Origin of the sequence: Shinella agrisoli (assembly GCF_046557955.1) — a bacterium.
Classification (GTDB): domain Bacteria; phylum Pseudomonadota; class Alphaproteobacteria; order Rhizobiales; family Rhizobiaceae; genus Shinella.
Window position 1 is genome coordinate 54,749 of sequence record NZ_JBJIEP010000011.1, and the last position, 92,976, is coordinate 147,724.

General features: G+C 66.4%; 91 protein-coding genes, 4 tRNA genes and 1 pseudogene (1 of these 96 running past the window's edge). 57 read left to right on the forward strand and 39 right to left on the reverse strand.

Annotated elements, in window-relative coordinates:
• The 5 genes from ACIIOY_RS13705 to creD all read left to right on the forward strand — a co-directional run.
• Positions 1 to 1,411, forward strand: the 3' portion of a protein-coding gene (locus ACIIOY_RS13705) for a molybdopterin-containing oxidoreductase family protein (protein ID WP_411035237.1). 704 nt of this gene lie to the left of the window's left edge; the window shows 1,411 of its 2,115 coding nt (coding positions 705–2,115); the start codon falls outside the window, past its left edge; it ends in the stop codon at positions 1,409 to 1,411.
• Between the two features lie 29 nt (positions 1,412 to 1,440).
• On the forward strand, positions 1,441 to 2,037 hold the full coding sequence (locus ACIIOY_RS13710) for an NUDIX domain-containing protein (RefSeq protein ID WP_411035238.1): 597 nt from the start codon (positions 1,441 to 1,443) through the stop codon (positions 2,035 to 2,037).
• Between the two features lie 297 nt (positions 2,038 to 2,334).
• Positions 2,335 to 4,122 carry an aspartate--tRNA ligase gene (aspS, locus tag ACIIOY_RS13715; RefSeq protein WP_411035239.1) on the forward strand — a complete coding sequence of 596 codons (1,788 nt, stop codon included), beginning with the start codon at positions 2,335 to 2,337 and terminating at the stop codon, positions 4,120 to 4,122.
• Positions 4,123 to 4,196: 74 nt separating this feature from the next.
• On the forward strand, positions 4,197 to 4,526 hold the full coding sequence (locus ACIIOY_RS13720; RefSeq protein ID WP_411035240.1) for a DUF1236 domain-containing protein: 330 nt from the start codon (positions 4,197 to 4,199) through the stop codon (positions 4,524 to 4,526).
• Positions 4,527 to 4,691: 165 nt separating this feature from the next.
• Positions 4,692 to 6,116, forward strand: a complete 1,425-nt coding sequence (gene creD / locus ACIIOY_RS13725) for a cell envelope integrity protein CreD (RefSeq protein WP_411035241.1) — start codon at positions 4,692 to 4,694, stop codon at positions 6,114 to 6,116.
• A 162-nt stretch (positions 6,117 to 6,278) separates the two neighbouring features.
• On the opposite strand, the gene ACIIOY_RS13730 is transcribed toward creD, so the two are convergent.
• Positions 6,279 to 7,469, reverse strand: a complete 1,191-nt coding sequence (locus ACIIOY_RS13730; protein WP_411035242.1) for an aq_1923 C-terminal domain — start codon at positions 7,467 to 7,469, stop codon at positions 6,279 to 6,281.
• A gap of 211 nt (positions 7,470 to 7,680) precedes the next feature.
• Here ACIIOY_RS13730 and parC point away from each other — a divergent pair, with 211 nt between their 5' ends.
• Entirely contained in the window at positions 7,681 to 9,933 is a 2,253-nt protein-coding gene (gene parC / locus ACIIOY_RS13735) for a DNA topoisomerase IV subunit A (RefSeq protein WP_411035243.1), read from the forward strand.
• On the opposite strand, the gene ACIIOY_RS13740 is transcribed toward parC, so the two are convergent.
• The 6 genes from ACIIOY_RS13740 to hemB all read right to left on the reverse strand — a co-directional run bounded on the left by ACIIOY_RS13740 (position 9,934) and on the right by hemB (position 13,966).
• Positions 9,934 to 10,323 carry a type II toxin-antitoxin system death-on-curing family toxin gene (locus ACIIOY_RS13740; protein ID WP_411035244.1) on the reverse strand — a complete coding sequence of 130 codons (390 nt, stop codon included), beginning with the start codon at positions 10,321 to 10,323 and terminating at the stop codon, positions 9,934 to 9,936.
• A complete protein-coding gene (locus ACIIOY_RS13745; RefSeq protein ID WP_411035245.1) occupies positions 10,320 to 10,541 on the reverse strand; it encodes an AbrB/MazE/SpoVT family DNA-binding domain-containing protein in 222 nt (73 codons plus the stop codon). The genes ACIIOY_RS13740 and ACIIOY_RS13745 overlap by 4 nt, the downstream gene beginning before the upstream one ends.
• A gap of 63 nt (positions 10,542 to 10,604) precedes the next feature.
• Complete coding sequence (locus tag ACIIOY_RS13750) at positions 10,605 to 11,522, reverse strand: DMT family transporter (protein ID WP_411035246.1); 918 nt, start codon at positions 11,520 to 11,522, stop codon at positions 10,605 to 10,607.
• An 18-nt stretch (positions 11,523 to 11,540) separates the two neighbouring features.
• A complete protein-coding gene (locus tag ACIIOY_RS13755) occupies positions 11,541 to 12,305 on the reverse strand; it encodes an arginyltransferase (protein ID WP_411035247.1) in 765 nt (254 codons plus the stop codon).
• A 103-nt stretch (positions 12,306 to 12,408) separates the two neighbouring features.
• Positions 12,409 to 12,873, reverse strand: a complete 465-nt coding sequence (locus ACIIOY_RS13760) for an RDD family protein (RefSeq protein ID WP_411035248.1) — start codon at positions 12,871 to 12,873, stop codon at positions 12,409 to 12,411.
• A gap of 76 nt (positions 12,874 to 12,949) precedes the next feature.
• Positions 12,950 to 13,966, reverse strand: coding sequence for a porphobilinogen synthase (gene hemB / locus ACIIOY_RS13765; RefSeq protein WP_411035249.1), 1,017 nt, complete (start codon positions 13,964 to 13,966; stop codon positions 12,950 to 12,952).
• A 157-nt stretch (positions 13,967 to 14,123) separates the two neighbouring features.
• On the opposite strand from hemB, the gene ACIIOY_RS13770 reads away from it, so the two are divergent.
• From ACIIOY_RS13770 to ACIIOY_RS13815, 10 genes are all read left to right on the forward strand, one after another.
• The gene (locus tag ACIIOY_RS13770) at positions 14,124 to 14,561 is read left to right on the forward strand and encodes a DUF6163 family protein (protein ID WP_411035250.1); all 438 of its coding nucleotides are present in this window, start codon (positions 14,124 to 14,126) and stop codon (positions 14,559 to 14,561) included.
• Positions 14,562 to 14,692: 131 nt separating this feature from the next.
• Positions 14,693 to 15,205 (forward strand): transcriptional regulator LdtR, encoded by a 513-nt coding sequence (gene ldtR, locus ACIIOY_RS13775; RefSeq protein ID WP_411035251.1) that lies wholly within the window; start codon positions 14,693 to 14,695, stop codon positions 15,203 to 15,205.
• A 267-nt stretch (positions 15,206 to 15,472) separates the two neighbouring features.
• Positions 15,473 to 16,795, forward strand: a complete 1,323-nt coding sequence (locus ACIIOY_RS13780) for a L,D-transpeptidase family protein (RefSeq protein WP_411035252.1) — start codon at positions 15,473 to 15,475, stop codon at positions 16,793 to 16,795.
• A 121-nt stretch (positions 16,796 to 16,916) separates the two neighbouring features.
• Positions 16,917 to 17,213, forward strand: a complete 297-nt coding sequence (locus ACIIOY_RS13785) for a type II toxin-antitoxin system RelE/ParE family toxin (RefSeq protein ID WP_411035253.1) — start codon at positions 16,917 to 16,919, stop codon at positions 17,211 to 17,213.
• Positions 17,214 to 17,215: 2 nt separating this feature from the next.
• Positions 17,216 to 17,524, forward strand: coding sequence for an addiction module antidote protein (locus tag ACIIOY_RS13790; RefSeq protein WP_411035254.1), 309 nt, complete (start codon positions 17,216 to 17,218; stop codon positions 17,522 to 17,524).
• A 140-nt stretch (positions 17,525 to 17,664) separates the two neighbouring features.
• Positions 17,665 to 18,963 carry a serine hydroxymethyltransferase gene (glyA, locus tag ACIIOY_RS13795; protein ID WP_411035255.1) on the forward strand — a complete coding sequence of 433 codons (1,299 nt, stop codon included), beginning with the start codon at positions 17,665 to 17,667 and terminating at the stop codon, positions 18,961 to 18,963.
• Between the two features lie 13 nt (positions 18,964 to 18,976).
• Positions 18,977 to 19,456 (forward strand): transcriptional regulator NrdR, encoded by a 480-nt coding sequence (gene nrdR, locus ACIIOY_RS13800; protein ID WP_411035256.1) that lies wholly within the window; start codon positions 18,977 to 18,979, stop codon positions 19,454 to 19,456.
• Positions 19,457 to 20,731 carry a bifunctional diaminohydroxyphosphoribosylaminopyrimidine deaminase/5-amino-6-(5-phosphoribosylamino)uracil reductase RibD gene (ribD, locus tag ACIIOY_RS13805; RefSeq protein ID WP_411035257.1) on the forward strand — a complete coding sequence of 425 codons (1,275 nt, stop codon included), beginning with the start codon at positions 19,457 to 19,459 and terminating at the stop codon, positions 20,729 to 20,731. It abuts the gene before it with no gap.
• Positions 20,731 to 21,348, forward strand: a complete 618-nt coding sequence (locus tag ACIIOY_RS13810) for a riboflavin synthase (protein ID WP_411035258.1) — start codon at positions 20,731 to 20,733, stop codon at positions 21,346 to 21,348. The genes ribD and ACIIOY_RS13810 overlap by 1 nt, the downstream gene beginning before the upstream one ends.
• A 134-nt stretch (positions 21,349 to 21,482) precedes the next feature.
• Complete coding sequence (locus ACIIOY_RS13815; RefSeq protein ID WP_411035259.1) at positions 21,483 to 22,619, forward strand: GGDEF domain-containing protein; 1,137 nt, start codon at positions 21,483 to 21,485, stop codon at positions 22,617 to 22,619.
• 6 nt (positions 22,620 to 22,625) lie between these two features.
• Here the strand turns inward: ACIIOY_RS13815 and ACIIOY_RS13820 are convergent, their stop codons facing one another.
• Entirely contained in the window at positions 22,626 to 23,129 is a 504-nt protein-coding gene (locus ACIIOY_RS13820; protein ID WP_411035260.1) for a cupin domain-containing protein, read from the reverse strand.
• Positions 23,130 to 23,332: 203 nt separating this feature from the next.
• Between ACIIOY_RS13820 and ribH the strand changes: the two genes are divergently transcribed.
• The 4 genes from ribH to ACIIOY_RS13840 all read left to right on the forward strand — a co-directional run bounded on the left by ribH (position 23,333) and on the right by ACIIOY_RS13840 (position 27,841).
• Entirely contained in the window at positions 23,333 to 23,794 is a 462-nt protein-coding gene (ribH, locus tag ACIIOY_RS13825; RefSeq protein ID WP_411035261.1) for a 6,7-dimethyl-8-ribityllumazine synthase, read from the forward strand.
• A complete protein-coding gene (nusB, locus tag ACIIOY_RS13830; RefSeq protein WP_411035262.1) occupies positions 23,791 to 24,273 on the forward strand; it encodes a transcription antitermination factor NusB in 483 nt (160 codons plus the stop codon). The genes ribH and nusB overlap by 4 nt, the downstream gene beginning before the upstream one ends.
• Before the next feature lie 12 nt (positions 24,274 to 24,285).
• Positions 24,286 to 25,512 (forward strand): MFS transporter, encoded by a 1,227-nt coding sequence (locus tag ACIIOY_RS13835; protein WP_411035263.1) that lies wholly within the window; start codon positions 24,286 to 24,288, stop codon positions 25,510 to 25,512.
• 193 nt (positions 25,513 to 25,705) lie between these two features.
• Positions 25,706 to 27,841 carry a sodium-translocating pyrophosphatase gene (locus ACIIOY_RS13840; RefSeq protein ID WP_411035264.1) on the forward strand — a complete coding sequence of 712 codons (2,136 nt, stop codon included), beginning with the start codon at positions 25,706 to 25,708 and terminating at the stop codon, positions 27,839 to 27,841.
• 73 nt (positions 27,842 to 27,914) lie between these two features.
• Here ACIIOY_RS13840 and ACIIOY_RS13845 read toward each other — a convergent pair whose 3' ends face one another.
• Positions 27,915 to 28,385, reverse strand: coding sequence for an outer membrane protein assembly factor BamE (locus tag ACIIOY_RS13845; RefSeq protein ID WP_411035265.1), 471 nt, complete (start codon positions 28,383 to 28,385; stop codon positions 27,915 to 27,917).
• A 152-nt stretch (positions 28,386 to 28,537) separates the two neighbouring features.
• On the opposite strand from ACIIOY_RS13845, the gene ACIIOY_RS13850 reads away from it, so the two are divergent.
• The 6 genes from ACIIOY_RS13850 (at position 28,538) to ACIIOY_RS13875 (ending at position 32,923) form a co-directional block, all read left to right on the forward strand.
• Positions 28,538 to 29,092 (forward strand): ubiquinol-cytochrome C chaperone family protein, encoded by a 555-nt coding sequence (locus ACIIOY_RS13850; protein WP_411035327.1) that lies wholly within the window; start codon positions 28,538 to 28,540, stop codon positions 29,090 to 29,092.
• 19 nt (positions 29,093 to 29,111) lie between these two features.
• Positions 29,112 to 29,666 carry a YceD family protein gene (locus ACIIOY_RS13855; protein ID WP_411035266.1) on the forward strand — a complete coding sequence of 185 codons (555 nt, stop codon included), beginning with the start codon at positions 29,112 to 29,114 and terminating at the stop codon, positions 29,664 to 29,666.
• 130 nt (positions 29,667 to 29,796) lie between these two features.
• Positions 29,797 to 30,852 (forward strand): phosphate acyltransferase PlsX, encoded by a 1,056-nt coding sequence (gene plsX, locus ACIIOY_RS13860; protein WP_411035267.1) that lies wholly within the window; start codon positions 29,797 to 29,799, stop codon positions 30,850 to 30,852.
• 1 nt (position 30,853) lies between these two features.
• Entirely contained in the window at positions 30,854 to 31,825 is a 972-nt protein-coding gene (locus tag ACIIOY_RS13865; protein ID WP_411035268.1) for a beta-ketoacyl-ACP synthase III, read from the forward strand.
• A gap of 98 nt (positions 31,826 to 31,923) precedes the next feature.
• Positions 31,924 to 32,262 carry an integration host factor subunit alpha gene (locus ACIIOY_RS13870; protein ID WP_064329714.1) on the forward strand — a complete coding sequence of 113 codons (339 nt, stop codon included), beginning with the start codon at positions 31,924 to 31,926 and terminating at the stop codon, positions 32,260 to 32,262.
• A 130-nt stretch (positions 32,263 to 32,392) separates the two neighbouring features.
• Positions 32,393 to 32,923 (forward strand): MerR family transcriptional regulator, encoded by a 531-nt coding sequence (locus tag ACIIOY_RS13875; RefSeq protein ID WP_411035269.1) that lies wholly within the window; start codon positions 32,393 to 32,395, stop codon positions 32,921 to 32,923.
• Positions 32,924 to 33,018: 95 nt separating this feature from the next.
• On the opposite strand, the gene ACIIOY_RS13880 is transcribed toward ACIIOY_RS13875, so the two are convergent.
• The gene (locus tag ACIIOY_RS13880; RefSeq protein WP_411035270.1) at positions 33,019 to 33,264 is read right to left on the reverse strand and encodes a hypothetical protein; all 246 of its coding nucleotides are present in this window, start codon (positions 33,262 to 33,264) and stop codon (positions 33,019 to 33,021) included.
• Positions 33,265 to 33,689: 425 nt separating this feature from the next.
• Here ACIIOY_RS13880 and ACIIOY_RS13885 point away from each other — a divergent pair, with 425 nt between their 5' ends.
• From ACIIOY_RS13885 to ACIIOY_RS13895, 3 genes are all read left to right on the forward strand, one after another.
• Positions 33,690 to 34,028, forward strand: a complete 339-nt coding sequence (locus tag ACIIOY_RS13885) for a hypothetical protein (protein WP_411035271.1) — start codon at positions 33,690 to 33,692, stop codon at positions 34,026 to 34,028.
• Positions 34,029 to 34,201: 173 nt separating this feature from the next.
• Positions 34,202 to 34,278, forward strand: a tRNA-Pro gene (locus ACIIOY_RS13890).
• A gap of 117 nt (positions 34,279 to 34,395) precedes the next feature.
• Positions 34,396 to 34,647, forward strand: coding sequence for a GlsB/YeaQ/YmgE family stress response membrane protein (locus ACIIOY_RS13895; RefSeq protein WP_411035272.1), 252 nt, complete (start codon positions 34,396 to 34,398; stop codon positions 34,645 to 34,647).
• A gap of 59 nt (positions 34,648 to 34,706) precedes the next feature.
• Here ACIIOY_RS13895 and ACIIOY_RS13900 read toward each other — a convergent pair whose 3' ends face one another.
• From ACIIOY_RS13900 to ACIIOY_RS13920, 5 genes and pseudogenes are all read right to left on the reverse strand, one after another.
• Positions 34,707 to 35,861, reverse strand: a complete 1,155-nt coding sequence (locus tag ACIIOY_RS13900; RefSeq protein ID WP_411035273.1) for a glycosyltransferase — start codon at positions 35,859 to 35,861, stop codon at positions 34,707 to 34,709.
• Entirely contained in the window at positions 35,858 to 37,105 is a 1,248-nt protein-coding gene (locus ACIIOY_RS13905) for an O-antigen ligase family protein (RefSeq protein ID WP_411035274.1), read from the reverse strand. The genes ACIIOY_RS13900 and ACIIOY_RS13905 overlap by 4 nt, the downstream gene beginning before the upstream one ends.
• A pseudogene (locus ACIIOY_RS13910) lies at positions 37,102 to 38,547 on the reverse strand (undecaprenyl-phosphate glucose phosphotransferase); the annotation flags it as partial. The gene ACIIOY_RS13905 and the pseudogene ACIIOY_RS13910, both read right to left, overlap by 4 nt.
• A 195-nt stretch (positions 38,548 to 38,742) precedes the next feature.
• Positions 38,743 to 39,909: a glycosyltransferase family 4 protein gene (locus tag ACIIOY_RS13915; RefSeq protein ID WP_411035275.1), complete on the reverse strand. Its 1,167-nt coding sequence runs from the start codon at positions 39,907 to 39,909 to the stop codon at positions 38,743 to 38,745.
• Between the two features lie 5 nt (positions 39,910 to 39,914).
• Positions 39,915 to 40,490, reverse strand: coding sequence for a polysaccharide biosynthesis/export family protein (locus tag ACIIOY_RS13920; RefSeq protein ID WP_411035276.1), 576 nt, complete (start codon positions 40,488 to 40,490; stop codon positions 39,915 to 39,917).
• Between the two features lie 213 nt (positions 40,491 to 40,703).
• On the opposite strand from ACIIOY_RS13920, the gene ACIIOY_RS13925 reads away from it, so the two are divergent.
• Entirely contained in the window at positions 40,704 to 42,932 is a 2,229-nt protein-coding gene (locus ACIIOY_RS13925) for an exopolysaccharide transport family protein (protein ID WP_411035277.1), read from the forward strand.
• Positions 42,933 to 42,950: 18 nt separating this feature from the next.
• Here the strand turns inward: ACIIOY_RS13925 and ACIIOY_RS13930 are convergent, their stop codons facing one another.
• Both ACIIOY_RS13930 and ACIIOY_RS13935 read right to left on the reverse strand, forming a co-directional pair.
• Positions 42,951 to 44,201 (reverse strand): GNAT family N-acetyltransferase, encoded by a 1,251-nt coding sequence (locus ACIIOY_RS13930; RefSeq protein WP_411035278.1) that lies wholly within the window; start codon positions 44,199 to 44,201, stop codon positions 42,951 to 42,953.
• Between the two features lie 188 nt (positions 44,202 to 44,389).
• Complete coding sequence (locus ACIIOY_RS13935) at positions 44,390 to 44,608, reverse strand: DUF2842 domain-containing protein (RefSeq protein WP_411035279.1); 219 nt, start codon at positions 44,606 to 44,608, stop codon at positions 44,390 to 44,392.
• A 124-nt stretch (positions 44,609 to 44,732) separates the two neighbouring features.
• Between ACIIOY_RS13935 and ACIIOY_RS13940 the strand changes: the two genes are divergently transcribed.
• From ACIIOY_RS13940 to ACIIOY_RS13950, 3 genes are read left to right on the forward strand one after another with little or no spacing between them, the layout of a single operon-like run.
• Positions 44,733 to 45,812, forward strand: coding sequence for a COX15/CtaA family protein (locus ACIIOY_RS13940; protein WP_411035280.1), 1,080 nt, complete (start codon positions 44,733 to 44,735; stop codon positions 45,810 to 45,812).
• A gap of 53 nt (positions 45,813 to 45,865) precedes the next feature.
• On the forward strand, positions 45,866 to 46,120 hold the full coding sequence (locus ACIIOY_RS13945; RefSeq protein ID WP_411035281.1) for a type II toxin-antitoxin system VapB family antitoxin: 255 nt from the start codon (positions 45,866 to 45,868) through the stop codon (positions 46,118 to 46,120).
• Complete coding sequence (locus tag ACIIOY_RS13950; RefSeq protein WP_411035282.1) at positions 46,120 to 46,512, forward strand: type II toxin-antitoxin system VapC family toxin; 393 nt, start codon at positions 46,120 to 46,122, stop codon at positions 46,510 to 46,512. Before ACIIOY_RS13945 ends, ACIIOY_RS13950 begins: the two co-directional genes overlap by 1 nt.
• A 6-nt stretch (positions 46,513 to 46,518) precedes the next feature.
• Here ACIIOY_RS13950 and argC read toward each other — a convergent pair whose 3' ends face one another.
• The 5 genes from argC to ACIIOY_RS13975 form a co-directional block, all read right to left on the reverse strand.
• Positions 46,519 to 47,451 (reverse strand): N-acetyl-gamma-glutamyl-phosphate reductase, encoded by a 933-nt coding sequence (gene argC / locus ACIIOY_RS13955; RefSeq protein ID WP_411035283.1) that lies wholly within the window; start codon positions 47,449 to 47,451, stop codon positions 46,519 to 46,521.
• A gap of 59 nt (positions 47,452 to 47,510) precedes the next feature.
• Complete coding sequence (gene speB, locus ACIIOY_RS13960; RefSeq protein WP_411035284.1) at positions 47,511 to 48,464, reverse strand: agmatinase; 954 nt, start codon at positions 48,462 to 48,464, stop codon at positions 47,511 to 47,513.
• 330 nt (positions 48,465 to 48,794) lie between these two features.
• On the reverse strand, positions 48,795 to 49,271 hold the full coding sequence (rpsI, locus tag ACIIOY_RS13965) for a 30S ribosomal protein S9 (RefSeq protein ID WP_411035285.1): 477 nt from the start codon (positions 49,269 to 49,271) through the stop codon (positions 48,795 to 48,797).
• Positions 49,272 to 49,273: 2 nt separating this feature from the next.
• Positions 49,274 to 49,738: a 50S ribosomal protein L13 gene (gene rplM, locus ACIIOY_RS13970; protein WP_411035286.1), complete on the reverse strand. Its 465-nt coding sequence runs from the start codon at positions 49,736 to 49,738 to the stop codon at positions 49,274 to 49,276.
• Positions 49,739 to 49,967: 229 nt separating this feature from the next.
• Positions 49,968 to 50,399: a PaaI family thioesterase gene (locus ACIIOY_RS13975; RefSeq protein WP_411035287.1), complete on the reverse strand. Its 432-nt coding sequence runs from the start codon at positions 50,397 to 50,399 to the stop codon at positions 49,968 to 49,970.
• A 137-nt stretch (positions 50,400 to 50,536) separates the two neighbouring features.
• Between ACIIOY_RS13975 and ACIIOY_RS13980 the strand changes: the two genes are divergently transcribed.
• The 3 genes from ACIIOY_RS13980 to ACIIOY_RS13990 all read left to right on the forward strand — a co-directional run bounded on the left by ACIIOY_RS13980 (position 50,537) and on the right by ACIIOY_RS13990 (position 51,999).
• Positions 50,537 to 51,352, forward strand: coding sequence for an enoyl-CoA hydratase (locus tag ACIIOY_RS13980; protein ID WP_411035288.1), 816 nt, complete (start codon positions 50,537 to 50,539; stop codon positions 51,350 to 51,352).
• 64 nt (positions 51,353 to 51,416) lie between these two features.
• Positions 51,417 to 51,695, forward strand: a complete 279-nt coding sequence (locus tag ACIIOY_RS13985) for a type II toxin-antitoxin system RelE/ParE family toxin (protein WP_411035289.1) — start codon at positions 51,417 to 51,419, stop codon at positions 51,693 to 51,695.
• Positions 51,696 to 51,711: 16 nt separating this feature from the next.
• Positions 51,712 to 51,999 (forward strand): HigA family addiction module antitoxin, encoded by a 288-nt coding sequence (locus ACIIOY_RS13990; RefSeq protein WP_411035290.1) that lies wholly within the window; start codon positions 51,712 to 51,714, stop codon positions 51,997 to 51,999.
• Between the two features lie 3 nt (positions 52,000 to 52,002).
• Here the strand turns inward: ACIIOY_RS13990 and ACIIOY_RS13995 are convergent, their stop codons facing one another.
• A complete protein-coding gene (locus ACIIOY_RS13995; RefSeq protein WP_411035291.1) occupies positions 52,003 to 52,839 on the reverse strand; it encodes an EamA family transporter in 837 nt (278 codons plus the stop codon).
• A gap of 249 nt (positions 52,840 to 53,088) precedes the next feature.
• Between ACIIOY_RS13995 and ACIIOY_RS14000 the strand changes: the two genes are divergently transcribed.
• The 4 genes from ACIIOY_RS14000 (at position 53,089) to ACIIOY_RS14015 (ending at position 55,820) form a co-directional block, all read left to right on the forward strand.
• A complete protein-coding gene (locus tag ACIIOY_RS14000) occupies positions 53,089 to 53,526 on the forward strand; it encodes a CoA-binding protein (protein ID WP_411035292.1) in 438 nt (145 codons plus the stop codon).
• Positions 53,527 to 53,589: 63 nt separating this feature from the next.
• Positions 53,590 to 54,018: a CoA-binding protein gene (locus ACIIOY_RS14005; protein WP_411035293.1), complete on the forward strand. Its 429-nt coding sequence runs from the start codon at positions 53,590 to 53,592 to the stop codon at positions 54,016 to 54,018.
• Between the two features lie 104 nt (positions 54,019 to 54,122).
• On the forward strand, positions 54,123 to 55,406 hold the full coding sequence (locus ACIIOY_RS14010) for an O-acetylhomoserine aminocarboxypropyltransferase (protein ID WP_411035294.1): 1,284 nt from the start codon (positions 54,123 to 54,125) through the stop codon (positions 55,404 to 55,406).
• A gap of 69 nt (positions 55,407 to 55,475) precedes the next feature.
• Positions 55,476 to 55,820 carry a cupin domain-containing protein gene (locus ACIIOY_RS14015; RefSeq protein ID WP_411035295.1) on the forward strand — a complete coding sequence of 115 codons (345 nt, stop codon included), beginning with the start codon at positions 55,476 to 55,478 and terminating at the stop codon, positions 55,818 to 55,820.
• On the opposite strand, the gene ACIIOY_RS14020 is transcribed toward ACIIOY_RS14015, so the two are convergent.
• Entirely contained in the window at positions 55,821 to 57,071 is a 1,251-nt protein-coding gene (locus ACIIOY_RS14020; RefSeq protein WP_411035296.1) for a cytochrome P450, read from the reverse strand.
• 99 nt (positions 57,072 to 57,170) lie between these two features.
• Between ACIIOY_RS14020 and ACIIOY_RS14025 the strand changes: the two genes are divergently transcribed.
• Entirely contained in the window at positions 57,171 to 57,419 is a 249-nt protein-coding gene (locus ACIIOY_RS14025; RefSeq protein ID WP_411035297.1) for a type II toxin-antitoxin system Phd/YefM family antitoxin, read from the forward strand.
• Positions 57,416 to 57,802, forward strand: a complete 387-nt coding sequence (locus tag ACIIOY_RS14030; RefSeq protein WP_411035298.1) for a type II toxin-antitoxin system VapC family toxin — start codon at positions 57,416 to 57,418, stop codon at positions 57,800 to 57,802. The genes ACIIOY_RS14025 and ACIIOY_RS14030 overlap by 4 nt, the downstream gene beginning before the upstream one ends.
• Here ACIIOY_RS14030 and ggt read toward each other — a convergent pair whose 3' ends face one another.
• Positions 57,803 to 59,557 carry a gamma-glutamyltransferase gene (gene ggt / locus ACIIOY_RS14035; RefSeq protein ID WP_411035299.1) on the reverse strand — a complete coding sequence of 585 codons (1,755 nt, stop codon included), beginning with the start codon at positions 59,555 to 59,557 and terminating at the stop codon, positions 57,803 to 57,805.
• A 275-nt stretch (positions 59,558 to 59,832) separates the two neighbouring features.
• On the opposite strand from ggt, the gene clpP reads away from it, so the two are divergent.
• Positions 59,833 to 60,465: an ATP-dependent Clp endopeptidase proteolytic subunit ClpP gene (gene clpP, locus ACIIOY_RS14040; RefSeq protein ID WP_411035300.1), complete on the forward strand. Its 633-nt coding sequence runs from the start codon at positions 59,833 to 59,835 to the stop codon at positions 60,463 to 60,465.
• A 289-nt stretch (positions 60,466 to 60,754) separates the two neighbouring features.
• Positions 60,755 to 62,032, forward strand: coding sequence for an ATP-dependent Clp protease ATP-binding subunit ClpX (clpX, locus tag ACIIOY_RS14045; RefSeq protein WP_411035301.1), 1,278 nt, complete (start codon positions 60,755 to 60,757; stop codon positions 62,030 to 62,032).
• A gap of 36 nt (positions 62,033 to 62,068) precedes the next feature.
• Here the strand turns inward: clpX and ACIIOY_RS14050 are convergent, their stop codons facing one another.
• Positions 62,069 to 62,446 (reverse strand): YgiW/YdeI family stress tolerance OB fold protein, encoded by a 378-nt coding sequence (locus ACIIOY_RS14050; RefSeq protein WP_411035302.1) that lies wholly within the window; start codon positions 62,444 to 62,446, stop codon positions 62,069 to 62,071.
• Positions 62,447 to 62,819: 373 nt separating this feature from the next.
• On the opposite strand from ACIIOY_RS14050, the gene lon reads away from it, so the two are divergent.
• The 3 genes from lon to ACIIOY_RS14065 all read left to right on the forward strand — a co-directional run bounded on the left by lon (position 62,820) and on the right by ACIIOY_RS14065 (position 68,204).
• On the forward strand, positions 62,820 to 65,243 hold the full coding sequence (gene lon, locus ACIIOY_RS14055; protein ID WP_411035303.1) for an endopeptidase La: 2,424 nt from the start codon (positions 62,820 to 62,822) through the stop codon (positions 65,241 to 65,243).
• Between the two features lie 205 nt (positions 65,244 to 65,448).
• Entirely contained in the window at positions 65,449 to 65,724 is a 276-nt protein-coding gene (hupB, locus tag ACIIOY_RS14060; RefSeq protein ID WP_411035304.1) for a DNA-binding protein HupB, read from the forward strand.
• A gap of 287 nt (positions 65,725 to 66,011) precedes the next feature.
• Entirely contained in the window at positions 66,012 to 68,204 is a 2,193-nt protein-coding gene (locus ACIIOY_RS14065; RefSeq protein ID WP_411035305.1) for an esterase-like activity of phytase family protein, read from the forward strand.
• Positions 68,205 to 68,325: 121 nt separating this feature from the next.
• Here ACIIOY_RS14065 and ACIIOY_RS14070 read toward each other — a convergent pair whose 3' ends face one another.
• Positions 68,326 to 68,790 (reverse strand): MarR family winged helix-turn-helix transcriptional regulator, encoded by a 465-nt coding sequence (locus ACIIOY_RS14070; protein WP_411035306.1) that lies wholly within the window; start codon positions 68,788 to 68,790, stop codon positions 68,326 to 68,328.
• 259 nt (positions 68,791 to 69,049) lie between these two features.
• On the opposite strand from ACIIOY_RS14070, the gene ACIIOY_RS14075 reads away from it, so the two are divergent.
• The 4 genes from ACIIOY_RS14075 to secD all read left to right on the forward strand — a co-directional run bounded on the left by ACIIOY_RS14075 (position 69,050) and on the right by secD (position 76,989).
• Entirely contained in the window at positions 69,050 to 70,312 is a 1,263-nt protein-coding gene (locus ACIIOY_RS14075; RefSeq protein ID WP_411035307.1) for a metallophosphoesterase family protein, read from the forward strand.
• Between the two features lie 4 nt (positions 70,313 to 70,316).
• Positions 70,317 to 73,784 carry an ATP-binding protein gene (locus ACIIOY_RS14080; RefSeq protein WP_411035308.1) on the forward strand — a complete coding sequence of 1,156 codons (3,468 nt, stop codon included), beginning with the start codon at positions 70,317 to 70,319 and terminating at the stop codon, positions 73,782 to 73,784.
• A 139-nt stretch (positions 73,785 to 73,923) separates the two neighbouring features.
• Positions 73,924 to 74,343, forward strand: a complete 420-nt coding sequence (locus ACIIOY_RS14085; RefSeq protein ID WP_411035309.1) for a hypothetical protein — start codon at positions 73,924 to 73,926, stop codon at positions 74,341 to 74,343.
• A 108-nt stretch (positions 74,344 to 74,451) separates the two neighbouring features.
• Entirely contained in the window at positions 74,452 to 76,989 is a 2,538-nt protein-coding gene (gene secD, locus ACIIOY_RS14090; protein ID WP_411035310.1) for a protein translocase subunit SecD, read from the forward strand.
• A gap of 35 nt (positions 76,990 to 77,024) precedes the next feature.
• Here secD and ACIIOY_RS14095 read toward each other — a convergent pair whose 3' ends face one another.
• The 4 genes from ACIIOY_RS14095 to ACIIOY_RS14110 form a co-directional block, all read right to left on the reverse strand.
• Complete coding sequence (locus tag ACIIOY_RS14095; protein ID WP_411035311.1) at positions 77,025 to 78,149, reverse strand: NAD(P)/FAD-dependent oxidoreductase; 1,125 nt, start codon at positions 78,147 to 78,149, stop codon at positions 77,025 to 77,027.
• 59 nt (positions 78,150 to 78,208) lie between these two features.
• A complete protein-coding gene (locus ACIIOY_RS14100) occupies positions 78,209 to 79,246 on the reverse strand; it encodes a LysR family transcriptional regulator (RefSeq protein ID WP_411035312.1) in 1,038 nt (345 codons plus the stop codon).
• A gap of 165 nt (positions 79,247 to 79,411) precedes the next feature.
• Positions 79,412 to 80,188: an ABC transporter substrate-binding protein gene (locus ACIIOY_RS14105; protein WP_411035313.1), complete on the reverse strand. Its 777-nt coding sequence runs from the start codon at positions 80,186 to 80,188 to the stop codon at positions 79,412 to 79,414.
• A gap of 123 nt (positions 80,189 to 80,311) precedes the next feature.
• Positions 80,312 to 81,298, reverse strand: coding sequence for an aldo/keto reductase (locus ACIIOY_RS14110; RefSeq protein ID WP_411035314.1), 987 nt, complete (start codon positions 81,296 to 81,298; stop codon positions 80,312 to 80,314).
• Between the two features lie 153 nt (positions 81,299 to 81,451).
• Between ACIIOY_RS14110 and ACIIOY_RS14115 the strand changes: the two genes are divergently transcribed.
• Positions 81,452 to 81,838: an ester cyclase gene (locus ACIIOY_RS14115; protein WP_411035315.1), complete on the forward strand. Its 387-nt coding sequence runs from the start codon at positions 81,452 to 81,454 to the stop codon at positions 81,836 to 81,838.
• On the opposite strand, the gene ACIIOY_RS14120 is transcribed toward ACIIOY_RS14115, so the two are convergent.
• The 5 genes from ACIIOY_RS14120 to hutI are packed head-to-tail and all read right to left on the reverse strand — an operon-like array spanning position 81,833 to position 87,766.
• Positions 81,833 to 82,423 carry a HutD/Ves family protein gene (locus ACIIOY_RS14120; RefSeq protein WP_411035316.1) on the reverse strand — a complete coding sequence of 197 codons (591 nt, stop codon included), beginning with the start codon at positions 82,421 to 82,423 and terminating at the stop codon, positions 81,833 to 81,835. The two genes, ACIIOY_RS14115 and ACIIOY_RS14120, sit on opposite strands and share 6 nt — an antisense overlap.
• A gap of 42 nt (positions 82,424 to 82,465) precedes the next feature.
• On the reverse strand, positions 82,466 to 84,142 hold the full coding sequence (gene hutU, locus ACIIOY_RS14125; protein ID WP_411035317.1) for a urocanate hydratase: 1,677 nt from the start codon (positions 84,140 to 84,142) through the stop codon (positions 82,466 to 82,468).
• Positions 84,143 to 84,158: 16 nt separating this feature from the next.
• Entirely contained in the window at positions 84,159 to 84,959 is an 801-nt protein-coding gene (hutG, locus tag ACIIOY_RS14130; protein ID WP_411035318.1) for an N-formylglutamate deformylase, read from the reverse strand.
• Positions 84,960 to 84,961: 2 nt separating this feature from the next.
• Positions 84,962 to 86,497: a histidine ammonia-lyase gene (gene hutH, locus ACIIOY_RS14135; RefSeq protein ID WP_411035319.1), complete on the reverse strand. Its 1,536-nt coding sequence runs from the start codon at positions 86,495 to 86,497 to the stop codon at positions 84,962 to 84,964.
• A 42-nt stretch (positions 86,498 to 86,539) separates the two neighbouring features.
• Positions 86,540 to 87,766, reverse strand: a complete 1,227-nt coding sequence (gene hutI / locus ACIIOY_RS14140; RefSeq protein WP_411035320.1) for an imidazolonepropionase — start codon at positions 87,764 to 87,766, stop codon at positions 86,540 to 86,542.
• 109 nt (positions 87,767 to 87,875) lie between these two features.
• Between hutI and ACIIOY_RS14145 the strand changes: the two genes are divergently transcribed.
• The 3 genes from ACIIOY_RS14145 to ACIIOY_RS14155 all read left to right on the forward strand — a co-directional run bounded on the left by ACIIOY_RS14145 (position 87,876) and on the right by ACIIOY_RS14155 (position 91,283).
• Positions 87,876 to 89,222 carry a formimidoylglutamate deiminase gene (locus ACIIOY_RS14145; protein WP_411035321.1) on the forward strand — a complete coding sequence of 449 codons (1,347 nt, stop codon included), beginning with the start codon at positions 87,876 to 87,878 and terminating at the stop codon, positions 89,220 to 89,222.
• Between the two features lie 31 nt (positions 89,223 to 89,253).
• Positions 89,254 to 90,063 carry a histidine utilization transcriptional repressor HutC gene (gene hutC, locus ACIIOY_RS14150; RefSeq protein WP_411035322.1) on the forward strand — a complete coding sequence of 270 codons (810 nt, stop codon included), beginning with the start codon at positions 89,254 to 89,256 and terminating at the stop codon, positions 90,061 to 90,063.
• Between the two features lie 92 nt (positions 90,064 to 90,155).
• The gene (locus tag ACIIOY_RS14155) at positions 90,156 to 91,283 is read left to right on the forward strand and encodes a hypothetical protein (RefSeq protein WP_411035323.1); all 1,128 of its coding nucleotides are present in this window, start codon (positions 90,156 to 90,158) and stop codon (positions 91,281 to 91,283) included.
• A gap of 102 nt (positions 91,284 to 91,385) precedes the next feature.
• Here the strand turns inward: ACIIOY_RS14155 and ACIIOY_RS14160 are convergent, their stop codons facing one another.
• The 3 genes from ACIIOY_RS14160 to ACIIOY_RS14170 all read right to left on the reverse strand — a co-directional run bounded on the left by ACIIOY_RS14160 (position 91,386) and on the right by ACIIOY_RS14170 (position 92,533).
• A complete protein-coding gene (locus ACIIOY_RS14160; RefSeq protein WP_411035324.1) occupies positions 91,386 to 91,922 on the reverse strand; it encodes a DUF5675 family protein in 537 nt (178 codons plus the stop codon).
• Complete coding sequence (locus ACIIOY_RS14165; RefSeq protein ID WP_411035325.1) at positions 91,919 to 92,173, reverse strand: hypothetical protein; 255 nt, start codon at positions 92,171 to 92,173, stop codon at positions 91,919 to 91,921. The genes ACIIOY_RS14160 and ACIIOY_RS14165 overlap by 4 nt, the downstream gene beginning before the upstream one ends.
• Before the next feature lie 284 nt (positions 92,174 to 92,457).
• Positions 92,458 to 92,533 (reverse strand) — tRNA-Val (locus tag ACIIOY_RS14170).
• 242 nt (positions 92,534 to 92,775) lie between these two features.
• Between ACIIOY_RS14170 and ACIIOY_RS14175 the strand changes: the two genes are divergently transcribed.
• Both ACIIOY_RS14175 and ACIIOY_RS14180 read left to right on the forward strand, forming a co-directional pair.
• A tRNA-Asp gene (locus tag ACIIOY_RS14175) sits at positions 92,776 to 92,852 on the forward strand.
• 47 nt (positions 92,853 to 92,899) lie between these two features.
• Positions 92,900 to 92,976: transfer RNA gene (locus ACIIOY_RS14180), tRNA-Asp, on the forward strand.

Here is a 92,976-nt window from a genome sequence, read left to right on the forward strand (position 1 = left end):
CTGCGCCGTCATGCACGTCGCCTTCCGCGACGGCCATGCCGACCGGGCCTACATGGACAAGTACGCCGACGACCCGGCCGGGCTCGAGGCGCATCTTGCGACCCGCGATCCGCGGTGGGCCGCGGGGATCACCGGCCTCACGGTGGAGGAGATCGAAACCTTCGCCGCGCTCGTCGGCCGCACGAAGAGGAGCTATTTCCGCCTCGGCTACGGTTTCACCCGCAGCCGCAACGGCGCGGTCTCCATGCATGCCGCGCTCTCCGTCGCCACCGTGCTCGGCTCGTGGCAGTACGAGGGCGGCGGCGCCTTCCACAGCAATTCCGACATCTTCCACCTGCGCAAGGCCGAGCTCACCCTCGCAAGGATGGCCGATCCCGACATCCGCATGCTCGACCAGTCGCAGATCGGCCGCGTGCTGACCGGCGATGCCGTCGCGCTGCGCGGGCGCGGCCCCGTCACGGCGATGCTCATCCAGAACACCAACCCGGTGAACGTCGCGCCCGAGCAGCGCCTCGTGAAGCGGGGCTTCCTGCGCGACGACCTTTTCGTCGCCGTGCACGAGCAGTTCATGACCGATACGGCGCGGCTCGCCGACATCGTGCTGCCCGCCACCATGTTCGTCGAGCACGACGACATTTACCGCGGCGGCGGCCACCAGCACATCCTTCTCGGCCCCAAGCTCGTCGAGCCGCCGGCCACCGTGCGCACCAACCTCTTCGTCATCGAGGAACTGGCCAAACGGCTCGGCGTCGCCCATCTGCCGGGCTTCGGCCTTTGTGAGCGCGAGCACATCACGCGCATGCTGCCCTATTACGGGATGGATTTCGGCGGGCTTCGGGAGGCGAAGTGGATCGACTGCCAGCCGGATTTCGAGACCGCCCATTTCATCAAGGGCTTCGGTTTTCCGGACGGGAAGTTCCGCTTCCGCCCGAACTGGACGGGAACGCCGGCCCCCAACAAGCCGCCGAAGGCGCTCGGCGTCTTCGGTCCGCACGAGGCGCTGCCGGCCTTTCCGGATCACGTCGACCTCATCGAGGTGCCGGACGAGGCGCACCCGTTCCGCCTCGCCACCTCGCCGGCCCGCACCTTCCTCAATTCCACCTTCTCCGAAACAAAGGGCTCGCGCGAGCGCGAAGGCCGGCCGGAGGTGATGATCCATCCGAAGGACGCGGCGGCGAACGGCATCGGGGAGGGCGACATCGTGCGCCTCGGCAACGCCCGCGGCGACATCCGCCTGCATGCCAAGGTCACGGACGGCGTGAAGCCGGGCGTACTGGTCGCCGAAGGCATCTGGCCGAACTCCGCCCATCTCGACGGGGAGGGCATCAATGTCCTGACGGGCGCCGATCCGGTGGCGCCCTATGGCGGCGCCGCCTTCCACGACAACCGCGTCTGGCTGCGCAAGGCCTGATGCGAGGGCCCGATACCGAGGGAGTGTTCATGCTTGTCGAGACCCCGTCGCCCATCCGCATCGTCGAGCAGAAGACGGTCTGGAAGCGGTTCATCCACCTGCGCACCATCGTCCTGGAGCAGACCCGCGCCGACGGCCGGGTCGAATGGCTCGACCGCGAGGTGCACGACCACGGCGCGGCGGCGGCCGTGCTGCTCGTCGATCCTGCCCGCCAGTCTGTCGTGTTCGTGCGCCAGTTCCGCCCCGGCGCCTTCTTCGGCGGCCATCCGGACGGCTTCCTGCTGGAGGTGCCCGCCGGCCTCCTCGACGACGACGGCCCGCAGCAGGCCGTTGCCCGCGAGGCGATGGAGGAGACCGGTTATGCGGTCAGCGACGTCCGCCATGTCTTCGACACGTTCGCAAGCCCCGGCACGCTGACGGAGCGCGTCTCGTGCTTCGCCGCCCGTATCGACGCTGCACGTCGCGAGGGCAGCGGCGGAGGCGTCGAAGGCGAGGGGGAGGACATCGAGGTCGTCGAGATGCCGATCGATGAGGCCTGCGGCCTCATCGCCAGCGGCGGCATCGTGGACGCCAAGACGATCATGCTGCTGCAATGGCTGATGCTGAACCGCGGCGAATTCGCCTGAGATCGTCCAGGTGATTGCCCTGCGGCATTTGCCCCCTCACCCTAACCCTCCCCGCAAGCGGGGAGAGGGGGCGTGCCGGACGAATCGTTCATGGGAGAGGAAAGCCGCGCGGCATGTCTCTTTCGCCCCGCAGCCAGGAGAAGGCAGCCGGCGGGCCGGATGAGGGGGGGGCCTGGACGCGAACACCCCCGCCAAGCCTTGACAAACGGGCGCGGCCATGCGCTTTTCCGCGCGATTTTCTTGGGTAGCTGCGCCGGGAGCCTCCCGCGCGGCCCGTCAGCATTTCAGGATACCACGATGCACCGTTACCGCAGCCACACCTGCGCCGCTCTCCGCAAGTCCGATGTCGGCCAGACCGTCCGTCTCTCCGGCTGGGTCCACCGCGTCCGCGACCATGGCGGCGTGCTCTTCATCGACCTGCGCGACCATTACGGCATCACCCAGGTCGTCGCCGACCCGGATTCGCCCGCCTTCAAGCTGGCCGAGACCGTGCGCGGGGAATGGGTGATCCGCGTCGACGGCCTCGTCAAGGCGCGCACCGAGGAGACGGTCAACAGGAACATGCCGACCGGCGAGATCGAGCTCTATGCCCAGGAGATCGAGGTCCTTTCCGCCGCGAAGGAGCTGCCGCTGCCGGTCTTCGGCGAGCCGGACTACCCCGAGGACGTGCGCCTGAAATACCGTTTCCTCGACCTGCGCCGCGAGACGCTGCACAGGAACATCGTCAAGCGCACGCAGATCATCGCCGCCATGCGCAAGGGCATGGGCGAGGCCGGCTTTGCCGAATACACGACGCCGATCCTGACGGCCTCCTCGCCGGAAGGCGCGCGCGACTTCCTGGTGCCGTCGCGCATCCATGAGGGCAAGTTCTTCGCCCTGCCGCAGGCTCCGCAGCAGTACAAGCAGCTCCTGATGGTCGCCGGCTTCGACCGCTACTTCCAGATCGCGCCGTGCTTCCGCGACGAGGACCCCCGCGCCGACCGCCTGCCGGGCGAGTTCTACCAGCTCGACGTCGAGATGAGCTTCGTCACCCAGGAGGATGTCTGGGACACGATGGAGCCGATGATGACGGCCGTCTTCGAGGAATTCGCCGAAGGCAAGCCGGTCACGAAGAACTGGCCGCGCATCCCCTATGACGAGGCGGTCCGCAAGTACGGCTCCGACAAGCCGGACCTCAGGAACCCGATCGTCATGCAGGCCGTCACCGAGCATTTCGCCGGCTCCGGCTTCAAGGTCTTCGCCAACATGATCGCGTCCAACCCGAAGGTCGAGGTCTGGGCGATCCCGGCCAGGACCGGCGGCTCCCGCGCCTTCTGCGACCGCATGAACGCCTGGGCGCAGAGCCAGGGCCAGCCCGGCCTCGGCTACATCTTCTGGCGCAAGGAAGGCGAGAAGCTGGAAGGCGCAGGCCCCCTTGCCAAGAACATCGGCGAGGAGCGCACGGAGGCGATCCGCACCCAGCTCGGCCTCGACGATGGCGATGCCTGCTTCTTCGTCGCGGGCGATCCCGCGAAATTCTACAAGTTCGCCGGCGAGGCGCGCACCCGCGCCGGCGAGGAGTTGAACCTCGTCGACCGCGACCGCTTCGAGTTCTGCTGGATCGTCGACTTCCCCTTCTACGAGTGGAACGAGGACGAGAAGAAGATCGATTTCGCCCACAACCCCTTCTCCATGCCGCAGGGCGGCATGGAGGCGCTGTCCGGCGAGGATCCGCTCGCCATCAAGGCCTACCAGTACGACGCGGTCTGCAACGGCTTCGAGATCGCCTCGGGCTCGATCCGCAACCAGTCGCCGGAACTGATGGTCAAGGCCTTCGAGAAGGTCGGCCTCTCGCAGGGCGACGTGGAGGAGCGCTTCGGCGGTCTTTACCGCGCCTTCCAGTACGGCGCCCCCCCGCACGGCGGCTGCGCCTTCGGCATCGACCGCGTGGTCATGCTGCTCGTCGGCGCGAAGAACCTGCGCGAGATCTCGCTCTTCCCGATGAACCAGCAGGCGCAGGACCTCCTGATGAACGCCCCGTCGCCGGCAACGCCGGCGCAGCTGCGGGAACTGGCGCTGCGCGTCGTGCCGTCGAAGAAGGACTGAGCCTCGATCAAGACCCTGCGGGAACCCTTGGGCGCCCGGACCGTTCTCTTCCCGTCAAGTGAAGGAGAACGAACATGCGCAACAAGCTCTTTCTTGCCACGGCGGCAGCATTCCTGACGCTTTCCGCCGGGGCTTACGCCCAGGAGACGATCATCATCGAGGAGACCGATCCGGTCACCACCGAATCGACCGTGATCGTGCCGGGCGAGGTCCGCACCTATGTGATGGAACGCGAGGTTCCGTCGATCGCCTATGAAGGCGACGTGGTCGTCGGCAGGGTCATTCCGGATACGGTCGAGATCTATCCGGTCGACGACCATGCCGATTACGCCTACACGGTCGTCAACGAACGCCGGGTCATCGTGAATCCCGAGACCCGCACCGTCGTCGAAGTTCTCGAATAGTTCGGTCCCGAGAAAGGCCCGGCGCTGGGCGCCGGGCCTTCCGCCGACGCCACAATGCCGCGAATTCGCCGCCGGGCGATCCCAATTCCGCGCGCAATCGGTCGAAATGCACCTCTAGCGTGAACCCGCCTTATAATGGCGATTCAGAGACTGGAGGGACTTTCCATGACTGTGACCGAAGCGGACGATCCCGCATCATCCCGGCAATACCGGCATCCCGAGCCGCGCGGCAACCTTGCGGCGTTCCTGCGCTCGCCGGGCGTCAAGTTCATCATGATCGGCATCATCTCCGTGGCGCTGCTGGTGCCGCTGCTTCTCGTCTGGGGCCTGACGGAAGAGCGGGCGCAGCGGGCGAAGGAGGTCTCGAGCCGCATCGCCAACGGCTGGGGCGGCGACCAGGCGATCAACGGGCCCTATATCGCCGTGCCCTTCGACGTGCAGCGCAGCCGCGAGGTCGACGGACGCATGCTCGTCGAGCAGGTGACGGAATGGGCGCTCGTCATGCCGGAAACGCTGGACGTGACGGCGGACCTCAGGACCGAGGGACGCCGGCTGTCGATCTACACGCTGCCGGTCTACAACGGCGCGCTGACGCTGAAGGGCCGCTTCGGCGGCAGCATCCTTCAGGACCTCGCGCAATTCTCCGGCACGCCGCGGCTCGACCGCGCCATCCTCGTGCTCAACATCAACGACATCACCGGCATCCGCTCCGATGCCGGCGTGAAGATCGATAACGGCGCGGTGCGGCCGTTCGATCCCGGCATGCGGCAGATCTCCGCGATGACCGCCCGGGGCATCGACGGCTACGCCACGCCGCAATCGAGCGCCGGCGTGCACCGGCCGGTCGAGCGTGCGCTCGTCGAAAGCGGCTTCGCCTTCGAGATCGCGCTGTCGCTCAACGGATCGCGCAGCTTCGCCGTCGCGCCTGCCGGCCAGACGACGAGTTTTGCGGCGAAGGCCAATTGGCCGCATCCGGGCTTCGAGGGCCTCTTCCTGCCGGAGGAGAAGACCGTGACCGCGACGGACTTTTCCGCCCGGTGGACGATCCCCTATCTCGCCCGCGGCATCGACCGCGTGGCGAGCGGCCCGACGCTGCCGCTTGCGGGCAGCATGATGAGCATCAACCTGGTGGAGCCGGTACAGTTCTACCAGGTCGTCTCCCGCACGCTGAAATACTCCATCGGCTTCATCTCGCTCGTCTTCCTCGCCGTCTTCGTCGTGGAGCTGAAGGGCGGGCGCATGGTGCACTGGATCCAGTACGTGCTGACGGGCCTTGCGCTCATCGTCTTCTACGTGCTGCTGCTGGCGCTGGCCGAGCATACCGGCTTCACCATCGCCTATGCCGCTGCCGCGCTGGCGACGACGCTGCTGATCGCCGCCTATCTCGGCAGCGCGACCGGCAGCCGCAGGAACGGCCTGTCGCTCGGCGCCGTGCTGCTTGCCGCCTACGGCATCATGTACCTGGTGCTGCGCGAGGACGAATATGCGCTGCTCGCCGGCGCGCTGATCTCCTTCGTCACGATCGCCGCGACCATGTATGCGACGCGCCGCGTCGAATGGTCGGGCACGACGCAGGCCGGGAAAGCGTGAAAACCTCTCCTGCGTCATATGCCCGGGTCAAGCCCGGGCATATGACGGCGGGTGGCAAGGCCTGCGAACAAAAGGCGGCCCGCAAAGGGAAGGCAGCCAGTAAACAAAAAAGGCCGGAGCGGCGCTCCGGACCTTCCTTTGCCGAACTGTCGAGCGGCCTTGTTACTGGTTGGCCGTGACGGTGACGCCGAGCACCTGCGGGATGGTCTGCGGCGCGCCCATGGCGGCGCCCATGATCATCGGGAAGGGCACCGGCTCCTTCGGCTGGGCGCTGATCTTGAGGCTCTTCGGGTCGTCGAGATAGGTGTTGACCGCGGCCGAGATCTGGTTCTGCAGCTCAGGCATGTTGAGCTGCGCGATCATGATCGGGACGAGGCCCTTCAGCGACTGCGCCATCTGGTCGCCCGTCACGCCCTGTTCGCCGCCGGCATAGTCGAGCAGCTTCTTGGTGATCGAGGCGTCCTCGAAGGAGATCGAGGCGCTGTTGAAGGTCAGCTGCTGGACGAGGCCCATCATGGACATGCCCATGGCGGCGTTCGCCTCTTCCTTGTTCGGGTTGGCCTCGGCGGCCTTGATCGCGTCCTGCAGGCCCTTCAGGAATTCCAGCGTGTAGCCGGAGAATTCCAGCGCGAGGTTGAGGCGGCCGACATCGTTGAAGTCGAAGGCATATTCGTCGACGGTGAGCTTGCCGCTCGCCAGCTCCCAGCTGCCGGACATGCTGACCTTGCCTTCCAGCGACTGCATGCCGAGCTTGTTCAGCGCTTCCTTGGCCTTGGGGTCCTCGACCGTGGTCAGGTCCGCCTTGAGGTCGGAAAGCGTCGCGTCGAATTCGAGGCCCGCGTCGCCGTCCATGCGGGTGACGTTCGCCTCCATGCCGGACATGGAGAAGACTTCCTTGCCCTTGGCGGTGACGCTGACCGGTCCGGCGGTCGCCGATTCGTACATCAGCAGCGAATCGAGCGTGCCGGGAACGACGGTGCCCGGCACGGAGACGCCGTTCAGCGCCAGATCCTTCGCCGAAACCGTGGTCTCCGCCTCGGTGACGTTGAAATCCTCGAACGAGACGGTCTCGATCGTGTAGCCGCCTTTGCCGTCTTCCTCGACGCCTTCCATGGTGACGGTGCCCACCTTGAGGGGCTCTTTCGCGCCCGTCGCCTTCAATTCGGTGCCTTCCAGCGTCACCGTCGAGCCGTCGACGGCAACGTTCGAGTATCCGACGGATACGCCGCTCGTGGCATAGGTGGCATTCAGCTTGGCCATCAGATCCGCGCCGTCGAGCGCGAAAGCGGGGCTTGCCAGGGTGGCGAGCGCGGCGCCGGCGAGGAGGGTGCGGAAATGGGAGTTGCGCATCATGGATTGGCTCTCTTTCTGGATTTTTTGGTCGGCTGCCTTGCCGTTACCGCTCCTAAACGGGCGGTGCGGCAAATATATTCATGCATTGGGGAGTTTCCATGGAATTCTCCCGTCCTGTCCGCAGATTTCAAAGAAGCTTTACAAACTGCTATCCACAGCTCGATCGCCCGGATTCCTTGCCGCGAATCGGTCAAGCGTCTAGTCAAGGCCCATGGGACAAAACACCTTGCCGCCGGACGGCGGAGACGACAGCATCCAACCGGTCGACCTCAAGGCGGCGCTGGAAGAGCGCTATCTTGCCTATGCGCTGTCGACCATCACCCAGCGCGCGCTGCCCGATGTGCGGGACGGCCTGAAGCCGGTCCATCGCCGCATCATCCATGCGATGAGCGAGATGGGCCTTCGGTCCAATTCCTCCTTCAAGAAATGCGCGCGCATCGTCGGCGACGTCATCGGCAAGTTCCACCCGCACGGCGACCAGTCGGTCTACGACGCGCTGGTGCGCCTCGCGCAGGATTTCTCGCAGCGCTATCCGATCGTCGACGGTCAGGGCAACTTCGGCAATATCGACGGCGACAACGCGGCCGCCTACCGGTACACCGAGGCGCGCATGACCGAAGTGGCCACGCTCCTGCTCGAAGGCATCGACCAGGACGCCGTCGACTTCCGCCCGACCTACAACGAGGAGGACGAGGAGCCGGTCGTTCTGCCGGGCGCCTTCCCGAACCTCTTGGCGAACGGTTCCTCCGGCATCGCCGTCGGCATGGCGACCTCCATTCCCTCGCACAACGTGCACGAACTGTGCGATGCCGCGCTGCATCTCATCCGCAACCCGGAAGCGGACGTGGAGAAGCTGGTCGAATTCGTGCAGGGGCCCGACCTTCCGACCGGCGGCATCATCATCGACAGCCGCGAGAGCATCATCGAGGCCTACAAGACCGGGCGCGGCGGCTTCCGCGTGCGTTCCAAGTGGCAGACGGAGGATCTCGGGCGCGGCGGCTACCAGATCGTCGTCACCGAGATTCCCTACCAGGTGCAGAAGTCGCGGCTGATCGAGAAAATCGCCGAGCTGCTTCTCGCCCGCAAGCTGCCGCTGCTCGAAGACATCCGCGACGAATCGGCGGAGGACGTGCGCATCGTGCTGGTGCCCAAGAGCCGCACGGTCGACCCGACCATCCTGATGGAATCGCTCTTCAAGCTCTCCGAGCTCGAAAGCCGCATCCCGCTCAACATGAACGTGCTGTCGATGGGGCGCGTGCCGAAGGTCATGGGCCTCAAGGACGTGCTGGTCGAATGGCTCGACCACCGCCGCGAAGTCCTCCAGCGCCGCTCGCGCCATCGCCTTGCCGCCATCGACCGGCGGCTGGAAATCCTCGCCGGCTACCTCGTCGCCTATCTCAACCTCGACGAGGTGATCCGCATCATCCGCGAGGAGGACGAGCCGAAGCCCGTGCTCATGGAAACCTTCACGCTGACGGACGTGCAGGCCGAGGCGATCCTCAACATGCGCCTTCGGTCGCTGCGCAAGCTGGAAGAGTTCGAGATCCGCACCGAGTTCGACAACCTGTCGAAGGAGAAGGCGGAGATCGAGGCGCTGCTCGCCTCCGGCGACAAGCAGTGGCAGACGGTCGCCTGGGAAATCGGCGAGGTCCGCAAGAAGTTCGCCAAGGCGACCGAGCTCGGCCGCCGCCGCACCCAGTTCGCCAGCGCCCCGGAAGCCGACGTCGAGGCCATCCAGCAGGCGATGATCGAGAAGGAGCCGGTCACGGTCGTCATCTCGGAGAAGGGCTGGATCCGCGCGCTGAAGGGCCACATGTCCGATACGTCCGGCCTCCAGTTCAAGGAGGGCGACGCGCTGAAGGTGGCCTTCCCGGCGCAGACGACGGACAAGGTGCTGGTCGTCACGACCGGCGGCAAGGTCTTCACGCTCGGCGCCGACAAGCTGCCGGGCGGGCGCGGCCACGGCGAGCCGCTGCGCATCATGGTGGACATGGAGAACGACCAGGACGTGCTGACGGCCTTCGTGCACGATCCCTCGCGCAAGGTCATCGTCGCCTCCCAGGCCGGCAACGGCTTCGTGGTCGCGGAAAGCGAGATGGTCGCCAACACCCGCAAGGGCAAGCAGGTGATGAACGTCTCCATGCCGGACGAAGCGAAACTGGTGGTGCCGGTGCGCGGCGACCACGTCGCCGTCGTGGGCGAGAACCGCAAGATGCTGGTCTTCCCGCTCGCGCAGCTTCCGGAGATGGCGCGCGGCAAGGGCGTGCGCCTGCAGCGCTACAAGGATGGCGGCATCTCCGACATCCGCTGCTTTGCGATGGCCGACGGCCTCACCTGGGACGACAGCGCGGGCCGCAACTTCGTGCGCACGAAGGACGAGCTCCTCGAATGGATGGGCGACCGCGCCGGCGCCGGCCGCACCGTGCCGAAGGGCTTCCCGAGAAGCGGCAAGTTCAGCGGGTGATCAGCCGGAATAGGGGACGCTGACGTCGCGCAGGAACCGGGACGCCCCCTCTTCGTCGATCTCGCCGGCGGCCACGGCGAGGACGAAGGTATAGAGCGTCGCATCATCCGTTGCGATCTCGAAACCGTTGTCCATCAGGAAGACCGCGGCTGCGACCACTGCAATGCGCTTGTTGCCGTCGACAAACGCATGGTTCTTCGCCAGCCCGTACAGATAGGCGGCGGCGAGCTCGAATATATCCTCGCAGCCATAATATGCCTTGTTGACAGGACGGGACAGGGCCGACTCGAAAGCGTTTTCGTCGCGCAACCCGGCCGCGCCGCCGAACCTCTGGATCTGCATGGCATGCAGCCGCTCGACGAGCGGGCGTTCGAGAAAGACGATGTTCATTCCGCAAGCTTTTTGAGCGCCACCTTGTAGCGGTTCATAAACTTCTCGGCATGTCCCAGCTGCCGCTCGAAATCGCCGTCTGCCGGGCTGAGGACGAGCCTGCTGCCTTCGCTTGTCATGGTAATCTCGTCCCCCGCCTTGAGGCCCATGCGGTCAAGCACGTCCTTCGGAATGATGATGCCTTCGGAATTGCCGATCTTGCGGATGGTGACGTTCATGGTCATGGTTGGTTACCCTTCGTTATAACAGAGTTATAACATGGTGGTCCGTGAACTGCAACCTCACCCCGTGAACGGGAACTCCGCTGCCGCGTCGCCCTGCCTGGCGGCGCGGGCCTTCGAGCGCATCTGCCAGAGCGAGTGGGAAAGCAGGGCGAGGATCAGGATCGAGCCGCCGATGAGGGTTTGGGTGGTCGGCGTCTCGGCGAAGACGATCCAGACCCAGATGGGAGCGAGCACCGTTTCCAGGAGATAGAACATCCCCACTTCCGGCGCCGAGAGGTAACGCGGCCCCGTCGCCAGGCAGAAGAAGGCGAGCGGGATCATGACGAGCCCGTTGAACAGGATGAAGCCGGGGCTGGCGATCTGGAAACCCGTTTCGGGCAGGAGAAGCAGCGCCGCGATGCCGGGGAGGATCGCGGTGACGAGCGGCACGAAACCCATGTCCATACCGCTGCGGCGGCTGAGCGTGATGGCGCAGGCGAGCAGGAAGGCCGATGAGGCCGCCATGGCGTCGCCGAAGAAATTGCCGCTTTCGAGCCCGTCGTGCACGATCAGCGCCACGCCGGCCACCATGGCGGCCATGGTGAGGAGCGTGGCGTTGGAGGGGCGCTCGCCGAGGAAGATCCAGGAAAGGATCGCGGCGAACATCGAGGTGAAGGCGAGGATGAAGACGACATTTGCCGTCGACGTGTTGAACACCGCCAGCATGAAGGTCAGCGAATTGATGCCGTAGAGGAGGCCGATCAGCAGGCCGAGGGGGCCGGGGACCAGCGCCACGCGCCTGCCGAGCGCGAAGCGGACGACGGACCAGGCAAGAAGCGCCATCGCGAAGGTGGCGATGCTGCGCGTCGCCAGCACCGACCAGACCTCGCCGTCGGCGGAGCGGATCAGCGGGATGTCGAAGGAGAGGGCGAGGCCGCCGACGGCGGTGATGAGAAGGCCCTTGCGGTGAAGGGCGGGATCGTTCGTTGGGGGCACGGCGGAACCGATTCTGGCTTACGGGGTGGCATTCTCGCCGTTATAGCGCTCCCAGCCGCGCGGCATCAGGTGTTCCTGCGGCAAAAACTTTGTTTTGTAGTCCATCTTGCGCGATCCCTTGACCCAATAGCCGAGATAGACGTGCGGCAGGCCGAGCGCTTTGGCGCGGCGGATGTGGTCGAGGATCATGAAGGTGCCGAGCGAGCGGTCGGCTAGCTCCGGATTGTAGAAGGAATAGACCATGGACAGGCCGTCGCCCATGCGGTCGGTGAGGGCCACGGCGAGCAGTTCGCCCTGCGGCCGTTCCTTCAGGCCGGAGCCTTCCTCGCGCAGGCGGTATTCGATGACCTTGGTGTGGACATGCGTGTCCTCCACCATCATCGCATAGTCGAGCACCGACATGTCCGACATGCCGCCCTTCTGGTGGCGCGCGTCGAGATACTGGCGGAAGAGGGAATACTGCTCGCTTGAAGGCTCCGCCGGATATTCGTGCGAGACGAGGTCGCTGTTCGTCGCCAGCACACGGCGCATGGAGCGGCGCGGCGTGAACTCGTTGACGAGGATGCGCACGGAGATGCAGGCGCGGCAGGTTTCGCAGGCCGGGCGGTAGGCGATGTTCTGCGAGCGGCGGAAGCCGCCCTGGGTGAGGAGGTCGTTCAGCTCTGGCGCACGCTCACCCACCAGGTGGGTAAACACCTTCCGCTCCATCTCCTGCGGCAGGTAGGGACAAGCCGCCGGCGCGGTGAGATAGAACTGCGGAGAGGATGTTGCCTGCGTATTCATCGGCCGTGCGGCGACTCCGTCGCTGTGTGACGCTTCTATGCCAATACCATGGCCTAGTTGAAGAAAAGGTCAACTGGAGGATTTCGTCCGCACGTTCCTGTCGTCAGTACCGGTCGCGCCGGACCACCACGGTGCCGAGCAGAAGGTCGTGCAGCAGGCGGCCGCGATCGGTGAAGAGGCCGACGAGCACGATGAAGGGCGTCAGCAGCGCGTTGCCGATCCAGAACAGGACGAGATGCACGATCGCCGTCAGGAAGTCGATCGGCCGTCCGTCCACGCGGGCGAGCGCAAGGCCCATCACGTTCATGCCGGCGCTCGCCTGGGAGGGGCCGCCCATCGTCAGGCCGAAATAGAGCATGGCGACGATGGCGAAGAGCGCCGGATAGAGGAAGAAGCCGAGGCCGAGCGTCAGGAGGCCGAGGAAGAAGACCACCACCGCGGCCGGAATCCACAGAAGGGCGACGATCGCGTAGTCGATCAGGAAGGCGAAGACCCGGCGCGACAGCACGCCGCGATAGGCCTGCCAGTCCGTCGTCGGAACCCGCGTCTCGTTGAAATCAGCGCTCATCTGCCTGTCTCCCGAATGGAACATGGCTTTCATATGGGGATGCTGCGATGGAAAACAACGGGGTGGCGGGGCCCTGCTATTGCCGCTTTGCCAGATGCCGCGCCACGTCCATCGCGAAATAGGTCAGGATGCCGTCGCAGCCGGCGCGCTTGAACGCCAGCAGCGTCTCCAGCATCACGCGCTCGCCGTCGATCCAGCCGTTCATGGCGGCCGCCTTGATCTGGCTGTATTCGCCGGAGACCTGGTAGGCGAAGACCGGCAGGCCGAAGGCTTCCTTCATGCGCCAGCAGATGTCGAGGTAGGGCAGGCCCGGCTTGACCATCAGCATGTCCGCGCCCTCCTCGACGTCGAGCGCCGCGTCGCGGATCGCCTCGGTCCCGTTGGCGGGGTCGATGTAATAGGTCTTCTTGTCGCCCTTCAGCAGGCCGCCGGTGCCGATCGCGTCGCGATAGGGGCCGTAGAAGGCGGAGGCGAACTTCGTCGCATAGGACATGATGCCGACGTTCTGGTGCCCGGCTTCGTCGAGCGCCCGGCGGATCGCGCCGATGCGCCCGTCCATCATTTCGGAGGGCGAGATGATGTCGGAACCGGCGTCCGCCTGGATGACGGCCGCCTTCGCCACCAGCTCGACCGTCTCGTCGTTGACGATGACGCCGTCGCGCAGCACGCCGTCGTGGCCGTGGCTCGTGAAGGGATCGAGCGCCACGTCGGTGATGACGCCGATGTCCGGCACGGCCTTCTTGATGGCGCGCGTCGCCTCGTTGATGAGGTTGTCGGCGGCAAGGCTGTTCGAGCCGGTCTCGTCGCGCAGGCTCATGTCGATGTTGGGGAAGGTGGCGAGCGCCGGAATGCCGAGATCGGCCGCTTCCTTCGCCGCCTCGACGAGCCTGTCGACGCTCATGCGGCTGACGCCCGGCATCGCGGCGACCGGATCGACCACGTTCGTGCCCGGCACGACGAAGACCGGCCAGATGAGATCGTCGACCGTCAGGCGGTTTTCCTGCACGAGGCGGCGCGTCCAGTCGGCCTTCCGGTTGCGCCGCATGCGGCGGTGGCCGGTGATCTCGTCGACGATGTTGCTGCTGCCGCTCATGATGCCGTTTCCTCGCGTGGACATGATTGGCGCCTCCTTACCACGCCGGCCCCGCCAATCAAATCGCGGGGAAGGCGAGGGGGCCTGCGGCATATGGCCGTGCATGAAGCGTTTTGCGGGCTTTATGCCGGCCTTCCTTGCCCTTACTGTCCGCCGCATGGCTGCTGATTCTGCAAAGGGCCCGAGACCGAGCCTGACCGAAACGCTCTTCATGCTGTTCCTGCGGCTGGTGGCAGTGGCCTCGCTGTGGTTCGCGCTCCAGTACTGGGCGATGCTGACCGGCTTCTCCTTCGGCGGGCAGGGGCGTTTCGACCTGCTGCCGCCGGCCTGGAAGGCGGCCTATACCGCGCTTGCCGTGCTCTTTCCCGTCGCCGCCGTCGGGCTCTGGCTTCTCGTCTCCTGGGGGCCGGTGATCTGGCTCATCGCGGCGGCAACGGAGATCGTCATGCACGAGGTCTATCCGTCCGTCTTCGGCATCAACAGGCTGCTCGTCTTCATGCACGGCGCCGTCGCCGTCGTCTTCGTTCTCTTCCGCGTGGCGCTCTTCATCCAGCGGCGCCGGCAGGCCCGTCCGGTAAGGACTGATTCACCCTGAGACAGGGTCGCCTTCCGGTAAGGCGCTGTTAAGGCTGCGGTTTAAGTAGAATTTTAGATGCATTCGCTAGGTTCTCACTCAAGGCGGGAAACGAATCAACACCGCCAAACGAAACAGTGAGGCAGTAAACCATGAACACCAAGATCAAGCCGCAGCAGGCCCCCGCCGTCGATCCGCAGGAAGACGCGATCCGCAACCTCTATCTGGAATCCCTCCACCTCGTCGAGCGCCTGCACCGTCGCCTGCTCGACGTCATCAAGGACGAGTTCGACCGCGCCGGCCGCTCCGACGTCAATGCCGTCCAGGCGCTGCTCCTCTTCAACATCGGCAATTCGGAGCTGACGGCCGGCGAGCTCCGTTCCCGCGGCTACTATCTCGGCTCGAACGTCTCCTACAACGTCAAGAAGCTGGTCGACCTCGGCTTCATCAACCACCAGCGCTCGCGCATCGACCGCCGTTCCGTCCGCATCAGCCTGACGGAAAGCGGCCAGGAGGTCGCCGAAACCGTCGCCAAGCTCTACGAGCGCCATATCGGCTCGATCCAGAAGGTCGGCGGCATCGGCGAGGGCGAGTTCAACCAGATGAACAAGCTCCTCCAGCGCCTCGACCGCTTCTGGAACGACAGCATCCTCTACCGGCTGTAATTCCGGGCGACATTTCCGATCTCCTCCATGAAAGCCGGCCGCGTCCCCTGCGCGTCCGGCTTTTCGCGCTCCTGCGCCCCGGCCCGAGACACGAATTGGCCATATTGCTGTGACACCCGGACGATGGGCTTAAGGTATGCGCGGGCGGCGGGGCCGGTTTGCGTTTGTTAACCCTGTTCGTGATAGCTGCATCGGGTATGGGCCTTTTGGTCGACTGCCGCGTGCGCCTCGCCGCTCACGGCGGCGTCTCAGGAGATGGTAGGATAGATGTCTCGCAAAACCGGATTTGATGTGTTCTCGCGCCGCGCATTCCTGCGCTCTGCCGCAACCTTCGGCGCCGCTGCCGTGGCCGGCCCGACGCTGGCCCAGACGGCGATCGACGATATCCTCAATGCTCCGCGCCGCGGCAACTGGGACGACCAGTTCGATGCCGAGGCTTCGCGTACCGCCGTCGCCGTCGTCTCCAACAACCCGATCTTCGGGTCGGGCAGCACGGGCTACCTCCAGCAGGCGATCTTCGACTACCAGAACATCGTGTCGAGCGGCGGCTGGCCGGCGGTCAACACGCAGCAGAAGCTGGAAATGGGCGTTGCCGACCCGGCCGTCCAGCAGCTGCGCCAGCGCCTGATCATCTCCGGCGACCTGCCGCGCGCGGCCGGCGTCTCGGGCACCTTCGATTCCTACGTGGACGGCGCCGTCAAGCGCTTCCAGGCCCGTCACGGCCTGCCGGCCGACGGCGCGGTCGGCGAATATACGCTGAAGGCGCTGAACGTGCCGGCGGACGTGCGCCTCGGTCAGCTCCAGACGAACCTCGTCCGCCTCCAGGCGATGTCAGGCGACCTCGGCCGCCGCTATGTCATGGTCAACATCCCGGCCGCCTATATCGAGGCCGTGGAGAACGGCCGCGTCGCCTCGCGCCACACGGCCATCGTCGGCAAGATCGACCGCCAGTCGCCGGTGCTGAATTCCAGGATCTACGAAGTGATCCTGAACCCCTACTGGACCGCGCCGCGTTCGATCATCCAGAAGGACATCATGCCGCTGATGCGCAAGGACCCGACCTATCTCGAGCGCAACGCGATCCGCCTCTTCGACGGCTCGGGCAACGAGGTCTCGCCGGAGACGGTCGACTGGAACGCCGAAAAGGCGCCGAACCTGATGTTCCGCCAGGACCCGGGCAAGATCAACGCCATGTCCTCGACGAAGATCAACTTCCACAACGAGCATCAGGTCTACATGCACGACACGCCGCAGCAGGGCCTGTTCAACAAGCTGATGCGCTTCGAATCGTCCGGCTGCGTGCGCGTGCAGAACGTGCGCGACCTCTCCGTCTGGCTGCTCAAGGAAACCCCCGGCTGGTCGCGCCAGCAGATGGAGGCGACCATCAAGAGCGGCGTCAACACGCCCATCAAGCTCGCCGAGGAAGTGCCGGTCTACTTCACCTACATCACCGCCTGGTCGGCCAAGGACCGCGTCGTGCAGTTCCGCGACGACATCTACCAGAAGGACGGCGCGACGGAGCTAGCGCTCCAGACCGGCTACAACCAGGAAGGCGGCCAGTCCGTCGAGAGCGATCTGCTGCCGCAATAATCACGGCGTCGCGAATGCGTCGGGCCGCGTCCTCCTCTGGAAGACGCGGCCTCTGGAAGACGCGGCTTTTTTGATTCAGGGCTTGCTTGAAGATGTGTCCTCTATGGGATACATTTTCCCAATGTTCACGCTGATTGCGAGCAGCAAGTTCGAGAAATGGTTCGACGGCCTCAGGGACTACCGTGCCAGCGCCCGTATTCGTCAGCGGCTGGCCCGTCTGGAACAGGGGCATTTTGGAGATGCGAAGCCTGTCGGCGATGGCGTCAGCGAGATGCGCATCGATTACGGTCCCGGCTATCGCGTGTATTTCATGCGTAGCGGCCCGGTTGTCATCGTTCTCCTGTGTGGCGGGCACAAGGGGAGCCAGAACAGGGATATAGATGAGGCCAAACGGATCGCGCGGGAATGGAAGGAGTGAAGATGCAGAAAAAGGCAACGTTCAAGCCGTTCGATCTTGCCCGGAACCTCGACAGCGAGGAAGAGATCGTCGAATTCCTCGCCGCTGCCTTCGAGGAGGGCGATGCGGCGCATATCGCCCATTGCCTCGGCATTGTCGCACGGGCGCGCAACATGGCCCAGCTTGCCCGGGATGTCGGCATGAGCCGTCCGGCGCTCTACAAGGCCCTTAGCGGCGAGGGCAATCCGGAATTTGCGACGGTCGTGAAGATCATGCAGGCGCTCGGCTTCGGCCTTGCGCCGGTGTCGCGGAAAGGCGACGAGGCCGCTTAGGCGCTTCCGGCGGATGAGAGCGTCCTTGTCGTTTTTGTCCTATATGGCGCGCGGAAATGGCGCAAACCGTGGAGCGGATATTGCCCTTGCCATGCGAGGACGATAAACACCGTGCCACCTGACCCTAAGGAGCCTCGAGGATGAGCCAGTCTTCCGCCACCGAAGTTTTCTTCACGCGTTCCCTTGCCGATACCGACCCGGAGATTTTCGGCTCCATCCAGAAGGAACTTGGTCGCCAGCGCCACGAGATCGAGCTGATCGCCTCGGAGAACATCGTCTCGCGCGCCGTGCTCGAAGCGCAGGGCTCGATCATGACGAACAAGTATGCCGAAGGCTATCCGGGCAAGCGCTACTATGGCGGCTGCCAGTTCGTCGACATCGCCGAGGAGCTCGCTATCGAGCGCGCCAAGAAGCTGTTCGGCGTCAACTTCGCCAACGTGCAGCCGAATTCCGGCTCGCAGATGAACCAGGCCGTCTTCCTCGCGCTGCTCCAGCCGGGCGACACCTTCATGGGCCTCGACCTCAATTCGGGCGGGCACCTGACGCACGGCTCGCCGGTCAACATGTCGGGAAAATGGTTCAACGTCGTCTCCTACGGCGTGCGTGAAGGCGACCACCTGCTCGACCTCGACGATGTCGCGGAAAAGGCCCGCAAGCACAAGCCGAAGCTCATCATCGCCGGCGGCACGGCCTATTCGCGCATCTGGGACTGGAAGCGCTTCCGCGAGATCGCGGACGAGGTCGGGGCGTACCTGATGGTCGACATGGCGCACATTGCCGGCCTCGTCGCCGGCGGCCAGCATCCCTCGCCGTTCCCGCATTGCCATGTCGCCACCACCACGACGCACAAGTCGCTCCGCGGCCCGCGCGGCGGCGTCGTGCTGACGAACGACGAGGACATCGCCAAGAAGATCAACTCCGCCGTCTTCCCGGGTCTCCAGGGCGGCCCGCTGATGCACATCATCGCCGCCAAGGCGGTCGCCTTCGGCGAGGCGCTGCAGCCGGAATTCAAGGACTACGCCGCGCAGGTCGTCAAGAACGCCAAGACGCTCGCCGAGACTCTGAAGGCCGGCGGCCTCGATATCGTCTCGGGCGGCACCGACAACCACCTGATGCTGGTCGACCTGCGCAAGAAGAACGCCACCGGCAAGCGCGCCGAAGCCGCGCTCGGCCGCGCCTACGTCACCTGCAACAAGAACGGCATCCCGTTCGACCCCGAAAAGCCCTTCGTCACCTCGGGCGTGCGCCTCGGCACGCCGGCCGGCACGACCCGCGGCTTCAAGGAAGCCGAGTTCAAGGAGATCGGCAACCTGATCGTCGAGGTCCTCGACGGCCTGAAGGTCGCCAATTCCGACGAGGGCAATGCCGCGGTCGAAGCCGCCGTGCGGGAAAAGGTCGTCAAGCTGACGGACCGCTTCCCGATGTATCCGTACATGTAAGCAAGGATAGAGAATGCGCTGCCCCTATTGCGGTTCGGAAGATACGCAGGTGAAGGATTCCCGTCCGGCTGAGGACGGGGCCGCCATTCGCCGCCGGCGCATCTGCCCGGATTGCGGCGGTCGGTTCACGACCTTCGAGCGGGTGCAGCTGCGCGAGCTGATGGTCGTCAAGAAGACGGGCCGCAAGGCCCCCTTCGACCGCGACAAGCTCCTGAAATCCTTCGAGATCGCGCTTCGAAAGCGGCCCGTCGACCGGGACCGCATCGAACGCGCGGTCTCGGGTATCGTCCGCCGGCTCGAAAGCTCCGGCGAGACGGAGATCTCCTCCGAGGAAATCGGCCTCCAGGTGCTGGAGGCGCTGAAGGCGCTCGATGACGTGGGCTTCGTGCGCTACGCGTCGGTCTACCGCGACTTCTCCCATGTCGACGACTTCGAGAAGATCCTCGCCGAGGTCGCCGCCAAGATCGCCCGGGATCCGGGCGCCGACGGCTAGATGCCCGGCCGCGCCGAAGACGACGAGCGCTTCATGGCGGCGGCGATCCGCCTCTGCCGCCGCAATCTCGGCCTGACCTCCACCAATCCTTCCGTCGCCTGCCTCATCGTCAGGGATGGCGTGATCGTCGGCTCGGCCGTCACCGCGCCCGGCGGAAGGCCGCATGCGGAAACGCAGGCGCTCGCCGAGGCCGGCGAGGCGGCGCGCGGGGCGACCGCCTATGTCACGCTCGAACCCTGCTCGCACCACGGCAAGACGCCGCCCTGCGCCGATGCATTGATCGCGTCCGGCGTCGCGCGCGTCGTCGTCTCGGTGACCGATCCGGACGAGCGCGTGGCGGGCAGGGGGCTTTCGATGCTGCGCGATGCCGGCATCGCGGTCGAGACGGGCGTGCTGGAGTCGGAAGGCCGGGCGGCGCTCGCCGCCTACCTGATGCGCCAGACGAGGAAACGGCCCCATGTGACTCTCAAGCTTGCCGTTTCGAGCGACGGCATGCTCGGCCGGCTGGGGGCGGGGCAGGTGGCGATCACCGGGCCGGTCGCGCGCGGGCAGGTGCATGTGCTGCGCGCCGAGACGGACGCGATCCTCGTCGGCATCGGCACGGCGCTCGCCGACGACCCGGAGCTGACCTGCCGCCTGCCGGGCCTCGAAGCCCGCTCGCCGGTGCGCATCGTGCTCGACCCGCGCGTGGAGCTGCCGCCGGCGTCGAGGCTGGCGCGCACGGCGCGCGACGTGCCGGTCATCGTGGTGGCGGGGAAGGTGGATGATGCTTCCTTCCCCGAGGGAACCGAGCGTCAAACTCCCGTCTCCCCCCTTGCGAGGGAGATGTCGGCCCAGCCGACAGAGGGGGGCGGTGCGGCATATGCTTCTGCCGGATCGAAGCCGATGCGGTCGCGGAGCCACCCCCCTCTGTCACCTCCGTTGACATCTCCCCAGCAAGGGGGGAGAGAGGCGTTTGAGGCCCGCGCCGCCGCCCTCGAAGCCTTGGGCGTCGAGGTGCTGATCTGCGATCCGCACCGGCTCGACGACCTGCTGGTGGCGCTCGCCACGCGCGGCATCTCCTCGCTGCTGGCCGAAGGCGGGGCGCGGACGGCGCGCTCCTTCCTCGATGCCGGGCTGGTCGACCGGATCCTGCTTTTCAACGGCGCAGTTCCTGTTGGCGAAGGCGGGATCGCGTCCCCATGTGTATCCGGGCGCATGCCGGAGGGCTTTTCGCTGCGCCGGACGGCCCGCTACGGCGCGGACATTCTGGAAGAATACGAAAGAGGCGATTGATGTTTACCGGCATTGTCACGGATATCGGAACGGTGGAGAAGGTCGAGCCCATGAACGAGGGCATCCGCCTGCGCGTGCGCACGAACTACGACCCCGCCACCATCGACATGGGCGCTTCCATCGCCCATTCCGGCACCTGCCTCACGGTCACGGCCCTGCCGGAAGAGGGCTCCAACGCCCGCTGGTACGAGGTGGAGGCCTGGGAGGAGGCGCTGCGGCTGACGACGATCGGCGAGTGGACGCCCGGCACGCGCATCAACCTCGAGCGTTCGCTGAAGATCGGCGACGAGCTCGGCGGCCACATCGTCTCCGGCCATGTCGACGGCAAGGCGGAGATCCTCTCCGTCGAGGCCGAGGGCGATGCCACGCGTTTCCGCATCCGCGCGCCGGAAGGGCTGGAGCGCTTCGTCGCGCCGAAGGGTTCCGTCGCGCTCGACGGAACCTCGCTCACCGTCAACGCGGTCGACGGCGCCGTCTTCGACGTGCTCATCATCCGCCACACGCTCGAAGTGACCACCTGGGGCGAGCGCAAGGCGGGCGACTTCGTCAACTTCGAGGTCGACACCATGGCGCGCTATGCGGCGCGGCTCGCCGAGTTCCCCGCGCCCAAGGCGTGACGGCGGCGTGACAGCCGGGCGGCATTGTCGCGGATCGGCACGCAAAAGGATCGGATTTCCGTTCCCCGGGTAACGATATCGATACTCCTCCGCTTCTAGGGTGCGCGCATCGGACCCTTGGAGACCGCTCTAGCATGACGCCCGACTACCAAACCCTGCTCCTCGCGATCGGGCTGTCCGGCTTCTGCCTCTCAGCCACGCTGTTCGCTTCATGGATGTCCGCGCGCGTCGAGCGTTTCCTGCTCTCCTGGTCCCTCGGCATCGGCTGCATCGTGCCGGCGGTCACGGCCTACAGCATCTATTTCGAGAATCCGGACTACCGGATCGGAAGCCTCGCCTTCATGCTGCAGTTCCTCGGCTTCGCCTTCATCTACGGCGCGGCCTACCGGTTTCGCACCGGGCGGAGAGGGCGCGGGCGCATGGTCGTGGTCTTCGCCACGAGCTCGGCGCTGACCCTCCCATGGCTGGCGGCCGGCTATGACGGGATCGGCTTCATCGCGCTCAACCTGCTGATCGCCGCCTGGCTCGTCGCGACGGCGTCGGAATATTGGCGCGGCCGGCAGGAGGCGCCGTTGCCGCTGAAGGGCATCGTCATCCTCTACCTGCTGACGGCCGCCTCCTTCCTGCTTTGCGCCGGCGTGCTCATCCACGAGGGCCGATGGGTGATGGGGCACGCGCCGGATAACTGGGCGGAAAACCTCAATCTCGTCATGGCGATCATCGGCATCACCGGCATCGGCGCCATGTCGCTGGCGCTCAACCAGTGGCGCGTCGCGGGCAACCACCAGCGTGCGGCGCTGACGGACGCGCTGACGGGCCTTCTCAACCGCCGCGCCCTTTTCGAGCGCCATGGCGGGGAGCCCGTCGAGGGGCACAGGGCTGCCATCGCCTTCGACCTCGACAGTTTCAAGTCCGTCAACGACCGCTACGGCCATGCGGCCGGCGATGCGGTGCTGAAGGTTTTCGCCGACGTGCTGCGCGACGCCTGCGGCGCTGCCGCCTCCGTCGCCCGCCTCGGCGGGGAGGAATTCATCGTCGTGCTGGACAGGACCCTGCCGGACCGGGCGCAGCGCGTCGCCGAGCGCGTGCGCGCGGATTTCGCGGCCAAGCTCATTCCCATCGGCGGCCGCTCCATAACCTGCACGGTGAGCGCCGGCATCGCTTTCGGCAACGACCAGTGCGCGAACTTCGATTCCCTGCTCAGCAATGCCGACAAGGCGCTCTACATGTCGAAGCGCAACGGCCGGAACCGCGTTTCGCCCGCCGCCTGATCCGCCTCAGGCGCCCGGCTCGCCCTCCCAGTAATCGACGGTCCCGCCGGCGCGGCCGATGGCGCGGAATTCCGTCCTGCCGCCCGTCCCAGGCCGCGTCTTGGCCAGGAACTTGCCGGAATCGGGATATTCGCAGATCTCCGTCGCCGCCATGGAGGAAACGGAGAGGTATTTCAGCGGCACCGTCCCGGTATTGATGATCTGGTGCGCCGTTTCCGGCCCGCCCGCCGGCGCGCCGAGCACGTCGCCGGGGCCGACGAGCCGCCGCGCGCCGCCGTGGCGGTACGTGCCGTGGCCTTCGAGAATGACGAAAAGCTCGTCCTCGACATGGTGGCTGTGGAAGGGGCAGCCGGATTTTCCCGGCGGCACCTCGCCATAGCCGATGCCGAGGTCCCTGAGGCCGAGAAGGGCGCCGAAGGACGTGTCGCGGGATTCGTAGAGCGTGCCCTGCGTCCAGTGCTCGAGCGTCAGCTCCGCGACATTGACGACGGGCGGTTTGCGGTCCTGCATGGCTGCTTCCTCTGCCGGGGATCGGAATAGCGTTCACTTTTTGTTCATGTCCGTCAATCCCGTTTTCTGCGGGGAAGGTCCTGCCTGGGTGCCGAATTCGCCGCACGGGGCGGAAAAGGCTTGCCAAGGCTCGCCTGTCGTGGTTTGACCGCCGCCTCTGCCCGCTCTCACGCGCGGCCTGCTTCCATTTTTCAGGTGAATTGATGGCCGACACCGATAAACCTCATCTCCTCATCGTCGAGGCGCGCTTTTACGACGACATGGCCGATGCGATGCTCGACGGCGCCAAGCACGCGCTCGATGCCGCCGGCGCCACCTACGACATCGTGACCGTCATGGGCGCGCTCGAAATCCCGGCCGCGATCTCCATGGCGCTCGACGGCATGGAGAACGGCGGCACCTGGTACGACGGCTTCGTCGCGCTCGGCATGGTCATCCGCGGCGAGACCTACCATTTCGACATCGTCGCCAACGAATCGAGCCGTGCGCTGATGGACCTTTCCGTCAGCGAGAGCCTGCCGATCGGCAACGGCATCCTGACGGTCGAGAACGACGAGCAGGGCTGGGCGCGCGCCCGCCGCTCGGAGGGCGACAAGGGCGGCTTTGCGGCGCGCGCGGCGCTGACCATGATCGCGTTGAAGCAGAAACTGGGCGGCGAACAGTGACCACGGACAGGGACAAGCAGCCGGTGAAGCCGGCCAACCAGCGCGGCGCGGCACGCCTTGCCGCCGTGCAGGCGCTCTATCAGATGGACATCGGCGGCACGGGCGTCCTGGAGATCGTCGCCGAATACGAGGCGCACCGCCTCGGCCAGGAACTCGACGGCGACACCTACCTCAAGGCGGACGCCTCGTGGTTCCGCTCGATCGTCTCGGGCGTCGTGCGCGACCAGCGCCAGCTCGACCCGATGATCGGCGCGGCGCTGCAGGACGACTGGGCGCTCTCGCGGCTCGATTCCACCGTGCGCGCCATCCTGCGCGCCGGCACCTTCGAGCTGAAGGAGCGCAAGGATGTGCCGGTCGCCGTGATCGTCACGGAATATGTCGAGATCGCCAAGGCCTTCTTCGAGGACGAGGAACCCAAGCTGGTGAACGCGGTGCTGGACCGGATCGCCAAGCAGGTTCGCCCCGATACACGCAAATAGACGGTGGACGAGATGAGCACTGGCACGGTCGAAGGTCTTGAACGGGAGCTTTCGGCCGCGCGCCGCAACGTCTTCCTGCTGACGCTCGCGCAGGCTCTGCTCGCCTCGTCCGGGCCGATCGTGTTCTCCATCGGCGGCCTTGCCGGCTACAACCTTCTCGGCTCCGACAAGTCGCTCGCGACCGCCCCGCTGACCGGCTTCAACATCGGCGTGGCGCTCGGCGCCATCCTCGTCGCCATCGCGGCGCGCATGCTCGGCCGGGCTTACGGCTTCATCGTCGGCGCGCTCGTCGGGGCAGGGGGCGGGCTGATCGCGGCCATCGCGCTGTTCCGCGGCGATTTCTGGCTCTTCGCCGCCGGTTTCCTGCTCGTCGGCATCTCCAGCGGCTTCGCGCAGAAGATCCGCTTCGCCGCCGCCGATGCCTCGCCCTCCTTCTACAAGCCGCGCGCCATTTCCTGGATCCTTGCCGGCGGCGTCATCTCCGCCGTGCTCGGGCCGCAGGTGGTCATCCTCACCAAGGACCTGTTCGAGCCGGTGCTCTTCGCCGGCGCCTTCGTGGCGCTGGTGCCGCTCTGCGGCGCGGCGATCGCGCTCTTCCTGTTCCTGCGCCTGCCGGACCACAAGGCGGCGGGCGCCGCGGGCGGCGAGGCGGTGCGGCCGCTCAGCGAGATCGTGCTGACGCAGCGCTTCCTGACGGGCATGGTCTGCGGCATCTCCTCCTATGCGCTGATGACCTTCATGATGACCGGCGCGCCGCTCGCCATGGTCATCGGCTGCGGCTTCTCCCCGGAGATGGCGACGCTCGGCATCCAGTGGCACGTGCTCGCCATGTTCGCGCCGAGCTTCTTCACCGGCATGCTGATCCAGCGCTTCGGCACGGAGAAGGTGGTCGCGGCGGGCCTCCTCATCCTCATGGCCTGCGCGGGCGTCGCGCATATGGGCATCGCGCTCTGGAACTTCTGGGGCGCGCTCATCCTGCTCGGGGTCGGCTGGAACTTCGGCTTCATCGGCGCCACCGCCATCGTCGCCTCCAGTTACCGGCCGCACGAGGCGGACAAGGTGCAGGGTTTCCACGACATCATCCTGTTCGGCGCCGTGGCGCTCGCCTCCTTCTCCTCCGGCAAGGTGTTCAACGCCTATGGCTGGCAGACCATCAACCTGACGTTCTGGCCGATCACCGGCATCAGCCTCGTGCTCGTCCTTCTGCTGCTCCTGCGAACCCGCCGGACGGCCGTCTAATCGTTTCGCATCGTCCAGCGTCGAAAAATCCGTTTGCCGTAAGCGCTTGCCGCGGTGCAGCGGCTTGACGCAGCCGATTCGCAAACGCACTCTGGCCGCGCGCCGGCTCCCGGCTTGTGAGGAGGCAAACGGGAGCGGACGCGTTTCGGCTGCGGGGAGAGGACCCTGCGGCCTCCAAGGAGGACAGAGCGAAATGACCATATTGTTGGGCGTTATCGCATGCGGGTTGCTCTCGGTGGTCTATGCCATCTGGGCGACACGGTCGGTGCTTGCCGCCGATCAGGGGAATGCCCGCATGCAGGAAATTGCAGGCTATATCCGGGAAGGGGCGCAGGCCTACCTCACCCGGCAGTACAAGACCATTGCCATCGTCGGGGTCGTCGTCTTCATCGGCACCTGGCTGCTTCTTTCCGCGACGGCTGCCATCGGTTTCCTGATCGGCGCCGTGCTCTCGGGCGTCGCCGGCTTCATCGGCATGCACGTTTCCGTCCGGGCGAACGTGCGCACGGCGCAGGCCGCGTCCGTCAGCCTGTCCTCCGGCCTCGACATCGCCTTCAAGTCGGGCGCGATCACCGGCATGCTGGTGGCGGGCCTGGCGCTGCTGGGCGTGTCGATCTACTACTGGTATCTCACCGGCGTTCTCGGCCAGGATCCGGCCTCGCGCGAGGTCATCGACTCCCTCGTCGCGCTCGGTTTCGGCGCCTCGCTGATCTCCATCTTCGCCCGCCTCGGCGGCGGCATCTTCACCAAGGGCGCGGACGTCGGCGGCGACCTCGTCGGCAAGGTGGAGGCCGGCATCCCCGAGGACGACCCGCGCAACCCGGCCACCATCGCCGACAACGTGGGCGACAATGTCGGTGATTGCGCCGGCATGGCCGCCGACCTCTTCGAGACCTATGCGGTGACGGTCGTCGCCACCATGGTCCTCGCGGCGATCTTCTTCGCCGGCACGCCGGTGCTCGCCACCGCCATGGTCTATCCGCTGGCCATCTGCGGCGCGTGCATCATCACCTCGATCGTCGGCGCCTTCTTCGTCAAGCTCGGCACGAACGGCTCGATCATGGGCGCCCTCTACAGGGGCCTCATCGTGACCGGGGCGCTGTCGATCCTCGGCCTTGCGGGCGCGACCTCGCTCACCGTCGGCTGGGGCACCATCGGCACCGTTGCCGGCAAGGAGATCACCGGCACGAGCCTCTTCGTCTGCGGCCTGCTCGGCCTTCTGGTGACGGCGCTCATCGTGGTGATCACCGAATACTACACGGGCACCAACAAGCGCCCCGTGAACTCCATCGCCCAGGCGTCCGTGACGGGCCACGGCACGAACGTCATCCAGGGCCTTGCCGTCTCGCTGGAATCGACGGCGCTGCCGGCGATCGTCATCGTCGGCGGCATCATCGCCACCTACCAGCTCGCCGGCCTCTTCGGCACCGGCATCGCCGTCACCGGCATGCTCGGCATCGCCGGCATGATCGTGGCGCTCGACGCCTTCGGCCCGGTCACCGACAATGCCGGCGGCATCGCCGAGATGTCCGGGCTCGACCCGGAGGTGCGCAAGTCGACCGACGCGCTCGACGCCGTGGGCAACACGACGAAGGCCGTCACCAAGGGCTACGCGATCGGCTCGGCCGGCCTCGGCGCTCTGGTGCTCTTCGCGGCATACTCGAACGACCTCGCCTACTTCGCGGCGAACGGCGACAGGTATCCCTATTTCGCGGATATCGGCACGATCTCCTTCGACCTCTCCAACCCCTATGTGGTGGCCGGCCTCATCTTCGGCGGCCTCATCCCCTATCTCTTCGGCGGCATCGCGATGACCGCCGTCGGACGGGCCGGCGGCGCGGTGGTCGAGGAGGTGCGCCGGCAGTTCCGCGAGAAGCCGGGCATCATGGAAGGCAAGGACAAGCCGGACTACGGCCGCGCCGTCGACATGCTGACCAAGGCGGCGATCCGCGAGATGATCATCCCCTCGCTGCTGCCGGTGCTCGCGCCGCTCGTCGTCTATTTCGGCGTGCTGCTGATTTCCGGCTCGAAGGCCTCTGCCTTCGCGGCGCTCGGCGCCTCGCTGCTCGGCGTCATCGTCAACGGCCTTTTCGTGGCGATCTCCATGACCTCCGGCGGCGGGGCCTGGGACAATGCCAAGAAGAGCTTCGAGGACGGCTTCGTCGACAAGGACGGCAACCGGCACCTCAAGGGTTCGGAAGCCCACAAGGCCTCCGTCACCGGCGACACCGTGGGCGATCCCTACAAGGACACGGCGGGTCCCGCCGTGAACCCGGCGATCAAGATCACCAACATCGTGGCCTTGCTGCTGCTCGCGGTCCTCGCCTGACCACAAGGACGGCCCAAACAAAAACCGCGGGGAGCGATCCCCGCGGTTTCTGTCCTGGAGTGCCGGCCAGGCGTCAGTTGTTGTTGCCGAGGAGGTTGCGCATCATGTTGCCGGGGTTTGCGCCGCCGCGCAGCAGCTGGCCGAGGAAGGTCGTTTCGGCGCCGCCCGTCGGCGTCACGCGCGAGATCATGTCGAAGACCTTGCCGTCCTGCAGCGTGTAGTGCGCAAGGCGCTCCACGGTGCCGTCCTTGTCGAAGTAGACGGCGAGCACGCTCTGCTCGATGAGCTTCGGCTTCATGAAGGCGACGGGCCGCTTGCGCTTCTGGGAGATGTAATAGAAGACCTCGTTGTCGAAGGTCGCGGTCGAGGACGGCGTTCCGAGCGACAAGAGCACCTGCTCGCGCGAGGAGCCGACCGGCGCCAGCGCCAGCGTCTCCTGGTCGACGACATAGCCCTGGTACAGGACTTCGCTGGGGCCTTGGCAGCCGGCCAGAACGGACGCGGAGAGGGTGACGGCAACGGCGGCATTACGCAACAGCTTCATATTCGCAGAATCTCTCTTCACAACATCCCCGGGACTATGATGGCCGCGCAGCCATTGCAATTCATGCCTGCTTCGGTAAACCAGCTTCGACCGTCATGCAACATGACTTGCGACGGCTCCATGGTTTGAATCGGGCAAAACTAGGCTTTATGATGATTTTCGGCCTGTTCGGCAAAAAAAACGGCAACCGGCGCATCGTCGAAAAGCAGTATGCGGCGCTTACAAAGGCCGCGCGGCATCCCTATCTCTATGAAGCGCTTGACGTTCCGGACACCGTCATGGGCCGCTTCGAGATGCTGTCGGCGATGCTGATCCTCTACTTCCGGCGCACGCGCGCAAGCGGCACGTCCGGGCAGGAGATCGCCCAGGAGATCGTCGACGCCTTCTTCGAGGACGTCGACCATTCGATTCGCGAGCTCGGCGTCGGCGATGTCGGCGTGCCCAAACGCATGAAGAAATTTGCCGGCATGTTCTACGGCCGGCTGGAATCCTATGCGGCGGCGCTCGATGCGGGCGACCGCGCGGGGCTTGCAGCCGCGCTCCGGCGCAATATCCATCCCGAGGCGGGAAAGGACGCTCCGTCCATGGAGCGGCTGGCCGGCTACCTCTTCGCGGCCGAGAAGGCGATGGCGGCCATCGGCGAGGACGTGATCGCGGTCGGCGCGCTCCACGTGCCCGAGCCCGGCCCTGAAGAACACGCCGCCTGAGCGCGGCCGAAGGCAGACAATGAAGAAAGACGACGACACGCCATTCTCCTACCTCGTCAAGGTGGGGCATATCTCGGCCAATCCGGTCGAGGTGACGATCAGCGCCGATGCCGGCGAACGGGCGGGGCTGGCCGAACTCTGGTCGGTCCTCGAGGTGAAGGCGCTGTCGGCGACCTTCCAGGTCATGCGCTGGAAGCGCGACGGCGTGCGCCTCAAGGGCCGCGTTGCGGCCGACATCGTGCAGGCCTGCGTGGTGACGCTCGAGCCCGTCGAATCCCATATCGACGAGCCGGTCGAGGTCGTGTTCGTGCCGGAGGGCTCCAAGCTGGCGCGGCTTCCGGTCGCGACGGACAACGGCGAAATGCTGCTCGACCCGGATGGCCCGGACGCGCCGGAAATCTTCGCCGGCGACAGCATCGATGCCGGCGAGGTCGCCGCCGAGCACGTGGCGCTCGCCATCGATCCCTACCCGCGCAAGCCCGATGCGGCCTTCTCCGGCCATGTCGAAAGCACCGACAAGGACGATCGCAAGCCGTCGCCTTTTGCCGTCCTGAAGGACTGGAAAAAAGACTGAACGGCTCCGCAGGCGCCCGATAATTCAGTTGTGCCCCCGGTGAAAAGCGGTATTTTGGCCGAATTCCGCTATGGTGGCTCCCCGCCGCCGGAAAATAAGAATCAAGGCCAAGAACTAAGGCAAGACTCGCGTGGTCAGAATTTCCGTCGACGTCATGGGTGGCGATTTCGGTCCGAAGGTCGCCATCCCAGGCGCAGCCAAGGCTCTCGAGCGCCATCCCGAAATCCGCTTCCTGCTCTATGGCAATGCCGCCGAATGCGATCCGCTTCTGGCGCAGCACCCGAAACTGAAGGCCGCCAGCACCTTCCATCATTGCGACGTCGCCGTCGCCATGGACGAGAAGCCGAGCCAGGCGCTGCGCCGCGGCCGCGGCAAGTCCTCCATGTGGCAGGCGATCGATGCGGTGGCGAAGAACGAGGCGGACGTGGCGGTCTCGGCCGGCAATACCGGCGCGCTGATGGCCATGTCGAAATTCTGCCTGCGCATGATGGCCAATATCGAGCGTCCGGCCATCGCCGGCATCTGGCCGACCCTCAAGGGCGAGAGCATCGTGCTCGACATCGGCGCGACGATCGGCGCCGACGCCAACCAGCTCTTCGACTTCGCCCTGATGGGCGGCGCCATGGCGCGCGCGCTCTTCGAGATCGACAAGCCGACGCTGGGCCTGCTCAATGTCGGCGTCGAGGAGATCAAGGGACAGGAAGAGGTCAAGGCCGCCGGCCAGCTCATCCGCGAGGCCAATTTCGACACGATTGACTACTATGGATTCGTCGAGGGCGACGATATCGGTCGCGGCACGGTGGACGTGGTGGTGACGGAAGGCTTTGCCGGCAACATTGCGCTAAAGGCGGCGGAAGGCACGGCGCGCCAGATCGCCGAATACCTGCGCGCCGCCATGTCGCGCACCCTGCTCGCCAGGCTCGGCTATGTGCTCGCCAAGGGCGCCTTCGACCGGGTGCGCGAGAAGATGGATCCGCGCAAGGTGAACGGCGGCGTGTTCCTCGGCCTCAACGGCATCGTCATCAAGAGCCACGGCGGCACGGACGCCGAGGGCTTCGCCGCCGCGGTGGATGTCGGCTACGACATGGTCCGCAACGGCCTCAAGGACAAGATCGAAAGAGATTTGCAGAAGTATCACGCGGGCCGGCCTGTCGAAGGCGCCCAGGGCGTGAGCGGCGAGGTATAGAATGATTCGTTCAGTGGTCCGCGGTTTCGGAACGGCGCTTCCGAAGCGGGTTCTCACCAATGCCGAGCTGGAGAGCATGGTCGACACGTCCGACGAATGGATCGTGCAGCGCACCGGCATCCGCCAGCGCTACATCGCCGGCGAGGGCGAGACGACGGCCTCGCTCGGCGAGGCGGCCGCGCGCGGGGCGCTGGAAAGGGCGGGGCTCACCGCCGCCGACATCGACCTCATCATCGTCGCCACCTCCACGCCGGACAACACCTTCCCGGCGACCGCCGTCAACATCCAGAACCGCCTCGGCATGCATCACGGCTTCGCCTTCGACGTGCAGGCGGTCTGTTCCGGCTTCGTCTATGCGGTGGCGACCGCCGACGCCTATATCCGCGGCGGCCTTGCAAGGCGCGTGCTCGTCATCGGCGCGGAGACCTTCTCGCGCATCCTCGACTGGACCGACCGCACGACCTGCGTGCTTTTCGGCGACGGCGCCGGCGCGATCGTGCTGGAGGCCGGGGAAGGGGCGGGGACCAACGCGGACCGCGGCGTGCTGACGGCGCAGCTTCGCTCCGACGGCGCGCACCGCGAAAAGCTCTATGTCGACGGCGGCCCCTCCACCACGGGCACCGTGGGGCACCTGCGCATGGAGGGCCGCGAGGTCTTCAAGCATGCGGTCGGCATGATCACCGACGTCATCGTCTCGGCCTTCGACGCGACCGGCTTTTCCGCCGACGACATCGACTGGCTGGTGCCGCACCAGGCCAACAAGCGCATCATCGACGGTTCGGCGAAGAAGCTCGGCATCCCGCTGGAGAAGGTAGTCGTCACCGTCGACCTGCACGGCAACACGTCGGCGGCGTCCATTCCCCTGGCGCTTGCCGTGGCCGCCGCCGACGGGCGGATCAAGGAGGGCGACCTCGTGCTCCTGGAAGCCATGGGCGGCGGTTTCACCTGGGGCGCGGTGCTCTTGCGCTGGTAGGCCGGCGCCGCTGCGCCGGGCCGCTTGACCCGCGGGGGCAAGGACAATACTCTTCCGCCACTAACCATGCGCTTTCAATAAGAAATCGGTGAGGAACAATGAGCGGCAAGACGGTGACACGCGCAGATTTGGCCGAATCGGTTTTCCGGAAGGTCGGCCTTTCCAGGACCGAATCGGCGGAACTCGTCGAAACCGTGATCGACGAGATCTGCAATGCCATCGTGCGGGGCGAGAGCGTGAAGCTCTCCTCCTTCGCGACCTTCCAGGTACGCGACAAGAACGAGCGCATCGGCCGCAACCCGAAGACCGGCGAGGAAGTGCCGATCTCGCCGCGCCGGGTGATGACCTTCAAGGCGTCCAACGTGCTCAAGCAGCGGGTATTGAAGGCGCATCTCGCGCGCAAGGCGAAGCAGAAGCCGGCTTCTCCCGCCTCCTGAGCGATTTTCACGCCGATTGCCGGCCCGCCGGCAATTTGAAACTTGAATATCGTCCGCCAACCCGCTGAAATGAATGCGATTCGGAAGCACACCCATCGTGCGGCCGGCGCGAGCTTTCATCGAGGGTAGAATGGAGAAGAGTCCGGACGCTTTCCGCACCATCAGTGAGGTTGCCGACGATCTCGACCTGCCGCAGCACGTGCTGCGCTTCTGGGAGACGCGCTTCACGCAGATCAAGCCGATGAAGCGCGGCGGCGGCCGGCGCTATTACCGCCCGGAGGACGTGGACCTCCTGAAGGGCATCCGGCACCTGCTCTACGATCACGGCTACACGATCAAGGGCGTGCAGAAGCTGCTCAAGGTCAACGGCAACAAGTTCGTCGCCGCGATCGCCAGCGGTGATCTTGCGACCGTCGAGGCGCTGGCCGCGGCAAGCCACGAGGAACCGCCCCCGCCGAAAGCCGGCAGCGACGAGGACCAGATCGTCGGCCGCGCCAAGGCGCCGGCCAGCCGCCGTTTCTTCTCCTTCGTCGGCGGCAACGACGACGCGCCGGAGATCTCGCTCGGCAAGACGAGCGTCGGCAAGGAAGACCGCGCCCTCCTGCAGGAGGCGCTCTACGATCTCCTGGAATGCAAGCGCCTGCTCGACCAGGTGCGCTGAGAGAACCGGCTCCGCCGCCCCTTGCCGGGAGCGTGCGAGCAGGCATTCGCCTTGCGCGCATGCATGCCTTCGCCAGCCGCGGATGCCCGCTGCCGCTACCGGTCGGCGGACGTTGTGTGCCCGTCCCGCTGGGGCGTCGGTGCCCAGCCGCGGGTAAAGCCTCGTCCCATCGCGGCGCGCGACAATTCGAGCTGGTGCCGCAGATGGGCGCAATCGGCAAGCAGGGTCGCGATCGTCGCGCGCATATCGCCACCATGCCGGGCGAGGGCGGCGCGAACGGCATCGTCCTCCTCGTCCCCGTTCCTGGCGGTCTCTGCTTCATACTCGGGAAGCGGTGGCATGGCTGTACTCTCCCGCGGGCCTTGCAAGCCACTGGATACATTAACGAAAACAAACCCGTCGGGCTTTTGTTCCCATTATGTTCCTTGTCTTGACGGAGTCAAGCGGCGGTTTCGATTCGGAGCCCTCATATGAAAAAGCCCCGCACGGCGGCGGGGCAAACAGGCGTCACGCTTGGCTCTCCGTGACGCGGGGGAGTGCTCGCAAGCGAGCCTGAGCACTCTACGACTTTCGTCTAATGCCTGGGAAGGTCTGATTCGGCGATTCCGGTACGGTTGCGAAAAGAATTCCGCCGCTTTCGATCGCCGGGAAACGAAGAAGCTGCATGGGGCGGGACACGCTTCTTCCGGTCGATGCGGAACGGACGGGCCGGAACATTCCAACGCGGCAGGCGTTGTGAAGCGAGCCGAAGATAGGAGAAAGAAATATGTCCATCATCAGAACAGGGCTTGCAGTCGCGCTGCTTGTGAGCGGCGCCACCTTCACCTCTCCCGTTGTGGCGCAGGATGTCGAATTGCGGATCGGGCCCGACGGGGTTCGGCCCGTCATCCGGGACCGCGACAGGGATCGCGACCGCGACCGGGATCGCGGCTTCCGCCGCGGCGGCTGCAGCCCGCAGGAGGCGCGGGCCGCGGCGCGGGAGGAAGGATTGCGGCGGCCCGAGGTGGTGCGCCTGACGGAGCGCACCGTGACCGTCGAGGGCTTTACGCGCGACGGGCGCGATCGCATCCGATTCGCCAACCGTCGCGGATGCCCGATCATCTAGCCCCCTTCGGAACCCCGCGAAATGCGGGGTTTTTCTTTGCGCGTCGGGGCAGGCATCCGTCTGCCGGGCGGCCGCCTCGGCGTCAACCTGCACCCGGCCTGCCGCTATTTGTTCTCCTCGGCGTATTTTTGGCTTGCATCCAAGTGCCCGAGAATATACGGCATTTCGCGTGTCGGAATGTAGCGCAGCCAGGTAGCGCACTTGACTGGGGGTCAAGGGGTCGTGGGTTCGAATCCCGCCATTCCGACCATTCCTCCCCCTCTCCGCCGACCCGTTTTGCCGGTTCCTCCGGAACTTTGCGCCGCTTTTTGCGTTTGCCTCCCGCCGGCCCTTTCCGCCGGTGACATCCGAGCTTGAGGAGACGCGAATGGAAGACGCAGGTATCGGCTGGATTGCGGCCATCATCATCGGCGGCATCGCCGGCTGGCTCGCCGAAATGTTCATGAAGAGCAACATGGGCGTGCTGATGAATATCGTTCTCGGCATCGTCGGCGCGGCGTTGGCGAACCTCCTTTTGGGCCTGATCGGCGTCTCGCTCGGCGGCTGGCTCGGCTATCTCGTCGCCGGCTTCATCGGCGCCTGCATCCTTATCGGGGTGGCGCGGGCGATCAGGCGATAGGTCGCCGCCAGAATCTTCGGGGCCGTCCTTCCGCAAGGAGGGGCGGCCCCACATCTTTTTCAAGCGACAAGCATGCGGTAGATCGCCTCCGTTTCGCCGATCATGCGGTCGAGGCTGTAGTCGTGGCTTCGGGCGCGGGCGGCGGCGGCGTGGCGGGCGAAGCGCTCGGGGTCGCAAAGGCGCAGCATGGCGGCCGCCAGATGGTCCGGGGCGTCGTCGTTCCTGACGAGCACGCCGTTCTCCCCGTCCTTCAGCACCGTCGAGACGCCGCCCACATCCGACAGGATCAGCGGCTTGCCCGCGGCGGCCGCTTCCAGCATGGCATAGGACATCGCCTCGTAGCGGCTCGGCATGACGAGCACGTCGATCGCCGCCATCGCCTGCGGGCCGGAAAAGTCGCTGGTCAGGTGCATCCGCGAAGCATGGCGGGAGGCGTCGATCTGCCGGCGCACGGCGCCCTCCATCTCGCCGGCGCCGATCATCAGCAGATGCGCGTGCGGCACTTGATCGGCCACGAGGTTGAAGCCCGCCACGAGGCGCTCGGGCGCCTTCTGGTGGCTGAGGCGGCCGACGAAGCCGAAGAGCAGGGCGCTCGCGGGAAGGCCGAGGGCGCCCCGCACGCCATCGCGCGAGCCGGAGGGCGGCGTGTCCACGCCGTTGACGACGATCGTCAGCCGGTCGCGCGGCATGCCGAGGGCGCGGGCATGGGCGTATTCGTCCGCCGAGACGCAGATCAGCCGGTCGGTGAAGGCGCGGGCGAGCAGCTTCTCGATCGAGCCGTAGACCTTGCGGCCGACGATGCCGAGGCCGGGATCCATGGTGCGGAAGGCGTGGGGCGTGTAGACCCGCGGCACGTGCCGGCCGGGAAGGCGGATGCGCGAAAGCGCGCCCGCCTTTGAACTGTGGGCATGGATGATGTCGAACGGGCCGGCGCGGCGCATGACGGCGCGAAGCGCCCACCACGCGGCGAAATCCGAGGGGCGGGGCGCACGCGCCATGGCCACGACATGCAGGCCGGCAAGGCCCAGCGCGCGAAGCTCCTCGACGAACCGTCCGTCGGCCCGCACGGGCGAATAGACGGCGTGCACGATGTGGCCGCGGGCCTGCATGCCCCGACAGAGGTCGATGAAATGGCGGCCCGAGCCGCCGCCGCTCGGCTCCAGCACCTCCATGAGGCGCATCTGGCGCGGGCTCCGGTCCGGCACGGCGTTCATGGCGGGCGGCGATCCGGCGCGGCGCGCCGGTTGTGGCGCCGTTCCAGTGCAAGGCAGCCCCACACGATCCCCAGGAGCAGATAGAAGTGACGCCAGTGGTCGGTGTCGATGACGAGGCCGATCGCGCTGTGGCCGACGAGGGTTATGAAGCCGATCATCAGGAAGGGCTGCCAGGGCCGGTTGCGCAGCAGCGCCTTGAAGGCGGCCGAAAGGGTCCAGGCGATCAGGGCGAGGTAGCAGGCAAAGCCGAGCCAGCCGTAGGTGGTCAGCGATTTCAGGTAGATGTTGTGCTCGTCTTCCGGAAACATCCTGCTGAACACCATGGGGCCGATGCCGAGCGGCTTTTCCATCGCCATCAGGAAGCCGATGCGGTGGCGGTCGAAGCGGCCGAGATGGCCGCTGTCGTAGTCCTGCACGAGCTGGGTGCGGCTGGAGAAGAGGTCGGCGACCCTGTCGAATTGCAGCGCGACGGCCAGTGCGAGGATCAGGAGGCCGGCGGCCGAGAGGCTGAGGATGAGGATCTTCAGCCGGAACGCGCCGGTGCGCTCCTTCAGCAGCATGACGAAGACGAGCGCCATGACGCAGAAGAGATAGAGCGCCCAGGCCGCGCGCGAGAAGGACAGGAAGACGCCGAGCGCCAGGACCAGGACGCCGATCACCTTCAGCGGCGCGCCGAGGATGCGGCCGGAAAGCAGGCCGTGCATGAGGTAGAGCGAGGGCGCGACGAGGAAGGGGCCGAAGACGTTCGGGTCCTGGAACGCGCCCTTGGCGCGATCGTAGAGCGTGAAGGCTTCCGAGCCGGGAAAGGCGTGGAAATAGCCGAGGATGCCGAGGAGCGAGGTGATGAGCGCGCTTGCCACCCAGGACTTGAAGATGAGCTCGAGCCGCGCCGGCCTTGCCTCGATGATGGCGGCGAAGAACACGCTGGAGAGCGCCAGGAACAGCGAGACGGCGATGTACATCGGCCCGCCGGCAAGGTCGTCCATCACCGTCAGCGAGAGCATGCCGCCGACATTGAAGAGCACGAGCAGCACCAGCAGCGGCGCGACGCCCCGCGAGATGCGGAGGCCGACGATCGCCCAGAGGCCGATGAGCCCGGCCATGAAGAGCTCATAGGGCGCCGGCTCGCTGAGGACGAAGCCCGACAGGAACACGCCCACCGTGACCAGCATCGAGCCGACGACGCCGAGGGCCGCAAGCTGCGGCCGGAAGGGCGGGGCGTAGGGGAGGGCCGCGTCGCTCAATAGGCGTTTTCCGTGTTGAGCAGGCGGATCGGCGTCAGGAACAGGATCTTCAGGTCCAGCCAGAGCGACCAGTTCTCGATGTAGTAGAGATCGAACTCGGTGCGGAAGCGGATCTTGTCGTCATGGTCGATCTCGCCGCGCCAGCCGTTGATCTGCGCCCAGCCGGTCACGCCAGGCTTGACCCGGTGGCGGGCGAAGTAGCCGTCGACGACGTCGACATATCTGCGGTCGTGCGACTGCGCTTCGATGGCGTGCGGGCGCGGGCCGACGAGGGAGAGCTCGCCCTTCAGCACGTTGAAGAGCTGCGGCAGCTCGTCGATCGAGGACTTGCGCAGGAAGCGGCCGACCGGCGTCACGCGCGGATCGCCCTTCGTGACGGCGGCGCGCGCCGTCGGGTCGGAGAGATGCGTGTACATCGAGCGGAACTTGTAGACCTCGATGACCTCGTTGTTGAAGCCGTGGCGCTTCTGCTTGAAGATGACCGGGCCCGGCGAGGAGAGTTTCACCGCGATCGCCGCGCCGATCAGCACCGGCCACAGCAGGGCGAGCGCGACGAGGCTGAAGAAGATGTCGAAGATGCGCTTGGCGACATTGTCCCAGTCGGCGATCGGCTTGTCGAAGATGTCGAGCATCGGCAGGTTGCCGACCTGGGAATAGCTGCGCGGACGGAAGCGCAGGCCCTTGGCATGGGCGGCAAGGCGGATGTCGACCGGCAGCACCCAGAGCTTCTTGAGGAGCGACAGGATGCGCGCCTCGGCCGAAAGCGGCAGCGAGATGATCAGCATGTCGATGCGCGCGAGGCGGGCGAACTCGACGAGCTCGGCGACGTTGCCGAGCTTGGGATAGCCGGCGATGATCGAGGGCGAGCGGCGCTCGTCGCGGTCGTCGAAGATGCCGCAGATGCGGATGTCGTTCTCCGGCTGGTGCTCCAGCGTGCGGATGAGCTCCTTGGCGGGCTCGCCGCCGCCGACGATGACGGCGCGGCGCTCCATCGTGCCGTTGCGCGCCCAGCGGCGGATCGCATAGGCGATCACCTGCCGCTCGACGACGAGGTAGACGGCGCCTGTCGCGAACCAGGAGGCGAACCAGACGCGCGAATAGTGGTCGCCGGACTTGAAGAAGAACAAAACGAGCGCCATGGCGGCGAACGCGATGGCCCAGGCGGCGAGGATGCGCGGCGTCATGCGCAGCGGCGATCGCAGCGCGGGCACCTGGTAGGCATCGGCAAGCTGGAGCAGCAGCACGCCGATCGCCGAGCCGCCGACGAGCACGGCGACGTAGAACACCGTCATGCCCATGCCGACATAGAGCGCATGGATGCAGTAGCCGATGGCCAGCAGCGCGGCGAATTCGCAAAGGCGAAGCAGGCCGGTGATCATGGCCGGCGAGTAGCTGTCGTCGCGGAACTGCCGCGCGATCTTCCGGGCCAGCGGATTGAGCTCGACGACCTTGTCGTCGGCATTGTCCGAGGCGGTGCCCGGCGCGCTCACCCCGGTTTCGGAGACCTTGCGCCTCAGGGCTTCGGGATCGAAGGACTCGGGCTTGTCGACATGGTTCATGGCACGCACCTGCAGAGCTTTCCCTCGGGCATAGCACGAAGCCCCTAAGAAACGTTTACAGGGCGGAAGGCGGCAGTCTCAGGCGGTGCGCTCCTTGCCGCCGGCCTGCCCGGCGAGGAGGTCGCGGTAAAGGGCAAGGAGCGCGCCCGACATCACGGAGGCCGAGAAGGCGCTCTTGAAGGCGGCGGGCTCCGGCATGACCTTGCGCAGCCAGGCCGGATCGCTCACGGCCTGCGCCATCACCGCGGCGAGCGATCCGGCATCGCCCGGTTCCGTAAGCGCGATGCTGTCGCGGCCGAGCACTTCGGGAATGCCGCCGACGCGGCTGGCGATGACCGGCTTTCGCGCGGCAAGCGCCTCCAGCACGATATAGGGCATCGCCTCGGCGCGGGAGGGCACGACGACGTTCCGGGTGAGCGCGAAGGCCTCGCGCGCCTTCATCGACGGCATGAGGCCGATGCGGCGGCCGAGGCCGAGCTGGAGCATCATCTGCTCGTATTTCGCCCTGTCCGGCCCGTCGCCGACCATCAGCGCCGAAAGCGGGCGGCCGATGAGGCGCTCGGTGCGCGCGAAGGCGTCGATGAAGACGTCCGGCCCCTTCAGGTCGCGCAGCATGCCGATATAGAGGAAGTCGACCGCGTCCTCGCGCGGATACACCATCTCGAAATCGCGGTCGTGGATGCCGTTGTAGATGCGCTCGGCCCTGACGCGCGGCCGGCCGACGCGGGCGACATAGGCGTCCTGCTCGTAGTCGCAGACGAAGGTGAGCGCATCGCCGAGCGGCTCGAGCAGCCGCTCGGCCGTCAGGATCGCAAGGCCCGCCACCGTGCGGTTGGTGTAGTGCAGGCTGCCGCCGTGCGGCGAATAGAGGCGGGCTACGCGATACCTGTTGACCCGCAGGGCTGAGCCGATGAGCCGGGCGATGGCGCCGCCCTTGGCGCCGTGCCCGTGCAACACATCCGGCCGCAAACCTTTTATTTCACGATAACTTTCCCGAAAGGCGCCGACGTCGCGCGGGCTGATGGAGCGGCTGATCGGCAGGCGCACGAGGCCGAGCGTAAGATAGGGGCGGATCTCGTCGAAAAGCGAATCCTCGAAGGATCCGCCGGTGAGGCTGTCGCAGATGATGCCGACGTCATGGCCTGCCTTCACGTGGAATTCGGCGAGGTCGCGCACATGGCGGAAGATGCCGCCGATGGGTGAGCGGAAACAATGGATGATGCGCAGAGGCCCATCGTCCGCCATGGTGTTCAGAACAACCGTTCGCGGACATAGATCGTATCGCCGGCCAGGACCGGGTCGGAGATGGACACCCGGCCCGTGATGATCTTGCCGTTGATCTTGCGGGTCACGTCGACGTCGCGCTGGTTGGCGCGCGGCGAGAAGCCGCCGGCAACGGCAATGGCGTTCTGGATCGTCATGCCGGCGACATAGCTGTACTGCCCGGCCTGCCCGACCTCGCCCATGATGTAGATGGAGCGGTAGCGATCGACCTCGATGGAAACGTCGGGATCGCGCAGGTAGCCCTGGCGCAGCTTGGCGGCGATGATGCTTTCCAGCTCCTGGATCGTCTGGCCGCGCGCCGGAACCGCGCCGATGAGCGGGAAGGCGACGTAGCCGGCCTGGTCGATCGTATAGGTGTTGCTGAGGCCGGCCTGCTCGAAGACGGTGATGCGCAGGCGGTCGCCGCTGTCGAGGCGATAGGGCTGGATGGTCGCCTCGTGGAATGCCTTGGGGGCGGGGCGGTAGCCGCTGCAGCCCGAAACGGCCGGCGTAACGAGCGCCAGCGCGATGAGCATGCCCTTGTTGAAGGTTGCGAATCCCATTCGCGTTTTCCAATCCCCAAATCAGAAGTCTCGCCGCTGTTATCGATCCGTTAGGGTTAATGGCTGGTAAAGGCGGCGCCGTCATCGGCGGGCCGGCGTTGATTTTTTCGCGAAGGAAGCGCGGGGAGGCAGGCACGCAACCGCCGATAATTAACCCTTGCGTTACCATGTTTGTTTACCGTGCACGGAAATCGTCGTGTTTGGAGTGGGGATATGTCGGGCGTTCACGAGAGCCAGCAGGATGTCGATATCGACCTTGGCGGTCTGTTCGGCGCGATCTGGCGCAACCGCATGCGCGTTCTCATGGCGACCGTCGCATGCGCGGGTGTGGCCTTTGTCGGCGCGAACCTCATCACGCCCGAATACAAGAGCGAAGCCCGCCTTCTCATCGAAACGCGGGAGCCGGCCTTCACGACGGGCCAGGACCGCGCGCAGGGCCGCGAGCAGCCGGCCTTCGACGAACTGGGCATCGCCAGCCAGGTGCAGCTCCTGCAATCGGCCGACCTCATCAAGCAGGTCGCGCGCAACATGAAGCTCTACGAGCTGGAGGAGTTCGACACGACGGCGAAGCCTTCGGCCATTTCCGACCTTCTGGTGCTGCTCGGCCTCAAGAAGAACCCGCTCGACCTGCCGCCGGAAGAGCGCGTGCTCAAGGAGTTCACCGAGAAGCTGGTCGTTTACCAGGTGGAGCGCTCGCGCGTCATCGGCATCGAGTTCACCTCGAAGGATCCGCGCCTTGCCGCCGAGATCCCGAACGAGATGGCCAAGGTCTACCTCTCCCTCCAGAGCGGCGCGAAGCTCGACACCAATTCGGAAGCGACCCGCTGGCTGGAGCCGGAAATCGCCAACCTGCGCGAGAAGGTGCGCGAGGCGGAACAGAAGGTCGCCGAATACCGGTCGCAATCCGACCTCCTGCCCACGGGCGAGAATTCGACCTTCGCCGTCCAGCAGCTGAACGACATCTCGGCGGAACTCGCCCGCGTGCGCGGCGAGCGCGCCAGCGCCGAGGCGCGGGCGGAAAGCGTCCGCGCCGTGTTGAAGGACGGCGGCGCGCCGGATACGCTCTCCGACGTCGTCGGCTCGCAGATGATCCAGCGCCTGAAGGAGAGCGAGGCGCAGATCCAGGGCCAGATCTCCGACCTCTCCACCTCGCTGCTCGACGGCCATCCGCGGCTGAAGGGCCTGCGCTCGCAGCTTGCCGGCGTGCGTGTGCAGATCAAGTCGGAAACGCAGAAGATCCTGTCGAGCCTCGAAAACGAGGCGAAGACCGCGAGGTTGCGCGAAACGCAGCTCGTGCAGCAGCTCAACACGCTGAAGGCGAACGCGGCCCGCGCCGGCGAGGACGAGGTCGGCCTCAAGGCGCTGGAGCGCGAGGCGGCGGCGCAGCGCCAGCTTCTCGAAACCTATCTGGCACGCTACCGCGAGGCGACCTCGCGCACCGACAGCAGCTCGACGCCGGCCGATGCCCGCGTCATCTCCGCCGCCGTCGAGCCGACGGAGGTCTCCTTCCCGAAGGTGATCCCGATCACAATCGTCGGCGGCGTCGCCGGCTTTGCGCTGGGCGCCATCGCCATCCTGCTCGCCGAGCTCTTCAGCGGCCGCGCCCTGAAGCCGGTCGGTGCCGCTGCCGCAGTGTCCCGTCGCCGCGAGGAGGAGGACGAGGAACTGGAGCCCGCCGTCATGCGCGAGCCTGCCGCCAGGAAGGAGCCCGCCGCCCGGCCCGAATACGGCGCCATCCGCGACATCAACGTGCCGGCAAGGTCCCTGCTTTCGGACATCGGCCCGGAGGACGAGGAGGAGGAGGTCCCGGCGCCTTCGTCCGCCGAGACCCCCGTCCTTGAGGACGAGGGCGATTTCTCGGTTGCCGCCGTCGCAAGGCACCTGGTCGACAACAATATTTCCGTGGCGATCTCCGTGTCGCCCTCCGGCGACCGCGGCTCGACCGCCACCGTGATGCTCGCCCGCCGCATCGCGGAGGAACACCGCAAGACGCTGATCATCGACCTGACGGGGTCGGCCTGCCCGACGCGCCTGATGGCGCAGTCCGTCCACCTTCCCGGCATCACCGACCTTCTCGTCGGCGATGCCGCCTTCGGCGAGATCATCCACGGCGACCGGCTGTCCGGCGCGCACATCATTCCGCGCGGCAATGCCAATATCAAGCGCGCCATGCGCGGCATCGACCGGCTGGCGATGGTGATCGATTCGCTCGCCGACGCCTATGACACGGTGATCGTCGAATGCGGCCCGGCGGAGGTGGAAGGCGTGCGCCGCCTGACGCGCGGAGAGGAGAAGGACATCATCCTCTCCATTCCCGGCGCCGACGAGGACGAGATCGTCGAGCTGATCGGCGCCTTCGGCGAAGCGGGTTACAACGAGATCGTGCTGATGACGGGCGAGGGCAGCGAGCCGCCCCGCCATCCGGGCCGCCGGGCGGCCTAGAGTCCAGCCAAATCGTTTTTAGCCCGGCTCGGCGCCTCCGGAGATGTCCCTCCTGCCGAAGCGGATGCGCTGCAGCAGGGAATAGGCGCGCGGATTCTGCTTGACGAGGCGTTTGGCGGCCGTCTTGGCCCGGTGCGCGCCCGCCGCGGCCCGGCCGGTGAGCGTCGCAGGCCACATCAGATCGTGCTGCGCCGTTTCGATCCGGCACCAGGATCGCTTGTAGGGCTGGTCGCCGATGCCGAAATCGAAGAGGCGCGCGCCTTCGCCGCAAAGCTTCTGGATCGCCAGGTGGAACAGGAATTCGCCGGGGCTCGCGTCGGCCGCGACGCTGTCGTCGATCGATCCGAACTGGCAGACCACGTGGTCGCCCTTGCGCGACAACCCGGTGACGGCGGCGATATGCCCCTCGTGTTCGCCCTGGAGACGCAAGGCGTGGAGCTGGAGCGGATAGTTCCCGTCCGCCGCCGGCATCACGGTGAGCCTGCGGAAGAAGTCGCGCGTGGCCTCGTCGCGGAAGACATCCGGCAGGCCCATCGCCTCGAAGCGCGCGGCCTTCTGGCGGAAGAACACGGCGAGCAGGTCGAGCGCTTGCGCGCCCGGCGGCGCCACCACGTGTTCGTAACCGCCGAGCGCGGCGAGCCGGCGCTCGGAGCTGCGGAACTTCTTGCGGCGGCGCTTGGCGTTGAGCTGCGCCAGCGTCTGCTCGAAGCTCCCGAAGAGCTCGAGCTGGAAGGCGGCGTTCTGGTTCAAACCCGAAGGCAGGGCGGCAAAAGGGCTCCTCCTGCCGCGCCAGTCGAGCGGCACCTTCTCGAGCAGCAGGAGATCGAAGAAGCGGGCGAGCTGGCCGCGCGCCTGCTCCAGCGCCTCGCGCAGCCGCGCTCCGGCTGCGGGGGAGCCGAACTCTTCGGCGTAGAGGCCGGTATTGATGTTGCTGAAGGCTGTTGCGATCAGATGCGCTGTGCGCACCGGGCCGCGGCGCACGATTTCGAGCGGCAGGATGAACTGGGTCCGTCCGTCCCTGACGCCCTCGATGACGAGCACCCGGCAGGCGTGCGTTTCCACCCATGCCCGGCACCAGTCATACCCCTGGTGAAGCGAGAGGTGGTTCTCGGTCTCGATCGCGCGCCAGCGCGCCTCGAGCGGTTCCATGCGGTTGTGCAGGCGGACGGAAAGGGGCGCGGCGGCGGAGATGCGCCGTCCGTCGCCGTCGGCGCTTTCCGAAGCCGGGTCCGCGAGCTTGCGCCCGGACGCCTTGATCTGCAGTTGCATCGCTCCCGACCTCTGCCTTGGGCCAGCGGCCGCATCGCCGCGGCATGACGATAGGCGCCAGACCTGCGGAAATGGTTTAAAGCCGGCCGCCGCCTGCCGTTGCTTCGGCGAAATCGGCAGGTGCGGTTAGCAATTCCATAACGATGCCGGAGGCGAGGGCTGCCGGCGTCGCGTGCAAAACGGCCGGCCTACTCGTCGCGCGGCCTTGCGGGCTTCTCCATCCACTTGATGATGAGCATGGCCGGCAGGATCCAGAGCAGGCCCGTCACCGTGAAATAGAGCAGGTGGATATACCACGGCGATTGCCCGAGCGTGGCGGAGGCGACGGTCGTGGCGACCAGCGCATAGACGAGCACGAGAATGATGATCAGGATCGTGCCGATCAGTTTTCGCAGGCGAGGGGGCATTGTCGGTCTTTCGATCTTTCGGAAACTGGACGCGGCCGGGGCGCGACGGCATGCCGCAAACATTCGGGCCTTGTTTTGCACGGGCGGGTCGGGCAAATCAACGGCGAGAAAAGGAGCCGATGGAATGAACGCCACGACCGTCACCGCATACCGCAGCCACGACGACACGGACAGGACCGGCCGCAACCGCCGTCAGGTGCGGCGCTGGCTGGGCTTCGTGCTGTTCACGCTGTTCGTGCTGGTGCTCGTCGGCGGCGCGACGCGGCTCACCGAATCCGGCCTCTCCATCACCGAATGGAAGCCGGTCCACGGCGTCATCCCGCCGCTGACCGCCGAGGAATGGCAGGAGGAGTTCGACCTCTACAAGCGCATTCCCCAATACGAGCAGATCAACAAGGGCATGACTGTCGAGGAGTTCAAGACGATCTTCTGGTGGGAATGGGCGCACCGGCTGATCGCGCGCTCCATCGGCTTCGTCTTCGCCGTGCCGCTCGCCTTCTTCTGGCTGACCGGCCGCATCGAGAGGAAGCTTCGCTGGCCGCTCGTCGGCCTTCTGGCGCTCGGCGGCTTCCAGGGCTTCATCGGCTGGTGGATGGTGTCCTCCGGCCTCGCCGAGCGCGTCTCGGTCAGCCAGTACCGGCTCGCCGCGCACCTCACCATCGCCTGTCTCATCTTCGCCTGGACGACCTGGCTGATGCGCGCGCTCGCCCCGCACAGCGACGATCCGGCGCCGACCGCGACCTCCAAGCGCATGGCCGGCATCATCGCCTGGATGGCCATCTTCCAGATCTATCTCGGCGCGCTCGTCGCCGGGCTCGACGCGGGCCTTTCCTACAACACCTGGCCGCTGATGGACGGCGCCGTCGTGCCGGGCGGCCTCTTCGTGCAGCAGCCCTGGTGGATCAACCTCTTCGAAAACCCGAAGACGGTGCAGTTCGTCCACCGCATCGGCGCCTACGTGCTCTTCGCGCTCGTCGTCGTCCACATGGTCTCGTGCCTGCGCGCCGCGCCCGAGACGACGCACGCCCGCCGCTCCCTCCTCCTCTTCGCCCTCGTCTGTCTCCAGGCGGCGATCGGCATCCTGACGCTGATCTGGCAGGTCCCCCTCGGCTGGGCGCTCGCCCACCAGGGCGGCGCGCTGGTCGTCCTCGGCTTCGCGGTCGCGCACTGGCGCGGGTTCTACGGGGAAATGGAACGGTCGTGACTTAAAAGGGTGCTTCTTATATAAATCATACTGGTTTATAGAAGAGGTGCCCCATGGCGCTCAGCTTGAAGGACGCGGAAACGGACCGGCTCGCCCGCGAAGTGGCCGCGCTCACCGGCGAAAGCCTGACAACCGCGATCCGCAAGGCGCTCGCCGAACGCCTTGAGCGGGAACGTCGCCGCCGCGGTCGTCCGTTGGACCTGAAGGCGCGGCTGCTCGCGATCGGTGCGGCCTGCGCCGCCTTGCCGGAACAGGATAATCGCTCCGCAGACGAGATCGTCGGATATGACGAAGATGGGCTTTGGTGATGGTCGTCGATACCTCGGCGATGGTGGCCGTTCTCTTCCTGGAAGACGACGCCGAGATGTATGCGGGGGCGCTGGCCGGGGCTGAAAAACGCTTCCTGTCGGCGGTCACCCGCGTCGAGATCGCTTTCGTGATCGAAGGGCGCAGAGGCGAAGCCGGTCGGAAAGCCTTGGAAACCTTCCTTGAAGCCCTTGATCCGGAAATAATGCCTGTCGATCCGGGGCAAGCCGCTCTCGCTATCGAGGCGTTTCGCACCTATGGAAAAGGCCGGCATCCTGCCGGCCTCAACATAGGCGACTGCTTTTCCTATGCGCTGGCAAAGTCTCTCGATGAGCCCTTGCTGTTCAAGGGCAACGATTTCGCTCTGACCGATGTTCGTCCCGCGCTCATCTGAACGCCCTCAGCCCCTCAGCATCAGGTCCATGTTCTGCACGGCCGCGCCCGAAGCGCCCTTGCCGAGATTGTCGAGGAGCGCGACGAGGTTGACGTGCGGGGCGCCGGCGGTGCCGAAGACGTAGAGCTTCATGCGGTCCGTGTCGGCGAGCTCCACCGCGTTGACGCGGGCGAGCGCCGCGCTTTCCTTGAGACCCACCACCTCGACGATGCCCTGACCGGCATAATGGTCGGCGAGCGCCTCGTGGATCGAGCCGAGCGAGGCATGGTCGTTGAGGTCGGCGAGATAGAGCGGCACCTGCACGATCATGCCCTGCGGGAACTTTCCGACGGAGGGCGAGAAGAGGGGCGCGCGGGAGAGCAGGCCATGCACCTGCATCTCCGGCACGTGCTTGTGCTTGAGCGGCAGGCCGTAGAGGAAGTGGGGCGCGTCGATGTGCTCGGGATGGCCCGGATCCTCCATCTGCGCGATGAGCTGCTTGCCGCCGCCGGTATAGCCGGAGACGGCATTGACCGTGACCGGATAGTCCTCCGGCAGGATGCCGGCGAGCCGCAGCGGGCGGATGAGGCCGATGGCGCCCGTCGGGTAGCAGCCGGGATTGGCGACATGGCGGGCACGTGCGATCTTCGCCGGCTGTTCGCTGTCCATCTCGGCAAAGCCGTAGACCCACTCCGGATCGACGCGGTGCGCCGTGGAGGTGTCGATGATGCGCACCCGGTTGTTGCCGGCGACCATGGCGACCGCTTGCCTGGCCGCATCGTCCGGCAGGCAGAGGATCGCGACGTCCGCGCTATTGATGAGGTCCTCGCGCAGCCTGGCGTTGCGGCGCTCGGCCTCCGGAATGGACAGAAGCTCCACATCGCCCCGGCCGGCCATGCGCGTGCGGATCTGCAGGCCCGTCGTGCCGTGTTCGCCATCGATGAAGATCTTCGGTTTCATCTGCTGTCCAATCCTGTTCCTGCGGTTCGCGGCCGGTATAGACCCTTGTCCCGTCGCATTCAACGCCGCTCGGCGAGCCATTCGGCGCGAAGGCCGAGCATGTACATGGCGATGGTCGAGCCGGCGATGGCGGTGATGTCGGCATGGTCGTAGGCGGGGGCCACCTCCACGACGTCGGACCCCACCACATGCAGCGCGCCGAGCTTGCGCAGCACCGAAAGGATCTTTGCGCTCGACGGGCCGCCGGAGACCGGCGTACCGGTGCCGGGCGCATAGGCGGGGTCCAGGCAGTCGATGTCGAAGGTGAGATAGGTGGAGCGTGCGCCGACATGCCGGACGATCGTGTCGGCAAGCTCGCCCGCGCTCATCTCCTCCACCTCGTAGCCGTAAAGGATGCGGATGCCGCAATCCTCCGGCGCGTGGGTGCGGATGCCGACCTGGATCGACGTCTCCGCGTCTATCAGCCCCTCGCGCACCGCCGTTCCCACAAAGGAGCCGTGGTCGATGCGGCCCTTCTCGTCCGGCCAGGTATCCTGGTGGGCGTCGAACTGCACGAGGGAGAGGGGGCCGTACTTTTCCGCGTGCGCACGCAGCAGCGGCAGGGTGATGAAATGGTCGCCGCCGAGCGTCAGCAGGTAGGCGCCGGATTTCAGGATCTTCTTCGCCTCGCGCTCGATCGTGCCCGGCGTCTTCTGGTGGTTGCCGTAGTCGAGCAGGCAGTCGCCGTAGTCGATGACGGCCATGTCCGCGAAGAGGTCGCGCTCGAAGGGATATTGCGGGTCGTTGTCCATGATCGCCGAGGCGCGCCGGATCGCCTGCGGCCCGAAGCGCGCGCCGGGACGGTTGGAGGTCGCGGCATCGAAGGGAATGCCCCAGACGACCGCGTCGACATCCTTCAGCGCCTTGGTGTAGCGCCGGCGCATGAAGGAGAGGATGCCCGCATGGGTCGGGTCCGATGCGGCACTCTTCAGCGTCTTTGCCGTGATAGCGTGGTCGATCGTCTTGTTGGCCATAAATGTCCCTCCGAATGTGGCGGGACGTTCGCCAATCGCGGGGCTTTAGGCAAGGGGGTAAATGGGGCGGGAAAGGGGGATGGGCCACTTTCGGGCGCGGTTGTGAGGTTGCCCCTCATCCCGCGGCCGCGACCTTCTCCTCCGCAAGCGGGGAGAAGGAACACTGTCGCCATGTTTTCCTACCTTTTGGCAGGACGTCGCCACAACGCCCTTCTCCCTGCTTGCGGGGAGAAGGTGCCGGCAGGCGGATGAGGGGCAATCCACCTATCCCAAAAACGAAAAGGCCGGGGCGAACCCCGGCCTTTCCTGAAGAGCAAGTCTTCCGAGCGATCAACGCTTGGAGAACTGGAACGAACGGCGTGCCTTGGCGCGGCCGTACTTCTTGCGTTCGACGACGCGCGAGTCGCGGGTCAGGAAGCCGCCCTTCTTGAGGATCGGGCGCAGGCCCGGCTCGAAGTAGGTCAGCGCCTTGGAGATGCCGTGACGGACGGCACCGGCCTGGCCGGAAAGGCCACCGCCGGCGACGGTCGCGTCGATGTCGAACTGGCCGTCGCGGGCCGCCGCGACGATCGGCTGCTGCAGGATCATCTGCAGGACCGGGCGGGCGAAATAGGCTTCGAACGACTTGCCGTTGACGGTGATCTTGCCGGAGCCCGGCTTGACCCACACGCGGGCGACGGCGTCCTTGCGCTTGCCGGTGGCGTAGGAACGGCCCTGGGCGTCAACCTTCTTGACGTGAACCGGGGCGGAGGCAGCGGGAGCTGCGGCAGCGACGCCGAGGTCCTTGAGGGAGGAGAGGTCGGCCATGATCAGGCGCTCCTTGTGTTCTTGCTGTTCAGCTTGGCGACGTCGAGGACGGTCGGCTGCTGGGCTTCGTGCGGGTGGTTGGAGCCTGCATAGACGCGCAGGTTCTTCATCTGGCGACGGCCGAGGGGGCCGCGCGGAACCATGCGCTCGACGGCCTTCTCGAGGACGCGCTCCGGAAAGCGGCCTTCGATGATCTGGCGCGCGGTGCGCTCCTTGATGCCGCCCGGGTAGCCGGTGTGCCAGTAGTACTTCTTGTCGGCGTACTTCTTGCCGGTGAAGACGACCTTGTCGGCGTTGATCACGATGACGTTGTCACCGTCGTCGACGTGGGGCGTGAAGGTGGCCTTGTGCTTGCCGCGCAGGCGGTTGGCGATGAGGGTAGCGAGGCGACCGACAACGAGGCCTTCGGCGTCGATGAGGATCCACTTCTTCTCTACCTCGGCGGGCTTCTGTACGAAGGTTGCCATAGGATCAGCTCTTTCTCAGGATCCCGAAGGCCTTGCGGGCCACGGGCGTTTCTTGTTGCTTGGTTTGGCACCTGCGGATGCCAAAAATCGAACGCGGCCCGAGGGGACCGCGATCTGGAGCGGCTTATAAGCGAGGCCCGATCTGGCGTCAAGGGACGATGATCGCGAAGTGTCAAAGATAATATAGTGAAAACAATAGCTTATGAAAGCGGTATTTTGATACCACAAATTATCGCGGCGGAATCGAATAGGTCGCCGTGGCGTGCGCCACCAGATCGTCGGCATCCTCGCCGAAAATCGAGGCCTCGACGACCGCCAGCCGCTTGCCGAGCTTCAGGATGCGGCAGGTGCAGGAGAGGGGGCCGGGCGCGGGCTTGCGCAGGAAGTTGATGTTGAGATTGGTGGTGACGGCGAGCGCCACCGGGCCGATATGGGCAAGCACCGCACAATAGGCGCCGACATCGGCGAGCGCGAAGAGCGTGGGGCCGGAGACCGTGCCGCCGGGGCGCAGGTGCCGCTCGTTGGGCACAAGGCGCAGGACCACCGTGCTAGGCCCCACCTCCGTCACCTCGAACACCTTGCCGTCCGTGTGAAGCTGCGGGAAGTCGGTTTCGAGGAAGCGGTTCAGCGCTTCCGGCTCCATGATCGGCGTCAGTTCCATGGCATGGCCTCCTGTCGCGAGCTTTACAGACCGATTTGCCGGCCGCGGCAAGCCCTCTCAAAGTCTATGCCGCCACGCTTGAAACCGGCTGCCGCCAGGCGTAGGACCGCAGGCGGAGAACAGCGAAGGAGGCGGTCATGGCGGATGTGGTGTCGTTCAGGAAGGAGGAGGCGCCCGGTCCGGTGCGCGTCGAGCGGTCCGAACCGATCCTCCGGATCACGCTCAGCAACCCGCCGGCCAACGTCCTCTCCATCGCGGTGATGGAAGCCCTTGCGGAGGCGCTCGACGCGGCCGCGGCCGACGACGCCATCCGCGTGGTCGTGCTGGCGTCCACCGGAAACGTCTTCTCCGCCGGCCACGACCTCAAGGAGATGACGGCGCATCGCGCGGACGCGGATGGCGGGCGCGCCTTCTTCGAGAAGACGATGCGCATGGCGGCGGACATTATGCTGAAGATCGCCGCGCTGCCGCAGCCGGTGGTGGCCGAGATCGACGGGCTTGCGACCGCGGCCGGCTGCCAGCTCGTCGCGAGCTGCGACCTTGCCATCTGCACGGACACGTCCGCCTTCTGCACGCCGGGGGTCAATATCGGCCTCTTCTGCTCGACGCCGATGGTCGCCGTTACCCGCGCCGCCCATCCCAAGCAGGCGATGGAGATGCTGCTGACCGGCGAGACGATCGACGCCTCCACCGCCAAGGATTTCGGCCTCGTCAACCGCATCGTGCCGCGGCAATACCTGCGCCAGGTGATCGACAAATACGCCTCGGTCATCACTTCGAAGTCGCCGCAGGCGCTGCGCATCGGCAAGGCCGCCTTCCGCGCGCAGGCCGGCCTGCCGGTTGCGGAAGCCTACGACGTCGCCGTCGCGACCATGGTGGACAACATGTTCGCGGACGACGCGAAGGAGGGGATCGGTGCGTTTCTGGACAAGCGGATGCCGGAGTGGAAATAACGTTTAGAGACAGGTGTTACGTTTAACGTTAGACGTACTCCGCAAAGCGGAGTATGCTGGGCGGATGATCAAATCCATTGCGGACACCGCAACACGGCAGTTCATCGAAACGGGAAAGTCCCGGTTTTCTGGCCTCGATCCGGCAAAGGCGATGGCGCGTCTGAACGTCCTGAATGCCGCGCGCAGTCTGGACGATATATCCCCGCTACGCTCGATAGGGCTGCATAAGCTTGCCGGTGATCGAAAGGGGCAATGGGCCATGACGATCAACGGACCTTGGCGCCTGTGTTTTCGCTTTGAAAACGGAGACGCCTACGACGTCGAAATCGTCGATTATCATTGATTGAAGGAGTAAGCGGATGTTCGAGGTTCATCCCGGTTCCATCCTGAAGGAAGAGCTTGAGGCACGCCAGATGAGCGGCAACGCGCTTGCGCTTGCGCTAAGGATCAATTCCGGCCGCGTATCGGAAATCTTGAACGGCAAGCGCGGAGTTTCTGCGGATACCGCGCTTCGGCTCGGCCGTTATTTTGGCAATGACCCGCAGTTTTGGCTCGGGCTGCAGGCAGCCTACGACCTTGCGGTTGCCCGGCGCGAAAGCGGAGAAAAGATCTTGCGGGAGGTTCTTCCCGCCCAAACGGCGGCATAGCGCTTACGCCAGCTTCAGCACCAGCACGCCCGCGGCGATTACCGCGCCGGCGATGTAGCGCCAGAGGCTCGCCTTCTCCTTGAGGATGAAGACGGAGATGAGGAGGGCGAAGAGGATGGCGGTTTCGCGCAGCGCCGCGACGGTGGCGACCGGCGCCCTGGTCATCGCCCACAGCGCAAGGCCATAGGAGGCGATGGAGCCGGCGCCGCCGAAGAGGCCGCGCGCCCAGTTTCGGCGCACGTGGCTCCAGACGGGTGCGGTGCCGCGGCGTGCGATCGCCCAGCCGAAGAGCAGGACGGGCGGCAGCAGCGACATCCACAGCGTATAGGAGACGGCGTTTCCCGAGGCGCGCGCGCCGGCGGCGTCGACGAATGTGTAGGTGGCGATGACGGCGGCGTTCGCGAGCGCGTAGAGGATGGCGCGCCGCCCGCCGTACCGCGATTCGAAGGCAAGCGTCAGGACGCCGGCGGAGATGACCAGCACCCCCGCCATGGCCGCAGGCGCCAGATGTTCGCCGAGGACGATGCCGCTGGTCATAGCGACGAGGAGCGGGGCCGCGCCGCGCATCAGCGGATAGACGAGGCCGATGTCGCCGGCCCTGTAGGCCGCCGCGACGAGCTGGAAATAGGCGAACTGGAGCGCGGCGGACGCCAGGATGAAGGGCCAGGCCCCGGGATGGGGCAGCGGCACCAGCGGCAGGCAGAAGAGGCCCACAATGCCGCCGCCGAGCGAAACCATCGAAGCGTCGAGCGACTTGTCCGTGCCGGATTTGACAAGGGCGTTCCAGGTCGCATGCAGGGCCGCGCCGAACAGCACGAGAAGGAGAACGTCAAGCGGCAATCTGGGACCTCGGAGGGGCGGCCACGCGCAAGGGGAGAAGGCCCTTCATCAGCCCAAAGCCGGCGATTTGCAATCGGGATTTTCGCCGCGCGCGCATCGTAAAGGGCCGAAAACGCGAAAAGTGACCCGGATTGGCACAATCCACCCGTGCGCGGGCCTTTGGGCACAATCGTCTTCTTTAAGGTTCTGCGCTAGGCTGCAACGTGGAAGACGCGTGAGAGACGGTCGCGAAAGCTGGAGGAGGCAGCGATGAACCACGATCACTATCCCGACAGCTACATCCGCCACATCCTGAAGTCCGTGCGCACGATCGCCGTGCTCGGCGCCTCGCCGAACGATTCGCGGCCAAGCCACGGCGTCATGGGCTTCCTGCTCGGCAAGGGCTACCGTGTCATTCCGGTCAATCCGGGCCATGCCGGCAAGAAAATCCTCGGCCAGACCGTCTATGCCCGCCTTGCCGACATTCCCGAGCCGATCGACATGGTCGACGTCTTCCGTGCTGCGAGCCAGCTCCAGTCGGTCGTCGACGAGGTGCTGGCGCTTCGCCCCTTGCCCTTCGTGCTGTGGGGCCAGTTCACCGTGCGCGACGACGCGGCGGCCGCACGGGCGGAGGCTGCCGGCATCCGGGTCGTCATGGATCGCTGCCCCGTCACGGAGTATCCGGTGCTGATGCTCAAGGCCTCCTGACGGCGCCCGTATTGACTTCACGTTGCGTTACCCCAATTCTCCGCGCAGAAACGGGACGACGCCATGAATCATGCTTCCTATCCAGACTACTACATTGCCGACATCCTGCGCTCGACGAAGGTGATCGCGCTCGTCGGCGCTTCGCCGAATCCGGAGCGGCCGAGCTATCGGGTCATGGCCTTCCTGCTGCGCAAGGGCTATCGCGTCATCCCGGTCAATCCCGGCCAGGCCGGCAAGGAGATCCTCGGGCAGCCGGTCGTCGCCCGCCTTGCCGACATCGTCGAGCCGATCGACATGGTCGATGTTTTCCGCGCGGCCGACGCCCTGCCGTCGGTGGTGGAGGAGGTGCTTGCGCTCTCCCCGCTACCGAAGGTCGTCTGGGGCCAGCTCTCGGTGCGCCACGACGAGGCTGCCGCCCGGGCCGAGGCGGCCGGCATCAAGGTGGTGATGGACCGTTGCCCGGCGATCGAATATCCGCGCCTCGTCGCGTGAGACCGAAGCTCCCGCCGCTCCGCGCGCTTGCGGGAAATCTCCCTTTGACCGGCCTCTAACTCTCTGAAATAGTCCCCCAAAACAGCAATTTGGGAGGCCATTCCATGACGAAGAACAAGCCGGGATTTTCCACGCTCGCCATCCACGCCGGCGCGCAGCCCGACCCCACGACCGGCGCGCGCGCGACGCCGATCTACCAGACCACCAGCTTCGTCTTCAACGACACGGACCACGCCGCCTCGCTCTTTGGCCTGCAGGCCTTCGGCAATATCTACACCCGCATCATGAACCCGACGCAGGCCGTGCTCGAAGAGCGCGTCGCCGCCCTTGAAGGCGGCACGGCGGCGCTCGCCGTCGCCTCGGGCCATGCCGCGCAGCTCCTCGTCTTCCACACGATCATGCGCCCGGGCGACAATTTCATCGCCGCACGCCGGCTCTACGGCGGCTCGATCAACCAGTTCGGCCATTCCTTCAAGACCTTCGACTGGCACGTGCGCTGGGCCGATACGGGCGACCTCTCGACGTTCGAGAACCAGATCGACGACAGGACCAAGGCGATCTTCATCGAGAGTCTTGCAAACCCCGGCGGCACCTTCGTCGACATTGCCGGCATCGCCGAGATCGCCCACCGCCACGGCTTGCCGCTCATCGTCGACAACACGATGGCAACGCCCTACCTGGTGCGCCCGCTGGAGCACGGCGCCGACATCGTCGTGCATTCGCTGACCAAGTTCATGGGCGGCCACGGCAATTCCATGGGCGGCGTCATCGTCGACGGCGGCACCTTCGACTGGTCCGCCTCGGGCAAGTATCCGGCGCTCTCCGAGCCGCGGCCGGAATATGCCGGCATGGTGCTGCATGCCACCTTCGGCAACTTCGCCTTCGCCATCGCCTGCCGCGTGCTCGGCCTGCGCGACTTCGGCCCCGCCATCTCGCCCTTCAACGCCTTCCAGATCCTGACCGGCATCGAGACCCTGCCGCTCAGGATGCAGCGCCACTGCGACAATGCGCTCGCCGTCGCCACGTGGCTGAAGGGTCACGACAAGGTGGCCTGGGTCACCTATGCCGGCCTCGACGACGATCCGAACCACGCCCTCCAGCAGCGCTATTCGCCCAAGGGAGCAGGGGCCGTCTTCACCTTCGGCCTCAAGGGCGGCTACGAGTCGGGAAAACGCTTCGTGGAAGGGCTGGAAATGCTCTCGCACCTCGCCAATATCGGCGACACGCGCTCGCTCGTCATCCATCCGGCCTCGACGACCCACCGCCAGCTCACCGAGGAGCAGCAGGTGGCCGCCGGCGCCGGGCCGGACGTCGTGCGCCTGTCGATCGGCATCGAGGATGCCGCCGACATCATCGCGGATATCGAGCAGGCGCTGGCCAAGGCGTAAGGGAGGCTGCCCCTCGTCCGGCCTGCCGGACGAGGGACAACGCGCCTCCGAACGCAAAAAGGAACCGTCATGACCAAGGCACGCACTTTCGACATTTCCGGCATCGAGCCCGAGACGGGCCGTCCGGCCGCGGACCGGCTGATCGCCGGCGATCCGGTCTTCACGAGCTGGAACGTCGAGGAGGCCGAGGGCGGCATCTATTCCGGCATCTGGCAGTCGACGCCCGGCGCCTGGCGCATCGAATATGACGAATGGGAATATTTCCATATCCTCGAAGGCCGCTCCATCGTCACGTCCGACGACGGCGAGGTCTTCCACCTTGCTGCCGGTGACCGCCTGATCCTCAGACCCGGCTTCAAGGGAATCTGGGAAGTCGTTGAAACGACTCGCAAGGACTACGTCATCCGGCTCTGATCACCACGTGAGCTCCAGCGCCTCCAGCCCGTGGAAGTGGTAGACGTCCTTCACCACGGGTTTTTCGGCGATCCTCAGCCCCGGCAGGCGCCGGAATAGGATCGGCAGGGCGATGTTGAGCTCCAGCCGGGCGAGCGGCGCACCGATGCAGAAATGGATGCCGGCGCCGAAGGAGAGGTTGGCGCCCTCGTCACGCTGCGGCTTGAAGGTGAGCGGATCGGAGAACTTCCTCGGGTCGAGATTGGCGGCGGCGAGGATCATCGCCACCTTGTCGCCGCGGCGCAGCGGGATGCCGTCGAGCTCGACATCTTCCAGCGCATAGCGCTCGAAGATGTGCACCGGCGCGGAGATGCGCAGGCACTCCTCGACCGTGCGCTCCGTCGCCTTCGCGTCCGCAAAGAGCACGGCGGGATCGGCACCGTTCTCGAGGATGGTGCGCACCGCATTGCCGATCTGGTGCACCGTCGCCTCGTGGCCGGCGTTGAGCAGCACGATGGTCGTGGAGACCAGTTCGTCCTCTGTGAGCAGCTGGCCGCGGTGCTCCGTATGCACCATGTGCGAGAGCAGGTCTTCGCGGGGCGCCGCCCGGCGCTCGGCGATCACGCCGCGCACATAGTCGGAAAATTCCTCCGCCGCCCTGTCGGCCGCGATCTCGTCCTCGTGCGTCCGGCCGAACATGTACATGCGCACATAGGCGTGCGACCACTTGAGGAGCTGCGGCCCCATCTCGTCGGGAATGCCGATCATGCGCGCGATCATCGTCACCGGCAGGATGTCGGCGAAGGCGGAAAGCAGCTCGACGCGCCCGTCCTTCTCGAACCGGTCGATCGCCTGGTGGCAGAGTTCGGTGATCTCCGGCGTCAGCCGCTCGATCGTGCGCGAGACGAAGGCGCGGTTGACGAGCGTGCGCAGCCGCGTGTGCTCCGGCGGCTCCAGCTCCAGAAGCGACCAGGCCTCCGCCGAATCGAAATGCCGCACATGCGGCTGCGGCTCGGGAAGCCCGAGTTCCTCGCGCGTCGCCACATGCAGGATCTGCCGTCCGAAGCGGCGGTCGCGCAGCAGGCCGTTCACGTGGTCGTAGCCCGTGAAATACCATTGCCGCTGCTCTTCCCACCAGAAGGTGGGACAGTGCGCGTGCAGCGCGGCATAGACCGGGTTCGGATCGCGATAGAAACCGGGGTCGCGCGCATCGAGCGAAACGCGGCGGCTGACGGGATCGATGGTGAGGAAGGGGAAGGGAGTTGTGGTCATGGCCGATCGGTAGCGCATTCCGGCGCGAGGGAAAACCGGAATTTGATTTCTCGATGAGATTAAACTAAGTCTGGTAAACTAAGTCCGGTGGAGGCCAGGATGCGCGTCGTCAATATTCATGAAGCCAAGACGCATCTGTCGCGTCTTGTCGAGCAGGCCGCGGAAGGTGAACCCTTCGTCATCGCCAAGGCGGGCAAGCCCATGGTGCGGGTCGTGCCGCTGGAGGAAGGCGGCAAGAAGCCGTCTCCAAGCCGCTTCGGGTTTCTTCGCGGGCAGCTCAAGGTGCCCGCCGACTTCGATACGATGGGCCAGGAGGAAATCGAAAAGACGTTTCGCGGTGAAGAATGAGGCTGTTGATCGACACCCATCTCCTGATCTGGGCTGCCGAAGGGGCCGAGCACCTCAGTACCGGGGCCGTCGGACTGATGGCCGATCCGGACAATGTGCTGGTCTTCAGCGCCGCAAGCATCTGGGAGGTCGCAATCAAGCAAACCCTGAATCGGCGGGACTTCTCCGCCGATGCGTCCCTTCTTCGGCGCGGCCTCCTCGAAAGCGGCTATGAGGAGCTGGCGGTCAACGCCGCCCATGCGGTCGCGGCGGCAGACCTTCCGGACACTCACGCCGATCCATTCGATCGCATGCTCATCGCCCAGGCGCGGACCGAAGGTCTCCTGCTGCTGACCGCCGACCGGCGCTTGGCATCCTGTGGCGGCCCGATCCGCCTCGTCTGATCAACGCCCGAGGGCAATCCCTTCCCGCCGCGGATCGGCGGCGCCCTTCAGCCCGTCGGCGGTAAGCTCGATGGCGTGCAGGCCGGAGGTCATCTCGCCGGCCTTCACCTCGTAGCCGAGCGCCTTCAGCGGCCCGGCCAGCTTTTCCGCATCGGTGCCGGCTTCGAGCTCGTAGGGGCCGAAGCGGTTGACGAGGTGCGGCATGGCCACGACCGCGCCGACATCAAGGCCCCAGTCGATATAGGCGATCAGCGCCTGGGCGACATAGCCGATGATCTGGCTGCCGCCGGGCGAGCCGATGGCGACGAGCGGCCTGCCGTCCTTCATCACGATGGTCGGCGACATGGAGGAGCGGGGCCGTTTTCCCGGCTCGACGCGGTTGGCGACCGGCATGCCCCCGTCATGGGTCTCGAAGGAGAAGTCGGTGAGCTCGTTGTTGAGCAGGAAGCCGCCCGCCATCAGCCGCGAGCCGAAGCCGTTCTCGATGGTGGTGGTCATGGAGACGACGTTGCCCGCCTTGTCGACGATGACGAAATGGCTGGTGGAGGGCAGCTCGATCGCCGCATCCCGGCCGAAGTTGAGGGCGTGGTCCCATTCCGGCTTGCCGGCGGCCACGGCATCGTCGCCGAGCGCCCTGTCGCCGTCGAGCAGCCTGGCGCGTTCGCCGAGATAGGCCTTGTCGAGGAGCCCCTTGATCGGGGCGGGCACGAAATCGGTATCGGCGAGGTAGCGCCCGCGGTCGGCGAAGGCGAGGCGCTGGGCATCGCCGATCAGGCGCCAGCTTTCCGGATTGTCCCTGCCGAGGGCCTTGAGGTCGAAGTTCTCCAGCATGCCGAGCATCTGGCCGATCGCCACCGCGCCGGAGGAGGGCGGGCCCATGCCGCAGACGTCGAGCGCCCGGTAGGTGACGCAGACCGGCGGGCGCTCCTTCACCCGGTAGTTGGCGAGGTCGGCGAGCGAGAGCACGCCGGCGTTCCTTGCCGACATGCGCACCGTATCGACGATCGCCTCGGCGATCGGGCCGGTGTAGAAGGCCGTCGCGCCGCCCTCGGCGATGGCCGAGAGCGTTTCGGCATAGGCGGGATTGCGCAGGCGCGTGCCGGCCTTCAGCGGCGCGCCGTCGGCGCCGAAGAAGTAGGAGGCCGTCGCCTCGAAGGCCTTCAGCCGTTCGCCTTCCGCCGCGATCAGGCCGGCAAGGCGCGGCGAGACTGCAAAGCCTTCGCGGGCGAGCTTTTCCGCCGGCGCGAAGAGGTCCCGCCACGGTGTCCGGCCCCAGCGGTTGTGCGCCTCCTGCATCAGCAGGACGGTGCCGGGCGTGCCGACCGAGCGCCCGCCGACGACGGCGTCGAAGAATTCCATCGGCTGGCCCTTGTCGTCGAGGAAGAGTTTGGGCGTTGCCTCCATCGGGGCGGTCTCGCGGCCGTCGAGCGTGACGATGCGCTTCGCCCCCGCGTCGTAGTAGACGAGGAAGGCGCCGCCGCCGAGGCCGGAGGACTGCGGCTCGACGAGGCCGAGCACGGTTTGAACGGCGACCATGGCGTCGATCGCGCTGCCGCCGGCGGCAAGGATCTTCTCCCCGGCCTCCGCCGCGAGGGGATGGGCGGCGGCCACCATGTGCTCCTTCGCGGTGACGACCTTCGCCGCCGCAAGGCCCGTCGCCCGCTCGGGCGCGAACGTGTCGGAGGCCTGCTGGGCGGGGGCGCTCGCCGCGGTGAGGAAGAAAAGCCCGATGGCTGCGATCGATCGTGTGGTCATGGCTGCCTCCGCCCGGCGGGTATGGGCGCCGGGCGCCCGCAGATGCGGGGGAAGGCGGATGGCCGGATTCATCCTTCCTTCACCCCGGCGGCGCCGCGGTTGTGGAAATCGTCCCCTCCCGCCGCGCCGGTTAACCGCATTCTGGCATAGAGCGCCGCAAAACGCTCGGCCGTCTTGAAGTCCCTTACCCTGACACTCTATGTAGGGAAGACGAAACTTGCTGATTCCCAACGCGTGGCGACGGGTTTCAGGGCCACTTGAGATGAAGGATTGACATGAAAAATCCCGTAGATACCGCCATGGCTCTGGTGCCGATGGTCGTCGAGCAGACCAACCGCGGCGAACGTTCCTACGACATCTATTCGCGTCTCCTGAAAGAGCGCATCATCTTCCTGACGGGTCCCGTCGAGGATCACATCGCCACGCTCGTCTGCGCGCAGCTTCTTTTCCTCGAGGCGGAGAACCCGAAGAAGGAGATCGCGCTCTACATCAATTCGCCCGGCGGCGTGGTCACCTCCGGCATGGCGATCTACGACACGATGCAGTTCATCAGGCCGGCCGTGTCGACGCTCTGCATCGGCCAGGCGGCGTCCATGGGCTCGCTGCTTCTGGCGGCCGGCCACAAGGACATGCGCTTCGCCACGCCGAACGCCCGCATCATGGTCCACCAGCCGTCCGGCGGCTTCTCGGGCCAGGCGTCCGACATCGAGCGCCATGCAAAAGACATCCTCAAGATGAAGCGTCGCCTCAACGAGGTCTACGTCAGGCACTGCGGCCGCACCTACGAGGAAGTGGAACAGACGCTCGACCGCGACCATTTCATGAGTGCGGACGAGGCGAAGGAGTGGGGTCTCGTCGACCGCGTCATCACCAGCCGCGAGGCCATCGAGGGCGTGGAAGGCGCGTGAGGTCAAGGTTTTGTGTGCGGATGAGGCATATTGTGACACATTTGTAATGGTCACGGGGCTTTATCCCCACCGCAAAGCCGTTAATATTGGCCGTTAATGCTATGTTGATTTGTGACGACCTAGCATTCGGTATTTCGGTGGGGGATTCGTTGCCACCGGTCGGGGCCTGGCCCCGGTCCCGGTCAGTACCCCTGGAGCCTTTTGAAGGATGCGCGCGCTACCGAAAAAGGCGGTTTGAGTGTCCGGCCATCTTCGCAAGGGATGAACGGCGTGCTGGAAGGAAAGTGATATGAGCAAGGTCAGCGGCAGCAACGGCGGCGACTCCAAGAATACCCTTTACTGCTCCTTCTGCGGCAAGAGCCAGCACGAGGTCCGCAAGCTGATTGCCGGACCGACGGTGTTCATCTGCGATGAATGCGTCGAACTGTGCATGGACATCATCCGCGAGGAGAACAAGACCTCAATGGTCAAGTCCCGCGACGGCGTTCCCACGCCTCAGGACATCATCAAGGTCCTCGACGAATATGTCATCGGCCAGCAGCAGGCAAAGCGCATCCTGTCGGTCGCGGTGCACAACCACTACAAGCGCCTGGCGCACGCCGCCAAGGGCTCGGACGTGGAACTGGCGAAGTCGAACATCATGCTGGTCGGCCCCACGGGCTGCGGCAAGACCTATCTCGCCCAGACGCTCGCCCGCATCATCGACGTGCCCTTCACCATGGCCGACGCCACGACGCTGACGGAAGCCGGCTACGTCGGCGAGGACGTGGAGAACATCATCCTCAAGCTCCTGCAGGCGGCCGACTACAATGTCGAGCGCGCGCAGCGCGGCATCGTCTACATAGACGAGGTCGACAAGATCTCGCGCAAGTCCGACAACCCGTCCATCACGCGGGACGTCTCGGGCGAGGGCGTGCAGCAGGCGCTTCTGAAGATCATGGAAGGCACGGTCGCTTCCGTGCCGCCGCAGGGCGGGCGCAAGCATCCGCAGCAGGAGTTCCTGCAGGTCGACACGACGAACATCCTGTTCATCTGCGGCGGCGCCTTCGCCGGCCTCGACAAGATCATCTCCGCCCGCGGCGAGAAGACCTCGATCGGCTTCGGCGCGATGGTGCGCGCGCCGGAAGACCGCCGGGTCGGCGAGGTCCTGCGCGACCTGGAGCCCGAGGACCTGGTGAAGTTCGGCCTCATCCCGGAATTCATCGGCCGTCTGCCGGTCCTGGCGACGCTGGAAGACCTCGACGAGGACGCGCTGATCCAGATCCTGTCCGAGCCGAAGAACGCGCTGGTCAAGCAGTACCAGCGCCTGTTCGAGATGGAGGACGTGGAGCTGACCTTCCACGAGGACGCGCTGCGCGAGATCGCCCGCAAGGCGATCGTCCGCAAGACCGGCGCGCGCGGCCTGCGCTCGATCATGGAGAAGATCCTGCTCGACACGATGTTCGAGCTGCCGACGCTGGAAGGCGTGCGCGAGGTGGTCATCTCCGACGAGGTGGTCAAGGGCGCCGCCCGTCCGCTCTACATCTACTCCGAGCGTTCCGACGAGAAGGCCAACGTTTCGGCCTGAAGAAAGTCCCTCCCCGAAAGGGGAGGGTTTCGACCCTCATTCGATGATGGTCATGCGGTCCACGTCGAAGTCGGTTTCCTTGACGCGATGGGTGTCGACCTCGCCTTGCAGCCGCACGCGGGTGGTCTCGGAAACAGGCTGGGCGGGAAAGTCGTCATCGTCGACCTCGACCCGGATTTCACCCGTATCGTCCGCGAAGAGATATTCCTCGTCCGCCAGCTTGCGGATGATCCTGCCCTCGATTGTCGCTTTCATGTCGTCCCTGGCGTCGGCCTTGATGGCTTCGACGGTCATGGCCGGATAGGCCGTCTCTCCGCCCTGCTTTGCATCCGAAGGGCCGGTGAATTGCGCCAGAGCGGCCCCGGCAGGAAGAACGAGAAGGGTTGCGAGGGTGGCGAAGACGGGTTTCGGCATTTTCGACTCCTGAATCTGCTTGCAATTTGGCATAATGCCGGCCCCGGCCATTTAAGTCCATGTCCGTCATCGTGCCGCCCGCACATCGGCCGTTGCGAAACGCCGCGTGCCGCGCGAATATGGAAGACTTCGATTCTGTTTCGCGTATGCTTCGGCAGCATCGCCGGAGGAAGGCCGCAAGTTCCGCGACAGCGCGGAAGACTAGACTTCCTGTCGTTGGTTCGTATGGTCCGGTACGGGGTGGGGCACTCCGGGGCCGGGCTTGAAAAAGCGTTAACCGCACGCCACTTGTGGATGGAAAGATCGCCGGCCCGGTGACCCCAAGCGCCGATTGGACCGGTTCCCGGAAACGGGACGTTTGAAAGGAAATGACATGACGAAAAAGACGTCTGCGCCGCACGATTCCACGGCCTTCCCGGTCCTGCCCCTGCGCGACATCGTGGTGTTCCCGCACATGATCGTGCCGCTGTTCGTCGGCCGCGAGAAGTCGATCCGCGCGCTGGAGGAGGTGATGGGCACCGACAAGCAGATCATGCTTGCCACCCAGATCAACGCTTCCGACGACGACCCGGAGACCGACGCCATCTACCGCATCGGCACCGTCGCCAACGTGCTCCAGCTCCTGAAGCTGCCCGACGGCACCGTCAAGGTGCTGGTCGAAGGCCGCGCCCGCGCCGAGATCGACGGTTATACGGAGCGCGAAGAGTTTTACGAGGCGATGGCCCATGTGCTGGTCGAGCCGGACGAGGACCCGGTGGAGATCGAGGCGCTGTCGCGCTCGGTCGTCTCCGAGTTCGAGAACTATGTGAAGCTCAACAAGAAGATCTCGCCCGAAGTCGTCGGCGCCGCGAGCCAGATCGAGGACTACTCGAAGCTTGCCGATACGGTCGCCTCGCACCTTTCCATCAAGATCGTCGAGAAGCAGGAAATGCTGGAGACGACCAGCGTCAAGCTGCGCCTCGAAAAGGCGCTCGGCTTCATGGAAGGCGAGATCTCGGTCCTGCAGGTGGAAAAGCGCATCCGCTCGCGCGTCAAGCGCCAGATGGAGAAGACCCAGCGCGAATATTACCTCAACGAACAGATGAAGGCGATCCAGAAGGAGCTCGGCGACGGCGAGGACGGCCGCGACGAGATGGCCGAGCTGGAAGAGAAGATCGCCAAGACGAAGCTTTCCAAGGAGGCCCGCGAGAAGGCGGACGCCGAGTTGAAGAAGCTGCGCCAGATGAGCCCGATGTCGGCGGAAGCCACGGTCGTGCGCAACTATCTCGACTGGCTGACGGGCATTCCGTGGGGCAAGAAGTCGAAGATCAAGACCGACCTCAACAATGCGGAGAAGATCCTCGACGAGGATCATTTCGGCCTCGACAAGGTCAAGGAGCGCATCGTCGAGTACCTCGCCGTGCAGGCCCGCTCGAACAAGATCAAGGGTCCGATCCTGTGCCTCGTCGGCCCTCCGGGCGTCGGCAAGACCTCGCTCGCCCGCTCGATCGCCAAGGCGACCGGCCGCGAATATGTCCGCATGGCGCTCGGCGGCGTGCGTGACGAGGCCGAGATCCGCGGCCACCGCCGCACCTATATCGGCTCGATGCCCGGCAAGGTCATCCAGTCGATGAAGAAGGCGAAGAAGTCCAACCCGCTCTTCCTGCTCGACGAGATCGACAAGATGGGCATGGACTTCCGCGGCGATCCGTCCTCGGCGCTCCTGGAGGTGCTGGACCCGGAACAGAACTCGACCTTCATGGACCACTACCTGGAAGTCGAGTACGACCTGTCCAACGTCATGTTCGTGACGACGGCGAACACGCTGAACATTCCCGCGCCCCTGATGGACCGCATGGAAGTGATCCGCATCGCCGGCTACACGGAAGAGGAGAAGCTGGAAATCGCCAAAAGGCACCTCCTGCCCAAGGCGATCCGCGACCACGCGCTGCAGCCGAAGGAATTCTCGGTCACCGACGGCGCGCTGACCGCGGTCATCCAGCAGTACACCCGCGAGGCGGGCGTCCGAAACTTCGAGCGTGAACTGATGAAGCTCGCCCGCAAGGCGGTGACCGAGATCATCAAGGGCAAGTCGAAGAAGGTCGAGGTCACGGCCGAGAACATCCACGACTTCCTCGGCGTTCCGCGCTTCCGCCACGGCGAAGCCGAGCGCGAGGACCAGGTTGGCGTCGTCACGGGCCTTGCCTGGACGGAAGTCGGCGGCGAACTGCTCACCATCGAGGGCGTCAGCCTGCCGGGTGGCAAGGGCCGCATGACGGTGACCGGCAACCTCAAGGACGTGATGAAGGAATCGATCTCGGCAGCGGCCTCCTATGTCCGCTCGCGCGCCGTCGATTTCGGCATCGAGCCGCCGCGCTTCGACAAGACGGACATCCACGTGCACGTGCCGGAAGGCGCCACGCCCAAGGACGGCCCGTCGGCCGGCATCGCCATGGCGACCGCCATCGTCTCCATCATGACCGGCATCCCGGTCTCGAAGGACATCGCGATGACGGGCGAGGTGACGCTGCGCGGCCGGGTGCTGCCGATCGGCGGCCTCAAGGAAAAGCTGCTCGCAGCGCTTCGCGGCGGCATCAAGAAGGTGCTGATCCCGGAAGAGAACGCCAAGGACCTGGCGGACATCCCGGACAACGTAAAGAACAACATGGAGATCATCCCGGTCTCCCGCATGGGCGAGGTGATCGAGCATGCGCTGCTGCGCAAGCCCGAGCCGATCGAGTGGGACGGAACGGCCGGAACGGCCAATGTTCCGACGGTCGAATCGTCCGAGGACGGGCCCGGCGCGGTGGCTCATTGAGCCTTAGCACTTGGTGAAATGCCCTCCATTTTGGTGCGAAACGGCAAAAGACCGGCCCTCGGGCCGGTCTTTTTCGTCGAAAAGAGTGTGTAAACCCCGGATTCTCAGGGGATTGAGACGAAATATTCTTGCGAGGCGAGGGGCGATGCGTATTCTGCCCCCGACTTGTATGAGTCGTTTCAAACCGTAAGAAAGGGGTGGAAACATGAACAAGAATGAACTCGTATCCGCAGTGGCTGAGAAGTCGGGCCTGTCGAAGACGGACGCAGCATCTGCTGTCGACGCCGTTTTCGACACGATCCAGGGCGAACTCAAGAACGGCGGCGACGTTCGTCTCGTCGGTTTCGGCAATTTCTCCGTATCGCGCCGTGAAGCCTCGAAGGGCCGCAACCTTTCGACCGGCGCCGAGATCGAGATCCCGGCACGCAACGTGCCGAAGTTCTCGGCCGGCAAGGGCCTGAAGGACGCCGTCAACGGCTGATCCCATGCCGCCGCATGAACCCGGACCTGTCGGTTTCGGGGGTATCGTGCAGCAGCCTTGACGTTCTGCGGCGCCTTTTCGTCTCACGCGTGGTGCGGGACGGCGCTGGAGGGCAGAGCGGTTATCCACTCCGCCGCCAATCCTGAGTTTCAGGGCAGGGGTCCGGTTCAGCCGGACCCCTTTTTATTTGTGGGCAGGGCCTGCGGTTGCAACCGCATTGTCATCGGGTTGTAACATGGAGGCCTCAGAACCGCCGGGTTCCTTAATACCGGACCCCGGAGGTTTCCATGAAAACCCGTTCGCTCACCGCTGCCCTGGCAGCGGTCCTCGCCGCATCCGTGGCGCCCGCCGCCGGCGCCGAGCCCGTCTTCAACCGCATCGCGTCCTTCGCCGTCGCCGACAACCTGCCGGAAGGCGTGGACAGGGCGACGCCCACCTCGTCCGAGATCATCGCCGCGTCCGAGGACGGCAACACGCTCGTCTATTCCGACAGCCCGCTGAAGGCCATCGGCTTCATCGACATTACCGACGCGAAGGTCCCGAAGGCCGGCGGCATCGTCTCCTTCGACGGCGAGCCCACCTCGGTGGCGGTCGCCGGCGGCAAGGCGCTCGTCGCGGTCAACACGCGCCAGAGCTTCACCGATCCGTCCGGCGTCCTCGCCCAGGTCGATCTCGCCTCCAAAACGGTGGAGGCGACCTGCGACATCGGCGGCCAGCCCGATTCCATCGCGCTCAACAAGGACAAGACGATCGCCGCGATCGCCATCGAGAACGAACGTGACGAGGAGGTCAACGACGGCGCCATCCCGCAGATGCCGGCCGGCGACCTCGTGCTCGTCTCCGTCAAGGACGGCGTCGTCGATTGCGGCTCCCTGAAGCGCGTGGCGCTGACCGGCCTTGCCGAGGTCGCCGGCGAGGATCCGGAGCCGGAATTCGTTTCCTTCAACGACCTCGACGAGATCGCCGTCACGCTGCAGGAAAACAACCATATCGTCATCGTCGACGGCAGGACCGGCGCGGTGAAGAGCCACTTCTCCGCCGGCGCGGTCAGCCTCGACGGCATCGACACGGAGAAGGACGGCGCGCTGACGTTCACCGGCAGGATGGAGGATGTCGCCCGCGAGCCCGACGCCGTGAAGTGGCTGGACGACAACCGCCTCGTCGTCGCCAACGAGGGCGACTGGAAGGGCGGCGCGCGCGGCTTCACCATCTTCGACAAGGCGGGCAAGGTGCTCTACGAGAACGGCGCAGGCCTCGAGCGCGAGATCGCCAAGATCGGCCACTATCCCGACAAGCGCAACAAGAAGGGCATCGAACCGGAAGGCTTGGAAGCGGCGAAGTTCGGCGAGGATACCCTGTTCTTCGTGCTGGCCGAGCGCGCGTCGGTCGTCGGCGTCTACAAGGACACCGGCGCCGAGCCAGAGCTTCTCCAGCTCCTGCCGTCGGGCATCGGCCCCGAAGGCGCGGTCGCCATCCCGAGCCGCAACCTCTTCGTGACGGCCAACGAGACCGACCTCGTCGAGGACGGCGGCGCCCGCTCGCACGTCATGATCTATGAGCGTGCCGAAGGCGAGGCGGCCTATCCGCAGATCGTCTCCACCGAAAAGGACGGCGAGCTGATCGGCTTCGGCGCGCTGTCCGGCCTTGCGCCGGTCAAGGAGAAGCCCGGCATGCTCTATGCCGTCAACGACTCCTTCTATGCTTCCCAGCCGACGATCTTCACGATCGACGCGACGCAGAAGCCGGCGAGGATCGTCGACGCCCTGCGCATCACGCGGAACGGCACCGCCGCCCAGAAGCTCGACAGCGAGGGCCTGGTGCCGGACGGCGAGGGCGGCTTCTGGCTCGCCAATGAGGGCGATGCCGATAAGCTCTATGCCCATGCCATCGTCCATGTGAACGAGAAGGGCGAGATCGACAAGGAGATCGCCATTCCCGCCGAGTTGCGCGCCGGCGAGAAGCGCTTCGGCTTCGAGGGCATCACGGCCGTCGGCGAGGGCGACGACCGGGTGCTCTGGATGGCGGTGCAGCGCGAATGGGGCGACGACGAGAAGGGCTTCGTGAAGCTCGTCTCCTACAAGCCCTCCTCCGAGGAGTGGGGCGCCGTGCGCTACCCGCTCGACAAGACGGAGAGCGGCTGGGTCGGCCTTTCCGAGATCACGGCGGACGGCGACTACGCCTACATCATCGAGCGCGACAATCTGATCGGCCAGGCGGCCAGGCTGAAGAAGCTCTATCGCGTGGCGCTCGCCGACCTGAAGCCGGCCAAGCTCGGCGGCGACCTGCCGGCCGTCAGGAAGGAGGAGGTCCGCGACCTCATCCCCGACCTGAAGGCCACCAACGGCTATGTCGTCGACAAGGTCGAAGGCTTCACCATCGATGCCGCCGGCAACGGCTTCATCGTCACCGACAACGACGGCGTCGACGATTCCTCCGGCGAGACGCTGTTCTTCGGCATCGGGCCGATCAACGCGATGTGATCTGTTTAAGCCCTCTCTCTGCTTGCGGGGAGAGGGCGGCCCGAAGGACCGGGCGACGGGAGGCCAGACAAAAAAGCCGGGATCCTGCGATCCCGGCTTTTTGTTTCCGATGCCGTCCGGCTCAGCCCACGGCGTGCAACGGGCGAACGGGCGCGGGCTGGGCAGCGCCTTCGCTCCTGTCTCTTTCCCGTTGCAGTTCCTCGGTCTTCTCGCTGAGGCAGCGGATGATTTCCTTGAGCTGCTGCTTCTGCTCTTCGGTGAGGACCGCGAAGATCGCTTCGATGGTCTTGTGCTGCGGCTGCTGGGCGGCCGAAATCACCGTCCGGCCCATATCCGTGATGGACACGATCTTCGCGCGGCGGTCCTTCGGATCGGGCTCGCGCTTGACGAGCTTGTCACGCTCCAGCCCATCGATCGCCTCCGTCACCGTGCGGGGGGCGAAACCAAGGGCGCAGGCGATGTCCGTCGACCGCTGCGGCCCCTGACATTCCAGAAGGAGCAGGAACTTGCTGCGGGCGAGCGACACGCCTTCGTCCATCATGCACTCGTTCACCAGGCGGCTCACCTGATGGTAGAGTTTGAACATGCCCTGGGAGATTTCTATCGTGCTACTCATGAGGTGAAATATAAGTATTATGAGGGACCATGTCAAATGATAACGCAGTTTTTTGAATTATTTGATCATAGATATTGAACGATCGCTGTAAATGCGGTCCGTCAGGCAACGGACGGCTTTCCTTGCCTCTTCTCCGGCTTTTTCGGGGTGGGATGATTTCTTCCTGCATAACGGCGCAGCGGCCGCTGCAAGCATTGACCCGGCGCAGGCGTGAGGCGATTGTCCCGCCATGCCTTTCCGCTTCATCCACACGGCCGACCTGCACCTCGATTCGCCGCTTGCCTCGCTTGCGCTGCGCAACGCCGATCTCGGCGATCTCGTGCGCGGGGCGACGCGCAAGGCGCTGGAGCGCATCGTCGACCTTGCCATAGCGCAGGAGGTGGACGCCGTGCTCATCGCCGGCGACCTCTATGACGGATCGCAGACCTCCATGGCGACCGCGCTCTTCCTGATGGGGCAGATGCGCCGGCTGGAGGCGGCGGGCATCCGCGCCTTCATCATCCGCGGCAACCACGATGCGCAGTCGCAGATCACCCGCGAGCTCACCTTTCCGCCGAACGTGCACGTCTTCGACGGTCGCGGCAAGCCGGTGAAGGCCGGAATGCTCGCGAGCGGCCGCGAGGTCCATGTCCATGGCGTCAGCTTCGCCCAGCCGCATGCCCCGGCCTCGCTGCTGCCGACCTTCCGCGCGCCGGTGCCGGATGCGGTCAATATCGGCCTCCTGCACACCAGCCTTGCCGGCGCGAGCCGCCACGACCCCTATGCGCCGGTCGGCATCGCCGACCTTTCGGCGCACGGTTTCGACTATTGGGCGCTCGGCCACATCCACCAGCGCCGGGTGCACCTGGAGCGTCCATGGATCGTCATGCCCGGCAATCCGCAGGGGCGCGACATCAACGAGGGCGGGCCCAAGGGCGTGACGCTCGCCACCGTCGCCGAGGACGGCACGATCACCTGCGAGGAACACCGGGTCGCCGTCGCGGTCTTCGAGCGGTTGCCGGTCGATCTTTCCGGCGTGGACGACTGGCGCGGCATGCTCGACCGTGCGGAGGCCGCGCTGGGAGAGGCGAGGGGCGCCGCCGGCGTCCATCTCGTCGCGCGCGTCACGCTCACGGGGGCGACGCCGCTCGCCTGGCACCTGCGCCGCGACGAGGACCTGCTCACCGCCGAACTGCAGAACCTCGCCGCCTCGCTCGGCGAATGCTGGATCGAGGCGGTGGAGCTTGCAGTCTCCGCGCCGGCAACGGCGGGCGCCGATGCGGGGCCGGTCGCCGAGCTTTCGCGCCTGATGCACGAGGACGTGGTGCCGAACCATGCCTATCGCGAGGAACTGCGCGAAACGCTGGCCGACCTCCTGCGCCAGCTTCCGAGAGAGGCCCGCGGCCTGCTGGCGCCGGACGAGGCGGCGGAGGAAGCGCTGCTTTCCGAGCTCGCCCTTCACGGCTGCGATGCCGTGCTCGCCCGCCTCGGCGGCGAGAGCGAGGAGGCGTAGCGGGATGCGCCTCGACCGCCTGGACCTCGTCCGCTACGGCAAGTTCACCGACCGCAGCCTCGATTTCGGCGCGGCGCGGCCGGGCCGGCCGGATTTCCATCTCGTGCACGGGCCCAACGAGGCCGGCAAGTCGACGCTGTTCTCCGCCTATCTCGACCTGCTCTTCGGCATCGAGAAGTCGAGCGCCTACGGCTTCCTGCACCCCTATGCGCTGATGCGCGTCGGCGGCCGATTTTCCGTCGGCACGGAGTGCCACGAGGCCTATCGCCTCAAGCGCAACCAGGCCTCGCTCGTTGCCGCCGACGACCGGCCGCTGCCCGACACGCTCTTTGCCGCCGTGCTCGGCGGCATGGACCGCAATGCCTACCGCACCATGTTCTCGCTCGACGACGAGAGCATCGAGAAGGGCGGCGAGGACATATTGAAGAGCGAGGGCGAACTCGGCGCCATGCTGTTTTCGGCCAGCTCCGGCCTTTCCGACATGGCGTCCGGCCTTGCCGCGCTGAAGGCGGAGGCCGATGCGTTCTACCGCCCCTCCGGCCGCAAGCACGGCCTGTCCGTTCTGAAGGCGGAGGTCGAGGCGCTGGCGGCGGAGCGCAAGGCGCTCGACGTGGCGGCACGCGACTACGGCGCCCTGGTGCGCGAGCGCGACGACGCGGCCCGCCGCCACGCGGAAGCGGCCGCCCGCCGGTCGCAGGCGCGCGCCGCGCTGGCGCAGGTCGAGCGCAGCCTGTCCGCGCTGCCCTATCTGCGGCGCCTGCGGGCCCTGCGCGCGGAACTCGGCGCTTTCGACCTCGGCGAATCGCCGCCGGCCGCCTGGCGGGCGCTGACGGGCGAGCTCGCCCGCGAGGAAGCGGAAATCGCCGCGCGCGCCGACCGGATCGCGGCGGAGCGCGAACGCTACGCCGAGGAGCGCGCGGCGCTCGCCGACGACGATGCCGTGCTCGCCGCCGAGGCGGACGTCGCGGCGCTCTCCGGCTCCGCGCTCGAAGCCCGTTTCCGCACCGCGGCGATGGACCTTGCCGCCCGCGAGGCGGAGCGCGCGGGCGTCGCCGCCGCGATCGAGGCCGGCGCCGCGGCGCTCGGGCTTGCGCCGGGCACCGACCCTGCCGGGGTGCTGCTTCCGCCCGGCCTCGCCGAAAAGCTCACCGCCCTCCTGTCGCGGCACGCGGCTCTTGCTGAGCGGTCGGAAGCCGCCTTCCGGGAGCGCGCCGAGGCGGAAAAGGCGCTGGAGGCGATAGGGGGAGCCGCCGCTCTTCCGCAGGAGGAGGCGGAACGGGAGGCGGCCGCCCAGGCCGCGCTCGGCGCGATCCTGCGCGCCGCCCGGGCCGGCGATCTTTCCGCGCGCCTGCGCGAGGCCAGGCGCCTCGCCGCGCTGGCGGTGCAGGAGGCGGAGAGCGCGATGGCGCGCCTTGCGCCCTGGTCCGGCACGGCGGCGGTTCTGGAAGGCATGGCCGTTCCGGCGCCTGCGGAGCTGGAGGACCTGCGCAAGCGGCATGATGCGGCCGAGGAGGCCCTGCGCCGGCAGCGGGAGCAGGTCGCGGCGCTGGAGCTGGATGTGGCTTCTGCCAGGGCGATGCTCGATGCGCTCCAGAAGACGACGGGCGCGGCCGGGGAGGAACACGCCGGCCGGCTGAGGGCGGAGCGCGAGGCCGCCTGGCAAAACCATCTGACCCGCCTCGACGGCGAGACCGCCGCCGCGTTCGAAAAGGCCATGCGCGCGGACGACCGCGCCACGGACGCGCGGCTGCGCAATGCCGACCGCCTTTCCGAAATCCGCGTTCTCGAACGCACGGTGGCGGAGGGCGCGGCGCGGCTTCAAACGCTCGGCGAGGAGACCGCGCGGCTGGACCGGGCAAGGGCGGAGATATCCGCCGGGGCGGCGGTGCTCGCCCGGCGGCTCGGCCTGCCGGAGGAGACGCGGCTGCCGGAGGCGGCGGCCTGGCTGGAGCGGCGATCCGCCGCGCTGGAGGCGCTCGGCAACCGCGCGCGGCAGGCGGCGGAGGCCGATCTTGCCGAGGCGGACGCGCGCGCGTTGCTGGCCCGTCTGTCCGCCTTGCTCGACGGCGGGCTGGCGGCGGACACGCCTCTCGACGAGGCGCTGTTCCTTGCGGAGGACCGGCTGGAGGCCCTGAAGGCGGCGCAGGCGCAGCGGCTTGCCGCGGCGGAGCGGCTTGCCCGCGCGCGGCAGGACGCGGACGCGCGCCGCAAGGCGGCGCAAGAGGCGGCCTCGGCGCTGGCGGCCTGGCAGGAGGCATGGGAGGGGGAAATCGCCGGCACATGGTTTGCGGCGGACGCCGCGCCGGCCGAGCCCGACCGGCTGGCGGCGCTGCTTCCGGCCTTGCAGGCGCTCGCCCGCAATGTCGAGCGGCAGCGCGAGTTCGACTACCGCATCGCCGCGATGCGCCGGGACCAGGAAGATTACGGCAGCCATGCGCGCCGCCTTGCCGTGCGGCTGTCGGAGCCGTTCGACGCGGACGATCCGCTTGCCGCCGTGGCCGGCCTTGCGCGGCGGCTTGCGGCCGCGAAGGCGGTCCGGGAGCGGCGCGAGGCGATCGCCAAGGCGCTGGCGCGGCTCGGCGAGGAGGAGAGGGTGCTGGAGGAGCGCCGCACCGTCCTGGCCTCGCGGCTGTCCGAGATCTTCGCCTTCCTCGGCTGCGGCAGCCTTGCGGAAGCGGAAATCCTGCTCGAGGCCTATCGAAAGCGCGATGACGTGCGCGAGCGTGTCGCGGATGCCGCGCGCGATCTCGTGCAGCAGATGCACGCCGGGACGGTCGAGGAGGCCGAAGCGCTGCTGGCGGCGGTCGACGAGGACCAGCTTGCGGCGGAGCGGGCGGACCTTTCGGGCCGGCTCGACGCGCTCGACCGCGAGGTCGAGGAGCAGCACCTGGCGCGGGCGCGGGCCGAGGAGGCGCTCGCGCGGGTGGCCGGCAGCGACGAGGCGGCGGCGCTTGAGGAGCGGCGGCGCACTGCGCTGATCGACCTTGCGGAGAAGTCGCGGCGCTACCTTGCGACCCGCGCCGGCATCCTGGCGGCCGAGCAGGCCTTGCGGCTCTACCGCGAGCGCCACCGCAGCGCGATGATGGAACGCGCCTCGCGGACCTTCCGCGACATCACCGGCGGCGAATATACCGGTCTGTCGACGGTGCTCGACAAGGACAGCGAGTTCCTGGTGGCCAATGCCGCCGCGGGCGGCTCAAAGCTCGCGAGGGACCTTTCCAAGGGCACGCGCTTCCAGCTTTACCTGGCGCTGCGCGTGGCGGGCTACCACGAGATCGCCGCAAGCCGCGAGATCGTGCCCTTCATCGCCGACGACATCATGGAGACCTTCGACGACAGGCGCGCGCTGAACGCCCTGCGCGTGATGGGGGAGATGGCAAGGGGCGGGCAGGTGATCTACCTCACGCACCACCAGCACCTGCGCGATCTTGCGCGGCAGGCCTGCCCGGAGGTGACGATCCATGAATTGTGAAGGCTGGAACGTTCGACGTTGAAGGAGGCGTTGACGCCCGGAACTTGACTTGCCCGGCGGTAAGTGGTTCTTGGCGCACCATCGGCACCGCTGCGAAGACTGCTTCGCGCGGCGCTCCGCCCCGGCGAAACGGACAGGCATGACGACGAGGATCGGGAAAGAGGCGACCATGTGGGAGCGGGGCTTTGCGCCCGTCGGCTTCCTCGTGCTGCTCGTCACGCTGTTCCTCTCGCAATTCTTGCTGCCGGAAAACGCCGCCGCAGGCCACCCGCAGCGGACGGCCGCCGAAGGCGGCGTTGCGCCGTCGCCGCACTCCACGGCGGGCGACGAGGTCTGGTTCCCGGCGAGCGGCCATGCCGAGCGGCGGGTCGCCAAGGCCAAGTCGGGCCTGCCGGAAGGCGACGCGGCGGGCAAGGCGCTCGTTCCGGGCGCCGGCGTGCTGCTCTATCCCTTCGAGATCGCCGCGTATGAGGCCTTCTTCGCTGCCGACGACGCTGCGCCGGCTCCGGCCGGCCATGCCGCGTTCCGCAGCCGCGCGCCTCCGGCCCTTGCCGCCTGAGGCCCTGTGGCGTCGCTGACGCCGCGCCATTCGATTGAAATTCCGATCCCAGCGGACGGCGCCGACTCATCTCGTCGCGCCCTTCCGGCAGTTGAAGTGGAACACCCCATGAAAACCTCCAAATGGGCATTGCTGATCTACACCGCGATCATCCTTTTCGGGGTGCTCGCGGCCGTGCCCAACGTGCTGACGCCCGAGCAGCAGGCGAAATTCGGGCGATTCCTGCCCGCCAATCCCGTCACCCTCGGCCTCGACCTGAAGGGCGGCTCGCATCTCGTCCTGGAGGTCGATTCCGCGGCCCTGCGCAAGGCGCGCATGGACGTGCTGCTGAACGATGCCCGCGCGATCCTGCGCACGGCCGGCCAGCGCGCCTCCGCCGCCCGCCTCAACGGCACGACGCTGACGGTCACGCTGCCCGACGAGGCCGCGCGCGACAAGGTGCTGCCGGAAATACGCAAGCTCGCGACACCGACGACCTCGCTCGGCTTCGCCACCGGCTCGTCCGACATCGATGTCTCCAACTCCGGCAACGTCATCAACGTCGCGCTGACGGAAGCCGGCATCAACGAACGCATGTCGGCCGCCGTCGAGCAGAGCCTCGAGATCATCCGCCGCCGCGTCGACCAGGTCGGCGTCGCCGAGCCGCTCATCCAGCGCGTCGGCGGCGACCGCATCCTCGTCCAGCTGCCGGGCCTGCAGGACCCGACGCGCCTGCGCCAGCTGCTCGGCTCGACCGCGCAGATGAGCTTCCACATGGTCGACCAGACCGTGGACCCCAACGGCGTTGCCCCGCGCGGCGTCATGATCCTGCCCGGCGCGAACGATCCCGGCAAATATGCCGTGGAGGAGCGCGTCGCCATCTCGGGCGACCGTCTCGCCGACGCCAAGGCCGGCTTCGACCAGCGCACGAACGAGCCGATCGTCTCGTTCAGCTTCGATTCCACCGGCGCGCGCCAGTTCGCGGAGATCACCCAGGCGAATGTGGGAAAACCCTTCGCCATCGTCCTTGACGGCAAGGTGCTGACGGCCCCGGTCATCCGCGAGCCGATCATCGGCGGCCAGGGTCAGATCTCCGGCAACTTCAGCCCCCAGGAGGCGACCGTCCTCTCGGCGCTGCTGCGCTCCGGCGCGCTTCCGGCGCCGCTCACCATCATCGAGGAGCGTACCGTCGGCCCGAACCTCGGCTCGGACTCCATCCGCATGGGCCTTTATACCGGCATCGCCGGCCTTGTCGCCGTCGTCGTGCTGATGCAGGTGCTCTACGGCGCCTGGGGCCTCATCGCCAATCTCGGCCTCGTGCTGCATACGGTGCTGACCATCGGCCTTCTCGGCCTTCTCGGCTCGACGCTCACCCTGCCCGGCATCGCCGGCATCATCCTCGGCATCGGCATGGCGGTGGACGCCAACATCCTCATCAACGCCCGCATCCGTGAGGAGACGGCGGCGGGCGCGGGGGCCATGAAGGCGCTCGACGTCGGCTTCAACAAGGCCTACGCCACCATCGTCGACGGCAACATGACGACCATGGTCGGCATGATCCTGCTCTTCATGTTCGGCTCGGGCCCGGTGCGGGGCTTCGCGATCACCATGATCATCGGTCTTGCGATCTCGATGTTCACCTCGATCACCTTCGTGCGCCTCTTGATGCGCGAGGTCGTCATCCGCCGCAAGATGAAGAAGATCGACATCCAGTCGATCTTCGGCAGGGTGTGGAGCATGCCGTCCTTCTCCTTCATGCGCGGCCGCTATATCGCGATCGCCGTGTCGGCCTTCATCTCGACGAGCTCGGTCATCCTGTTCTTCACGCCGGGCCTCAACTACGGCATCGACTTCGTCGGCGGCATCCAGGTCGAGGCGACGTCGAAGACGCCGATCAACCTTGCGCCGCTGCGCGAGAAGATGGAAGGCCTCAACCTCGGCGAGGTGGCTTTGCAGGAGTTCGGCCAGGGCACATCCGTCCTCGTGCGCGTCCAGCGCCAGCCGGGCGGCGAGGAGGCGCAGACCGTGGCCCTCCAGCAGATCCGCGACGGGGTCGCCGAGGTGATCCCGGACGCCAACTTCGAGCGCACGGAAGTGGTCGGCCCGACCGTCAGCAGCGAGCTGGCGCGCTCCGGCTTCCTGGCCGTCGGCCTCGGCATGGTCGCGATCCTGCTCTACATCTGGTGGCGGTTCGAGTGGCACTTCGCGGTGGGCGCCATCGCGACGCTGATCCTGGACATCACCAAGATGATCGGCTTCTTCGCGCTGTTGCAGATCGACTTCAACCTGACGGCCATCGCCGCCGTGCTGACGCTGATCGGCTATTCGGTCAACGACAAGGTGGTGGTGTACGACCGCATGCGCGAGAACCTGCGCAAGTACAAGACCATGCCGTTCTCGGACCTGATCGACCTGTCGATCAACCAGGTGGTCATGCGATGCATCTTCACCTCGGTCGCCGTCGCCGCCTCGCTGCTGCCGATGGCGATCTGGGGCGGCGACACGGTGAAGCCCTTCGCCTGGCCGATGCTGTTCGGCGTCGTCGTCGCGACGACCTCGTCGATCTACATCGGCGGCCCGATCCTGCTGTTCCTCAGCCGCTGGTGGAAGGACCGCGAGAGCGCCCGTGCGCCCGGCGCGGCCACCACGCCGGCCACGGAGGCTTGAAGACAAAACGGGCGCCCCAGGGCGCCCGTTCCGCTTCAGGAGAAGCGTGCGGGGCTGAAGGCCGTCGCGGCTATGCCTTCGCGGGCAAGCGGCTCGGGCACGGGGCTGCCGGTGAGAAGCGCGGCAGCGAGGCTGCCGAGGGCGGGCGAGGTGAGGATGCCGTAGCCGCCCTGGCCGGCGAGCCAGAAGAAGCTTGGCTCGTCCGGCGCGGGGCCGACGACGGGCAGGCGGTCCGGCGAGAAGGAGCGCATGCCGGCCCAGCTCCTGAAGACGCGGCGCACGCCAAGGGTCGTCGCCTCCTCGACATGGTGGGCGGCATAGGCGATGTCGATTTCTTCCGGCTGCACGTCGGCCGGTTCGCAGGGCGTCTCGTCGGCGGGGGAGGCGAGCAGGCGGCCGCCCTCGGGCTTGAAGTAGAAGGTGTCCTCGATCTCGTTGATCTCCGGCAGCCGGCCGGCATCGATGCCCTCCGGCAGGTCGACGGTGATCGCCGTGCGCCGGTGCGGCACGATGCCGGCGGGCGCCACGCCGGAAAGCGCGGCGACCGCATCCGCCCAGCCGCCCGCCGCATTCACCAGCACGCCGGCGGCGATCGTCTCCGCGTTCGTTTCGACCAGCCATGTGCCGCCGGCCCGCCGCGCCCCGGCGAAGGCGCGCCCTTCGAGGATCCGCGCGCCCTGGCGCCGGGCGTGGCGGGCATAGGCCTGAAGGAGCGCGTCGACGTCGATGTCCCAGTAGTCCGGGTCGAAATAGGCCGCCGCGCAATAGGCGGGATCGAGGATCGGCGCGCGGGCGGTGAGGGCGGCCTCTTCGAGCCATTCCACCGCGGCGCCGAGGGCCTGCGCTTCGGCAAAGCGCCTGCGCACCAGCGCCTCCTTGCCGTGCGTGCCGAGGAGGATGCTGCCGCGCGGGATGAGGAGCGGCACGGCGGCGAAGCCTTCCGGCGGCGCCGTCAGGAAGGCGTGGCTGGCGCGGGCGAGCGCGTTCACGGGCGGCGCGTTGTCGCGCAGCGTGAATTCCGCCGCCGACCGGCCGGTGCTGTGATAGCCGAGCGCGCCTTCCTGCTCCAGCACGACGACGGAGCGGTGCGGGCTCAGGAAATAGGCGAGCGAGATCCCCGCGATGCCGCCGCCGATGATTGCGATGTCGAAAGTCTGCATGGCCGCTTCCCTAAGCAAGCCGCCGGCATTCTTCAAATTTATAGGGATGAAGATGGGTATCAGCCGGATTGATGCGGCTCGCCCCACCGCCACGCCGGCACGTCGGCGACATGGGCGAGGAAGGCCCGCTCGGCCGGATTGAGCGCCGAGCCGGGATTGGTGATGCGGAAGGTCTCCGTCACCGGCAGGTCATCGTAAGGCGGCAGCTGCCAGAGGTCGCCGGCCGCGACGGCAGGCCCCGTCAGGTGCGCCGGCAGCATGCCGATGCCGGCATTGGCGACGACGAGGCGCAAGACCTCCTCCACGTTGAAGGCCAGCGCCCGCACCTGCTGGCCGAAGGAACCGACGGCGCGCACGGCCGTCACCGGACCCATATGCGGCCCGCCGAGCACATCGGCGAGGAAGCTGACATAGGGTTCGCCCCTGAGGTCTTCCAGCCGCGCGTCCTTCGCGCCGAACAGCCGGTGGCCGCGGCCGCAATAGAGCGCGTAGCGCTCGTAGCAGAAGGGCACCTTCTCCAGCCCCTCCGGGATGATGCCGTCCGACAGGCCGAGCGTCGCGACGCCCCGCTCCAGCGAGCGGATGACGTCCGTCGTCGTCTCGACCGTCACGCCCACGGTGACGCGCGGATGCAGCCGGAAGAAATCGGCGATCGCCCGGTCCCAGGCGGGATTCATGGCGTGGCTGACGGCATGGATGGTGATATGGCCGGAAATGTCCTGCCCGGAGGGCTCCATCGCCTCCGGCAGGCGCACGATGGCGGTGAAGATGTCGCGGCAGAGCGCATGGAGCCGCTCGCCGGCCTCCGTCAGCTCGAAGCGGCCGGGGCTGCGGTCGATCAGCCGGTGGCCGACGGATTGCTCCAGCCGCTTCAGCGCCATGCTGACGGCCGGCTGTTGCAGGAGCAGCCGGTTCGCCGCCCGCGTGATCGAGCCTTCCTCCACCACGACGACGAAGGTGCGCAGGAGGTTCCAGTCGAGATTGTGGGCGAAGCGTTCGAGGCGGTTGATGGGCATGCGTGTAGCTAGGACGGGGCGGCGGGGAAAGGCAAGGGTGGAGACGCCCTCCACGACGCAGGCGCGGGCATTGCCCCTCATCCTGCTGCCGCGGCCTTCTCCCCGCAAGCGGGGAGAAGGGGATGTTGGGACGCCTTCCTCAAGCAATGCCTGCTGGAGAGGAGGAAAGTCTTGCCGCTTGTCTTCTTCTCCCGCCTGCGGGGAGAAGGTGGCCGGCAGGCCGGGTGAGGGGCCTGCCTGTCCGCCTCACTTCATCGTATAGACGTCGATGGAGAAGTACTTGTCGTTGATCTTCTGGTAGGTGCCGTCCTCGCGGATGGCCTTCAGCGCCGCGTTCAGCCTCTCGCGCAGCTCGTTGTCCTCCTGGCGCACGGCGATGCCGACGCCTTCGCCGACGAATTTCGGATCGGTGATGGGCTCGCCGATCAGCTCGCAGCAGGCCTTGCCGTCCTCGTTCTTGCTGACCCAGTCGAGCAGCGGGATCATGTCGCCGACCTGGAGGTCCAGCCGGCCGTTCGCCATGTCGAGGTTCACCTCGTCCTGCGTCGGGTAGAGCTTGATGTCGGCATCCGGATAGACGGCGGCGGCGTAATCCGCCTGCGTGGTGCCGGACTGGGCGCCGATCGTCTTGTCCTTCATGCCCTCGTTGGTGAAGTCGGTGATACCGGCACCCTTCGGCGCCGCATGGGTCATGGCGGCGAGATAATAGGGATCCGTGAAGGCGACCTGCTTCTTGCGCTCCTCGGTGATGAACATCGAGGCGATGATCATGTCGTATTTCCTGGCGACGAGGCCGGGAATGATGCCGTCCCAATCCTGCGCGACCACCTCGCACTCGACCTTCATCTTCTCGCAGAGCGCAAGGCCGATCTCCACGTCGAAGCCGCCGAGCTTGCCGGCCGAATCCTGGAAATTGAAGGGCGGGTAGGCACCCTCCGTGCCGATCTTCAGCGTCTCGGCGGAGGCTGCGGCGGGAAGGAGGGCAGAGCCGGCAAGCGCCAGCGCCAGAAGCGTTCTTCTCATGGTCGTTCCCCTGTTTCTGATCGTGACCGGCGGGAACGGTAGCGCGGGCGTGCGCATAAACGAAATAGATAGCCATGATGTTCGCTATCATTCCGGTTTATGCGCACGACCCTTGTTCGCCGCTTACCAGCGGTGATGCACGTGCGGAGCGACGAGGCGGTAATAAACCTCGCGCGTCGCCTCCATCACGTCTTCCGCAATGGCCGGCAGGCTCGCCGCCGCCGCGTTCGCCCTGGCCTGCTCGGCGTTGCGCGCGCCCGGAATGACGACGCTGACCGCGTCCGCCATCAGGATCCAGCGCAGCGCGAAGGCGGCCATGGACGCGCCCGCCGGCACCAGCGCCCGGATTTCCTCGACGGCCTGAAGGCCGGTCTCGAAGGGTACCCCGGCGAAGGTCTCGCCGACGTCGAAGGCCTCGCCGTGGCGGTTGAAGTTGCGGTGGTCATCGGCCGCGAACGCCGTGTCGCGGGTGATCTTGCCGGACAGAAGGCCGCTTGCCAGCGGCACCCGGGCGATGACGGCGACCTGCCGGCGGGCGGCCTCCTTGAAGAAGAGCTGCGCCGGGCGCTGGCGGAAGATGTTGTAGATGATCTGCACGCTGACGACGCCCGGATATTCGATCGCCTTCAGCGCCTCCTCCACCTTTTCCACGCTGACGCCGTAATTGGCGATCTTGCCGGCGGCCTTGATCTCCTCCAGCGCGTGGAAGATCTCCGGGCGGTAGTAGACGTCCGTCGGCGGGCAGTGAAGCTGTACGAGGTCGAGGCGCTCGACGCCGAGCTTCGCAAGGCTCCGGTCGATGAAGCCTTCGAGGTTATCCTTATTGTAGCCGTCGGCGACATGCGGCGAGAGCCGGCGGCCAGCCTTGGTCGCCACCATCGGGCGCTGGCCGCCGCGTTCCTTCAGGACGTCGGCGATGATCTTCTCCGAACGGCCGTCGCCATAGACATCCGCCGTGTCGATGAAGGTGATGCCGGCGTCGAGCGCGGCATGGAGGGCGGCGCGGCCGTCCGCCTCGCTCACGTCTCCCCAGGCGCCGCCGATCTGCCAGGCGCCGAAGCCGATGTCTGTGGTGGTGAAACCCGTGCGTCCGAATTTGCGATGTCTCATGAAAATATCTCCCGGCAAGATGTATGTGCCGGGAGGTAGCACTCCATATGGGGGGCGACAAGGAATGACTTTCCACGATGCCGGGCCGCGCCGTTGCCTGGTGATCGAAAGCCGCTAGTCTGCAACGCATATCCCTGCGGCGGAGGTAGCGTTATGAACGGCCACGAACTCGGTGAAATCTATCGACGCTATATCGGCTGCCTGAATCGGCAGGACTGGGCAAATCTCGGCAGGTTCGTCCACGACGACGTGCATTACAACGGGAAGCGTATCGGCCTTTCAGGCTATCGCGAGATGCTCGAGGGGGATTTCCGGGCCATTCCGGACCTGTTCTTCGCTATCGAGCTTCTGCTGTCCGATCCGCCGAGGATCGCGTCCCGCCTGCTTTTCGACTGCACGCCGGCCGGCATGCTGTTCGGCCTGCCGGTCAACGGCAGGCGGGTCCGCTTTGCGGAGAACGTCTTCTATGAATTTGCCGATAGGCGGATCGTCGATGTCCGCTCGATCATCGACAAGGCCGCCATCGGCGCCCAGCTATAGGCCACGCACCTCCCTGATCTCGGCCACATAGAACGATGCCTGTCCGGTCACGGAAACCACGGCCGCGGTCTCGTCGGGATCAAGCAGCAGCGCATCGAGTGGCTGGAGACCCGTCAGGCCATCGTCGCATGCCACGCCGATGGGGCTGAGGGCAAGCAGCAGCCGAAGGCCATCTGCCGGCGGCAGCGGGCCTTCGCCTGTGTGATGGTTCAGCACATGGACGAACCGGCCGCGCCGCGTCATCACGTTGAGGTCGGTGACCGGCCCGCCGGTGAGGCGCGCGGTGGTCGGCGCGTCGGCGGGGAAGGCGAGGGGCGCCGACTGCGGCGTCAGCAGCCGCTCGCCCAGCCCTTCGATGGCAAGCGCCATGCCGTCGCCGGAAAGCACCGCCAGCGTGCGGTCGATGCCGGGGAAGACGGAGAAGGGGCCGTCGCTCGCCACCGTCGCCATGCTGACGCGCCAGCCGAAATCCGAAAGGCCCGCGCCTTCCGGATGGACGGCCACCTCGACCGTCTCGCCGCCGCCGTTCTTCCACGGCATGCGGCGGTGGTCGCCGTTGCGGAGCAGGCGGGTTTTATCGTGCATGTCGTTCTCCCAAAACCGCTGCACACTTTTGGGCGGCGTGCATCAGTTCCCGAGGATGGCCGGCAGGCGCAGGCCCTTTTCCTTCGCGCAGTCGATGGCGATGTCGTAGCCGGCATCGGCATGGCGCATCACGCCCGTCGCCGGGTCGTTCCACAGCACGCGGCCGACGCGCTCGGCCGCCTCGTCCGTGCCGTCGCAGCAGATGACCATGCCGGAATGCTGGGAGAAGCCCATGCCGACGCCCCCGCCGTGATGCAGCGACACCCAGGTCGCGCCGGAGGCGGTGTTGAGCAGCGCGTTCAGGAGCGGCCAGTCGGACACGGCGTCCGAACCGTCCTTCATCGCCTCGGTCTCGCGGTTCGGCGAGGCGACCGAGCCGGAATCGAGGTGGTCGCGGCCGATGACGATCGGCGCCTTCAGCTCGCCGTTCCGCACCATCTCGTTGAAGGCGAGGCCGAGGCGGTGGCGGTCGCCGAGGCCGACCCAGCAGATGCGTGCCGGCAGGCCCTGGAAGGCGATGCGCTCCCTGGCCATGTCCAGCCAGTTGTGCAGGTGCTTGTTGTCCGGCAGCAGTTCCTTCACCTTGGCGTCGGTCCGGTAGATGTCCTCCGGATCGCCGGAAAGGGCCGCCCAGCGGAACGGGCCGATGCCGCGGCAGAACAGCGGGCGGATATAGGCCGGCACGAAGCCGGGGAAGTCGAAGGCGTTTTCCAGGCCCTCGTCCTTGGCGACCTGGCGGATGTTGTTGCCGTAGTCGAGCGTCGGGATGCCGGCATGGTGGAAGGCGAGCATGGCCTCGACGTGCTCGCGCATGGAGGCGCGGGCAGCGCGCTCGACGGCCTTCGGATCGCTCTCGCGCCTGGCCTTCCATTCCGCCATGGTCCAGCCCTTCGGCAGGTAGCCGTTGATCGGGTCGTGCGCCGAGGTCTGGTCGGTGACGATGTCCGGGCGGATGCCGCGGCGGACCATCTCGGGCAGGATTTCGGCGGCATTGCCGAGGAGGCCGACGGACTTGGCTTCGCCGGCCTTCGTCCAGCGGTCGATCATCTCCATCGCCTCGTCCAGCGTCTCGGCCGTCGCGTCGACATAGCGGGTGCGCAGGCGGAAATCGATCGAATCCGGGTTGCATTCGACGGCAAGGCAGCATGCCCCGGCCATGACGGCCGCCAGCGGCTGGGCGCCGCCCATGCCGCCGAGGCCGCCGGTGAGGATCCACCTGCCCTTGAGGTTGCCGCCGTAGTGCTGGCGGCCGGCCTCCACGAAGGTCTCGTAGGTGCCCTGAACGATGCCCTGCGAGCCGATATAGATCCACGAGCCGGCCGTCATCTGGCCGTACATGGCAAGGCCCTTTTTATCCAGCTCGTTGAAATGGTCCCAGTTGGCCCAGTGCGGCACGAGGTTGGAATTGGCGATCAGCACGCGCGGGGCGTTGCTGTGCGTGCGGAAGATGCCGACCGGCTTGCCGGACTGCACGAGCAGCGTCTCGTCCTCCTCCAGGTCGCGCAGCGAGGCGACGATGCGGTCGAAATCGGCCCAGGTGCGGGCGGCGCGGCCGATGCCGCCGTAGACGACCAGTTCGTGCGGGTTTTCCGCGACGTCCGGGTCGAGGTTGTTCATCAGCATGCGCAGCGGCGCTTCGGTCATCCAGCTCTTGGCGGTCCTTTCGGTGCCGCGGGGGGCGCGGATCTCGCGGATATTGTGGCGGGGATTCGTGGTCATCGGCTGTTCTCCCGGATCAGCGGTGAAGGGTGGAGGCAAGCGCCTCGATGTGGGTGAGGATGTCTTTCAGGTGGATGCGCAGCCGCGCGGCCTTCTCCTCGTCGTAGGTGAAGGGCGGGGCCTCGGTGGAAAGGTGCGTCGCCTGGGCGAGTTCCATCTGGATGGCGTGCACGCCGGTCTCCGGCCTGCCGTAGTGGCGTGTCGTCCAGCCGCCCTTGAAGCGGCCGTTGAGGATGCTCGTATAGCCTGCCGCCGTCCCGCAGGCCTCGGCCACCGCCGCTTCGATTGTCTTTGCGCAGGTGCGGCCCATGTCGGTGCCGATGTTGAAATCCGGCAGCCGGCCCTCAAAGAGGAAGGGGATATGGGAGCGGATCGAGTGGCAGTCGTAGAGGATCGCCACGCCGTGGATCGCCTTCACCCGCTCGATCTCGGCGGCCAGCGCCGCATGGTAGGGCGTGTGGAAACGGGCGAGCCGGTAGGCGATGTCCGCCTCGGTCGGCGCCGCGCCGTCCTTCCAGATCGGCTTGCCGTCGAAGTCCGTCTCCGGCACGAGGCCGGTCGTGTTCTGGCCGGGATAGAGGCTGACGCCGGCGGGATCCCGGTTGGCGTCGATGACGTAGCGGTGGAAGGTGGCGCGCACCGTGGTCGCCTCCGGCAGCAGGCCGGCATAGAGGCGGTCGATGTGCCAGTCCGTGTCGGCGAGGATGCGGCCGTTGTCGTTGAGGCGCTCCCATATGTCGGCCGGAACGTCGGTCCCTGTATGCGGGAAGGCGAGGATGACGGGCGAGGTGCCCTGACGAAGCTCGAATATCCCCATCCTCACGCCTCCAGCACGGGCAGGATGCCCTTGGAGACCGAAGCGGCGAGCGCCCCGGACGAGACGAACGCCGCCGCGGCGGCAAGGTCGGGCGCCATGTAGCGGTCTTCCTCCAGCGTCGGGACCACGGTGCGCAGCGCCGCCACGACCTTCTGCAGTTCCGGGCTGGTGGTGAGCGGCGCGCGGAGTTCGACCCCTTGGGCGGCCGTCAGCGCCTCGATGCCGATGATGGCGGAAAGGTTCTCCGTCATGCGCAGGAGGCGGCGCGCGCCGTGGCAGGCCATGGAGACGTGGTCTTCCTGGTTGGCCGAGGTCGGCGTCGAATCGACCGAGGCCGGATGCGCCATCTGCTTGTTCTCGCTCATCAGCGCGGCCGAGGTGACTTCCGCGATCATCAGGCCCGAGTTGAGCCCGGGCTTCCTGGCGAGGAAGGCCGGCAGGCCGAAGGAGAGCGCCGGATCGACCAGGAGCGCGATGCGTCGCTGGGAGATCGCGCCGATCTCGCAGGTCGCGATGGCGATCTGGTCGGCGGCGAAGGCGACGGGCTCGGCGTGGAAGTTGCCGCCCGAGACGACGCTGTCGTCGGAGAGCACCAGCGGATTGTCGGTCACGGCATTGGCTTCGATCTCCAGCGTGCGGGCGGCGGAGCGCAGGAGGTCGAGGCAGGCGCCGTCGACCTGCGGCTGGCAGCGGATGCAGTAGGGGTCCTGCACGCGCTCGTCGCCGGTGATGTGGCTTTCGCGGATGACCGAGCCGGCGAGCAGCGCGCGGAGCGCCGCGGCAGCGTCGATCTGGCCCTTGTGGCCGCGCAGCGTGTGGATGTCGGGATGGAACGGCGCGGAGGAGCCCATCGCGGCATCGGTGGAGAGCGCGCCGGTGACGAGGGCGGCCTGCGCGGCGCGGTGCGCCCGGAAGAGGCCGGCGAGCGCCAGGGCGGTCGAGACCTGCGTGCCGTTGATGAGGGCGAGGCCTTCCTTGGCGGCGAGCACGACGGGTTTCAGGCCGGCCTTGGCGAGCGCTTCGCCGCCCGGCAGGCGCTCTCCGGCATAAATGGCCTCGCCTTCGCCGATCATCGCGGCCGTCATGTGGGCGAGGGGGGCGAGATCGCCCGAGGCGCCGACGGAGCCCTGTTCCGGGATGACCGGGATGACGTCTTTCTCCAGCATCGCCTCGATCAGGCGGACGATCTCCAGCCGCACGCCGGACGCGCCGCGGCCGAGCGAGACCAGCTTCAGCGCCATGATGAGGCGCACGATGTTTTCGCAGAGCGGTTTGCCGACGCCGCAGCAGTGCGAGAGGATGAGGTTGCGCTGGAGGGTGGCGACATCGGCCGGCGCGATCTTGATGGAGGCGAGTTTGCCGAAGCCGGTGTTGATGCCGTAGACCGGTTCCTTCCCGGCGGCGATCTGCGCGATGCGGGCCGCGGCCTTCTCGATACCGGCGTCGAAGGACGGGTCGAGGCGGGCCGCCTCGCCGGTCCGGTAGATGGCTTCAAGGGTCTTGAGGGGCACGGAGCCCGGACGGAGGGTGATCGTCATGGTTCATTTCCCGGTGCAGCGCACGGCTGCGCATTGATAGGATCAGTGTCCGCTGCGGATGCGGGCATGCATGGGGTTGAAGCCCATGCGGTAGACCAGCTCCGCCGGCCGGCCGATGTCCCAAAGGACGAAATCGGCCCATTTCCCGGCTTCGAGCGTTCCCACCTCGTCGACGAGGCCGAGCGCACGGGCCGCCTCGCGGGTCGTACCGGCGATGCATTCCTCGACGGTCATGCCGAAGAGGGTCGCAGCCATGTTCATCGTGAGAAGGAGGGAGGTGAGCGGTGAGGTGCCGGGGTTGGAATCGGTCGCGACGGCCATCTTCACGCCGTGCTTGCGGAAGAGCTCGACCGGCGGCTTCTTCGTCTCGCGGATGAAATAGAACGCGCCCGGCAGGATGACGGCGACGGTGCCGGCCTTCGCCATGGCGGCCGCGCCCGCTTCGTCGGCATATTCGAGGTGATCGGCCGAAAGCGCGCCGTAGCCGGCGGCGAGCGCCGCGCCATGGAGGTTGGAAAGCTGGTCGGCATGCAGCTTCACCGGCAGGCCGTGGCTTTTCGCGGCCTCGAAGACCTTCGCCATCTCGTCCGGCAGGAAGGCGATGCCCTCGCAGAATCCGTCCACGGCGTCCGCAAGCCCCTCCGCCGCGACGGCCGGCAGCATCTCGCTTACGATCTTCTCGATATAGGCCGCCTTGTCGCCGTTCATCTCGGGCGGCAGCGCGTGCGCGCCGAGGAAGGTGGTGCGCACGGTGACGTCGCGCTCCTCCGCGATGCGGCGGGCGGCGCGCAGCGACTTCAGCTCGTTCTCCGTATCGAGGCCGTAGCCGGATTTCAGCTCCACCGTCGTCACGCCCTCGGCGATCAGCGTGTCGAGGCGGGGCAGGGTCTGGCGCACCAGCTCGTCCTCACTCGCCGCGCGCAGCGCCTCCACGGAGGAGACGATGCCGCCGCCGGCCCTGGCGATCTCCTCGTAGGAGGCGCCGGCCAGCCGCAGCTCGAATTCGTGGGCGCGGTCGCCGGCATGCACGAGATGGGTATGGCAGTCTATCAGGCCCGGAGTGATCCAGCGTCCTTCGCAGTCGACGCTTTCTGCGCTGGAGAATTCGGCGGGGAGGTCGGCCTCGGGGCCGGCAAAGGCGATGCGCCCGTCGCGGACGGCGATCGCGCCGCCTTCGATGATGCCGAGGCCCGGCAGGCTTTCCTTGAGGGTCGCCAGCCGCGCGTTGCGCCAGATGCGGACCGTGTCCTTTTCCGTTCCCGTCGCCATGATTGCCTCTTCCCTGTGATGGAAATAATGTATATACATAATAACGCGGACGCAAGGGCCAATTTGCGGTTCGGCGTCGAGGCACAGATCGGAAGAGAAAGGACGGGCCATGGCCGTCATTCATGCAAGGCAGGCGCTGCTTGCGGGCGGCTGGGCGAAGGATGTCCGCATCGTCATCGCGGGCGGTCGCATCGCGGCGCTCGAAACCGATACCGCCGCCACGCCGGGCGACGAACGCCACGACACGATCGTCGCCGGCATGCCGAACCTGCACAGCCACGCCTTCCAGCGGGGCATGGCGGGCCTTGCCGAGACACGGGGACCCGGCAGCGATTCCTTCTGGAGCTGGCGCAACGTGATGTACCGTTTCGCGCTCTCCATGACGCCGGACGACGTGGAGGCCGTCGCCGCCCAGCTCTATGTCGAGATGCTGGAGGCCGGCTTCACCCGCGTCGGCGAGTTCCATTACCTGCATCACGACAAGGACGGCGGGCATTATGCCGACATCGGCGAAATGGCCGCCCGCATCGCGGCGGCGTCATCCGCGGCCGGCATCGCCCTGACGCTCATTCCCGTCTTCTATGCCCATGCCGGCTTCGGCGGCACGGCGCCGGGCGAGGGCCAGCGCCGCTTCATCAACGGCCGCGACTCGTTCGCCGCCCTCTTGGAGCGGTGCCGTGCGCTCACGGAGGCGTTGCCGGCCGGGGTCACCGCGCTCGCGCCGCACAGCCTGCGCGCCGTCACGCCGGAAGAGCTTGCCGCCGTCGCCGCGATGGCCGGCGGCGCGCCGATCCACATCCACATCGCCGAGCAGGTGAAGGAAGTGGAGGACTGCATCGCCTGGTCCGGCCGCCGCCCGGTGGAATGGCTGCTCGACAACCAGGACGTCGACGGGCGCTGGTGCCTCATCCACGCCACGCATATGACGCAGGCCGAGACGCACGGCATGGCGAAAGCGGGGGCGGTCGCCGGCCTCTGCCCCGTGACGGAGGCCAATCTCGGCGACGGCACCTTCCCGGCGCCGGATTTCCTCGCTGCCGGCGGCCGCTTCGGCGTCGGCTCCGATTCCAACGTGCTGATCGGCCTGCCGGACGAGCTGCGCCAGCTCGAATATTCGCAGCGCCTTTCTTTCCGCGCCCGCAACGTGCTCGCCGCGCCCGGCGGTTCGACGGGCCGCGCGCTCTTCGACGGCGCGCTTGCCGGCGGTGCGGCGGCGCTCGGGGCGCAAGCTGCGGTCGCGCCGGGCAGCGCGGCCGACCTCGTCGGCCTCGCGCCGCGCCACGGCCTCGAGCTTGCGGGCGATGCGCTGCTCGACGGCTGGATCTTCGCCAACGGTGCAGAGGTCGATTGCGTCTGGGTGAACGGCCGCAAGCAGGTCGAGGGCGGCCGGCATGTGGCGCGGGAGGCGGTCGGCCGGCGCTTTACCGCGGCGATGCGGGCGCTTGCCGCGGCCTGACGGCGTATTGAAAGGCGTTCCGACCTTTCCTATGACTTCGAGAGACCCGGCGAATCTGCGCCGGGCAGGAGCGGAGGCGACCATTTCCACCGACGAGGCCAGAATCGAGGCCGAGGCCAAGGAGCCCTCGCTGCACCGCCGCATCCTGGAGGATGTGGAGGGCAAGATCCTCTCCGGCGAATGGCCGCCGGGCCACCGCATCCCCTTCGAGCATGAACTGACCGAGCAATACCAGTGCTCGCGCATGACGGTGAACAAGGCGATCACCGAACTGGTCAAGCGCGGCCTCATCGAGCGCCGGCGCAAGTCCGGCAGCTACGTCACGCATCCGCACGCCCAATCCGCCATTCTCGAAATCCACGACATCCGCCTGGAAGTCGAATCGCTCGGGCTGCCCTACCGCTACGAACGGCGCGCGCGCCTCGACCGCCCGGCAAGGGCCGCCGACCGCCGCCTGATGGACCTGCCCGACGCCGCGCGCCTCACGGACGTCTCCGCCCTGCATTTCGCCGGCCAGCAGCCCTTCTGCCTGGAGGAACGCCTCATCAACCTCGAGGCCGTCCCCGAAGCCGCCGCCGAGACCTTCGACGCCATCGCGCCGGGCGCCTGGCTGATCAGCCGCGTGCCGTGGAGCGCCGCCGAGCACCGCATCCGCGCCGTCGGCGCCGACGCCCGCGCCGCCGAGCTTCTGGCGATCGCCCCTGGCACGCCCTGTCTTGTCGTCGAGCGCCGCACCTGGAGCGGCGGCCTCTACATCACCCATGTGCGCCTGACCTATCCCGGCGAGAAGCACGAACTCATCGCCGAATTCGCCCCGACGCATCCCAAGCAGGCGGGGTGAACGCGCCGCCGCCGCTTTCCGATCGAAAGGATTGTGCCTCTCCGCATCCGATGCTACTTAAACGTGTTCACGGTACGCCTTGGGGATGGGGAATGTACGAAACCGGTCTTTATGTCGGCGTGGTCATCTGGCCGCTCGCCGGATTGTGGCTTCTGGCGTCGCTGATCCTGGCGCTTTTCAGGCGACGGCGCAAAGGCGCGCTCCGGCAGGCCGGGATCGCCGCCATCGTCTTCGTCCTGTCCTTCGCGGGGATTCTCTACTGCAACCTGAACGTCTACAAGGACTACGGCCTCTCTTCTCCGGAGGGATTGGCGGAGGCGAGGGCCGCGCGCCGGGCGCAGGAAGAGGCGGGGACGAAAATACCCGAAGCGGTGACGCAGGAGGCGGCCGCAAGGAAAGAGGCCGAGACGGCGGCTAAGGCCCGCCCCACCGAAGAGGCCGGGCAATGCCCTGTCGGAACCGTGGTCGCCGTGAAGGCCGATTACGAGATCCGGCAGGCGCCGGGCGAGAATGCCGGCAGGGTGGTGAACGAGAAGGCGACGTCGATCCTCAAGACGACCCACTATCACCGGATCGATCCCTCGACCTCCGTCGAGATCCTCGGATGCGAGGAAAATTGGACCGAGATACGGATCACCGAGCCGTCGTGGCTCGCGTCCGTGCGCGGTTGGGCGCCGAACGAGGTGCTGAGGGACATCGAGCGGACCGCGGACGGTGCCCGCGTGTATGTGGAAAACGACGTCGCCTGGGACGGGGATACATCCCGGCACAAGCCCGAGATCGTGACGATGATCAACAAGATAAGCCGCGAGCATGCGGGCTGCTCGTCCATCGACACGGGCTCGCTCGCCAGATCCGCTTCCAGGAGCAAGCCGGGCGATCCGGTGTTCTTCGTGACCTGCGATCCGTCGGGAACGCCCTTCAACGTCTGGTTCCGGCCGGGCGACGTGGAACGGACGATGACGGCGGCCAGGCCGATCGGGCAGGCGGATGCGGTCCAGGCCTGCGAAGAGGAGGCGAGGAGAAGGGCAACGCATCCCTCCACGGTGGATTTCTCCCGGTTCCTGGATGTCGCCTATTCCGCGCGGCCGGACGGCCGGGTTTCGCTGACGTCCTCCTTCACGGCCAGGAACGGCTTCAACCTGGAGCAGACGTTCGCCATCCGCTGCCTCTTCGACGGCAACACCATGATAGAGGCGACGGTGAGCGAACCGCAGTAGGCCGGATCGAACGAGAGGATTGCCTTCAGGTCTTCCCGTTCGAAGCGCGTCTTTCATCGTGTCGACCAAAAGCACGCGGAATGTGGCAGAAAAAATTGCGTGCTAGGCTACAATCTTGACGTAAACTGGTCGATGTGCCGAGCCCATCATCATCTTCAGAGCGGCGATCGACGCGCCTGACGCCTGCACGAAACATGCTCGGGAGGGCGACCAGCGCCCCGGTAGGATGCAGCCTGCAATGTCACGCGGGCTGTTTCCGATGTGGATTTGAATGTTATCGCGTGCGACCACATCCGCAAGCTCAACGCGCCAGCCGAGCGTCCCATCCGTTCTGATGAAGGCCTTGTGCTCGCCCGGCGGGCAGCAGCTAATCTCGTCGAGATTGTTTCGCCACGGCAATTCGAGCGTGTCGCAAAACTCCGCGCCGGCAATAGCGTTTTGAGGACCGTGATAATAAGTCGGTCCGACGAACAGTCGCCCTTTTACGCAATCATTGAGATCGAGAACCGTGGAGAGATTCGTCTCACGCTTTATCGTGAGAAAATAGTCGGAGAATTGAGCACGGGCTAGAAACGGCGTTGCCAACAGGGCGCATCCGCCGATGAATCCCCGACGAGACCAGCGCTCACCGGCGCTCATTCCGTAACCACTATCTCGCTGTCGGGGGAGAATTCTGTATCGAAGTCCAGACTATTCCCGTTCTGAATGACGGGCTGATTGTCGCCAGGGGCAAAGACACTGCCCGTCTCGCCACTTTCTGGATCTGGCGCTGCAACCCAGATGTCGGGTTTGTTTGAATTGTCGCCCTGCCCGTCAAATGGATCGCTCTGAGCATGCGCATAGCTGGCGGTAGTAACAAGAAGGACTGACGTCATCGCAATAATACGCATTGAAGTCCTCGTGTATCGGTTGTGTTATTTAATTATATCACTCAACTCAAGTTTGTCCATAAGCAAATACAAAGAACCGATCGGCGAAGCCATCGTCCCGCCATCGATGCGCTGCGTCCCAGTGATGAGCCACTCGTCCCCCATGTTCTCCGTGGCTTATCGCCGTCCGGGCATGGCGGGACGGCGCCCAGCGTCGACGCTCGCAGCCGCCGCAAATCCGTTTTGCGACGTCGATTCAGACGAAAAGCCCTGTAGGATAAAGGAGATAATGATTTCAGATAGAATGGTGGGCGATGAGAGACTCGAACTCCCGACATCCTCGGTGTAAACGAGGCGCTCTACCAACTGAGCTAATCGCCCGCCGCGTTGGTGGCCGTGATCTATGCGGAACGGGATGAAACCGCAAGAGGCAAACGCAAAGTTTTTCGCATTTTTTTGAACGGCCCCATGACGGTGGGAAAGGGTGTGGAAACATTTCGCGGCGCGTCATTCTTTTGTCTTGAAACCTGCTTGACACCCAAACCCGAACCCCGTAGTTAGCCGCTCATCGAACGGCTTGGCCGCTCGAGACGGATGCTTCGTCATCCGGCCCTTTCGAGGATGCGGGTGTAGCTCAGTCGGTTAGAGTGCCGGCCTGTCACGCCGGAGGTCGCGGGTTCGAGCCCCGTCACTCGCGCCACTCGAAGGACCGGACGAACATGCGGGGCCTGATGGCCACCAGGATGCGCGGGTGTAGCTCAGTCGGTTAGAGTGCCGGCCTGTCACGCCGGAGGTCGCGGGTTCGAGCCCCGTCACTCGCGCCA

What these genes read in the sequence shown, in the direction of transcription:
- ACIIOY_RS13710 (WP_411035238.1), top strand. Translation starts at nt 1,441, where the DNA reads ATGCTTGTCGAGACCCCGTCGCCCATCCGCATCGTCGAGCAGAAGACG.
- aspS (WP_411035239.1), top strand. Translation starts at nt 2,335, where the DNA reads ATGCACCGTTACCGCAGCCACACCTGCGCCGCTCTCCGCAAGTCCGAT.
- ACIIOY_RS13720 (WP_411035240.1), top strand. Translation starts at nt 4,197, where the DNA reads ATGCGCAACAAGCTCTTTCTTGCCACGGCGGCAGCATTCCTGACGCTT.
- creD (WP_411035241.1), top strand. Translation starts at nt 4,692, where the DNA reads ATGACTGTGACCGAAGCGGACGATCCCGCATCATCCCGGCAATACCGG.
- ACIIOY_RS13730 (WP_411035242.1), bottom strand. Translation starts at nt 7,469, where the DNA reads ATGATGCGCAACTCCCATTTCCGCACCCTCCTCGCCGGCGCCGCGCTC.
- parC (WP_411035243.1), top strand. Translation starts at nt 7,681, where the DNA reads ATGGGACAAAACACCTTGCCGCCGGACGGCGGAGACGACAGCATCCAA.
- ACIIOY_RS13740 (WP_411035244.1), bottom strand. Translation starts at nt 10,323, where the DNA reads ATGAACATCGTCTTTCTCGAACGCCCGCTCGTCGAGCGGCTGCATGCC.
- ACIIOY_RS13745 (WP_411035245.1), bottom strand. Translation starts at nt 10,541, where the DNA reads ATGAACGTCACCATCCGCAAGATCGGCAATTCCGAAGGCATCATCATT.
- ACIIOY_RS13755 (WP_411035247.1), bottom strand. Translation starts at nt 12,305, where the DNA reads ATGAATACGCAGGCAACATCCTCTCCGCAGTTCTATCTCACCGCGCCG.
- ACIIOY_RS13760 (WP_411035248.1), bottom strand. Translation starts at nt 12,873, where the DNA reads ATGAGCGCTGATTTCAACGAGACGCGGGTTCCGACGACGGACTGGCAG.
- hemB (WP_411035249.1), bottom strand. Translation starts at nt 13,966, where the DNA reads ATGAGCGGCAGCAGCAACATCGTCGACGAGATCACCGGCCACCGCCGC.
- ACIIOY_RS13770 (WP_411035250.1), top strand. Translation starts at nt 14,124, where the DNA reads ATGGCTGCTGATTCTGCAAAGGGCCCGAGACCGAGCCTGACCGAAACG.
- ldtR (WP_411035251.1), top strand. Translation starts at nt 14,693, where the DNA reads ATGAACACCAAGATCAAGCCGCAGCAGGCCCCCGCCGTCGATCCGCAG.
- ACIIOY_RS13780 (WP_411035252.1), top strand. Translation starts at nt 15,473, where the DNA reads ATGTCTCGCAAAACCGGATTTGATGTGTTCTCGCGCCGCGCATTCCTG.
- ACIIOY_RS13785 (WP_411035253.1), top strand. Translation starts at nt 16,917, where the DNA reads ATGTTCACGCTGATTGCGAGCAGCAAGTTCGAGAAATGGTTCGACGGC.
- ACIIOY_RS13790 (WP_411035254.1), top strand. Translation starts at nt 17,216, where the DNA reads ATGCAGAAAAAGGCAACGTTCAAGCCGTTCGATCTTGCCCGGAACCTC.
- glyA (WP_411035255.1), top strand. Translation starts at nt 17,665, where the DNA reads ATGAGCCAGTCTTCCGCCACCGAAGTTTTCTTCACGCGTTCCCTTGCC.
- nrdR (WP_411035256.1), top strand. Translation starts at nt 18,977, where the DNA reads ATGCGCTGCCCCTATTGCGGTTCGGAAGATACGCAGGTGAAGGATTCC.
- ribD (WP_411035257.1), top strand. Translation starts at nt 19,457, where the DNA reads ATGCCCGGCCGCGCCGAAGACGACGAGCGCTTCATGGCGGCGGCGATC.
- ACIIOY_RS13810 (WP_411035258.1), top strand. Translation starts at nt 20,731, where the DNA reads ATGTTTACCGGCATTGTCACGGATATCGGAACGGTGGAGAAGGTCGAG.
- ACIIOY_RS13815 (WP_411035259.1), top strand. Translation starts at nt 21,483, where the DNA reads ATGACGCCCGACTACCAAACCCTGCTCCTCGCGATCGGGCTGTCCGGC.
- ACIIOY_RS13820 (WP_411035260.1), bottom strand. Translation starts at nt 23,129, where the DNA reads ATGCAGGACCGCAAACCGCCCGTCGTCAATGTCGCGGAGCTGACGCTC.
- ribH (WP_411035261.1), top strand. Translation starts at nt 23,333, where the DNA reads ATGGCCGACACCGATAAACCTCATCTCCTCATCGTCGAGGCGCGCTTT.
- ACIIOY_RS13835 (WP_411035263.1), top strand. Translation starts at nt 24,286, where the DNA reads ATGAGCACTGGCACGGTCGAAGGTCTTGAACGGGAGCTTTCGGCCGCG.
- ACIIOY_RS13840 (WP_411035264.1), top strand. Translation starts at nt 25,706, where the DNA reads ATGACCATATTGTTGGGCGTTATCGCATGCGGGTTGCTCTCGGTGGTC.
- ACIIOY_RS13845 (WP_411035265.1), bottom strand. Translation starts at nt 28,385, where the DNA reads ATGAAGCTGTTGCGTAATGCCGCCGTTGCCGTCACCCTCTCCGCGTCC.
- ACIIOY_RS13850 (WP_411035327.1), top strand. Translation starts at nt 28,538, where the DNA reads ATGATTTTCGGCCTGTTCGGCAAAAAAAACGGCAACCGGCGCATCGTC.
- ACIIOY_RS13855 (WP_411035266.1), top strand. Translation starts at nt 29,112, where the DNA reads ATGAAGAAAGACGACGACACGCCATTCTCCTACCTCGTCAAGGTGGGG.
- ACIIOY_RS13865 (WP_411035268.1), top strand. Translation starts at nt 30,854, where the DNA reads ATGATTCGTTCAGTGGTCCGCGGTTTCGGAACGGCGCTTCCGAAGCGG.
- ACIIOY_RS13870 (WP_064329714.1), top strand. Translation starts at nt 31,924, where the DNA reads ATGAGCGGCAAGACGGTGACACGCGCAGATTTGGCCGAATCGGTTTTC.
- ACIIOY_RS13875 (WP_411035269.1), top strand. Translation starts at nt 32,393, where the DNA reads ATGGAGAAGAGTCCGGACGCTTTCCGCACCATCAGTGAGGTTGCCGAC.
- ACIIOY_RS13880 (WP_411035270.1), bottom strand. Translation starts at nt 33,264, where the DNA reads ATGCCACCGCTTCCCGAGTATGAAGCAGAGACCGCCAGGAACGGGGAC.
- ACIIOY_RS13885 (WP_411035271.1), top strand. Translation starts at nt 33,690, where the DNA reads ATGTCCATCATCAGAACAGGGCTTGCAGTCGCGCTGCTTGTGAGCGGC.
- ACIIOY_RS13895 (WP_411035272.1), top strand. Translation starts at nt 34,396, where the DNA reads ATGGAAGACGCAGGTATCGGCTGGATTGCGGCCATCATCATCGGCGGC.
- ACIIOY_RS13900 (WP_411035273.1), bottom strand. Translation starts at nt 35,861, where the DNA reads ATGAACGCCGTGCCGGACCGGAGCCCGCGCCAGATGCGCCTCATGGAG.
- ACIIOY_RS13915 (WP_411035275.1), bottom strand. Translation starts at nt 39,909, where the DNA reads ATGGCGGACGATGGGCCTCTGCGCATCATCCATTGTTTCCGCTCACCC.
- ACIIOY_RS13920 (WP_411035276.1), bottom strand. Translation starts at nt 40,490, where the DNA reads ATGGGATTCGCAACCTTCAACAAGGGCATGCTCATCGCGCTGGCGCTC.
- ACIIOY_RS13925 (WP_411035277.1), top strand. Translation starts at nt 40,704, where the DNA reads ATGTCGGGCGTTCACGAGAGCCAGCAGGATGTCGATATCGACCTTGGC.
- ACIIOY_RS13930 (WP_411035278.1), bottom strand. Translation starts at nt 44,201, where the DNA reads ATGCAACTGCAGATCAAGGCGTCCGGGCGCAAGCTCGCGGACCCGGCT.
- ACIIOY_RS13935 (WP_411035279.1), bottom strand. Translation starts at nt 44,608, where the DNA reads ATGCCCCCTCGCCTGCGAAAACTGATCGGCACGATCCTGATCATCATT.
- ACIIOY_RS13940 (WP_411035280.1), top strand. Translation starts at nt 44,733, where the DNA reads ATGAACGCCACGACCGTCACCGCATACCGCAGCCACGACGACACGGAC.
- ACIIOY_RS13945 (WP_411035281.1), top strand. Translation starts at nt 45,866, where the DNA reads ATGGCGCTCAGCTTGAAGGACGCGGAAACGGACCGGCTCGCCCGCGAA.
- ACIIOY_RS13950 (WP_411035282.1), top strand. Translation starts at nt 46,120, where the DNA reads ATGGTCGTCGATACCTCGGCGATGGTGGCCGTTCTCTTCCTGGAAGAC.
- argC (WP_411035283.1), bottom strand. Translation starts at nt 47,451, where the DNA reads ATGAAACCGAAGATCTTCATCGATGGCGAACACGGCACGACGGGCCTG.
- speB (WP_411035284.1), bottom strand. Translation starts at nt 48,464, where the DNA reads ATGGCCAACAAGACGATCGACCACGCTATCACGGCAAAGACGCTGAAG.
- rpsI (WP_411035285.1), bottom strand. Translation starts at nt 49,271, where the DNA reads ATGGCCGACCTCTCCTCCCTCAAGGACCTCGGCGTCGCTGCCGCAGCT.
- rplM (WP_411035286.1), bottom strand. Translation starts at nt 49,738, where the DNA reads ATGGCAACCTTCGTACAGAAGCCCGCCGAGGTAGAGAAGAAGTGGATC.
- ACIIOY_RS13975 (WP_411035287.1), bottom strand. Translation starts at nt 50,399, where the DNA reads ATGGAACTGACGCCGATCATGGAGCCGGAAGCGCTGAACCGCTTCCTC.
- ACIIOY_RS13980 (WP_411035288.1), top strand. Translation starts at nt 50,537, where the DNA reads ATGGCGGATGTGGTGTCGTTCAGGAAGGAGGAGGCGCCCGGTCCGGTG.
- ACIIOY_RS13985 (WP_411035289.1), top strand. Translation starts at nt 51,417, where the DNA reads ATGATCAAATCCATTGCGGACACCGCAACACGGCAGTTCATCGAAACG.
- ACIIOY_RS13990 (WP_411035290.1), top strand. Translation starts at nt 51,712, where the DNA reads ATGTTCGAGGTTCATCCCGGTTCCATCCTGAAGGAAGAGCTTGAGGCA.
- ACIIOY_RS14000 (WP_411035292.1), top strand. Translation starts at nt 53,089, where the DNA reads ATGAACCACGATCACTATCCCGACAGCTACATCCGCCACATCCTGAAG.
- ACIIOY_RS14005 (WP_411035293.1), top strand. Translation starts at nt 53,590, where the DNA reads ATGAATCATGCTTCCTATCCAGACTACTACATTGCCGACATCCTGCGC.
- ACIIOY_RS14010 (WP_411035294.1), top strand. Translation starts at nt 54,123, where the DNA reads ATGACGAAGAACAAGCCGGGATTTTCCACGCTCGCCATCCACGCCGGC.
- ACIIOY_RS14015 (WP_411035295.1), top strand. Translation starts at nt 55,476, where the DNA reads ATGACCAAGGCACGCACTTTCGACATTTCCGGCATCGAGCCCGAGACG.
- ACIIOY_RS14020 (WP_411035296.1), bottom strand. Translation starts at nt 57,071, where the DNA reads ATGACCACAACTCCCTTCCCCTTCCTCACCATCGATCCCGTCAGCCGC.
- ACIIOY_RS14025 (WP_411035297.1), top strand. Translation starts at nt 57,171, where the DNA reads ATGCGCGTCGTCAATATTCATGAAGCCAAGACGCATCTGTCGCGTCTT.
- ACIIOY_RS14030 (WP_411035298.1), top strand. Translation starts at nt 57,416, where the DNA reads ATGAGGCTGTTGATCGACACCCATCTCCTGATCTGGGCTGCCGAAGGG.
- ggt (WP_411035299.1), bottom strand. Translation starts at nt 59,557, where the DNA reads ATGACCACACGATCGATCGCAGCCATCGGGCTTTTCTTCCTCACCGCG.
- clpP (WP_411035300.1), top strand. Translation starts at nt 59,833, where the DNA reads ATGAAAAATCCCGTAGATACCGCCATGGCTCTGGTGCCGATGGTCGTC.
- clpX (WP_411035301.1), top strand. Translation starts at nt 60,755, where the DNA reads ATGAGCAAGGTCAGCGGCAGCAACGGCGGCGACTCCAAGAATACCCTT.
- ACIIOY_RS14050 (WP_411035302.1), bottom strand. Translation starts at nt 62,446, where the DNA reads ATGCCGAAACCCGTCTTCGCCACCCTCGCAACCCTTCTCGTTCTTCCT.
- lon (WP_411035303.1), top strand. Translation starts at nt 62,820, where the DNA reads ATGACGAAAAAGACGTCTGCGCCGCACGATTCCACGGCCTTCCCGGTC.
- hupB (WP_411035304.1), top strand. Translation starts at nt 65,449, where the DNA reads ATGAACAAGAATGAACTCGTATCCGCAGTGGCTGAGAAGTCGGGCCTG.
- ACIIOY_RS14065 (WP_411035305.1), top strand. Translation starts at nt 66,012, where the DNA reads ATGAAAACCCGTTCGCTCACCGCTGCCCTGGCAGCGGTCCTCGCCGCA.
- ACIIOY_RS14070 (WP_411035306.1), bottom strand. Translation starts at nt 68,790, where the DNA reads ATGTTCAAACTCTACCATCAGGTGAGCCGCCTGGTGAACGAGTGCATG.
- ACIIOY_RS14075 (WP_411035307.1), top strand. Translation starts at nt 69,050, where the DNA reads ATGCCTTTCCGCTTCATCCACACGGCCGACCTGCACCTCGATTCGCCG.
- ACIIOY_RS14080 (WP_411035308.1), top strand. Translation starts at nt 70,317, where the DNA reads ATGCGCCTCGACCGCCTGGACCTCGTCCGCTACGGCAAGTTCACCGAC.
- ACIIOY_RS14085 (WP_411035309.1), top strand. Translation starts at nt 73,924, where the DNA reads ATGACGACGAGGATCGGGAAAGAGGCGACCATGTGGGAGCGGGGCTTT.
- secD (WP_411035310.1), top strand. Translation starts at nt 74,452, where the DNA reads ATGAAAACCTCCAAATGGGCATTGCTGATCTACACCGCGATCATCCTT.
- ACIIOY_RS14095 (WP_411035311.1), bottom strand. Translation starts at nt 78,149, where the DNA reads ATGCAGACTTTCGACATCGCAATCATCGGCGGCGGCATCGCGGGGATC.
- ACIIOY_RS14100 (WP_411035312.1), bottom strand. Translation starts at nt 79,246, where the DNA reads ATGAGGGGCAATGCCCGCGCCTGCGTCGTGGAGGGCGTCTCCACCCTT.
- ACIIOY_RS14105 (WP_411035313.1), bottom strand. Translation starts at nt 80,188, where the DNA reads ATGAGAAGAACGCTTCTGGCGCTGGCGCTTGCCGGCTCTGCCCTCCTT.
- ACIIOY_RS14110 (WP_411035314.1), bottom strand. Translation starts at nt 81,298, where the DNA reads ATGAGACATCGCAAATTCGGACGCACGGGTTTCACCACCACAGACATC.
- ACIIOY_RS14115 (WP_411035315.1), top strand. Translation starts at nt 81,452, where the DNA reads ATGAACGGCCACGAACTCGGTGAAATCTATCGACGCTATATCGGCTGC.
- ACIIOY_RS14120 (WP_411035316.1), bottom strand. Translation starts at nt 82,423, where the DNA reads ATGCACGATAAAACCCGCCTGCTCCGCAACGGCGACCACCGCCGCATG.
- hutU (WP_411035317.1), bottom strand. Translation starts at nt 84,142, where the DNA reads ATGACCACGAATCCCCGCCACAATATCCGCGAGATCCGCGCCCCCCGC.
- hutG (WP_411035318.1), bottom strand. Translation starts at nt 84,959, where the DNA reads ATGGGGATATTCGAGCTTCGTCAGGGCACCTCGCCCGTCATCCTCGCC.
- hutH (WP_411035319.1), bottom strand. Translation starts at nt 86,497, where the DNA reads ATGACGATCACCCTCCGTCCGGGCTCCGTGCCCCTCAAGACCCTTGAA.
- hutI (WP_411035320.1), bottom strand. Translation starts at nt 87,766, where the DNA reads ATGGCGACGGGAACGGAAAAGGACACGGTCCGCATCTGGCGCAACGCG.
- ACIIOY_RS14145 (WP_411035321.1), top strand. Translation starts at nt 87,876, where the DNA reads ATGGCCGTCATTCATGCAAGGCAGGCGCTGCTTGCGGGCGGCTGGGCG.
- hutC (WP_411035322.1), top strand. Translation starts at nt 89,254, where the DNA reads ATGACTTCGAGAGACCCGGCGAATCTGCGCCGGGCAGGAGCGGAGGCG.
- ACIIOY_RS14155 (WP_411035323.1), top strand. Translation starts at nt 90,156, where the DNA reads ATGTACGAAACCGGTCTTTATGTCGGCGTGGTCATCTGGCCGCTCGCC.
- ACIIOY_RS14160 (WP_411035324.1), bottom strand. Translation starts at nt 91,922, where the DNA reads ATGAGCGCCGGTGAGCGCTGGTCTCGTCGGGGATTCATCGGCGGATGC.
- ACIIOY_RS14165 (WP_411035325.1), bottom strand. Translation starts at nt 92,173, where the DNA reads ATGCGTATTATTGCGATGACGTCAGTCCTTCTTGTTACTACCGCCAGC.